Source organism: Vannielia sp. ABF1_015, assembly GCF_056160745.1.
The window spans coordinates 474,611-584,960 of sequence record NZ_JBSWXT010000001.1; the positions used below are offsets into that span (position 1 = coordinate 474,611).

General features: G+C 61.9%; 113 protein-coding genes and 1 pseudogene (2 of these 114 cut by a window edge). 40 read left to right on the top strand and 74 right to left on the bottom strand.

Features of this window, described 5'->3' with window-relative positions:
• Window positions 1-26 carry the end of a PTS sugar transporter subunit IIA gene (locus ACXAG6_RS02380; protein WP_475334659.1) on the top strand. The gene continues 439 nt to the left of window position 1, outside the view, so 26 of the gene's 465 nt are visible here — the last part of the coding sequence; the start codon falls outside the window, past its left edge; its stop codon occupies window positions 24-26.
• A 7-nt stretch (window positions 27-33) separates the two neighbouring features.
• On the opposite strand, the gene ACXAG6_RS02385 is transcribed toward ACXAG6_RS02380, so the two are convergent.
• The 9 genes from ACXAG6_RS02385 to cysQ all read right to left on the bottom strand — a co-directional run bounded on the left by ACXAG6_RS02385 (window position 34) and on the right by cysQ (window position 10,357).
• On the bottom strand, window positions 34-1,470 hold the full coding sequence (locus ACXAG6_RS02385; RefSeq protein WP_475334661.1) for a nodulation protein NodH: 1,437 nt from the start codon (window positions 1,468-1,470) through the stop codon (window positions 34-36).
• Window positions 1,471-1,477: 7 nt separating this feature from the next.
• Window positions 1,478-3,181: a DUF5927 domain-containing protein gene (locus tag ACXAG6_RS02390; protein ID WP_475337903.1), complete on the bottom strand. Its 1,704-nt coding sequence runs from the start codon at window positions 3,179-3,181 to the stop codon at window positions 1,478-1,480.
• On the bottom strand, window positions 3,178-4,212 hold the full coding sequence (locus ACXAG6_RS02395) for a glycosyltransferase family 2 protein (protein WP_475334663.1): 1,035 nt from the start codon (window positions 4,210-4,212) through the stop codon (window positions 3,178-3,180). The genes ACXAG6_RS02390 and ACXAG6_RS02395 overlap by 4 nt, the downstream gene beginning before the upstream one ends.
• 15 nt (window positions 4,213-4,227) lie before the next feature.
• Complete coding sequence (locus ACXAG6_RS02400; protein ID WP_475334666.1) at window positions 4,228-5,454, bottom strand: glycosyltransferase family 4 protein; 1,227 nt, start codon at window positions 5,452-5,454, stop codon at window positions 4,228-4,230.
• Window positions 5,444-6,427: a UDP-glucose 4-epimerase GalE gene (gene galE, locus ACXAG6_RS02405; RefSeq protein WP_475334668.1), complete on the bottom strand. Its 984-nt coding sequence runs from the start codon at window positions 6,425-6,427 to the stop codon at window positions 5,444-5,446. Before galE ends, ACXAG6_RS02400 begins: the two co-directional genes overlap by 11 nt.
• A 12-nt stretch (window positions 6,428-6,439) precedes the next feature.
• Window positions 6,440-7,330, bottom strand: a complete 891-nt coding sequence (galU, locus tag ACXAG6_RS02410; RefSeq protein WP_140012444.1) for a UTP--glucose-1-phosphate uridylyltransferase GalU — start codon at window positions 7,328-7,330, stop codon at window positions 6,440-6,442.
• A 184-nt stretch (window positions 7,331-7,514) separates the two neighbouring features.
• A complete protein-coding gene (locus ACXAG6_RS02415) occupies window positions 7,515-8,747 on the bottom strand; it encodes a glycosyltransferase family 2 protein (RefSeq protein ID WP_475334670.1) in 1,233 nt (410 codons plus the stop codon).
• A complete protein-coding gene (locus tag ACXAG6_RS02420) occupies window positions 8,744-9,544 on the bottom strand; it encodes a 3-deoxy-manno-octulosonate cytidylyltransferase (RefSeq protein ID WP_475334672.1) in 801 nt (266 codons plus the stop codon). The genes ACXAG6_RS02415 and ACXAG6_RS02420 overlap by 4 nt, the downstream gene beginning before the upstream one ends.
• A 15-nt stretch (window positions 9,545-9,559) precedes the next feature.
• A complete protein-coding gene (cysQ, locus tag ACXAG6_RS02425; protein ID WP_475334675.1) occupies window positions 9,560-10,357 on the bottom strand; it encodes a 3'(2'),5'-bisphosphate nucleotidase CysQ in 798 nt (265 codons plus the stop codon).
• 132 nt (window positions 10,358-10,489) lie between these two features.
• Between cysQ and ACXAG6_RS02430 the strand changes: the two genes are divergently transcribed.
• Complete coding sequence (locus tag ACXAG6_RS02430; RefSeq protein WP_140012448.1) at window positions 10,490-11,311, top strand: ABC transporter permease; 822 nt, start codon at window positions 10,490-10,492, stop codon at window positions 11,309-11,311.
• 247 nt (window positions 11,312-11,558) lie between these two features.
• Here the strand turns inward: ACXAG6_RS02430 and ACXAG6_RS02435 are convergent, their stop codons facing one another.
• Window positions 11,559-12,164: an alpha-ketoglutarate-dependent dioxygenase AlkB family protein gene (locus ACXAG6_RS02435; protein WP_475334677.1), complete on the bottom strand. Its 606-nt coding sequence runs from the start codon at window positions 12,162-12,164 to the stop codon at window positions 11,559-11,561.
• Window positions 12,161-12,721, bottom strand: coding sequence for a GNAT family N-acetyltransferase (locus tag ACXAG6_RS02440; RefSeq protein WP_475334679.1), 561 nt, complete (start codon window positions 12,719-12,721; stop codon window positions 12,161-12,163). The genes ACXAG6_RS02435 and ACXAG6_RS02440 overlap by 4 nt, the downstream gene beginning before the upstream one ends.
• Window positions 12,722-12,916: 195 nt before the next feature.
• Between ACXAG6_RS02440 and dnaK the strand changes: the two genes are divergently transcribed.
• Window positions 12,917-14,833 carry a molecular chaperone DnaK gene (gene dnaK / locus ACXAG6_RS02445; RefSeq protein WP_475334682.1) on the top strand — a complete coding sequence of 639 codons (1,917 nt, stop codon included), beginning with the start codon at window positions 12,917-12,919 and terminating at the stop codon, window positions 14,831-14,833.
• A 78-nt stretch (window positions 14,834-14,911) separates the two neighbouring features.
• Entirely contained in the window at window positions 14,912-16,066 is a 1,155-nt protein-coding gene (gene dnaJ, locus ACXAG6_RS02450; RefSeq protein ID WP_140012452.1) for a molecular chaperone DnaJ, read from the top strand.
• 40 nt (window positions 16,067-16,106) lie between these two features.
• Here dnaJ and ACXAG6_RS02455 read toward each other — a convergent pair whose 3' ends face one another.
• Both ACXAG6_RS02455 and ACXAG6_RS02460 read right to left on the bottom strand, forming a co-directional pair.
• On the bottom strand, window positions 16,107-16,580 hold the full coding sequence (locus ACXAG6_RS02455) for a hypothetical protein (protein WP_475334684.1): 474 nt from the start codon (window positions 16,578-16,580) through the stop codon (window positions 16,107-16,109).
• 13 nt (window positions 16,581-16,593) lie between these two features.
• Entirely contained in the window at window positions 16,594-17,085 is a 492-nt protein-coding gene (locus tag ACXAG6_RS02460; protein WP_475334685.1) for a hypothetical protein, read from the bottom strand.
• Between the two features lie 84 nt (window positions 17,086-17,169).
• Between ACXAG6_RS02460 and radC the strand changes: the two genes are divergently transcribed.
• Window positions 17,170-17,925: a RadC family protein gene (gene radC, locus ACXAG6_RS02465; protein WP_475334687.1), complete on the top strand. Its 756-nt coding sequence runs from the start codon at window positions 17,170-17,172 to the stop codon at window positions 17,923-17,925.
• A gap of 60 nt (window positions 17,926-17,985) precedes the next feature.
• On the opposite strand, the gene ACXAG6_RS02470 is transcribed toward radC, so the two are convergent.
• Both ACXAG6_RS02470 and secA read right to left on the bottom strand, forming a co-directional pair.
• Window positions 17,986-18,954: a hypothetical protein gene (locus ACXAG6_RS02470; protein WP_475334689.1), complete on the bottom strand. Its 969-nt coding sequence runs from the start codon at window positions 18,952-18,954 to the stop codon at window positions 17,986-17,988.
• 245 nt (window positions 18,955-19,199) lie between these two features.
• Window positions 19,200-21,884, bottom strand: a complete 2,685-nt coding sequence (gene secA / locus ACXAG6_RS02475; protein ID WP_475334691.1) for a preprotein translocase subunit SecA — start codon at window positions 21,882-21,884, stop codon at window positions 19,200-19,202.
• Window positions 21,885-22,066: 182 nt separating this feature from the next.
• Here secA and ACXAG6_RS02480 point away from each other — a divergent pair, with 182 nt between their 5' ends.
• The 4 genes from ACXAG6_RS02480 (at window position 22,067) to ACXAG6_RS02495 (ending at window position 24,885) form a co-directional block, all read left to right on the top strand.
• A complete protein-coding gene (locus ACXAG6_RS02480) occupies window positions 22,067-22,963 on the top strand; it encodes a peptidylprolyl isomerase (RefSeq protein WP_140012459.1) in 897 nt (298 codons plus the stop codon).
• On the top strand, window positions 22,963-24,186 hold the full coding sequence (gene argJ, locus ACXAG6_RS02485) for a bifunctional glutamate N-acetyltransferase/amino-acid acetyltransferase ArgJ (protein WP_475334694.1): 1,224 nt from the start codon (window positions 22,963-22,965) through the stop codon (window positions 24,184-24,186). The genes ACXAG6_RS02480 and argJ overlap by 1 nt, the downstream gene beginning before the upstream one ends.
• A gap of 12 nt (window positions 24,187-24,198) precedes the next feature.
• Window positions 24,199-24,597, top strand: coding sequence for an 8-oxo-dGTP diphosphatase MutT (gene mutT / locus ACXAG6_RS02490; RefSeq protein ID WP_475334696.1), 399 nt, complete (start codon window positions 24,199-24,201; stop codon window positions 24,595-24,597).
• A gap of 153 nt (window positions 24,598-24,750) precedes the next feature.
• Complete coding sequence (locus ACXAG6_RS02495) at window positions 24,751-24,885, top strand: hypothetical protein (RefSeq protein ID WP_256377569.1); 135 nt, start codon at window positions 24,751-24,753, stop codon at window positions 24,883-24,885.
• Between the two features lie 300 nt (window positions 24,886-25,185).
• Here ACXAG6_RS02495 and infB read toward each other — a convergent pair whose 3' ends face one another.
• Genes infB through rimP form a run of 4 tightly spaced genes read right to left on the bottom strand, consistent with a single transcriptional unit; the run spans window position 25,186 to window position 30,720 of the window.
• The gene (gene infB / locus ACXAG6_RS02500; RefSeq protein ID WP_475334699.1) at window positions 25,186-27,711 is read right to left on the bottom strand and encodes a translation initiation factor IF-2; all 2,526 of its coding nucleotides are present in this window, start codon (window positions 27,709-27,711) and stop codon (window positions 25,186-25,188) included.
• Window positions 27,701-28,339 carry an RNA-binding protein gene (locus ACXAG6_RS02505; RefSeq protein WP_475337904.1) on the bottom strand — a complete coding sequence of 213 codons (639 nt, stop codon included), beginning with the start codon at window positions 28,337-28,339 and terminating at the stop codon, window positions 27,701-27,703. The genes infB and ACXAG6_RS02505 overlap by 11 nt, the downstream gene beginning before the upstream one ends.
• A gap of 21 nt (window positions 28,340-28,360) precedes the next feature.
• Window positions 28,361-30,133, bottom strand: coding sequence for a transcription termination factor NusA (nusA, locus tag ACXAG6_RS02510; protein ID WP_475334701.1), 1,773 nt, complete (start codon window positions 30,131-30,133; stop codon window positions 28,361-28,363).
• A complete protein-coding gene (gene rimP, locus ACXAG6_RS02515; RefSeq protein ID WP_140012465.1) occupies window positions 30,133-30,720 on the bottom strand; it encodes a ribosome maturation factor RimP in 588 nt (195 codons plus the stop codon). Before rimP ends, nusA begins: the two co-directional genes overlap by 1 nt.
• A 482-nt stretch (window positions 30,721-31,202) precedes the next feature.
• Here rimP and ACXAG6_RS02520 point away from each other — a divergent pair, with 482 nt between their 5' ends.
• Window positions 31,203-31,361 (top strand): hypothetical protein, encoded by a 159-nt coding sequence (locus tag ACXAG6_RS02520; RefSeq protein WP_475334703.1) that lies wholly within the window; start codon window positions 31,203-31,205, stop codon window positions 31,359-31,361.
• Here the strand turns inward: ACXAG6_RS02520 and pip are convergent.
• Window positions 31,358-32,347, bottom strand: a complete 990-nt coding sequence (gene pip / locus ACXAG6_RS02525; protein ID WP_475334705.1) for a prolyl aminopeptidase — start codon at window positions 32,345-32,347, stop codon at window positions 31,358-31,360. The two genes, ACXAG6_RS02520 and pip, sit on opposite strands and share 4 nt — an antisense overlap.
• A 57-nt stretch (window positions 32,348-32,404) precedes the next feature.
• Here pip and ubiG point away from each other — a divergent pair, with 57 nt between their 5' ends.
• The gene (gene ubiG / locus ACXAG6_RS02530; RefSeq protein ID WP_475334707.1) at window positions 32,405-33,145 is read left to right on the top strand and encodes a bifunctional 2-polyprenyl-6-hydroxyphenol methylase/3-demethylubiquinol 3-O-methyltransferase UbiG; all 741 of its coding nucleotides are present in this window, start codon (window positions 32,405-32,407) and stop codon (window positions 33,143-33,145) included.
• 21 nt (window positions 33,146-33,166) lie between these two features.
• On the opposite strand, the gene ACXAG6_RS02535 is transcribed toward ubiG, so the two are convergent.
• From ACXAG6_RS02535 to ACXAG6_RS02550, 4 genes are read right to left on the bottom strand one after another with little or no spacing between them, the layout of a single operon-like run.
• Window positions 33,167-33,619, bottom strand: coding sequence for a MarR family winged helix-turn-helix transcriptional regulator (locus tag ACXAG6_RS02535; protein ID WP_140015954.1), 453 nt, complete (start codon window positions 33,617-33,619; stop codon window positions 33,167-33,169).
• A complete protein-coding gene (locus ACXAG6_RS02540; RefSeq protein ID WP_475334709.1) occupies window positions 33,609-34,457 on the bottom strand; it encodes a carbon-nitrogen hydrolase family protein in 849 nt (282 codons plus the stop codon). The genes ACXAG6_RS02535 and ACXAG6_RS02540 overlap by 11 nt, the downstream gene beginning before the upstream one ends.
• Entirely contained in the window at window positions 34,457-34,714 is a 258-nt protein-coding gene (gene grxC, locus ACXAG6_RS02545; protein ID WP_140012471.1) for a glutaredoxin 3, read from the bottom strand. Before grxC ends, ACXAG6_RS02540 begins: the two co-directional genes overlap by 1 nt.
• A 28-nt stretch (window positions 34,715-34,742) precedes the next feature.
• A complete protein-coding gene (locus ACXAG6_RS02550) occupies window positions 34,743-35,474 on the bottom strand; it encodes a ComF family protein (RefSeq protein WP_475334710.1) in 732 nt (243 codons plus the stop codon).
• Window positions 35,475-35,498: 24 nt separating this feature from the next.
• Between ACXAG6_RS02550 and ACXAG6_RS02555 the strand changes: the two genes are divergently transcribed.
• Complete coding sequence (locus tag ACXAG6_RS02555) at window positions 35,499-36,323, top strand: class I SAM-dependent methyltransferase (protein ID WP_475334713.1); 825 nt, start codon at window positions 35,499-35,501, stop codon at window positions 36,321-36,323.
• 60 nt (window positions 36,324-36,383) lie between these two features.
• A complete protein-coding gene (gene hemH / locus ACXAG6_RS02560) occupies window positions 36,384-37,400 on the top strand; it encodes a ferrochelatase (protein WP_475334714.1) in 1,017 nt (338 codons plus the stop codon).
• A gap of 75 nt (window positions 37,401-37,475) precedes the next feature.
• On the opposite strand, the gene ACXAG6_RS02565 is transcribed toward hemH, so the two are convergent.
• On the bottom strand, window positions 37,476-38,069 hold the full coding sequence (locus ACXAG6_RS02565) for a L,D-transpeptidase (RefSeq protein WP_140012477.1): 594 nt from the start codon (window positions 38,067-38,069) through the stop codon (window positions 37,476-37,478).
• Window positions 38,070-38,256: 187 nt separating this feature from the next.
• Here ACXAG6_RS02565 and dalA point away from each other — a divergent pair, with 187 nt between their 5' ends.
• A complete protein-coding gene (dalA, locus tag ACXAG6_RS02570; protein WP_140012478.1) occupies window positions 38,257-38,760 on the top strand; it encodes a divisome-associated lipoprotein DalA in 504 nt (167 codons plus the stop codon).
• Window positions 38,761-38,829: 69 nt separating this feature from the next.
• Here dalA and ACXAG6_RS02575 read toward each other — a convergent pair whose 3' ends face one another.
• The 6 genes from ACXAG6_RS02575 to hslO all read right to left on the bottom strand — a co-directional run bounded on the left by ACXAG6_RS02575 (window position 38,830) and on the right by hslO (window position 45,247).
• A complete protein-coding gene (locus ACXAG6_RS02575; RefSeq protein ID WP_475334717.1) occupies window positions 38,830-39,333 on the bottom strand; it encodes a L,D-transpeptidase family protein in 504 nt (167 codons plus the stop codon).
• Between the two features lie 87 nt (window positions 39,334-39,420).
• Complete coding sequence (locus tag ACXAG6_RS02580) at window positions 39,421-40,629, bottom strand: class I SAM-dependent RNA methyltransferase (RefSeq protein WP_475334718.1); 1,209 nt, start codon at window positions 40,627-40,629, stop codon at window positions 39,421-39,423.
• Window positions 40,630-40,639: 10 nt separating this feature from the next.
• Window positions 40,640-42,487 (bottom strand): ABC transporter ATP-binding protein, encoded by a 1,848-nt coding sequence (locus tag ACXAG6_RS02585; RefSeq protein ID WP_475334720.1) that lies wholly within the window; start codon window positions 42,485-42,487, stop codon window positions 40,640-40,642.
• A gap of 51 nt (window positions 42,488-42,538) precedes the next feature.
• A complete protein-coding gene (locus ACXAG6_RS02590) occupies window positions 42,539-43,675 on the bottom strand; it encodes a CCA tRNA nucleotidyltransferase (protein WP_475334722.1) in 1,137 nt (378 codons plus the stop codon).
• Entirely contained in the window at window positions 43,672-44,265 is a 594-nt protein-coding gene (locus ACXAG6_RS02595) for a CoA pyrophosphatase (RefSeq protein ID WP_475334723.1), read from the bottom strand. Before ACXAG6_RS02595 ends, ACXAG6_RS02590 begins: the two co-directional genes overlap by 4 nt.
• A complete protein-coding gene (hslO, locus tag ACXAG6_RS02600) occupies window positions 44,258-45,247 on the bottom strand; it encodes an Hsp33 family molecular chaperone HslO (protein ID WP_475334725.1) in 990 nt (329 codons plus the stop codon). Before hslO ends, ACXAG6_RS02595 begins: the two co-directional genes overlap by 8 nt.
• Before the next feature lie 77 nt (window positions 45,248-45,324).
• Here hslO and ACXAG6_RS02605 point away from each other — a divergent pair, with 77 nt between their 5' ends.
• A complete protein-coding gene (locus tag ACXAG6_RS02605; RefSeq protein WP_475334728.1) occupies window positions 45,325-45,771 on the top strand; it encodes an NUDIX hydrolase in 447 nt (148 codons plus the stop codon).
• Here ACXAG6_RS02605 and ACXAG6_RS02610 read toward each other — a convergent pair.
• Window positions 45,768-47,015, bottom strand: a complete 1,248-nt coding sequence (locus ACXAG6_RS02610) for a PP2C family protein-serine/threonine phosphatase (RefSeq protein WP_475334730.1) — start codon at window positions 47,013-47,015, stop codon at window positions 45,768-45,770. The genes ACXAG6_RS02605 and ACXAG6_RS02610 overlap by 4 nt on opposite strands.
• Before the next feature lie 180 nt (window positions 47,016-47,195).
• Here ACXAG6_RS02610 and ACXAG6_RS02615 point away from each other — a divergent pair, with 180 nt between their 5' ends.
• Both ACXAG6_RS02615 and ACXAG6_RS02620 read left to right on the top strand, forming a co-directional pair.
• The gene (locus ACXAG6_RS02615; RefSeq protein WP_475334732.1) at window positions 47,196-47,513 is read left to right on the top strand and encodes an Hpt domain-containing protein; all 318 of its coding nucleotides are present in this window, start codon (window positions 47,196-47,198) and stop codon (window positions 47,511-47,513) included.
• 72 nt (window positions 47,514-47,585) lie between these two features.
• Window positions 47,586-48,809 carry an argininosuccinate synthase gene (locus ACXAG6_RS02620; RefSeq protein ID WP_475334735.1) on the top strand — a complete coding sequence of 408 codons (1,224 nt, stop codon included), beginning with the start codon at window positions 47,586-47,588 and terminating at the stop codon, window positions 48,807-48,809.
• A 57-nt stretch (window positions 48,810-48,866) separates the two neighbouring features.
• Here ACXAG6_RS02620 and ACXAG6_RS02625 read toward each other — a convergent pair whose 3' ends face one another.
• The 4 genes from ACXAG6_RS02625 to ACXAG6_RS02640 form a co-directional block, all read right to left on the bottom strand.
• Window positions 48,867-49,280: a DUF7282 domain-containing protein gene (locus ACXAG6_RS02625; protein ID WP_140012489.1), complete on the bottom strand. Its 414-nt coding sequence runs from the start codon at window positions 49,278-49,280 to the stop codon at window positions 48,867-48,869.
• Between the two features lie 94 nt (window positions 49,281-49,374).
• Window positions 49,375-50,076, bottom strand: a complete 702-nt coding sequence (locus ACXAG6_RS02630) for a sulfotransferase-like domain-containing protein (RefSeq protein WP_475334737.1) — start codon at window positions 50,074-50,076, stop codon at window positions 49,375-49,377.
• Between the two features lie 4 nt (window positions 50,077-50,080).
• Entirely contained in the window at window positions 50,081-50,347 is a 267-nt protein-coding gene (locus ACXAG6_RS02635) for a hypothetical protein (protein WP_475334740.1), read from the bottom strand.
• Window positions 50,344-51,252, bottom strand: a complete 909-nt coding sequence (locus tag ACXAG6_RS02640) for a D-amino acid aminotransferase (protein ID WP_475334741.1) — start codon at window positions 51,250-51,252, stop codon at window positions 50,344-50,346. The genes ACXAG6_RS02635 and ACXAG6_RS02640 overlap by 4 nt, the downstream gene beginning before the upstream one ends.
• 121 nt (window positions 51,253-51,373) lie before the next feature.
• Between ACXAG6_RS02640 and msrA the strand changes: the two genes are divergently transcribed.
• Window positions 51,374-52,039, top strand: a complete 666-nt coding sequence (msrA, locus tag ACXAG6_RS02645; RefSeq protein WP_475334743.1) for a peptide-methionine (S)-S-oxide reductase MsrA — start codon at window positions 51,374-51,376, stop codon at window positions 52,037-52,039.
• A gap of 24 nt (window positions 52,040-52,063) precedes the next feature.
• On the opposite strand, the gene ACXAG6_RS02650 is transcribed toward msrA, so the two are convergent.
• Together ACXAG6_RS02650 and ACXAG6_RS02655 are read right to left on the bottom strand one after the other, a co-directional pair.
• Entirely contained in the window at window positions 52,064-52,933 is an 870-nt protein-coding gene (locus ACXAG6_RS02650; RefSeq protein WP_475334745.1) for a ribokinase, read from the bottom strand.
• 13 nt (window positions 52,934-52,946) lie between these two features.
• On the bottom strand, window positions 52,947-55,202 hold the full coding sequence (locus ACXAG6_RS02655) for an NADP-dependent malic enzyme (RefSeq protein ID WP_475334746.1): 2,256 nt from the start codon (window positions 55,200-55,202) through the stop codon (window positions 52,947-52,949).
• Window positions 55,203-55,341: 139 nt separating this feature from the next.
• Between ACXAG6_RS02655 and mutS the strand changes: the two genes are divergently transcribed.
• Complete coding sequence (gene mutS / locus ACXAG6_RS02660) at window positions 55,342-57,957, top strand: DNA mismatch repair protein MutS (RefSeq protein ID WP_475337906.1); 2,616 nt, start codon at window positions 55,342-55,344, stop codon at window positions 57,955-57,957.
• A gap of 28 nt (window positions 57,958-57,985) precedes the next feature.
• Here mutS and ACXAG6_RS02665 read toward each other — a convergent pair whose 3' ends face one another.
• Window positions 57,986-58,537, bottom strand: a complete 552-nt coding sequence (locus ACXAG6_RS02665; protein ID WP_475334749.1) for a nucleotide exchange factor GrpE — start codon at window positions 58,535-58,537, stop codon at window positions 57,986-57,988.
• A gap of 3 nt (window positions 58,538-58,540) precedes the next feature.
• Window positions 58,541-59,608 (bottom strand): heat-inducible transcriptional repressor HrcA, encoded by a 1,068-nt coding sequence (gene hrcA / locus ACXAG6_RS02670; protein ID WP_140012497.1) that lies wholly within the window; start codon window positions 59,606-59,608, stop codon window positions 58,541-58,543.
• Window positions 59,609-59,706: 98 nt separating this feature from the next.
• Between hrcA and rph the strand changes: the two genes are divergently transcribed.
• Genes rph through ACXAG6_RS02690 form a run of 4 tightly spaced genes read left to right on the top strand, consistent with a single transcriptional unit; the run spans window position 59,707 to window position 62,530 of the window.
• Window positions 59,707-60,420 carry a ribonuclease PH gene (rph, locus tag ACXAG6_RS02675; protein ID WP_475334750.1) on the top strand — a complete coding sequence of 238 codons (714 nt, stop codon included), beginning with the start codon at window positions 59,707-59,709 and terminating at the stop codon, window positions 60,418-60,420.
• Window positions 60,421-60,423: 3 nt separating this feature from the next.
• Entirely contained in the window at window positions 60,424-61,035 is a 612-nt protein-coding gene (gene rdgB / locus ACXAG6_RS02680; RefSeq protein WP_475334752.1) for an RdgB/HAM1 family non-canonical purine NTP pyrophosphatase, read from the top strand.
• The gene (gene hemW, locus ACXAG6_RS02685; protein WP_475334754.1) at window positions 61,025-62,176 is read left to right on the top strand and encodes a radical SAM family heme chaperone HemW; all 1,152 of its coding nucleotides are present in this window, start codon (window positions 61,025-61,027) and stop codon (window positions 62,174-62,176) included. Before rdgB ends, hemW begins: the two co-directional genes overlap by 11 nt.
• Complete coding sequence (locus ACXAG6_RS02690) at window positions 62,177-62,530, top strand: YbaN family protein (protein ID WP_475334756.1); 354 nt, start codon at window positions 62,177-62,179, stop codon at window positions 62,528-62,530.
• On the opposite strand, the gene ACXAG6_RS02695 is transcribed toward ACXAG6_RS02690, so the two are convergent.
• The 7 genes from ACXAG6_RS02695 to hemJ form a co-directional block, all read right to left on the bottom strand.
• Window positions 62,505-63,389 (bottom strand): ParB/RepB/Spo0J family partition protein, encoded by an 885-nt coding sequence (locus ACXAG6_RS02695; protein WP_475334758.1) that lies wholly within the window; start codon window positions 63,387-63,389, stop codon window positions 62,505-62,507. The genes ACXAG6_RS02690 and ACXAG6_RS02695 overlap by 26 nt on opposite strands.
• 15 nt (window positions 63,390-63,404) lie before the next feature.
• The gene (locus ACXAG6_RS02700) at window positions 63,405-64,205 is read right to left on the bottom strand and encodes a ParA family protein (protein WP_140012502.1); all 801 of its coding nucleotides are present in this window, start codon (window positions 64,203-64,205) and stop codon (window positions 63,405-63,407) included.
• Entirely contained in the window at window positions 64,198-64,818 is a 621-nt protein-coding gene (gene rsmG / locus ACXAG6_RS02705) for a 16S rRNA (guanine(527)-N(7))-methyltransferase RsmG (protein ID WP_475334760.1), read from the bottom strand. Before rsmG ends, ACXAG6_RS02700 begins: the two co-directional genes overlap by 8 nt.
• Complete coding sequence (gene mnmG, locus ACXAG6_RS02710) at window positions 64,815-66,680, bottom strand: tRNA uridine-5-carboxymethylaminomethyl(34) synthesis enzyme MnmG (protein ID WP_475334762.1); 1,866 nt, start codon at window positions 66,678-66,680, stop codon at window positions 64,815-64,817. The genes rsmG and mnmG overlap by 4 nt, the downstream gene beginning before the upstream one ends.
• Window positions 66,681-66,691: 11 nt before the next feature.
• Window positions 66,692-67,972, bottom strand: a complete 1,281-nt coding sequence (mnmE, locus tag ACXAG6_RS02715) for a tRNA uridine-5-carboxymethylaminomethyl(34) synthesis GTPase MnmE (protein ID WP_475334765.1) — start codon at window positions 67,970-67,972, stop codon at window positions 66,692-66,694.
• Between the two features lie 27 nt (window positions 67,973-67,999).
• Window positions 68,000-69,271: a transcription termination factor Rho gene (gene rho, locus ACXAG6_RS02720; RefSeq protein WP_475334767.1), complete on the bottom strand. Its 1,272-nt coding sequence runs from the start codon at window positions 69,269-69,271 to the stop codon at window positions 68,000-68,002.
• Between the two features lie 129 nt (window positions 69,272-69,400).
• A complete protein-coding gene (hemJ, locus tag ACXAG6_RS02725) occupies window positions 69,401-69,856 on the bottom strand; it encodes a protoporphyrinogen oxidase HemJ (protein WP_475334770.1) in 456 nt (151 codons plus the stop codon).
• Window positions 69,857-70,243: 387 nt separating this feature from the next.
• On the opposite strand from hemJ, the gene ACXAG6_RS02730 reads away from it, so the two are divergent.
• Genes ACXAG6_RS02730 through dnaQ form a run of 4 tightly spaced genes read left to right on the top strand, consistent with a single transcriptional unit; the run spans window position 70,244 to window position 72,951 of the window.
• A complete protein-coding gene (locus ACXAG6_RS02730) occupies window positions 70,244-70,843 on the top strand; it encodes a Maf family protein (RefSeq protein WP_475334772.1) in 600 nt (199 codons plus the stop codon).
• Complete coding sequence (locus ACXAG6_RS02735; protein WP_475334773.1) at window positions 70,840-71,673, top strand: shikimate dehydrogenase; 834 nt, start codon at window positions 70,840-70,842, stop codon at window positions 71,671-71,673. The genes ACXAG6_RS02730 and ACXAG6_RS02735 overlap by 4 nt, the downstream gene beginning before the upstream one ends.
• A complete protein-coding gene (gene coaE, locus ACXAG6_RS02740) occupies window positions 71,670-72,266 on the top strand; it encodes a dephospho-CoA kinase (RefSeq protein WP_475334776.1) in 597 nt (198 codons plus the stop codon). The genes ACXAG6_RS02735 and coaE overlap by 4 nt, the downstream gene beginning before the upstream one ends.
• Window positions 72,259-72,951, top strand: coding sequence for a DNA polymerase III subunit epsilon (gene dnaQ, locus ACXAG6_RS02745; RefSeq protein ID WP_475334778.1), 693 nt, complete (start codon window positions 72,259-72,261; stop codon window positions 72,949-72,951). The genes coaE and dnaQ overlap by 8 nt, the downstream gene beginning before the upstream one ends.
• Here the strand turns inward: dnaQ and secB are convergent.
• Together secB and ACXAG6_RS02755 are read right to left on the bottom strand one after the other, a co-directional pair.
• Window positions 72,948-73,448 (bottom strand): protein-export chaperone SecB, encoded by a 501-nt coding sequence (gene secB, locus ACXAG6_RS02750; protein ID WP_140012511.1) that lies wholly within the window; start codon window positions 73,446-73,448, stop codon window positions 72,948-72,950. The genes dnaQ and secB overlap by 4 nt on opposite strands.
• Before the next feature lie 54 nt (window positions 73,449-73,502).
• Window positions 73,503-73,979 (bottom strand): FxsA family protein, encoded by a 477-nt coding sequence (locus tag ACXAG6_RS02755; RefSeq protein ID WP_475334781.1) that lies wholly within the window; start codon window positions 73,977-73,979, stop codon window positions 73,503-73,505.
• Window positions 73,980-74,082: 103 nt separating this feature from the next.
• On the opposite strand from ACXAG6_RS02755, the gene ACXAG6_RS02760 reads away from it, so the two are divergent.
• The 3 genes from ACXAG6_RS02760 to ACXAG6_RS02770 all read left to right on the top strand — a co-directional run bounded on the left by ACXAG6_RS02760 (window position 74,083) and on the right by ACXAG6_RS02770 (window position 76,230).
• Window positions 74,083-74,748, top strand: a complete 666-nt coding sequence (locus tag ACXAG6_RS02760; protein ID WP_140012513.1) for a Tim44/TimA family putative adaptor protein — start codon at window positions 74,083-74,085, stop codon at window positions 74,746-74,748.
• 187 nt (window positions 74,749-74,935) lie between these two features.
• On the top strand, window positions 74,936-75,658 hold the full coding sequence (locus tag ACXAG6_RS02765; protein ID WP_475334783.1) for an MltA domain-containing protein: 723 nt from the start codon (window positions 74,936-74,938) through the stop codon (window positions 75,656-75,658).
• Window positions 75,655-76,230, top strand: coding sequence for a Smr/MutS family protein (locus ACXAG6_RS02770; RefSeq protein ID WP_475334785.1), 576 nt, complete (start codon window positions 75,655-75,657; stop codon window positions 76,228-76,230). Before ACXAG6_RS02765 ends, ACXAG6_RS02770 begins: the two co-directional genes overlap by 4 nt.
• Here the strand turns inward: ACXAG6_RS02770 and ACXAG6_RS02775 are convergent.
• The 5 genes from ACXAG6_RS02775 to hslV are packed head-to-tail and all read right to left on the bottom strand — an operon-like array spanning window position 76,213 to window position 81,590.
• Window positions 76,213-77,436, bottom strand: a complete 1,224-nt coding sequence (locus tag ACXAG6_RS02775) for an MFS transporter (RefSeq protein WP_475334788.1) — start codon at window positions 77,434-77,436, stop codon at window positions 76,213-76,215. The two genes, ACXAG6_RS02770 and ACXAG6_RS02775, sit on opposite strands and share 18 nt — an antisense overlap.
• 40 nt (window positions 77,437-77,476) lie before the next feature.
• Window positions 77,477-78,589, bottom strand: coding sequence for an alpha/beta hydrolase (locus tag ACXAG6_RS02780; RefSeq protein ID WP_475334789.1), 1,113 nt, complete (start codon window positions 78,587-78,589; stop codon window positions 77,477-77,479).
• Between the two features lie 39 nt (window positions 78,590-78,628).
• Entirely contained in the window at window positions 78,629-79,939 is a 1,311-nt protein-coding gene (gene hslU / locus ACXAG6_RS02785; protein WP_475334791.1) for an ATP-dependent protease ATPase subunit HslU, read from the bottom strand.
• Window positions 79,936-81,036 (bottom strand): hypothetical protein, encoded by a 1,101-nt coding sequence (locus tag ACXAG6_RS02790; protein ID WP_475334793.1) that lies wholly within the window; start codon window positions 81,034-81,036, stop codon window positions 79,936-79,938. Before ACXAG6_RS02790 ends, hslU begins: the two co-directional genes overlap by 4 nt.
• Window positions 81,033-81,590: an ATP-dependent protease subunit HslV gene (gene hslV, locus ACXAG6_RS02795; RefSeq protein WP_475334796.1), complete on the bottom strand. Its 558-nt coding sequence runs from the start codon at window positions 81,588-81,590 to the stop codon at window positions 81,033-81,035. Before hslV ends, ACXAG6_RS02790 begins: the two co-directional genes overlap by 4 nt.
• Before the next feature lie 86 nt (window positions 81,591-81,676).
• On the opposite strand from hslV, the gene ACXAG6_RS02800 reads away from it, so the two are divergent.
• Window positions 81,677-82,582 (top strand): hypothetical protein, encoded by a 906-nt coding sequence (locus ACXAG6_RS02800; RefSeq protein ID WP_475334799.1) that lies wholly within the window; start codon window positions 81,677-81,679, stop codon window positions 82,580-82,582.
• 45 nt (window positions 82,583-82,627) lie between these two features.
• Here the strand turns inward: ACXAG6_RS02800 and trxA are convergent, their stop codons facing one another.
• From trxA to regB, 8 genes are all read right to left on the bottom strand, one after another.
• Window positions 82,628-82,948: a thioredoxin gene (gene trxA / locus ACXAG6_RS02805; protein ID WP_140012523.1), complete on the bottom strand. Its 321-nt coding sequence runs from the start codon at window positions 82,946-82,948 to the stop codon at window positions 82,628-82,630.
• 60 nt (window positions 82,949-83,008) lie between these two features.
• Window positions 83,009-86,368 (bottom strand): double-strand break repair helicase AddA, encoded by a 3,360-nt coding sequence (addA, locus tag ACXAG6_RS02810; protein ID WP_475334802.1) that lies wholly within the window; start codon window positions 86,366-86,368, stop codon window positions 83,009-83,011.
• Window positions 86,365-89,355, bottom strand: a complete 2,991-nt coding sequence (gene addB, locus ACXAG6_RS02815; RefSeq protein WP_475334804.1) for a double-strand break repair protein AddB — start codon at window positions 89,353-89,355, stop codon at window positions 86,365-86,367. The genes addA and addB overlap by 4 nt, the downstream gene beginning before the upstream one ends.
• Window positions 89,348-90,031, bottom strand: coding sequence for a nucleotidyltransferase family protein (locus ACXAG6_RS02820; RefSeq protein ID WP_475334806.1), 684 nt, complete (start codon window positions 90,029-90,031; stop codon window positions 89,348-89,350). The genes addB and ACXAG6_RS02820 overlap by 8 nt, the downstream gene beginning before the upstream one ends.
• Window positions 90,028-91,014 (bottom strand): aminoglycoside phosphotransferase family protein, encoded by a 987-nt coding sequence (locus ACXAG6_RS02825; protein WP_475334809.1) that lies wholly within the window; start codon window positions 91,012-91,014, stop codon window positions 90,028-90,030. Before ACXAG6_RS02825 ends, ACXAG6_RS02820 begins: the two co-directional genes overlap by 4 nt.
• Complete coding sequence (gene tsaE / locus ACXAG6_RS02830; RefSeq protein ID WP_475334811.1) at window positions 91,011-91,505, bottom strand: tRNA (adenosine(37)-N6)-threonylcarbamoyltransferase complex ATPase subunit type 1 TsaE; 495 nt, start codon at window positions 91,503-91,505, stop codon at window positions 91,011-91,013. Before tsaE ends, ACXAG6_RS02825 begins: the two co-directional genes overlap by 4 nt.
• A 52-nt stretch (window positions 91,506-91,557) precedes the next feature.
• On the bottom strand, window positions 91,558-93,117 hold the full coding sequence (locus tag ACXAG6_RS02835; protein ID WP_475334813.1) for a PAS-domain containing protein: 1,560 nt from the start codon (window positions 93,115-93,117) through the stop codon (window positions 91,558-91,560).
• A 127-nt stretch (window positions 93,118-93,244) separates the two neighbouring features.
• Window positions 93,245-94,663: a sensor histidine kinase RegB gene (regB, locus tag ACXAG6_RS02840; protein ID WP_475337907.1), complete on the bottom strand. Its 1,419-nt coding sequence runs from the start codon at window positions 94,661-94,663 to the stop codon at window positions 93,245-93,247.
• A 98-nt stretch (window positions 94,664-94,761) separates the two neighbouring features.
• Here regB and ACXAG6_RS02845 point away from each other — a divergent pair, with 98 nt between their 5' ends.
• The 3 genes from ACXAG6_RS02845 (at window position 94,762) to ACXAG6_RS02855 (ending at window position 96,393) form a co-directional block, all read left to right on the top strand.
• Window positions 94,762-95,379 carry an SCO family protein gene (locus ACXAG6_RS02845; RefSeq protein ID WP_475334815.1) on the top strand — a complete coding sequence of 206 codons (618 nt, stop codon included), beginning with the start codon at window positions 94,762-94,764 and terminating at the stop codon, window positions 95,377-95,379.
• Between the two features lie 82 nt (window positions 95,380-95,461).
• Window positions 95,462-96,016: an ActR/PrrA/RegA family redox response regulator transcription factor gene (locus ACXAG6_RS02850; protein ID WP_475334817.1), complete on the top strand. Its 555-nt coding sequence runs from the start codon at window positions 95,462-95,464 to the stop codon at window positions 96,014-96,016.
• Between the two features lie 68 nt (window positions 96,017-96,084).
• Window positions 96,085-96,393: a hypothetical protein gene (locus ACXAG6_RS02855; protein WP_475334819.1), complete on the top strand. Its 309-nt coding sequence runs from the start codon at window positions 96,085-96,087 to the stop codon at window positions 96,391-96,393.
• Here the strand turns inward: ACXAG6_RS02855 and bla are convergent.
• The 5 genes and pseudogenes from bla to ACXAG6_RS02880 all read right to left on the bottom strand — a co-directional run.
• Window positions 96,394-97,131: pseudogene (gene bla, locus ACXAG6_RS02860) on the bottom strand (class A beta-lactamase); the annotation flags it as partial.
• Window positions 97,132-97,146: 15 nt separating this feature from the next.
• Entirely contained in the window at window positions 97,147-97,287 is a 141-nt protein-coding gene (locus tag ACXAG6_RS02865) for a hypothetical protein (RefSeq protein WP_475334821.1), read from the bottom strand.
• Complete coding sequence (locus tag ACXAG6_RS02870; protein WP_475334824.1) at window positions 97,284-97,766, bottom strand: N-acetyltransferase family protein; 483 nt, start codon at window positions 97,764-97,766, stop codon at window positions 97,284-97,286. Before ACXAG6_RS02870 ends, ACXAG6_RS02865 begins: the two co-directional genes overlap by 4 nt.
• Window positions 97,763-98,680, bottom strand: a complete 918-nt coding sequence (locus tag ACXAG6_RS02875; protein ID WP_475334826.1) for an SRPBCC family protein — start codon at window positions 98,678-98,680, stop codon at window positions 97,763-97,765. The genes ACXAG6_RS02870 and ACXAG6_RS02875 overlap by 4 nt, the downstream gene beginning before the upstream one ends.
• A complete protein-coding gene (locus ACXAG6_RS02880) occupies window positions 98,680-99,276 on the bottom strand; it encodes an HD domain-containing protein (RefSeq protein WP_475334827.1) in 597 nt (198 codons plus the stop codon). Before ACXAG6_RS02880 ends, ACXAG6_RS02875 begins: the two co-directional genes overlap by 1 nt.
• 156 nt (window positions 99,277-99,432) lie before the next feature.
• Here ACXAG6_RS02880 and ACXAG6_RS02885 point away from each other — a divergent pair, with 156 nt between their 5' ends.
• On the top strand, window positions 99,433-99,738 hold the full coding sequence (locus tag ACXAG6_RS02885; protein ID WP_475334829.1) for a hypothetical protein: 306 nt from the start codon (window positions 99,433-99,435) through the stop codon (window positions 99,736-99,738).
• Between the two features lie 92 nt (window positions 99,739-99,830).
• The gene (ahcY, locus tag ACXAG6_RS02890) at window positions 99,831-101,219 is read left to right on the top strand and encodes an adenosylhomocysteinase (RefSeq protein WP_475334831.1); all 1,389 of its coding nucleotides are present in this window, start codon (window positions 99,831-99,833) and stop codon (window positions 101,217-101,219) included.
• 21 nt (window positions 101,220-101,240) lie between these two features.
• Here ahcY and ACXAG6_RS02895 read toward each other — a convergent pair whose 3' ends face one another.
• Window positions 101,241-101,711 carry a hypothetical protein gene (locus ACXAG6_RS02895; protein WP_475334833.1) on the bottom strand — a complete coding sequence of 157 codons (471 nt, stop codon included), beginning with the start codon at window positions 101,709-101,711 and terminating at the stop codon, window positions 101,241-101,243.
• Window positions 101,712-101,834: 123 nt separating this feature from the next.
• Between ACXAG6_RS02895 and ACXAG6_RS02900 the strand changes: the two genes are divergently transcribed.
• Window positions 101,835-102,800, top strand: a complete 966-nt coding sequence (locus ACXAG6_RS02900; RefSeq protein ID WP_475334835.1) for a ketopantoate reductase family protein — start codon at window positions 101,835-101,837, stop codon at window positions 102,798-102,800.
• A gap of 73 nt (window positions 102,801-102,873) precedes the next feature.
• On the opposite strand, the gene ACXAG6_RS02905 is transcribed toward ACXAG6_RS02900, so the two are convergent.
• Complete coding sequence (locus ACXAG6_RS02905; RefSeq protein WP_475334836.1) at window positions 102,874-104,415, bottom strand: alanine/glycine:cation symporter family protein; 1,542 nt, start codon at window positions 104,413-104,415, stop codon at window positions 102,874-102,876.
• A 16-nt stretch (window positions 104,416-104,431) separates the two neighbouring features.
• Window positions 104,432-104,869: a universal stress protein gene (locus ACXAG6_RS02910; protein WP_475334838.1), complete on the bottom strand. Its 438-nt coding sequence runs from the start codon at window positions 104,867-104,869 to the stop codon at window positions 104,432-104,434.
• Between the two features lie 317 nt (window positions 104,870-105,186).
• Here ACXAG6_RS02910 and ACXAG6_RS02915 point away from each other — a divergent pair, with 317 nt between their 5' ends.
• Both ACXAG6_RS02915 and ACXAG6_RS02920 read left to right on the top strand, forming a co-directional pair.
• Window positions 105,187-105,528 carry a DUF2853 family protein gene (locus ACXAG6_RS02915; RefSeq protein ID WP_140012541.1) on the top strand — a complete coding sequence of 114 codons (342 nt, stop codon included), beginning with the start codon at window positions 105,187-105,189 and terminating at the stop codon, window positions 105,526-105,528.
• 333 nt (window positions 105,529-105,861) lie between these two features.
• A complete protein-coding gene (locus ACXAG6_RS02920; protein WP_475334840.1) occupies window positions 105,862-106,758 on the top strand; it encodes a serine hydrolase domain-containing protein in 897 nt (298 codons plus the stop codon).
• Window positions 106,759-106,761: 3 nt separating this feature from the next.
• Here ACXAG6_RS02920 and ACXAG6_RS02925 read toward each other — a convergent pair whose 3' ends face one another.
• From ACXAG6_RS02925 to tsaD, 4 genes are read right to left on the bottom strand one after another with little or no spacing between them, the layout of a single operon-like run.
• Window positions 106,762-107,157, bottom strand: coding sequence for a DUF1761 domain-containing protein (locus tag ACXAG6_RS02925; protein ID WP_475334842.1), 396 nt, complete (start codon window positions 107,155-107,157; stop codon window positions 106,762-106,764).
• 42 nt (window positions 107,158-107,199) lie between these two features.
• On the bottom strand, window positions 107,200-107,625 hold the full coding sequence (locus ACXAG6_RS02930; protein ID WP_475334845.1) for an EVE domain-containing protein: 426 nt from the start codon (window positions 107,623-107,625) through the stop codon (window positions 107,200-107,202).
• A 4-nt stretch (window positions 107,626-107,629) separates the two neighbouring features.
• Window positions 107,630-108,598, bottom strand: coding sequence for an NAD(P)H-dependent glycerol-3-phosphate dehydrogenase (locus ACXAG6_RS02935; protein WP_475334848.1), 969 nt, complete (start codon window positions 108,596-108,598; stop codon window positions 107,630-107,632).
• Window positions 108,595-109,686 (bottom strand): tRNA (adenosine(37)-N6)-threonylcarbamoyltransferase complex transferase subunit TsaD, encoded by a 1,092-nt coding sequence (tsaD, locus tag ACXAG6_RS02940; RefSeq protein WP_475334851.1) that lies wholly within the window; start codon window positions 109,684-109,686, stop codon window positions 108,595-108,597. The genes ACXAG6_RS02935 and tsaD overlap by 4 nt, the downstream gene beginning before the upstream one ends.
• Window positions 109,687-109,761: 75 nt before the next feature.
• Between tsaD and ACXAG6_RS02945 the strand changes: the two genes are divergently transcribed.
• On the top strand, window positions 109,762-110,350 hold the 5' portion of the coding sequence (locus tag ACXAG6_RS02945) for a uroporphyrinogen-III synthase (RefSeq protein WP_475334853.1). The gene runs 98 nt beyond the window's last position; the window shows 589 of its 687 coding nt (coding positions 1-589); it begins with the start codon at window positions 109,762-109,764; the stop codon falls past the right edge of the window.

Below are 110,350 nucleotides of genomic sequence, written 5' to 3' on the forward strand. Positions count from 1 at the left end.
AAGCGCCGGGCCAGCAGGCCGCCTAAGCCCGCGTCAGCTGTTTTTCAGCCGTTTGAACCCGAAGTTGAGGTAATCGCGCTGGTAGGCATCCAGCGCAGCCTGCTCGATCTCGTCATCGAGGATCGTATCGAGCAGCAAAGCGCCTTCATCCTCAAGCGATTCCAGCGGTGGTGAGGTCTCTACCTCGCATTGCGCCAGAAGGTGCGAAAGGCCCAGCGCCAACTGGTCTTCCCGAATGATCATGTCGGGCGAGCCCAGATCGGCGAAGCCCTGAATTACCGCTGCCTGGCTGGCCCATGCCGCATCTATTCGTGTACCAGTCTGGCCGGCGAGGTTGGCCTTCAAGAACTTCAGCCAGCCAAGGAAGGCGGCGTGGTGGGCGGAGGTATCATAGTCATCCCCCGGCTCACCCTCCGGCAAAGGCACATTGTATCCTTCACGCAGCGTGCGACGGATCTTGGTAAAAACGCCCTCACCCTCGGCCCGGAGGATGTGATGGCAGAAAACCCGGTGCGCTCGCTGCAGCGGGTGGGCGATAACGGAAAAGCTGCGGGCGCCCTTGTTCTTGCGCCGCCATTGGCGAAGGGTCTTTTGGTTGAAGCCGCGTTGCAGTGCATCGGGCTCCACACCATCAAGCGCCGCCAGCCAGCGCTCAACCGGCCCGAGCGTCGCACCTTTCACCGGCATATGGAGGATCGGGCTGAGTGCGCAGGCGAGGTAGGTTGGCACCACGCCACCGCGCCGCGGCTCGAAGTTGGGGGTGCGGGTAAGGCCGAAGGTGTCGATTTTCGCCAAAGCGGCCTGCATATCGTCGAAGTTGGCCACCTTCTCTTCAAGACCGCCCGGGTTTTGCTTTTTGAGCTTGGTCGAGAGCTCTTCAAGCGGCGTGTCACACCCCAGAAACTTTGCTAGGCCATTCAGCACGTCGAGGTCGTTTATATCCTCGTAGGCGATGTAAAAGCCGGTTTGCCCCGTGATCTGCATTTCGTGCTGGAGCAGCAGTTGAAACGATTGCAGCTCGGCCACCAGCTCTTCAAATTCCGCGCCATCGAAACGAATCTTCGCATCGCGGCGGTGCTTGGCATCGGTCAGGCGCCATTGGCCGGTTTCTGCAGCGATCTTGCGGCTGACGTAGCTTTCAAGCGGGTTGCGGATGAGGATCACCTTGGCGCAGCGCGGATCGGGCAGGCAGGCCTCCAGCACGCGCGGGTCATGGTCGTGGAAGAAGCGGAAGCCGGGCAGCCCCTTGGTGTTCTTCTTCATCCGTTCGAGCAGCAGAAGTGGATCGGCCTCGCGCGCGGCGAGGGTCATATCAAACAGCTCCTTGGTGTTGTGATGCCCCACGAAATGCGGATTGAAGGCCTCGCCGTAGCAGTACAGCCCTTCAAAGCGGTTGATATTCTCCTCAAGATAATTGGAACCCGTGCGCATCTCTCCGAAGATGACGAAACTGTCGAACCGGTCGCTCATAAGCAGGTTACTTCTTTACGAGATAGGGGCGCTGAGCCTCATCAGCCGAGGTTGGCACGAGTTGCGGATCAACCGGGAAATCGCCGGCGAGGTAGGGGTTCATCCCCTGATTCTTGAGAGTCTGGAGGAACTGGCCGAACCCGTTGAGATCTTCCATCAGCGGTGCGGCGGTGAGACGGCGACGGGCCCCGGGGATAATATCGTCCATAATGAGTTGGAGGTTGTTCATCGGGTCTTCAATGAACTCCGCCAGCGACCAGATTCGCACCCTTGCCTTGGCATGAGGGGAACGCAGCACATCAAGATGCGCGGCCTCAATGGCCTGCAGGCGCGCCGCTTCCTTGCGAACAACAGAAGAATTGATGCCAAGCCGGAAGAGTCCGATAGCCCAGGCCCCGGTGATGACCGAAATCTGCGCCTTCGGGTCGGTGGCGATAAGCCACTCGATATCCTGCGCATCGCCGGGACCGAACTGGAACATCTGGCGCTCGCCACGGGTGTTCCAGATAAGGTTGGTCAGGAAGGCTGTCGGGTTATGATCTCGCAACAGGGCGCTATCGGAGAGCCCGCCGTTGTAAACCGTTTCACCCCCTGCAAACTGCGCCCGGTCAGGGGCAAAGAGGTGCCCGTGCACACGGCCGCCTGCCGCCTTGCCAAGCCATGTGTCAAAGTTTGAGAAGAGCTCGGAAAACCCTTCAAACACCGAGTAGGGTTCTGCCGTTTTGCCATTCTCCCAGTCTTGGTTGGGGAAACGGCTCTGCATGTAGAGCCCCATTCGCCCACGCGTCCTTCGGTCTACCGCTTTGGCAAAGAGCCGGTCGATCTTGGAAGGGTTCGGCTCGGCGTTTTTGGTCACCTTCGGATCGTTAGACAGGAAGGACGCGTAAAGCCGATTGGCGTGGGGCCAGATCTTGCGGGCAACGAAGCAATCGGACCGCCGGAGCAGTTGCAGGTGATCGTCGTAGAAAATGTGGGGCTTGCCCTGAAAATCGAACTTGGAAAGCGTCAGCGAGCGGCTTTCGACCTCAGCGGAATAGACCCTGACGATGGACTGAAAATAGCTTTCATCCGGAATCCACACACGCTTGAAGTAGCGGTCATAAACGGGCCGGTCTGGGTCGGTCAGAATGGCCTCAAGCGTGGGACGAGAGAGGCACCACCATTGCGAACCGAGGTGGGGCACCAACCCCTTGGGCACCTTGCGCTTGAACCGCACCAGCCGTTGCAGTGCGACGTAGCGATCAAACAGAAAACGCTGCCTTTTCCATGAGAAGGGAAAGCGGAGCGTGAACCGCTCACTGTCAAACCCGCCCTTCGTCCATGTAACGTCCTCGATCGTCACGCTTTCGATGAAGTCGGTACGGGGGCGGGCCCTAAGGTAGGCTTTCAGCTCTTGCAGCGGGCGCAGCGGCAGGCAGGAGCCGGAGGCGAGGTAGACGTGGCCGACCTCCGGATGCTTTTGCAGCATGATCTCGGCCGCCTTTTGAGTTGCGGCGACGATGTTCCACGTCCCCCACTCGCATCGGTAACGGGGGCTGAAGCTGACATTTTTGAGGTCTGCGAGGGACTCGGTGAGCTTTGCGTAGCTTTTCCGGTCAACCTTCCGGTCACAGTGGATGACAACAGGGCAGCCGCTCGTGGCCCAGTGCCGCGCGGTTTGGCTGGCACGGTCAAGCGCGGTATGCACAAGCATCACAAAGCCGACCATCAGGCCCAGTTTCCCTTTGACATCAGGCCGAGAATTTCAAGCTGGCGCCAGTTGATGTAGCGCTCGCTCCACTTTGTCCAGAAGTCGGGATTGTCGCGCAGCACGCGGGCATAGGCCTTGTATTCATGGCTCGCCGCATAGTGCTGGCCGCGCTCCAGCTCCTCCTCGGATTTGGCGGTGAAGGTATCGAGAAACTTGGCATGGAGCAAAATGCCCGAGGCCTTCTCGCCGCCCCATTCATCATAGGTAAGGTTCAGCCCGCGTGGCAGGAGCATGTGGGTGGAGCTGACGTAGGTGTATTGCTTATCCCATTTGACCAGCGGAATCTTGTTTAGCGCCGGGGCACGTTCTGGCGCATCGCCAAAGAAGGCGCGGGCGCGGGGGCCGCCTTGTATCCAGAGGTTACCGTAAAGCCGATTGCGGGTGATCTGGTAGTTTCCGCTATCGAAATAACAGGCGATCTCAAGCGGGTTTTGCCCTTCGGTATAGGGCAGCGCGTCGAGCGGGCCCTTGGGATACATATCGAGCAGCATCGCCGAGAAGGACTTGATCGAAGAGGCATCGAGCCAGTCGGTCAGCGCACGTATGGGCCGGGTATCGCAGAAGGGATAGACGAAGAACTCATCCACATCGACAACCAGCGCCCAATGCCCGTGCGCATACTTGCGTTGGAGCCAGTTGAGCCAATCCACACCGAAACGGGCGCGTTTGTAGCTTTGCTGGGTGGTCCAGAGCGAAACATCGGGCTGATCCGCAAGATACTCGCGTGAGCCATCTTCGGAGCCGTTGTCGACCATGAAGAAATGCGCCACCCCGAGCTTGCGGTAATACTCCAGAAAGTAAGGCAGGCGGATACGCTCATTGCGGAGGGTGACAAAGGCCAGCACATCGCCGGGCCTCACAGAATCGGTGCGGTTGGCAACTGCAGACAATTCCCGCCGCTTGCGAAGCGCGCGAATGCGCCAGCGTTTGCGCTGGAGCCGCAAGCGATATGATCTTAAAGCGCCCAACTCAATCCTTCGCCCCGGAGGCATGGCGGCAAAGCGGTATCAGGTCACGCTTAAAACTCTGTTGAAATGCGCATCCCATGTGGGGAGTTGCACCTGCTCCAGCTCGACCCTCGGCACCGCCTGACCCATTGTTGCCATTTCCTGAATGGTCTTGGCCCATAGATAACTATCGTTGCCACCTAGGTAAACGGGCAAATCCCCCAAGAATTCGCGGTAGACTGGCAAGTCGTTGACGATGGCTGGCGTGCCAAGCGCCAACGCTTCGGCGGGCGGCAGGCCAAAGCCCTCTGCGTGCGAGGGGAACAGCGCGGCGCAGGCTTTGCGAGTCAAGTCGGCAACGGCGCCGTCAGACAGGCCCTGCAGCTCAAAGATGAAACGACCTTTTATCGGAGAGCTATCGAGACGTCTGAAGAGCGCCTCATTCCTCCAGCCCCGGCTGCCCACAATGAAGAGCAGTGGCGGTTCGCCGGGCGTTTTGGCCAGGTGCTCCCACGCATCGAGCAGCAAGGCGTGGTTTTTGCGCGGCTCTATGGTGCCGGTGGCGATGAAAAAGGGGCGCTGCGTGGGGAGTGTGGTGGGCACTTCTGCAGCCTCTGGCACCGGCTCCTCGACGCCGAGCAGGGCAACCTGACCCGCTGGCACACGACCAAAGCGAGCAAACCATTCCTCACTGCGCTCCTGCGTGTGGCGGGAGTTGTAAATTACCTGTGTTGCATGACAGCTCACACGCCGCATCGCCGCCTCAAACTTCTCGGGCTGCCCCTCGCGCTGATACTGCGGAAAATCCAGCGGGATCATATCGTGGATCAGCACTGTGACCCCGGCAGCCTTTACCGCCATTGTGCCCAGAACGCGCTCTGTCAGATTGGCGTGGCCGACGTTGAGATAGCGCGTGCCCTCGGGAAGGTGCCGGGCCAACATGGCGGGCAGGCGGGCACGGAGGCAGGTGGCCACTGCGAGGCCGCGGATATCGGCATGGACCCGGCGCTGAAGCGGCGTGAGCTTGCGGTTTAGGAGGCCCTGCAAATCGGTGCTGCCCCATTTGCCCCCTGCAGCAAGACGAGCGGCAAGTGGAGACAGCCCATCGCGATTCAGCAAGGCGTAGGAGCCGGGCAGGCGGATCAGGGCAAAGAGTGGTGCGCCTTCTGCCAGAAGCCTGTCGAGATAGGCTCGCTCGACCCGGTCTACACCGGTCAGCGGGCCGCGTCCGACCCGGGATATGAGCCGCGAGAGATCGAGACAGCGCGGAGGCGCCTCAGCGGTCATAGGGCTCCGACTGATGCCAACGCCATGCGTCGGCAATCATCGTCGCGATGTCCGACCGTTTTGGCGTCCAGCCCAGTTCCTCCGTCGCGCGGTGGCTGCCCGAGACCAATGCCGCAGGGTCACCCGGCCGCCTGCCGCCCTCGACAATGGGCACCTCACGGTTGGTGACAGCGCGGCTGGCATCCACCACCTCGCGCACAGAAAACCCGTGGCCGGACCCGAGGCAGAACACCCGGCTCTCCTTGCCCGACTTCAGCCACTCCAACCCCTTCACATGGGCATCGACGAGGTCTGACACATGCACATAGTCGCGGATGCAGGTGCCATCGGGCGTGTTGTAATCGGTACCAAAAATCGTCAGCGCGTCACGCTTGCCTGCGATGGCGTCAAGCATCAGCGGGATCAGGTGTGTTTCGGGCAGGTGTTGCTCGCCGACTTCGGCCTCCGGATCCGAACCGGCCACGTTGAAATAGCGAAAGATGACCGAGCGCAGCCCGCAAGCCACCTCAAAATCAGCCAGCAATTGCTCGATGGCCCTCTTGGAGCTGCCGTAGGCATTAATGGGGAGCTGTTCGGTGTCTTCATCAAGCACCACGCCATCCTGGTCGCCATAGGTTGCGCAGGTGGAAGAAAAGACAAAGTCGAGACAGCCAGCGGCAACGGCAGCATCGGCAAGGTTGGCTGCACCCAGAACGTTCTCGCGCCAATATTTGCCCGGATCCTTCATGCTTTCGCCCACCAGAGAGAGCGCGGCAAAGTGCATGACGGCAACGGGCTTATATTTGGCGAAAGCGGCATCTATGCTGGCACGGTCCAGCAAATCGCCCTCGTGCAACGGGCCGAATTTCACCGCGTCACGCCAACCGGTTGAGAGGTTGTCAAAGGCGACGGGAATGTATCCCGCTGCTTTCAGAGCTTTACAGGCATGTGCCCCGATGTAGCCGGCGCCACCGGTGACAAGAACGTGGTCCATTTCCACAGCCGCTTACTGAGCGGCTTTTTCGCTGGCAACAAGCTCGCGCAGGTAGCCCCAAAGCTCGTCGCGAAGCTCGTCCCGGCCAAGGCCGAAGGAGACGGTGGCCTGGAGGAAGCCCGCCTTGGAGCCGCAATCGAAGCGCTCGCCGTTGAAGCGGTAGCCATACACGCCCTCGTCGCCGCCGATCTCCTGCGCAATGGCGTCTGTCAGCTGAATCTCACCGCCCGTGCCCTTTTGCTTTTTGTTCAGGTTGTTCAGGATCTTGGGGGTAAGGATGTAACGGCCGATCACCGCAAGGTTGGAGGGTGCATCTTCGGGCTTCGGCTTCTCTACCATGCCACCGACCTTGACCAGCTGGCCATGGTCTTCCGTCACATCAAGCAGGCCGTAGGCGGAGGCTTTGGACTGCGGAACTTCCATCGCGGCAACCATGCAGCCGCCGGTTTCCTGATGGGCCTCGACCATTTGCTGAAGACAGGGCTTTTCAGCGGCGATCACGTCATCAGGGAGGATCACGGCAAAGGGCTCGTTGCCGATCAGGCGGCGGGCACACCAGACGGCGTGGCCGAGGCCCAGTGCTTTGTGCTGACGGATATAGGCGATGGCGCCGCTTTCCATGTTGGTGTTCTTGAGCACCTCCATGAGCTGGTCTTTGCCCTTCTTGCGCAGTTCCTGCTCCAGCACCGGGGCATGGTCGAAGTAATCTTCCAGCGCGCCTTTGCCGCGAGAAGTGACGAAGATGAATTCCTTGATACCGGCGGCGCGTGCCTCGTCGATCGCGTATTGGATCAAGGGACGGTCAACCAAGGTCATGATCTCTTTCGGGATGGACTTGGTTGCTGGAAGGAAACGCGTACCCAGCCCTGCCACCGGAAAAATCGCCTTGGTCACTTTTTTCATATCTGTCTCGTCAATCAGTGTTTCACATGCGGGTTTCACCGCCATAGCGCCGAGAAGGTGGCGCTGTATGGCCGCGACGATAGGGGCAAACCCTTGCGGAAGAAACAGCCAAGGTGGGCATTTTGTTGCACTGCGGCATTAAAACGGTTTCCGGTTAATGCTCGGCGTGCCAAATGGGCAATCGTCAGCTTTTAGGGCTGCGAAAAGCATCAATTCGGGCTGTTTCACGCTTGATCCGGTCGGCGCGGCGCCAAAAGCGGACAAGCGGATCGCTGCGCAAAGATCGGCCGAAGAGCCCGCCGCGCTGCACCCAGAAGCCCGCCGGATCGAACCGGCTGGCGTGGAATCGGGTGGTTCTGGAGAGGCGCAGCAGGGTGATGGCCTTGTCGCCCACCGCCGCATCAGCGCGGGCCTGCGCAAGGGACTTGCGATAGCCCCAAAGGCCACAACTGCGCACCTCGTGGCCGCGCGGCCCCGGGCCTTTCGGGAACGGGCGGAAGGGGACGGTTGCCTCGTGCATGGCCTGTGGGTCGCTCAAATCAGCCATCTGGCCCTCAGTGATACCACGCTCAAGGCTCTCCATCAGCGGGGCTTCATCTTCGGTACTGAGGCGTCTCTCTGCGCGGTGATGAGCCAGACGTTCGGCCTGCCCGCTGCGTAAGGCATCGAGTGCTGCATCGCGGCGATCCGGTGGGCAGTGACGCCTCAAAAACAGAGCGGCGGATCGGCCGATCTGCGCCAGATCTGTTGGTGCGCGGTTGGCCTTGCGGCTCGCGTTTGCGGCGAAGCCGTGGTGTACTTGGGCCAGCGGGACGATAGCGGTTTTGCCGCCCTGTGGCACAAGGCGGTGAGTGACGTCGGTTTCATCGAGGAAGAAGCGAAAGGCCGGGTCAAACCCGCCGATGTGGGCAAGGGCAGCACGGCGGAAGGCGCAGTTGGTTCCGTGAGTCTTAACGCAGCGCGCGATGGGCAGAACCGTGGTTTCTTGTTCGTTAACGTCGAGGGCGATATCCGCACCCGTCTCATCCGTTGCAACCCCTTGCCATTGCATGGAAATTCCGTTTCTGCCGCGCACAAAGCCGGTGCTGGCAACCACATCGGAACCGTCGAAGGGGGCCAGAAGCCGCGCAAGCCACGGCGGTTCGGGTGTGGCATCATCGTCGATGAAGGCGACAAGGGGCGCGGCGGCCTGTGCGAGACCAAGGTTGCGGGCTGCCGAGATATTGGCTTCGTCAAACTCTACCAGCTTCATCCTGTCAGACAGGTTAAGCTCCCGCGCCACGGCAAGGCCCGACGGGTCTGCGACGAGGATCAGCTCGAAGTTGCGGTGGCTTTGCAAGCGGAAGGCGGGGAGGTTGCGGCGCAGTTCATCCGGCCTGTGGCGGCTGACGATGATGACGCTGGCCGCCTCGCTCATTCGACGCCCATCTGCGCCAGCATGGCCTCGATACGGGGGATATCTTGAGGGTTGTTCAGCTCCCAGAAGGCCCGCCCGCGCCCCTCGACTTCGACGCAGAGCACGCGGCGGCCCTGCTCCAGAAACCGAAGCTGCTCCAGCCCTTCGAGCCGCTCAAGGGGCCCCGCTTTCCACGATGGGTAGGCAGCCAGGGCATCCGGGCGGTAGGCATAGACGCCGACGTGGTGAAACACCGGCGTAGCGGCCTCATTGGGATAGCTGGCGGAGGTGAAGGGGATTACCTCCTTGGAGAAGTACAGCGCGGAGTTATCGGCTGCGAACACCGCGGTGGTGCCCCCGACGCGGCCAGCCTTCCGGTCATCCAGAAAGGCATTGAGCGCAAAGCCGTCGCAGCGGAGCACCGGTGTGGCAATGTCTGCCGTGGTCTCGGCCCGCATTGCTGCGACCAGATCCTCGATGAACCAGGCGGGCGTGAGCGGGGCGTCTCCCTGAAGGTTGACCACCACATCAAAGCTTTCGCCCAGCGCCTCGATGGCCGCCGCACAGCGCTCGGTGCCGTTGGCGCAGGTATCGGGCGTCATGATCACCTCTGCGCCAAAGCCTTCGGAGGCCTCGCGAATGCGGTGGTCATCCGTGGCGACCACAACACGCGGGTTGCCACCAACAGCCGTTGCCGCCTCCCAACTGCGCTGTATCAGCGACTTTTCCACGCCGCTTGCGCCGCGCAGCATTGCCAGCGGCTTGCCCGGGTAGCGCTGCGAGGCGTAGCGGGCGGGGATGACGATGAGAAACGACATGAAAGACCTCGGGGCTCAGCCCTGCTTGAGCGCCACGTCGGGCGAATAGGCGATGAAGAAGGGGTTTTCGTAGCCCGGCTTGCCGTAGGTGAAGGGGGTGTGATCATCAAAGCGGACCATCTTGCCACCCGCCCCGCGCAGCACCGCATCGCCTGCCGCCGTGTCCCATTCCATGGTGCGGCCAAGGCGCGGATAGATATCGGCCTCTCCGGTGGCGACGAGGCAGAACTTAAGGCTGCTGCCGGCGCTCTTCATGTCTGCCGTGTTGTAAAGGCCGATGTAATCGTCGGTGGCCTGATCGCGGTGAGATTTGGAGGCGACAACCAAGAGCGCGCTGTTGTCGGGCTTTGAAACTGCCATCGGCACCTGTTCGCCCGGCTCACCCGGCGCGTGGGTGCCGGTTTCTTCGACCGATTGGCCAGAGGCGAGGGTGTAGAAGAGCCGTTGTTTTGCAGGGGCGTAGACCACGCCGCGCAGGGGCACGCCGCCTTCGACATAGGCGATGTTAACCGTGAAGTCGCCGCGCCGGTTGATGAACTCCTTGGTGCCGTCGAGCGGATCGACGATGAGGAAGGCATCGGCGCTTTGGCTGTGCGTGCCTGCCTGTTCTTCGGTGACCACGAGCACATCTGGGAAGGCTTCGCGCAGGCCCGCGCCGATAAGCGCATCGGCGGCCTCGTCGGCCACGGTGACGGGGCTTTCATCGGATTTCGACTTCACCTCGAAATCGTCAGCCTCGTAGATCTCCATGATCTTCTCGCCGGCTTCCAGCGCCAGACGACGCATCACTGTGACCAAACGGTCGAAATCCATTGCACTCTCCTATTGCTCGCGGCAGCGTCAATTGATCTGCCAGCCCCGGCCCCTTATGGTTTGGCGTCAAAGTTTCGGCAAGTTTTCCGTGCAAGATAGCTGCAAGAGCAGCACAAAGAGGCCCGCAGGCACATGTTTGAGAAACAAACACCGAGAACGCCCTATGGTTCGGCGTTGGCGATGCTTGAGCTCATCTATCACGCCACGGTACGTGAGGTGCGCAAGGGCCATGGCAACGCGGTGATGGGCCTACTGCTGAACATGATGCAGACCGTCGTGATGGTGGCTGCCTTCTATTTCATGTTCAGCGTTCTCGGCTTGAAGGGAAACGCGGTGCGCGGCGATTTCCTGCTGTTCGTGATGACCGGGATCTTCTTGTTCATGACCCACGTGAAGGCGGTTGGGGCTGTGTTTGGCTCTGAGGGGCCGACCTCGGCGATGATGAAACACGCTCCGATGAACACCGTCATCGCGATTTGCTCTTCGGCTTTGGCATCGCTTTACACCCAGATCCTTTCGATGGTTCTGATCCTGTTTTTGTATCACGTGGCGATCACACCGCTTTACATCTATGATCCCGTTGGCGTGTTCGGGATGGTGCTCATGGCGTGGTTCTCGGGCGTTGCGGTTGGCATGCTCTTGCTGTCAGCCAAGCCTTGGGCTCCGGAGGCCGTGGGGGTGATCAGCAGCGTTTATACGCGGGCGAATATGATTGCCTCGGGCAAGATGTTTTTGGCCAACAACCTGCCAGCGTCGATCCTGCCTATCTTTGATTGGAATCCGCTGTTTCATGTCATCGACCAGACCCGCGGATATGCCTTTATCAATTACAACCCCCACCACAGCTCACTCACCTATCCGATCTATGTATCGTTGGTGCTTATCATGCTGGGGCTGCTGGGAGAGTTCTTTACCCGCAAGCGCGTTTCGCTAAGCTGGAGCGCCAAACGTTAACGGCGGGAACGCTGGCGGCAGGGCTGTGCGATTGCTGGCGTTAACCGCCAAATTACCACAGCCACACCCTATGCACATTCCATGCACAACCGATGCATACGGGATTTCACCCGGCTTGGTGAATTAACCCACCGTTCTTACTGCTCCGACTCGTTTACGGCGATCAGATCACGGCCGGGATCGGCCAGCGATTCGGCGCTGGCTTTCCCCCCCATCGCGAAGACGCCTCGAAGGGCGGATGAGCGGGTCAGGTGACGACGCGGAGGGTGACGTTGAGACGGCCGCCTTGGGGGAGGAGGGTGGAGGTGCAGGGTTTGAGGCGGTCGATTCCGTGGAAGGCTCGCCGCGCGGCACCGGCGAGCACGCAGACATCGCCAGAGTGGAGCCATGTGGAAGCCGTGGGAGCGGAGCGCTCGAGCCCGCCAACGCGGAAGAGCGCATCATCTCCGAGCGAGATCGAGACAACGGGCATGTCGAAGTCGGATTCGTCGATGTCTTGGTGCAGGCCCATGCGGGCGGCCTCGGAGTAGTAATTGACGAGGCAGCATTCGGGCGCGCGGGAAACGCCGCTTACCTGTTTCCAGACGGCCAGCACTTCGGGCGGAATTGGGGGCCAATCCACGCCAGAGGGGTGGCGAGGTTCGTAGCGGTAGCCGCGCCGGTCGGAGACCCAGCCGCGTTGCCCGGCAGAGGTCATCTTTACCGACATCTTTTTGCCGAAGCGGGTTTCGGGGTGGAACATCGGCGCCGCCTCGGCAACCCGGCGCAAGGCGGAGACCATCGCCTCCTGCGCCTCCCGGTCGAGCAGGCCCGGATAGAGGCTGACTCCGCGAAAATCGAGCCTTTCGCTCATGCCCGTGCCGCCAAGACCGCATCCCATGCCGAACGCGAGACTTTCCAGCATTGCCGCATCCCGGCGCCGGAGCCGAAATCGAGCATGGCATCGTGGGTGTGGATGGCCCCCAGCCTGCTCGTTGCGGTCTGGGAGCGGATATTGACCGGGTCGATGTGCAGCCAGATCACATCAGACCAGCGGAAGGCATGGGCGAACATCAGGGACTTCATCTCGAAGTTCCAGCCCCCACCCCAGTAGGCGCGAGACAGGAAGGTGTAGCCAATGCAGGGCGTGCCGGGATCATCTGAGGTGGTGTAGAACCGTGAGGTGCCGATGATTGTGCCGCTGGCCTTCTCGATCACCACGAGCGACTCGCCATGGCTGAGCAGCATGTCGAAGTAGGGGCCAAACACCTCGGGCCGCCAGCGCTCGGTGGCGGGATGCCCGGCCCAGATCAGCGGATCACTGGCTGCCGCAGCCAAGGCCTGCTTATCGCCCGCTTCGAGCGGACGCAGCAGAAGCGAGGGGCCTTCCAGCAAGGGCTGCGGATCAAATTTGGGAGCGCTTTGGCCCATGCTTTGTTCCTTCTGTGCAATTCCACCCAAATAACGGCAGATTCCTTGTGCGGCATGTGTTGCAGCGCGGCAACCGGCTCCTTATATACCCTGCGAAGCTCGGTCGGGGGCCAAACTCCGGCCACTGGGATCGGGTGTCAGAGGCCTGACAGGATCTGACGTCCAAAACATCGCCGAAAGAAGAGGTAGAGTATAATGGCTAAAGTCATCGGTATCGACCTTGGGACCACCAATAGCTGTGTCGCCATCATGGACGGCTCGCAGCCCAAGGTAATTGAAAACGCAGAGGGTGCGCGCACCACGCCCTCCATTGTGGCCTTCACCGACGGTGAACGCCTTGTCGGCCAGTCCGCCAAGCGGCAGGCCGTGACCAACCCCGAAAACACGATCTTTGGCGTGAAGCGCCTGATCGGCCGCCGGTTCGACGACTCGGATCTGGCGAAAGACAAGAAGAACATGCCATTCAACATCGTTGATGGCGGCAATGGTGACGCATGGGTCGACTCGCGCGGTGAGAAATACTCCCCGAGCCAGATCTCCGCGTTCATTCTCGGCAAGATGAAAGAGACCGCCGAGAGCTACCTTGGCGAAGACGTGACGCAGGCCGTGATCACCGTGCCCGCCTACTTCAACGACGCCCAGCGCCAGGCCACCAAAGACGCCGGCAAGATTGCTGGCCTCGAAGTGCTGCGCATCATCAACGAGCCGACCGCGGCTGCGCTGGCCTATGGCCTCGACAAGAAAGAGAGCAAGACCATCGCCGTGTATGACCTTGGCGGCGGTACCTTCGACGTGACAATCCTCGAGATCGACGATGGCCTGTTTGAAGTGAAGTCCACCAATGGTGACACCTTCCTTGGTGGTGAAGACTTTGACATGCGCATCGTCAACTACCTGGCCGACGAGTTCAAAAAAGAGAACGGCGTTGACCTGACCAAGGACAAGATGGCGCTGCAGCGCCTGAAGGAAGCTGCCGAGAAGGCGAAGATCGAGCTGTCGAGCGCGAGCCAGACCGAGATCAACCAGCCGTTCATCTCGATGGGTGCCGACGGCCAGCCGCTGCACATGGTCATGAAGCTGACCCGCGCCAAGCTGGAGAGCCTGGTGAACGACCTGATCAAGGCGTCGATCAAGCCCTGCCAGGCTGCCCTGAAGGATGCTTCGCTGAGCACCGGCGACATTGACGAGATCGTTCTTGTCGGTGGTATGACCCGGATGCCGAAGGTGATCGAAGAGGTTACCAAGTTCTTCGGCAAGGAGCCGCATAAGGGTGTGAACCCCGATGAGGTTGTGGCCATGGGCGCCGCCATTCAGGCCGGTGTTCTGCAAGGCGACGTGAAGGACGTTGTGCTGCTCGATGTGACCCCGCTTTCGCTGGGCATCGAGACGCTCGGCGGCGTGTTTACCCGCCTGATCGACCGCAACACGACGATCCCGACCAAGAAGAGCCAGATCTTCTCGACCGCCGAGGACAACCAGAATGCCGTGACGATCCGGGTGTTCCAGGGTGAGCGCGAGATGGCTGCCGACAACAAGATGCTCGGCCAGTTCAACCTTGAAGAAATCCCGCCCGCACCGCGCGGCATGCCGCAGATCGAAGTGACCTTCGACATTGACGCCAACGGTATCGTCAGCGTCAGCGCCAAGGACAAGGGCACCGGCAAGGAGCAGGTGATCACCATTCAGGCTTCGGGTGGCCTCAGCGACGACGACATCGAGAAGATGGTCAAGGACGCCGAAGAGAACGCCGACGCTGACAAGGCTCGCAAGGAGCTGGTGGAAACCAAGAACCAGGGCGAGAGCCTGCTGCACTCCACCAAAAAGTCTCTTGAGGAGCACGGCGACAAGGTTGACGCCTCGACGGTGGAAGCCATCGAGCTGGCCATGGGCCCGCTGGAAGAGGCGCTGGAGGCCGACGATGCCGGCAAGATCAAGGCTGGCATTCAAAACCTCTCCGAAGCCGCGATGAAACTCGGCGAGGCCATCTACAAGGCCGAGCAGGAGAAAGCCGGCGAGGAGCCCTCTGACGCAGAAGAAGAAGGCCCGCGCGGCGTGGATGACGACATCGTGGATGCCGACTTCGAAGACCTCGACGACGACAAGCGTGCCTGATCGCACGTGATGTAACCCGGGATAGGCCGGTCCGGGAAACCGGGCCGGTCTTCGCCGTTCAAGGGAAAGGGCGATCAGATGGCAAAACGCGATTTCTATGAGGTTCTGGGCGTCGAACGCGGCGCGTCTGGCGATGACATCAAGAAGGCCTATCGCAAGAAGGCCAAGGAGTTGCACCCCGACCGCAATGCCGACAACCCGAACGCGGAAGACCAGTTCAAGGAAGTAAACGAGGCCTATGACGCGCTGAAGGATCCGGAGCGCAAGGCCGCCTATGACCGCTTTGGTCATGCCGCCTTCGAGGGCGGTGGCCCGAGGCCCGGGCAGGGTGGCGGCTTCAACCAGCAGGGCGATTTCGCCTCGGCTTTCAGCGATGTGTTTGACGATCTCTTCGGTGATTTCATGGGTGGCCGTGGGCGCCCCGGCGGGGGTGGCGGACGCCGCGCCGCGCGGGGCAGCGACCTGCGCTACAACATGCGGATCAAGCTGGAAGAGGCGTTCAAGGGCACGCAGAAAACCATCAACGTGCCGACCTCAGTGCAATGCGACACCTGTGAAGGCAGCGGCGCCGAGGGCGGGGCCGAGCCAACAACCTGCCCGACCTGTTCAGGCATGGGCAAGGTGCGTGCGCAGCAGGGTTTCTTCACGGTGGAGCGCACCTGCCCAACCTGTGGCGGGCTTGGCCAGCACATCAAGAACCCCTGCAACAGCTGTGGCGGGCAGGGCCGTGTGGAGAAGGACCGCTCGCTGAGCGTGAACATCCCCGCCGGTGTCGAGACGGGCACGCGCATTCGCCTGAGCGGCGAGGGCGAGGCTGGGCTACGTGGCGGACCGACGGGCGACCTTTACATATTCATCGAGGTCGAGCCGCATCCGCTGTTTGAGCGCGAGGGCGCGGACCTGTTTTGCCGCGTGCCGGTGAGTATGACCAATGCCGCGCTGGGCGGCGACATCGAGGTGCCCACGATTGACGGCGGGCGCAGCCGGGTGAAAATTCCGGCCGGGGCGCAAAGCGGCAAGCAGATGCGCCTACGCGGCAAGGGCATGCCGCCGCTGCGGGGCCCTGCGCATGGCGACATGTTCATTGAGCTCGCGGTAGAGACACCGGTGAACCTGAGCAGCCGCCAGAAGGAGCTGCTGAAGGAGTTTGACGAGCTGGGCAAAGACAACAGCCCGGGCAGCTCGGACTTTTTCAGCCGTGTGAAGAGCTTCTGGGACGGGATGAAGGGCTAAGCGGGGCGGCGGAATTTTCCGCCCCCCACCACCACCTAGTTCAGGTCGTAGGTTGGCAATAGATAACATGCCCGCCGGCGATGTCCTTCATCTGCATGCTTCCGCTGGAAAATTCCGAGATCTCGAAGCTCCAGGGTTCATCCTTGAGGCGCGCTTCCATTTGCGGAACGACCCCGGGGCCGAGGGAAGTGATGGGCACGTTCTCGCCGCCACGGGTGACGCGCATCAGGGTTTGCTCGGAGAGGGTTTCATCCAGCCGGGTGCCTGAGAGCGCCCATGTTCCCTCGACCTGAAAATTCATCACTACGCTGGGCGCGCCATCGGTGCTTTGGATCCTCACCAACCCATCCATTGTGCCGCCCTCGGCGTATTGGAGCACGCGGGAATAGAGATAGCCGGGCAGCTCGGCCTCGCAGGCCCATTCCTTCACGAAATCTGCAGTGTCTATCGTCTCTTGGCAGGCGGATAAGCTGGAAAGCAGGGCGAAGGCGGCGACGAGCCGTGCACAGCTCACCACCGGCGCGGCCTCACAGCTTGCGACAGGAGATGTTGACGTTGTTGCGCCCGCCTCTGGGCGAGAGGTAGAGGAGCTTCATCCTGCTGTCGGACAGGCTGCGGATCTTGTAGCGCCACGTGGGATTTTTCTTCAACGCGCGGCGTTGAGACTCCGCCTCCGCGCTGCGCTTGAGCTTGGTGGCGCGGTTGCCCTCTTGCACGGTGACATCCACGTGGTGCACCGATGTCACCCGCTCCACCAACAAGCCGTTCTTGATGCTCCAGCTGCCCTCCATGGAGGCCGTCAGCCGCGCGAGGCCCTTTTTGCCTTTGTGGGTGAGCTTGATCTGATAGGCCATCCGGCTGTCGAACCGGCCATTATCGCCAAAGGTGACGCGCCGGCCAATTCCGCGATCTCCGTTGGCAGCCTGACAGTTCCACGCGCCGGTAAGGGAGGCGGCAGCGGCTGGCGCGGTGAGGAGGCACAAAGCGAAGAGCGGGGCAATCAGCAAGATTTTAAACATGCCGAGACCCTGCCGTTTGCGCCTGTCTCGGGCAAGACAAAATGAATTAACCAATGATTTACCAAAGCCGCGTTACATCGTTGCATGTCACGCGCCTTTCACGAAGCCCCGATGCCGCTGTTTGAGCCCGACGAGGCAGAGCCTGCGCTACTGGCCGCCGGCAAGTTGCCCTCTTATATCAAGGATCATCGCAAGCGCCTGCGCGCGCGCTTCATGGAGGGCGGTGCGGCAGCCCTTCCGGATTACGAGATGCTGGAGCTTGTGTTGTTTCGTGCCATTCCGAGGCGCGATGTGAAGCCGCTGGCCCGGGCGCTGCTGGAGCGGTTCAAGGACTTCAACGGCGTGCTCTCCGCCCCGGTGGCGCGGCTGCAGGATGTGCCGGAGGTGGGCGAGGCGGTGATTGCGGAGCTGAAGATTGTGGAGGCGGCGGCGCACAGGTTGGCCCGCTCGAGGGTGATGGAAAAGCAGGTGATATCCAGTTGGGACCAGCTGCTGGATTATTGCCGCGCGGCGATGGGGCACCGGGAGACGGAGCAGTTCAGGGTGCTTTATCTCGACCGGCGCAATGTGCTGATTGCCGATGAGGAGCAGGCGCGCGGCACGGTGGATCATGTGCCGGTGTATCCGCGAGAGGTGGTGAAGCGGGCGCTGGAGGTGAACGCCTCGGCGCTGATCCTCGTTCACAACCACCCCAGCGGCGACCCGACGCCAAGCACGGCTGACGTAGAGATGACCGACAAGATCCGCGAAGCCGCCGATGCGCTGGGGATTGCTCTGCACGATCACCTGATCGTCGGGCGGGCGACGGAGCTTAGCTTTCGGGCGGAGGGCTATTTGTGAGGGTGGGCACCGCACTTCTCAATGCGCTGCCCGCTTGGGCCATGCGTGGCCGGTTGGGCGCTATTCGGCAGACGCGAGGCGCACCTCGGGCTGGACGTCGAAGAACATGAGATGCTCGCCCACCGCATCGCAGCCGGGCATGGTGGCCGTCAGCGCGTGGGAGGCATAGCCCTTGATACCGAGGCTCAGGATGTTGGCACTCATTTCAGCGCCACAGGTCGCCTCTGTCACCGCAGCTTCGACATTCAGCTGCACCTCGCCCTCCAGTGCGGCGGGGTAGCTGTAGACTTCAGCGATCCGTGCTCCGGGCAGGTCGGCAGAGCCAAGCACCGTCAGGAAGCCGCCTTCGCCGCTGAGGGCGCGGGAGGCCGTGGCGGGATGTGCGGCGGAGATATGGCCGCCAGTATCATACTCGGCCCCGTTCTCCAGCGCATGAAGCGCGAGGCCGATGTTGCCCTGCCAAGTGAGGGCCACGCGGCGGTGATCGTCGAGACCCTCCACCAGCGTCATCGCGAATGCACGCTCGCCGCTATCAAACCGCGCTTCGAAGGCGGCAGTGGCGGAGAGGGCGGGCACGGTGACGGTAAAAGTTCCGTCGTCGGCCGTGATGTCGGTAAAGCTGAGCGGCCCATGCTTGACCGTCACTGGCTGGCCGCCATTGCAGGGCGCGGTGAGCGTGAGCTGCACGAGCGCCGCCTCTTGTGCCGTGGCCTTCAACTTGAGCGCGCAGGCACTGGCAACGCCATCGGCAGCCGGAAGGCTATCTGGCGCGAGCGACATGGGCGAGATACTGGGCACCACCGAGGCCATCCGGACCGGCGCGGCGAGAGCTTGTGCCTGGCTATCCATTTGCTTGGGCGCGGGTGAGCTCTGTTGGAGCGCGGAAGAGAGGGGCTGGAGCGATGCCTTGGTTGCTGCGGCTTCGCTTTTTTCAGCTTGGCGATCCGCGAATTGATCGGCCATCGGCCCCAGATTTTGCATCAGAAAGCCGGTTCCGAGCGCGATGGCAAACACCGATGCCGCCGTCATCACTCGCTTTTTTTGCTTTGCGTCGATGATCATCATTCCCTCCGACACCCCTTAGTCGACATCGTTAACGTCTAAAGTCGGAGTTGGGCACAGACAGGGCGGAGTTTGGCCGATTCTGGCCAAGCGGCCCGTCAGGCTACGCAATATATGGGGGCACGTGAAATGGCGGGCCGCGACATCAGCGCGGTTTACCAAGCGGCAGCCCTAAAGCTGCCACATTTTCTGTTGCGCGATCGGAAACGATCTTAGGTGAGGGCGCCGTGGCAATGCTTGAACTTTTTGCCCGATCCACAGGGGCAAAGATCGTTCCGGCCCGGGTTGCCCCATGTGCTCTCGTCGTTCTCATTGAAGCCGGGCGCAGCTTGCTCTGCGGGTGTGGCACCTTCAGCGGCGGCGGGGGCCTGCTGCTGGGAGGCGATTTGCTGCACCAGCTGGGCTTGTTCCTCTTCTGAAAGGGGACGAATCTGGCCGAGCTTTTGGGCGACCTCTTCACGCAGACTGTCGAGCATGCCCTCGAAGAGTTGGAAGGCCTCGGTTTTATATTCGTTCAGCGGGTCGCGCTGGGCGTAGCCACGGAAGCCGATGACCGAGCGGAGGTGTTCGAGCGTGAGCAGGTGCTCGCGCCATTTGCCGTCGATGGTTTGCAGCAGCACCTGCTTTTCGATGTTGCGCATGGTGTCAGGGCCGAACTCGGCGGCCTTTTTGGCCATCATCTCGTCGGAGGCCTTGCAGAGACGTTCGGCGATGTCGTCCTGATCCACGCCCTCTTCCTGCGCCCAGTCGATGACCGGCACGTCGATGGCGAGCTTTTCGATGCAGGCGGCGTAGAGCTTTTCGGCCTCCCACTGATCGGCGTAGGTTTTGGGCGGCATGTGCTCGTCCACCAGATCGTCGACCACCTCGTGGCGCATGTCGGCAACGATCTCGGAGAGATCCTTGCTTTCCATGATCTCGCGGCGCTGCTTGAAGATGACTTTCCGCTGATCGTTCATCACGTCATCGAACTTCAGCAGCTGCTTGCGGATATCGAAGTTGCGGCCCTCGACCTTGGCCTGTGCCCGTTCGAGAGACTTGTTCACCCAGGGGTGGATGATCGCCTCGCCCTCTTTCATCCCGAGGCGCGAAAGCACGGCATCGAGACGTTCGGAGCCGAAGATGCGCATCAGGTCATCTTCGAGCGAAAGGTAGAAGGAGGTGCGGCCAGGGTCGCCCTGACGGCCAGAGCGGCCGCGCAGCTGGTTGTCGATCCGGCGGCTTTCGTGGCGCTCGGAGGCCAGCACGAAGAGGCCGCCCGCGTCTTTTACGGCCTGTTCATCGGCCTCATGCCCGGCCTCGATCCGGGTGCGAATTTCCTCGGGGTCGCCCTCGGGATCGGCGGCAATGGCCTCCATCACCTTGAACTCGACGTTGCCGCCAAGTTTGATGTCGGTCCCGCGGCCAGCCATGTTGGTGGCGATGGTCACGGCCCCCAGCTTGCCGGCGTCGGCCACGATCTGGGCCTCCTGCTCGTGCTGGCGGGCGTTCAGGACGTTGTGTTTGATGCCGGCCTTTTCGAGCAGCTGCGAGAGGATCTCGGACTTTTCGATGGAGGTTGTGCCGAGGAGGACCGGCTGGCCCTTTTCGTTGGCCTTGCGGATGCGCTCGACGATGGCGTCATATTTCTCGCGCACGGTGCGATAGACGGCATCGTGATCGTCTTTCCGGGCGATCGGCTTGTTGGTGGGCACTTCGACCACGCCGAGTTTGTAGATCTCGGCAAATTCGTCGGCCTCGGTAAGCGCGGTGCCGGTCATGCCGCCGAGCTTGTTGTAAAGTCGGAAGTAGTTTTGGAAGGTCACGGAGGCGAGGGTGACGTTTTCGGGCTGAATATCGCAGCCCTCCTTCGCCTCGATGGCCTGGTGCAGACCGTCGGAGAGGCGCCGCCCGGCCATCATCCGGCCTGTAAACTCGTCGATCAGCATCACTTCGCCGTTGCGGACGATGTAATCCTTGTCCTTCTGGAAAACCTTGTGGGCCTTCAGTGCCTGCGTGGCATGGTGGACGATGGTGGTGCTTTCCGGATCGTAGAGCGACTGCTCTTCGGGAAGAATGCCCTGAGCGTGGAGCTCGGTTTCGAGAAACTCGTTGCCCTCGTCGGTGAGGGTGACGTTGCGGGTTTTCTCGTCGACTGTGTAATGCTCTTCGGAAAGCGAAGGGATCACCTTGTCGAGCGTCATGTAGAGCTCAGAACGGTCTTGCGACGGGCCGGAGATGATGAGCGGGGTGCGGGCCTCGTCGATCAGGATCGAGTCCACCTCATCGACGATCGCGAAGTTGTGGCCGCGCTGATACATCTGGTTCAGCTCGGACTTCATGTTGTCGCGCAGATAATCGAAGCCCAGCTCGTTGTTGGTGGCATAGGTGATGTCGGCGGCGTAGGCTGCCTGTTTCTCGCCATCGGGCTGCTGCGGGTAGACCACTCCACAGGTGAGGCCGAGTGCCTCGTAGACGTTGCTCATCCACTCGGCGTCACGCTTGGCGAGGTAATCGTTGACGGTAACCACATGCACGCCCTTGCCGGTAAGCGCGTTGAGGTAGGCCGGGAAGGTGGCGACAAGGGTTTTGCCCTCGCCGGTCTTCATCTCGGCGATGTTGCCCTCGTGCAGGAAGATGCCGCCCATGAGCTGCACATCGAAGGCCCGCAGGCCGAGCGCCCGCTTGGCCGCCTCGCGGCAGTTGGCAAAGGCCTCGGGCAGCAGCGCCTCAAGCGCCTCACCACCCATGGCACGCTTGGCCAGCTCTTCGGTTTTTTCTTTCAGCCCTTCGTCGGTGAGCTTTTCAAACTCCGGCTCCAGCGCGTTGATCTTTTCGACCAGCGGACGGGTGGACTTGATCTTGCGGTCATTGGCGGTGCCAAAGACCTTTTTCGCGACGGTACCCAGACCCAGCATAATTTCTCCGCTCGCCCTGCCTTGACGGTTTTGTGTGGCTGAACGCGCTTGCCGCTCTTCGCTGGCCCCCATAGAAACGCGGGCAGAGAAAACGGGCTTGCGCCTTAGAACACAAGGCGATGTAAGACCCGCGACCCATAGTGTCAACGCCGCCGCAAGGGCGGCCGAGCAGGAGTAGATGTATGACCTTCCCCAAGACGATCGCGCTGGCTGCCATTCTAGCCGCAGGGCTTGGTGCCGGGGCGGTGGCTCAGGAGGCCGCGGCGACTGAAGAGACCGCGCCCGAAGCCGGTGCCGAAGCGATGGCGGATGTGACCGCTGAGACCGTGGTGGCGACCGTCGGCGGCGTGGATATTACCGTTGGCCACATGATCGTGGCGCGCAAGACGCTGCCCGAGCAATATGCCCAACTGCCGCCGGAAGTGCTTTGGGAGGGGATCCTTGAGCAGCTTGTGCAGCAGAACGCGCTGGCACAGCAGGCTGGTGAGCCTTCGAAGGAAACCGAGCTGACGCTGGAGAACCAGCGCAGCGGCTATCTTGCAGGCGACGTGCTTGAAGCTGCGGCGATGGACTCTGTCTCTGACGAAGCGCTGGAAGCGAAGTATGAAGAGCTTTACGCCGATGCCGAGCCGCAGCGGGAGTGGAATGCTTCGCACATCCTCGTGGAAACCGAGGAGGAGGCCCAGGCCGTGAAGGAAGAGGTTGAAGCGGGTGCTGAATTTGCCGAGGTTGCCAAGGTTAAATCCACCGGCCCGTCTGGCCCCAATGGTGGTGCGCTTGGTTGGTTCAGCAAAGGCATGATGGTGCCCGAGTTTGAAACCGCAGTGATGGCGATGAAGGCCGGCGACTTGAGCGAGCCGGTGCAGACGCAGTTTGGCTGGCATGTGATCATGCTCAATGAGACCCGCCTGAAGGACAAGCCCGATATGGCCGCCGTGAAGGACCAGCTGACCGAAGAGGTGCAGCGGGCTGCGGTGGATGAGGCGATTGCAAAAGCCGTTGAGGCTGCCGGAGTAGAGACGCCCGAGGGCGAGATTCCGGCCGCTGTGCTCAACGATTTCAGCCTTCTGGAGGACTGATGAGCAAGTACCCTGTTTCGCCGCTGGCGCCTGAGAGCTTCCCCGATCTACCGGTGATCGGGGGCGTGAGGTTTGCCGCCGTGGAGGCCGGGGTGCGATACCAGGGCCGGCTTGACGTGATGCTGGCCCTGCTCGATCCGGGGAGCGTGGTGACCGGGGTGTTTACCCGCTCTGCCACCCGCTCGGCCCCGGTGCGCGATTGCGAGGCCAAGCTGCGCAAGAGCAGCGAGGCAGGGGCCGCCATTTTGGTGAACTCTGGCAACTCCAACGCCTTTACCGGCGGAGCCGGGCAGGAGAGCGTGGAGGCGATTTGTGCCGCCGTGTCAGAGGCTGCGGATGTGCCGAAGAGCCGGGTGTTCACCGCCTCGACCGGGGTGATCGGGGAACGCCTGCCGCATGACAGGATCACCGGCAAGCTCGGCGAGCTTGTGGGTGCGCTGGACGAGGGCAACATCGCCAAGGCTGCGCAGGCGATCATGACGACCGACACCTTCCCCAAGGGGTCAACGCGCGAGGTAGAGCTAAAGGGCGGCAAGGTGAAGATTGCCGGAATTGCCAAGGGCTCTGGCATGATTGCGCCGGATATGGCGACCATGCTGGTGTATATCTTTACTGATGCCACGATTTCTCGCAATGCGCTTCAGGGCATGGTGAGCGGGCTCAACGAAACCACCTTTAATGCGATCACGGTGGATGGTGATACCTCCACCTCCGACACGCTGATCTGCGCCGCGACCGGGGCTTCGGGCGTGGATTGTGACGGCTCCGAAGAGTTTGAAGCCGCGCTGAAGGCGGTGATGAAGGATCTGGCGCATCAGGTGGTGAAGGACGGCGAAGGGGCCACCAAGTTTGTGACCGTGCGGGTGACAGGCGCGGCCCATGATGCCGATGCCAAGCGCGTGGCGATGAGCATTGCCAATTCGCCCTTGGTCAAGACGGCGATTGCCGGGGAAGACCCGAACTGGGGCCGGATCGTGATGGCCGTGGGCAAGAGCGGTGCCGAGGCGGACCGGGACAAGCTGACGATCAAGTTTGGTGAGGTTTTGGTGGCCGAGAAAGGCTGGGTAGCGCCGGGTTACTCCGAGGAGCAGGCTGCGGGCTACATGAAGCTGCCCGAGCTGGTCATCAAGGTGGATTTGGGCCTGGCCAAGGGCCGGTTTACCGCGTGGACCTGCGATTTGACCCATGGCTACATCTCGATCAACGCTGACTATCGGTCTTGAGGTAGAGCGCAAGTGAAGGTGGTTCTTGTTTCAGCTGTTGCCCTGATCGACGTGGATGGCCGGGTGCTTTTGGCCCAGCGCCCCGAGGGGAAGAGCATGGCCGGGCTGTGGGAGTTTCCGGGCGGCAAGGTTGAGGCGGGGGAGACGCCGGAAGCGGCGCTGATCCGTGAGCTGCATGAAGAGCTGGGGATTGAGACATGGGAGAGCTGCCTTGCGCCGCTCACCTTTGCCTCGCACAGCTACGATGATTTTCATCTGCTGATGCCGCTCTTTGCCTGCCGCAAGTGGGGCGGCACCCCGCAGGGCAAAGAAGGGCAAAGGCTGAAATGGGCGCGGGCGAATGAGCTGCGCGACTACCCGATGCCTCCGGCGGATGTGCCCTTGGTGGCGATTCTGCGGGATTGGCTCTGACCGGGACTGTTGCCCGGAATCGGAGCAAGTATCTTTGCTACTTGCCTCAAATTTGCGCAACTTTCTTGCTTGGACGATTACTTTGTAAATGAAATGTAAACCAAGCTGCGCTATTCTACCCCTGAGGAAAGCAACCTTTGGGGAGGAAATAAATTGCGGACCATCGTTGTTGGAAGCTGTGTTTCGGTGCAGGGCACCTTTGTGAAGGCGCTCTCGGACGGGCGCGTTGTTGTGCGCGTGGGTGAACGGGATTTCACCGGCCGCCCGGTTGAGACTGTCGCTGCCTGACAGGTTTTGCCACTGCAAATGCTGTGCACTGCCCGCGTTGGTGACGACGCGGGCATTTGGCTGTCTGGACCGAGTTTAGATCTGCTGGGGTTTGAGCGTTCTTTGTTTGGCAGGTGTGTGATGCGCACTTAGATCCGGCTTTGGTTTGCCAAGCGTAGCAGGGTACGCCCTGTGCAAGCATCTTGGAATGGAGAGTTAACCAGCCAGTTTAGCGGACACAGATAGAGGTGCTATGATGACGAGGGCCGACCGGGCCGCGGGGCCACGGTCGGAGCCTTGAAAGCTTGATTGGTCGAGCGCTTAGAGCGTGCGCTCGACTTCCTTGCGGGTGAAGATCTCGATGACGTCGCCTTCGCGAATGTCGTCGTAGTTCTCGAAGGCCATGCCGCACTCTTGGCCGGATTGAACCTCGGCAACCTCGTCCTTGAAGCGCTTCAGGGTCTTCAGCGTGCCTTCGTGAATCACCACGTCGTCGCGCAGCAGGCGGACACCAGCGGAGCGGCGGGCAACGCCTTCGGTGACGAGACAACCGGCAACCTTGCCGACGCCGGTGACCTTGAAGACCTCTTTGATCGACGCGTAGCCGATGAAGTCTTCCTGAATCTCGGCGGAGAGCAGGCCGGATGCGGCGGCTTTCACGTCATCCACAAGGTCGTAGATCACCGAGTAGTAGCGGATCTCGACGCCCTTCTGGTTGGCGGCCTGACGCGCGGGGGCGTTGGCACGTACGTTGAAGCCGAAGACGGGCGCACCGGAGGCTTCGGCAAGGCCGATATCGCTTTCGGTGATGGCGCCGACGCCGGAGTGCAGCACGCGAACACGAACCTCGTCGTTGCCGATCTTCTCCATCGCCTGAACGATGGCCTCGGCAGACCCCTGCACGTCGGCCTTCATAACGATGGGCATCTCGGCGACGTCCTTGTCGTCCTTGGCCTTCTGCATGAGCTGCTCAAGGGTGGTCGCGGCACCGGCGGCGGCCCGCTTCTCTTTGGCGGCGTTCTCACGATACTCGGCGATCTCGCGGGCCTGACCCTCGGAGCTGACGACGTTGAGCACATCGCCGGCCTCGGGAGTGCCGTTGAGACCGAGCACCTCGACGGGAACGGAGGGGCCAGCCTCGGGCACACGATCGCCCTTGTCGTTGATGAGCGCGCGGACCTTGCCCCACTGCTCGCCGACGACGAAGATATCGCCCTGACGGAGCGTACCGGTTTGCACCAGAACGGTGGCAACCGGGCCACGGCCAACATCAAGCTGGGCCTCGATCACAGCGCCTTGGGCGGGACGATCGGGGTTGGCTTTGAGTTCAAGCAGTTCGGCCTGAAGCGCGATGGCTTCGAGCAGCTCGTCGAGGCCCTTGCCGGTGTGGGCCGACACTTCAACATCCTGCACCTCACCCGACATCGCCTCGACGATGACTTCGTGCTGAAGCAGATCGGTGCGGACCTTCTGCGGATCGGCTGCGGGCAGGTCTACCTTGTTGATCGCCACGATCATCGGCACGTTGGCGGCCTTGGCGTGGTTGATGGCCTCGATGGTCTGCGGCATCACCGCGTCATCGGCGGCCACCACGAGCACGACGATATCCGTCACCTGCGCACCACGGGCACGCATGGAGGTGAAGGCAGCGTGGCCGGGCGTGTCGAGGAAGCTCAACACTGCGCCGCTGTCTGTTGTCACCTGATAGGCACCGATGTGCTGGGTGATGCCACCGGCCTCACCGGAAACAACCTTGGCGTCGCGGATCGCGTCGAGCAGCGAGGTTTTGCCGTGGTCGACGTGGCCCATGATGGTGATGACAGGCGCGCGCGGCTGAAGATCTTCTTCCTTGTCCTCAGCGGTCTTGATGACCTGCTCGACATCGCTGTCGGAGACGCGGACGACCTTGTGGCCGAACTCCTCGATGATGAGCTCAGCGGTATCGGCGTCGATCACCTGGTTCTGGGTGACCATCATGCCGTTTTGCATGAGGGCCTTCACCACAAGCGCGACACGTTCGGCCATGCGGTTGGCCAGCTCGGACACGACGATGGTTTCGGGCAACTGCACGTCGCGCACGACCTTTTCGCGGCTTTCGCCTCCGCCCATGGCCTTCTGCCGGGCACGCTCCTGCTTGCGCTTCATCGCGGCGAGCGAGCGCTGGCGCCCGCCTTCGCCGCCCGAAAGCGCCTGGTTCAGGGTGAGCTTGCCAGCGCGGCGGCCACCGTCATCGCGGCTGCCTTTGCCACGGTTGTCGCGGTTGTTGTCGCGGTCGTCGCGGCCATCACGGCGCGGCGCGGGGCGATTGCCACCACCACGCCCGCTGTCTTCTGCCGGCGCGGGGCCGGGTTGGGCTGCTGCAGCGGCTGCGGCGGGCGGCGCGTTGCGCTCGGCCTTTTCGCGGGCTTTTGCTTCTTCCGCTTCGCGCTTCTTGCGAGCGTCTTCTTCTTCTTTCGCCCTCAGGGCTTCCTGGCGTTCGCGCTCTTCGCGCTCTTTCGCCTCGGCCTCTTCACGCCGGCGCTGGCGCTCGGCCTCGCGCTCTTTCTCTTCAGCCTCGCGGCGCTTGGCCTCTTCAGCCTCGGTTGCCTTGGCCGCGGCAAGCGCCTTCAGGCGGCGTTCCATCTCGGCGTCGGAAATCCCGGCGGGGCGCTTGGACGGGTCAGACCCGGCGGCTGCCGCCGCTTTTGCGCCTGCGGTGGGCGCACCGGGCTTGGGCACCACAACGCGCTTGCGTTTGGTTTCCACCACGACGTTTTTTGTGCGTCCGTGGGAGAAGCTCTGCTTCACCTGACCGGAACGTGGGCCGGTACGGAGGCCTAGGGTTTTTTTGCCGTCGCTATCGCTCATGCGATGTTCGTCCTTTCCGGGGAGAATCCCCGCTTTCTTCGCGCAAAGCGCCAAGCTTTGCGGCGTCTTCTACAACACGCTTCGTGAGTCCGCCAGACGCAAGAGCGGCGTGTATCACATGTTCTCTGCCGAATGCCAAACCGATTTCGTTTGCACTCAGGCAGCCTATGAAGGTTCCTTTTCCCGGCGGCGAGCTCAGCTTTGACTTGCCACGCTCAGAACCGTCGAAAGCCTGGATCAGCACGCGGGCCTCCTCGGTAAGGAGCCAGCCTTTGACCTTTTCATACCCCGCCACCGCGCGGCCCGACTTGCGGGCAAGGGCGATGCTATCTGTTACCCGCTTGGCCATAAGCCGTTCAACCAGCTCAAAAAGACCATCGGGCACTGTGAGCTGGGTTTTCGCCGCGCGGGAAAACAGCTTCTTCTTGATCGCCTTTTCAAGCGAGGCCCGGTTTGGCGTAATCCAGATACCACGGCCCGGCAGCTTTCCGGCGATGTCGGGGACAACCTCGCCGCCGGGGCCGGCGACGAAGCGGATCAATTTGGATATAGGGTAGCTCTCGCCGGATGCAATGCACCGGCGTTCGGGAATCTCCCCATGTTCCTTATCGCGGCCGCCGCGACTCAGGCCCGATCCCGGAGCCTGAGATCAGGCTCCGGCCTCCTCTGCTTCAGCAGTGGCTTCGAACTCTTCACCCTCTTCCTCGGATGCGTCCAGTTCGGCAGGATCGACCCAGCCCAGCGAAATGCGGGCCGACATGACCATGTTTTGCGCTTCTTCCAGCGAGAGGTCGAATTTTTCCAGAATGCCGTCGTCCTTCACACGCTCGCCATCCACGGTTGTCCATCCGCCTGCCAGCTCCCAATCGGCGCAGGTGGCGAAATCTTCGAGCGTTTTCACGCCATCTTCGGCCAGCGCCTCGATCATCTGGGGCGTGAGGCCCTCGAAGCTGACGAGGCTGTCTTCCACGCCAAGTTCACGGGCATGCTCGAGCGCCTTGCGGTTTTGCTCTTCGAGATAGTCGCGGGCGCGGGCCTGAAGCTCTCCGGCGGTGCCTTCATCGACACCGTCGATCACCAGCAGCTCGTCGAGCTCGACATAGGCGACCTCTTCGAGCGAGGTGAAGCCTTCAGACACCAGCAGCTGGGCGAAGAATTCGTCCAGATCGAGCGTATCCATGAAGAGCTTGGTGCGCTCTTCGAACTCGGCCTGACGGCGGGCACTCTCTTCTTCCTCAGTGAGGATGTCGATGTCGAGCGAGGTGAGTTGCGAGGCGAGGCGCACGTTCTGGCCGCGACGGCCAATGGCGAGCGAAAGCTGCTCGTCGGGCACCACGACCTCGATCTTGCCCGCCTCTTCGTCGAGCACCACCTTGGAGACCTCGGCGGGCTGCAGGGCGTTGACGAGGAAAGTCGGCTGATCGTCGTTCCAGGGGATGATGTCGATCTTCTCGCCCTGAAGCTCGTTGACCACGGCCTGAACGCGGCTACCGCGCATACCGACACAGGCACCGACCGGGTCGATCGAGCCATCGTAGGAGATGACGGCGATCTTGGCGCGGGAGCCGGGATCACGGGCGACGGCCTTGATCTCGATGATGCCGTCGTAGATTTCGGGCACTTCCATCTTGAAGAGCTCGGCCATGAACTCGGGCGCGGTGCGCGACAGGAAGATCTGCGGGCCGCGCTGCTCGCGGCGCACGTCCTTGATATACACCCGGATGCGGTCGCCGGGGCGATAGCTTTCACGGCCGATTTTCTCGTTGCGACGCAGCACCGCCTCGCCCGCGCCGATATCGACAATGACGTTGCCATACTCTTCACGCTTCACCAGACCGTTGATGATGGTGCCGGCGCGGTCTTTGAACTCTTCGTACTGACGATCACGCTCGGCTTCGCGGACCTTTTGCAGGATGACCTGCTTGGCCGATTGCGCGGCGATCCGGCCCATTTCGACGGGCGGAACCTCATCGACCAGCTCGTCGCCATCGGCGGGCGGTGCGGTTTGGTCGACGCCTTCGGCCAGTGCCTTGTCGATCTCGGACGGGGTGCGCAGGAGGAAGCGGCGGATCGGGCGAGGCTCTTCATCCTCGGCCTCAGGCTGCGACATGCCGGAGACGACGATGTAATCTTTGCCGTGGGTGCCGAGGCTTTGCTTGGCGGCCTCATGGGTCATCTCGGCCTGATAGTTTTCCAGATCAGGCTCGCCGACGACGGTGCGGATGCGGGTGAAGGTAGCGCGCCCGGTCTTGCGGTCGATCGCCACGCGGATGTCCATCTCTGCGCCGTAGCGCGACTTGGCGGCACGGGCGAGGCTTTCTTCCATCGCTTCGATAACCAAGCCAGGGTCGATCATCTTTTCCCGGGCCACGGCCTCGGCGGTTTGCAGCAACTCCAGCTGGTTTGCGGAAGTAATGGCCATCAGTTGTCCTCCTGACCGTCCATGAGGGTTTGCACCTCGTCAAATTGGGTTTCGTCGACTTCGCCGGCGTCCTTGCGGTGGCGCAGCACGTCGCGGATGAGTTCGTCGGTGAGCACGAGCTTGGCGTCGGAGAGCCAGTCGAACTGCAGGCCGATGGTGAGTGGCTCGCCGTGCTCTTCGATCTCGATCAGCACTTCGGAGCCCTCGGTGCCCGCCAGCTCGCCCTTGAAGCGGCGGCGGCCGTCGATCATTTCGGTGGTTTCCAGCTTGGCCTCGTAGCCTTCCCAGCGGTCAAAATCCTTGAGCCGGGTCAGGGGCCGGTCGATGCCGGGGGAGGAAACTTCGAGCGTATACTCATCCTCGATCGGGTCTTCGACGTCGAGCACGGCAGAAACGGCGGTGGAGATGCGGGCGCAGTCATCCACCTCGATGCCGCCCTCGGGCTTCTCGGCCATGATTTGAAGGTTCGCGGTTTTGCCACCCATCAACCGCAGGCGCACCAGCTCGAAGCCCATGCCTTCAAGCACGGGCGAGACGATCTCGGCCATGCGCTGATCCATTCCGGTCTTGGCGATAAGGTCGGTCATGATCTGGGTAGGGGCCTTTCGGGCACAAAAAAAACGGGCGCTGCGGCCCGTCGGATTTTCCGGTGGAGTGTCGGGGGTGGAGGCCGACGCTGCCGCTGTTGAGGGGGATATAGGCCTGTGCGGGGCGAATCGCAAGGGGGTTTGGTTGTGGGCGTTGCGGGGGGCGAGAAAGTTATTACGATAGGTTGTGGGGATTGCGTGGTTTGAGTGGTTTGAGCGGGTCTATGCAGCTGATGTTGAGAGCGACCAGCATAGTGGCGATGCTCTTGGTCCTCCCGCAATGCGTGGCCAACGGGTTTCGCCCACCACCGCATCTCGATGTGGAGCACAACCTCGTAATGGAATGCCTTACTCACTTTGACACCCTAAGGAACTTCAACGCCGATGGTGGGCAGTGTGAGCCTTTGGGGGCATGCGCGAGAGACCAAGCTGAACGGACCTACCTTGGTACATACCCGGCCTGGCGTCCCTACGAGCGGGTCATGGAGACCGAAAATCAGAAATTCACCTCGGTGGCGGAGATGCGGGCCAATGCGGAGGCCGGGACAGCGGAGATGCGCGAGGTCTTCGCGATCATCATGCAGGTGCGGAAGACCTGTCTGGCGCGGGTGGGGCTGACGGAAGAGTTGGGGGACGGTTAGAAGCCGTAAAGCTCGGGTGCTTTTGCGATGCCGCGCGTTGCTCGCACCAGCTCGGCCGATATGCCCGGCTCCGACAGCGCATGGCCGGCGTTGGGGATCATGCGGAGGGTGCCGCGGGGCCAGCGCTCGCAGAGGGCTTGGGCGGCCTCGGGGGGGCAGATCATATCGTAGCGGCCTTGCACCACGGTGCCGGGGATGTGGGCGATTTCTGGCATGTCGGCGAGGATCTGGCCGTCTTGCCGCAGAAAGCCTGCGTTGGAGAAGTAGTGATTTTCGATCCGCGCAAAGGCCCGGGCGTAGCTGCCGGAGCCTTCGCCTATGTGGCTGTGGCTCTCCATCGAGGCGAGCGCATTTTCCCACCCTGCCCAGCGCTGCGCGAGGCGGGTTTCTTCCATCAGGTCACCGCAGAAGAGGCGCTTGTTGTAGGCGGCGATGAAATCTTCGTGCTCGGCCTCGGGGATGAATTCGATAAACCGCTTCCAGACATCGGGAAAGAACCGCGCCGCGCCGCCGCCGTAGAACCATTGCAGCTCGCGCTGGGTCATCAGGAAGACGCCGCGCAGCACGAGATAGGCGGCGTGCTCGGGGTGGGCCTGCGCGTAGAGCAGGGAAAGCGTGGCGCCCCAGCTGCCGCCGAACACGACCCAGCGATCAATGCCGAGGATTTCGCGGATGCGCTCGATGTCAGCGATCAGGTCTTGGGTGGTGTTGTTTTCAACCGAGGCAAAGGGGCGCGAGCGGCCGCAACCGCGCTGATCGAACAACACCACGCGATACCGCTCCGGGTCGAAGTAGCGGCGCATGGCGGGCGAGCAGCCGCCGCCGGGGCCGCCGTGGAGCACCACCGCCGGAATCCCCTGCGGATTGCCGCATTGCTCGACATAGATCGAGTGGCCACCCGACATGTCGATCATCCGCTGGTCGAACGGGCTGATCGCCGGGTAGAGGTGACGGTATGCGCTGTTATGACCCGCGTTTTTGTCCATGCCTGAGCTATATAGGCTGACGGGGCGCGGGACCATGGGTTGAGAGGGAGATTTTCGATGGCAGTCGACACGACAGACCCGGCAGAGCTGGCCAAATTCGAGGCGATGGCGGCGGAATGGTGGGATGCGGAAGGCAAGTTCAAGCCGCTGCACATGATGAACCCGGTGCGGCTGGATTACATCTGCGACCAGATCGCGGCCGAGTTTGACCGGGATCGGGCCGGAACAGAGCCTTTTTCCGGGCTTCGTGTGCTGGACATCGGCTGCGGCGGCGGTCTGCTGAGCGAGCCGATGGCGCGGATGGGGGCCGAGGTGGTGGGCGCGGATGCCGCCGCGGGCAACATCCCCGTGGCGAAGGTTCATGCGGAACAGTCGGGTCTGGAGATTGACTATCGTCACACCACCGCAGAGGCGTTGGCCGAAGCGGGCGAGCAGTTTGACGTGGTGCTGAACATGGAGGTGGTGGAGCACGTAGCCTCGCCGCCCGACTACCTGGAGGCCTGCCAAAGACTGCTCAAGCCCGGTGGGCTGATGATTTGCTCCACCATCAACCGCAACCCTAAGAGCTTTGCCGTTGCCATTGTGGGCGCAGAATGGGTGATGCGCTGGCTGCCCAAGGGCACCCATGACTGGAAGAAGTTCATCACCCCGGATGAGCTTTACGAGTTTCTGCGTGGCGCAGGGCTTGATCCGGTGGATCGGAAGGGGTTTGTCTTCAATCCGCTCGCCTGGAGTTGGAGCGTGAGTGACCGCGACCTGAGCGTCAACTACGTGACGGCGAGTGTGAAGGCGGCGTAGGGCGGCGGTAAAACTTCCGCCCTATGGCTCTTCGCGGGCGCCGAGCTTTTGGCGCAGCTCTCGCATGACCGGGAGCATGGAGCGCACCTTGTCGCTTCCGATCTCCGACACGATGGCGGCGATGACGGGGCTGACCGAGGCGATGGCGGCATCGCGCGCGGCTCGACCGGAAGGGCTGATGGAGACCATCTTGCGTCGGGCATCATCCCAATCGGGGCGGATGTGCACGTAGCCTGCCCATTCGAGCTTGTTCAGCGTGTTGGTCATTGCCCCACGGGTCAGGTGGAAGGCCTGCGCAAGCTGGGCCGGGCTGCGCTCTTCTCCGATGTGGGCGAGATGGTTGAGCACCGAGAAATGGCTGATCTCCATACCCTTGGGCAGCGCCTTCGACATCCGGTTGCGCGCGAGCTGCTCGGCGGTGAGCAGTTCGGAAAACAGCGCGACGGCCAGAGTATCTGAGATTTCAACAGCCATGCAGGGGTCTGGGGCCTTCGAAAGGGCGATCATGGGTTAGTGCGGGGATCTTGTGGCGCGCATCGTTCACATCGGAGAGGTCCAGGTCAACTGTGATCACACCGGGTGCGTCACCACCGTCCGCCAGCACCTCACCCCATGGGGACACAACGAGCGAGTGGCCATGGCTGCGGCGGGTGCGTCCTGCGGTGCCGGGATGGATGCCACATTGGGCGGGGGCAAGCACGTAAGCCCCGGTTTCGATGGCACGGGCTTGTAGCAAGGGTTGCCAATGCGCCGGGCCGGTGCCGGGCGAGAAGGCGGATGGGACGGTGATGATTTGTGCGCCAGCCTTTGCCAACACGCGATAGAGATGCGGGAAGCGGAGATCGTAGCAGATAGTGAGGCCAATCGCTGCCAGCGATGTTTGGGCTAGGACAGAGACGTTTCCGGGCCGGTAGCCCGCACTCTCGCGGTAGGTTTCTGTTTCGCTCACCTGAACATCGAACATGTGAATCTTGTCATACCGCGCGACGACTTCGCCGCTCGGCCCGATCAGGAAGGAGCGGTTGGCAAATCGGCCATCGGGATCGTCTGTTTTGACGGCGATGGAGCCGAGGAGGAGGTGCTTGCCGAGGCGCGCGGCGGCCTCGCGGAAGGCGGCAAGCGTTGGGTCGTCCGGCTCGTGGCGCAACACTTGCTGCTGGCGGGTGCGGCTGGAGGACACACAATTGGTGACCTCCGGCGTCAAGATGAGGTCGGCACCCTCCTGCACGGCTTGTTCGACCATCCCGAGCACCACCGGCAGGTTGGCCTCGGGATCATCGGAGCTGGTGGGTTGGAGGAGGGAGGCCCGCATCAGGCGAGCATTGGCTCGAGCTTGCCGGCGCTCTCCAATTCGTAGAGATCATCACACCCGCCAACGTGGGTTTCGCCGATGAAGATTTGCGGCACGGTGTGACGACCGCCTGATCTGTCCATCATCTCGGAACGGCGGCCGGGCTCTTCAAACAGGTTCACTTCGGTAAATTCGACGCCCTTGGAGGCAAGGAGGCGTTTGGCGGCCGTGCAGAAGCCGCAGATGGGGGTGGTGTAGATCTCGATTGGCACGGGCATGGCTGGTCCTTTCGGGTTCCGGCCATACTTAGGCGTCCTTGACCGTTCGCGCCAGTGTCAGCACCCGAACCTCTGCTGCGCCGGAGGCGAGGCAGGCATCGGCGCAGGCGGCGAGGGTGGCGCCGGAGGTCATCACGTCATCGACCAGCAGCACCTTGCGGGCCGCCATGCGGTGGCGGCGTTTGGGGTGGGGGCGGATGGCCTCGGCCATGTTGGCAAATCGGGCCTGAGCTCCGAGCCCTTCTTGCCGGGGCGTGGCGCGGGTGCGTTGCAGGAGGTCGGGGCAAGAGGGCGCGCCCAGCTCGTTGGCGAGGGCGCGGGCGAGCAGGGCCGATTGGTTGTAGCGGCGTTTGAACAGCCGGATCCAATGCAGGGGCACGGGCGCGATCAGCATGCCCGGCTCGTAGATGGGGGCGGCGGCGCGGGCGAGCCAGGGGGCCACGGATTGCGCAAGATCGGCCCTGTCAGAGCCTTTCAGGGCCAGAACGATCCGCCGTCCATTGCCCCGGTAGAGCAAAGCAGAGCGGCCACGGCTCCATGGGCGAGCGATGCGCAGGCAATCGTCGCAGGTGAGGGTGGGGGCCCTATCCGGGTCATCATCGCCGGGGAGGGGCGCGCCGCAGGTATCGCAGACCAGGCCGATGATGAAGGCCGTATCCCGCCAGCAATCGGCGCATAGCCCGCCTTCTGACCCACTGATGGCACCGCAGGACAGGCAGTGATCGGGATAAATCACCTGCAGAAGCCGTTGCATCGCCACGCGCCCTCCCTGATAAGCCGGGGCATGGCCCAGCCACCCCAGTTGACCGACCGCAAGGCCCTCGCCCGCAACCGTGCCCGTGCTCGGCCCGACGCGCTGTTTTTGCACGCGCAGGCCATCGATGAGATCAAGGAAAGACTCAGCGAGGTTAACAGAACCTTTACGACGCCCTGCGTTGTGACGGGTTTTCCTGAAATCTGGGGCAAAGCCTTCCCCGATGCGCGGATCATCAGCGACTATGATGTGCTTGAGATCGAAGAGGGGGCGCATGACCTTGTGATCCACGGTTTGGCGCTGCATTGGGCCAGCGACCCGGTGGGCCAACTGGTGCAAGCGCGGCGGGGGTTGCAGCCTGACGGGCTGTTCATTGGTGCGATGCTGGGGGGCGAGACGCTGGCCGGGCTGAGGGCCGCGCTGGCAGAGGCGGAAGTAGCCCAGACCGGGGGGCTCAGCCCGCGGGTGTTGCCGATGGGTGAGATACGCGACCTTGGGGCGTTGCTTCAGCGTGCAGGATTTGTGCTGCCGGTGGCAGATGCCTTTCCGCTTGAGGTTTCATACGCCAACACACTGGCCCTGATGCGCGACCTTCGCGCGATGGGTGAAGCTAACGCAATGACCGCTCGCCTCAAAGCGATGACACGGCGGGCCGTGCTTTTGGGGGCAGCCGCGCTGAATGACGCAAGCGCCGGGCCGGATGGGCGCATTCGGGCTGTATTCGAAACCGTTTTCCTCACCGGATGGTCGCCGGGGCCGAACCAGCCACAGCCGCTGCGGCCCGGATCGGCCACCACGCGGCTGGCTGATGCGCTTGGCACGCAGGAGCATGGGCCCGAGGGTGGGAAGAGGTGACGCATTGACCCGGGCGGCGCGTGCACTATCCCTAGCCAAAGCCCATAGCGAGGACAGCCCGTGAGCCATCTGCCGCCCGACCATCCGCCCGTAAAGCCAAGCAAGATTGGCGTGTTGATTGCCAACCTCGGCACGCCCGACAGCCCGGGATACTGGGACATGCGGCGCTATTTGAACGAATTCCTCAGCGACAAGCGGGTGATCGACTATCCGGCGTGGAAGTGGCAGCCGATCCTGCAGGGGATCATCCTGACCAAGCGGCCCTTCAGCAGTGGCAAGAACTACGAGTTGATCTGGGACAAGGCGAAAGACATGTCGCCGCTGATGGTGATTACCATGGCGCAGACCGAGGCGCTGCGGGCGCGGCTGGCGCAGGAGTATGGCGGCCAGGTGATGGTTGATTTCTGCATGCGCTACGGCAACCCCTCGACGGAGAGCAAGGTGGCAGAGATGGTGGCCGCGGGCTGCGACAAGATCATCTTCTTCCCACTCTATCCGCAATACGCCGGTGCCACGACGGCCACGGCGAATGACCAGTTCTTCCGAGCGTTGATGAAAGAAAAGTGGCAACCGGCGGTGCGGACTGTGCCAGCCTACTTTGACCGCCCCAGCTACATCGACGCGCTGGCCGCCTCGGTGGAAGAGAAGCTGGGTGATGCGGAGTTGCTGGTGTGCAGCTACCACGGGATGCCCAAGCGCTATCTGATGGAGGGCGACCCCTACCACTGCCAATGCCAGAAAACGACACGACTTCTGCGAGAAAAGCTCGGCTTGCCGGAGGACAAGATCATCACCACCTTCCAAAGCCAGTTTGGCCCGGAAGACTGGCTGCGGCCCTATACGGTGGAAGAGGCGGCGGAGCGGGCGAAGGCCGGGGTGAAGAAAATTGCCGTGGTCGCCCCCGCGTTTAGCGCGGATTGCATCGAGACGCTGGAAGAGATCGAGGGGGAGATCCGCGAGAGCTTTGAGGAAGCGGGGGGCGAGAGCTTTACCTACATTCCCTGCCTCAATGAGCGGCCCGATCACATTGAGGCGCTGGCGGATGCGGTTAAGGAGAACCTCGCCGGGTGGCTTTAGGCCCATGGTGCTGAAACATGAAAAGGGCGGCCCCGTGGTGCCGCCCTTTGTGATTCAAGCGTATGGCCAGAGACGTCAGATCAGCAACACCTGCGCACCCGGGCGGACGAGGCTGAAGAGCTCGGCGATGTGCTCGTTGTAGAGGCCGATGCAGCCGTTGGAGGACTTGCGGCCGATCTTGCGCGTGTCGTGGGTGCCGTGGATGCGATAATACGTCCAGCCAAGATAGAGCGCGTGGGTGCCGAGCGGGTTATCGGGGCCAGCGGGCACGAAATCGGGCCACTCGGGGTTGCGGCGCTTCATGGCGGGGGTGGGCGACCAAGTGGGGCCTTCGACCTTGCGGGCGACAGTGGTGCGGCCCCGGCGGGTGAGGTCTTCAGTGATCGGCACAGAGGTTGGGTAGAGCTTGTAAACCGACTGGTCGGCGGACCAGTAGTGCAGGGCACGTGACGTGATGTCGACGAGGATTGCCCCGCCGCGCGTGGAACTGAAATAGGGCCGCCAATCGAGCGAACGGAAGCTGGAGATGTTTCGGCGCACTTGGGCTTGCGGGCCCAGCGCGGATGGATCGACCTGCTCGGCCCGCAAAGCGGCGGGCAGAACGGCGGCAGCGGCGGTGGCACCGAGGAAGGCGCGACGGTTAAATTTGCTATCAGAATAATCGGTCATTCCGGCCTCAAACGGTTGGGAACAGGCGGGGGCAGATCCCCGACATCCCTATTTATATGGCGGGAAAGCCGCAGTCGCAAATCAATCACGCAGGAAAACCGGCAACGTTGCGGTGGTGCAATTGCACAAGTCAGGGCAAATCGCTATGGCTGACGCCCGACACTGCTAACTGGGGTTGCCTCTCATCATGCTGCGGATGATTTCTCTGATCGTTGCAGGCGCGCTGGCTCTTTCGGCCTGTACACCTGCGGTAACCACCGGGCCGGATGGCAGCGGGGTGCGGGTTTACAACATCACGGCGCGGGACGCGAAAGAGATTCCGTTCCGGGTGCTGGACAACGTGAACCAACTGCGGGCCGCGCGTGGCGTGAACCCGGTTGAACTGAGCCCCCAGCTAAACGCCGCTGCGGCAACCCATTCTCGTGACATGGCTGTGCAGAACCGCCCCTGGCACTTTGGGTCTGACGGATCCAGCCCGCTCGATCGGGTGCGCCGCACTGGCTATCAGGGCCGTTTCCTGGGCGAAAACATCAGCGAGACCTTCGAGTCTGAAGTCGAGACGCTTTCGGCATGGATGGCGCAGTCGGACACGCGGAATGTGATCCTTGCTCCTGAGGCGCGCAACCTCGGGATTGCTTGGCATCAGGAAGAAAACGGCAAGATCTGGTGGACGTTGATCACCGGCGGTTGAGCCGCTCAACGACCACCATCACAGCAAAAGCACGTTACGCCCGGCTCGAAAATGGCCGGGCGTTTGCGTTTAGGGGTGAATGTCGATCGGGGTGCCGTTGCGCACCATGGCATAGATGTTCTCGATCTCGCGGTTCTTCACCCAGATGCAGCCTGCCGTCCAATCAGTGCCGCGCCTGTCACGTTTGCTCTCGCGACGACCGTGGATGAAGATATCGCCCCCCGGCTTCTTGCCCTGAGAGCGCGCATATTCGACATCGGCCCTGTTCGGGTAGGAAATGCCGAGCGACAGGTGGAAATCTGAGTTCGGGTTGCGGCGATCAATGATGTAGCTGCCTTCCGGCGTCTTACCGTCGCCTTCAAACTGCTTGTGGCCGCGTGGCGCAAAGCCGAGGCCGATCTTGTATTCGCGCAGCACCTCGTTGTGGTGCATCAGATACATGCGGCGCCTGTCTTTGTAGACGATCACACGCGTGACCTCTGGGCCGTTGTAGGATTTGAACTTGCTCGAACAGCCCGCAAGGGCCAGTGCCGCGGCGCCGAGAAGCGTGGCGCGCCGTGTAAGCTTTTTCACCGTTAAGTCCCCAGCGTTTGCCTGTGTATTATTATGCCATGCACTATACGGATTCTGCCCTGTCTTGGAAGGCGCTGAAAGTGCGATTCACACCCGCGTGAACTGCGCTGCAAGCTCAACATGGGAGGACCAGCGGAACTGATCGACTGGCCGAACCCAGTCCAGCGTGTAGCCGCCATCGGTGAGAATCCGCGCGTCCCGCGCGAAGGTGACGGGGTTACAAGACACGGCGGCGATGCGGGGAACGCTGGAAGCGGCGAGTTCTTGGTGCTGGGCTTCTGCGCCCGCGCGGGGCGGGTCGATGACGACCGCATCGAAGCGGGCAAGCTCATCGGGCAGAAGCGGTTGGCGGAAGAGATCACGGGTGATGGCCTTGGTATGGCGGAGGGTGCCGCCACTGTTGCACCAGCCGCGATCAAGCGCGGCGATCAGGGCCGCGTCGCCTTCATAGGCCTCCACCTCGGCGCGGGCGGCCAAGGGCAGCGAGAACGTACCGCAGCCTGCAAAAAGGTCTGCGATCCGGCGTGGGTTGGAGCCAATGGCCTCTTCGATGGCCGAGATCAGCGCTGCCTCGCCCTGTGGTGTGGCCTGCAGAAAGGCGCCGGGCGGCGGCGTGACCTTTGCCGAACCGAAATGCAGCGTGGGCGCGGCGCGGGTGGCCACCGGTTCATCTCCATAGGTGAGGCGGGCGAGGTTGTATTGGCCTGCAAGCGCAGCGAGCTCAACCAGCAGGGGGCCATCGGTGGGGCGACCGTTTGGGATGTGCACATCAAGACCGGACTCGCTGACGGTGACGAAGAGGTCGACACCGGCGGTTCGGGTGGCTGTGGCGCGGGTCAGGGCCTGAAGCGCGGGGAGGGCGGCGAGGATCGTGGGGTGCAGGACGAGGCAATCGGGCACTTCGACGATGACGTCGGAGGCGCGGGCATTGAAGCCGACCATTGCCCCCTTCTTGGTGCGCCGCCCATGCAAGGTTGCGCGGCGACGGGATGCGGGCGGAGAGGTGACAGTGGGGCGGATCGTGGTGGAAAGGCCTTGGGCCGCCAAACCCTGAGAGATGACCGAAGCCTTCCACTCGGCCACAAAGGCATTTGAAGCGTGCTGCATTGCGCATGCACCGCAAGCCTTGAAGTGGCGACAGGGCGGCGCAACGCGGTGCTCGGATGGCGTAACGATTTGGGTTTTTTCAGGCGTAACAGAGACTGTTTCGCCCGGAATGACCCGGGGCACCGGAGGGACACCCGGGGCTATGCCCTCGCCACGCACATTCAACTTTTCGATCAACACTTCGGTCATGCAACCGGCGTTACTCGGCGGCCTTGGTCACGTCAAGGAAGCCGCCGGACTGACGACTCCAAAAGCCAGCGTAGCGCCCGCCAAGGCTGACCAGCTCATCATGGGTGCCTTCCTCGACAATCCGGCCGTCATCCAGAACCACGATCCTGTCCATCCGGGCGATGGTGGAGAGGCGGTGGGCGATGGCGAGCACGGTTTTGCCCTCCATCACCTCGTCGAGCGCGGTCTGGATTTGGGCTTCGACCTCGGAGTCGAGCGCCGAGGTTGCCTCGTCCAGCACGAGGATCGGCGCGTTCTTGAGAATGGCGCGGGCTAGGGCCACCCTTTGCCGCTGCCCGCCTGAAAGCCGCACGCCACGCTCGCCCAAGTGGGCATCGTAGCCGGTGCGGTTGTTGTAATCTTCCAGCCCGGTCACAAACTCATGGGCCTCGGCCCGGCGCGCGGCCTCTTCCATATCGTCATCCGGTGCTTCGGGGAGGCCATATTTGAGGTTGTCGCGGGCGGAACGATTGAACATTGCCGTATCCTGCGTGACCATCGAGATGGCCCGGCGGAGGCTTTCTTGAGTAACCTCGGAGATATCTTGCCCGTCGATCAGAATGCGGCCTTCTTCGGTGTCATAGAGACGCATCAAGAGGGCCACGAGCGTGGATTTGCCTGCGCCCGATGCGCCGACGATGCCCAAACGCTCCCCCGGCTTGATGCGCAGCGATAGGCCCTGCACCCCTTCGCGCTCGCGCCCGTAAGTGAAGCGCACATCCTCAAAGGCGATCTCCCCAGCGGGCACCTTGAGCGGCGTTGCGTTGGGCGCGTCAACCACGCTGTGGCGGGGTGTGAGGGTGCGCATGCCATCTTCGATCTCGCCGATGTTGGCGTAGATCCCCAAGAGCGTATGGCTGACCCAGCCTGTCATTTGGGCGATGCGAATGGCGATGGTGCCGGTGGCGGCGATATCACCCGCAGTGGCCGCGCCGTTTTGCCAGAGCAGGAGCGTGCCGCCGATGAGCAGGGCGGGCAGAGCGCCCGCGAGCAGCATCAGCGCACCGCGAAACCCGGCGGCGAGGAAGCCGACATGGATCACCGCATCGCGGAACTTGCTCATGGACCCCAGCGCCGCGCGATCTTCATGCTCGGCGTGGGCAAAGAGCTTGACCGTCTTGATGTTGGTGATCGTATCCACCACTTGGCCGGTGACCATGGCCCGGGCAGAGGCGCGGACCTTTGAACGGACGCGGATGCGCGGCATGTACCAGGCGATGAGGGCAAGATAGACCACAAGCCACGCCGTGAGAACGAGAGCGATGCGCCAATCAATCGAGGTCAACAGGAGGGCCGCACCGATGAGGGAGGCGAGCGCGAAGCAGATGGTGTTGGCGAACTCCGAGACGACATCGGTAATGGCGCGCGCGGTTTGCATCTGCTTTTGAGCGATGCGACCTGCAAAGTCATTGTCGAAGAACTGCACGGCTTGGCCCATCGTCCAGCGGTGCAGGCGCGAGAGCACCAGCGGCATGACATTGGGTTGAATGACGAGGCTGTTGGCGGCGGCGGAAGCCAGGAAACAGGCGGGGCGGATCAAGAGGAAGAAGGCAAGCGTGCCGAGAATGAGCCAGAGATGGGTGGAAAAGAAGGACTCGGGGCCTGCATCGAGTGCGGAGTCGATGATGTGGCCGAGCAGAAGCGCGGTGACCACCTCAAGCGTGCCCGTCACCGTGAACAGCAGCCCGGCCCCGATCAACGGCAGTTCGGCACCGCGGATCGACCAACGGATGAAGGCCATCAGTTGCGTCGGCGGCGGCCCCTTGGCGTGGCGGAACGCATCAATCAGATCGGGGATTTTGCGGGCGAGGCGGTGCATGGGTGTTCCTTTGGTCCGCTGGCAACTTAGCTCACACGACCGGGAAGGAAACTAGGGGGCCAGCAACTCTTTGCGGGTGAGCTGGAAACCAGAGGCGATCCAGCGGGCTTCAAGCTCTTTCAACCGAGCGCCAAGGGCGGGGCCGGTGAGTTGTGGCATGAGGTCATTCGCGGTGACGGGGAAGGTTTGGCTGGCGCCATATTCTGCGTCTGATTGCGCATTTTCGGGTGGAATAGTCTCTATCTGCGCGGCGCGGAGATAGAGAGCGGCAAGGCCATCTTCCGCGCTAAAACGATAGCCTAGCGCAGCGGGCGGGGCGAGGCTGGCGGCGGCTGTCAGCAGGGTTTCGACGCGGCGCTCTTCGGCACGCGACAGGCGCAGGCCCTCACGGCTTCCGCCCAGCGCGGCGAGGCGGGCGATGACGTCAGGCGCGGGGGCGAAGTGGATGAGGCGTGCGAGCGTGGGGGCGTCTGCCCCGGGCAACACTCGATGCAACACGCCCGATGCATCCATCGAAGCGACGGCGGGGGCCGGGTTTGCTGCGGCGAGCAGCTTCAGGATTTCGCTTGTGATGCGCTCGGCAGAAACGTGGGAGAGCCCCTCTGCCCCAGCGGCACAGGCGGCGAGGCCTTCGGCGTCGATGCCGTGGGCCGAGTCGGCATACCAGGCGGTGAAGCGGAAGAAGCGGAGGATGCGCAGATAGTCTTCGGCAATCCTGTCTGCCGGGTTTCCGATGAAGCGCAGACGGCGGGCCTCAAGATCGGGGAGGCCCTTGAGCGGATCTTCCAGTGCGCCGCGCATGTCGCAGTAAAGCGCGTTCATGGTAAAATCGCGCCGGGCGGCATCTTCGGCCACATCATCGGAAAAGGCGACCGAGGCGCGGCGCCCGTCAGTAGAAACATCGCGCCGAAAGGTTGTGACCTCGATAGGAACGTCGCCTGCCACCACGGTGACTGTGCCATGTTCGATCCCGGTGGGGATTGCTCGAAACCCTGCCTTTTCCGCTAGATTGGTGACTGTTTCTGGGTGCGCATCCGTGGACAGATCAAGATCAGTTACAGGCACATCAAGCAGAGCGTTGCGAACGCAGCCGCCGACAAAGAGCGCCTTGTGGCCTGCCGCTTCGAGAGCGGCACAGAGAGCGCTGGGGCCGGGGGCTGCGAGCCATTCTGCGGTGAGGCGGGTCATGCCGCGGCGCGGTCGGCAAGGGCGCGCAGCATCCTCGCGGTCGCGCCCCAGATATAATAGGGACCGTAGGGCACGGTATAATAGCGTCGGTCGTAGCCCTGCCAGTAGCGGCTTTGAACGGCATAGCGGTTTGGATCAAGGATGTGGGCGAGAGGGACGGTAAAGACCTCATCGACTTCCCCAGCTTCCGGCACAGGGATAAACGGGCCTTCGATCACCCCAATGACCGGAGTGACCGAAAAGCCGGTGACGGTTTCATGGGCGGGCAATGTGCCCAGCACGCGGACATCGCCGCGGGGCAAGCCGATTTCTTCCTCGGCCTCACGCAGGGCAGCTGCGACGGCATCGGCATCGCCCGGATCGACCTTGCCGCCCGGGAAGGCGATCTGGCCGGGGTGGTGTTTGAGCCGGGAGCTGCGCTTGGTCAGGATCAGACGCGGCGCGGGGCCGTTCATCCAGACCGGGACCAGCACGCCAGCCTCGCGTGTTTTGACCCGCACCGAAGGGTGGCTTGGGTTTAGGTCATAGTCCGACGAAGGGCGGCCCGGCGCGGCGAGGGCCGCCAAAAGCCGAGCCTCTGTGTCAGTCATTGCCATCCTTTGCCTCGAAGCCAAGCGTGGCCGGATCGAGATTGTAGTGAGCGCCACAAAACTGGCAATCGGCTGTGACCCTGCCTTCCGGCGTTGTCATGGTGGCAATGTCCTTTGCCGAATAGATCGATAGCGAGGCGCGCACGCGGTCTTCCGAGCAGGTGCAGCCGAACTTGACCGGCTGCGGATCGAAGACGCGGGGGCCTTCCTCGTGAAAAAGCCGCACGAGCAGGTCTGTTGGCTGAATGGCCGGGCCGACCAGCTCAAGCTCTTCGACTGTGTCGAGGAGAATGTTGGCGCGGTTCCAGTGCTCTTCATTCTCATCGTCGAGCATGTCGGAGGGCTGGAGCAGGCGCGGCTCTTCGCTCTCGGTTGGCTTCAGCAGAGGTGAGGCCTCGGGCATGAGCTGCAACATCATGCCGCCCGCGCGCCAGCTTCCAGCGGTGCCATCTGCATCGAGCGAGCGACCGTAGCGCAGGTGGAACCTTGTGGGGAGTTGCTCGGATTGGGCAAAATATGTCTCTGCACACGCAGAAAGCGAGCCTCCGTCAATCGGTGTGATCCCTTGATAGGGTGTGGTGCCTTCGCCCTGGTCAATCAGGATAGCGAAGTATCCGGACCCGATCAGATCAAAGGGCTTGCCCTCAAGCGGGCGCTCACGATCAAAGCTGGCGTAGGCGCGGATGCGGGCCGGGCCGCCTTCGGTTTCGGGGGCGTAGTAATCGGTGGCGATGAGGCGAGCCGGACCGTCGCCACGCACCTGAAGCGAAAGTTTCCACCGCAGCTTCATGGTGTGGCCGATCATGGCGGTCAGCAGAGCCATTTCGGCTACGAGCTGCTCGATCGGGTCGGGGTAGTCGTGCTGGGCGAGAATCTCGTCGAGCACCCCGTCGAGACGGGCCACGCGACCCCGGATATCGGAGCGGTCGAGCTGGAAGGGCAGGACGGTATCGTCCCAGGCGATCTGTGCACCGAGGGTCATTTGCTTTCCTTGACGGTGGAGGCTTGGCTTGTCGGTGCCATATAAGGGCGAAGGGGGGCAAGGCAAAGGGGCAGTGCGTGACAAGACGATTTGGAGAGCCTGTGGAGGCGGGGCGGCGCTATGTGCGCAGGCCGGGGATTTATGCGTTGCTGCCCTTGGGTGGGCGGGTGCTGGTGACGTTTCAGGAGGAGCCCAAGGCGGAGTTTCAGCTCCCGGGTGGCGGGATTGATCCGGGCGAGCAGCCGATGGCCGCGCTGCACCGCGAGGTACTGGAAGAGACCGGCTGGCGCATTGCGCCGCTACGACGGCTGGGCGCGTTTCGTCGGTTTACCTATATGCCGGACTATGAGCTTTGGGCCGAGAAGATTTGCACCGTGGTGCTGGCGCGCCCGGTGCGCCAGTTGGGGCCGCCCGCCGAGCCGGGACACTCCGCTGTTTGGCTTGACGCGGATGAGGCCATTGCGTTGCTTGGAAACCGGGGAGACGCGCATTTTGCTGCGCGGGCACTTGCCGGGTTGCGTTAGTTGATTGCCTTCGGGCCATCGAATTCGAAGAGAACGGCGGAGACATCATCTTCAAAGTCCTGCGCACCGGCGTATTCTGACAAATCCCATGTCAGCGCTTCCAGAAACCCCGGCCCTCGGGTGCTGGCATTGCGGCGCAGCAAGGCTGCCAGCCCGTCTTCGTCAAGCATCTGGCCGTTCGGGTCCATCGCCTCTGTCAGGCCGTCGGACATGAGAAAGAGCTTGTCACCGGGGTTCAGCTGGCGGGAAATCTGCTCGAAGCTGGCCTCTTCCACCAGGCCAACGGGCATTCCGCCCTCGCCGATGATCTCGATTGCACCAGACGCCCGCAAGATCATCGGGTGGGGGTGGCCGGCCTGCACGAGGGTGAAGGCCCCGGTGGTGAGATCAAGATCGACGTAGGCGAGCGTGAAGTAGTGCGCGGTTTCCAACTCGGTGAAGGCAAGGCGATTGAGCGTGGCGGCAAGCTCGGCCGGGGGAATCGCATCGTATAGGCCAAGCTCGTTTTCCATCATGGCGACGTTTTGATCTGGCGAGGTGGGCGAGAGGAAGCCGGCGAGCCGGGCGGTCATCAAAGCGGAGGAGACGCCATGGCCGGACACATCTATGCCGAATAGGCCAACACGATCGGAGTTGATCGAGAAAAATCCGACAAGATCGCCGCCCACATGCCCGGAGGGACGCAGCAGCAGGGAAACCTGAGAACTTCCGAAGCTGCGAAACCGCTCTTTCACGAGGGATTGCTGGAGTTTGCGGGCCTCTTGCAGATCTCTGTCGAGCGAATCGTAGAGCGATGAGATCTGGCCGAGGGTTTCGGTGACGAGGCGGTTCTTTTCCACCAGTTCGGCGTGAATACCAAGAATACGCTCGCCGGCAGCCATGCGGGCCCGAAGCTCATCAGGTGAAATGGGTTTGGCGAGGTAGTCATCAGCCCCGGCATCCAGCCCAGCGGCGACCTCCTCGGTGCTGCTCTTGGAGGTCAGCAGGATGAAGTAACCGTAACTTTCACGCGGAATGGCGCGGAAGATGGTGCAAAACTCGATCCCATTCATGCCGGGCATCATCCAATCGGAGAGCACAAAATCCGGCGGATCGACGACACAAATATCAAGCGCTTCCTTTGCGCCGCCTGCCTCGCGCACGGCATAGCCCCATTTGGTGAGCATCGCAGACAGGATCCGCCGCTGCATCCGACTATCATCGACAACGAGAACCGTGCGCTGCCTGGCAGGCGAGGAACGCATGGGGGGCGCGGGCTTTGCGATGCCTGTTTGCAAGGTGTGTCGTCTCTTCTGCAACTGCTCGGATGGTTTGGCAGGGAGGCGTTAAGGTTGGGTGAAGCGGATAAGTTTTTGGGATCAAGTAATCTTCCATCAACCGATGGCGCTTAGTTTTGCTCGGCAAGGGCGTATCAGGAGTTTGGTATGATTGATTGGGCGCGTGTGTCCGAACTTCGGGATGAAGTGGGCGATGAAGCCTTTGAGGAGGTGACAGAGCTTTTTCTTGAAGAAGTTGAGGAGGTGTTGATCAAATTCGAGGCCGGGCAATCTGCCAGTTGGGAGGAGGACTTTCACTTCCTCAAGAGTTCGGCGCTTAACATGGGCTTCACGGAAGTTGCCCAGCTTTGCCAGGATGGAGAACTGCGTGCACGGGACGGCGGCGCGGGCGCCAGCGAGGCGGCGGCTGTGGTGGCGAGTTTCCGGGCGTCGCGGGTGGCTTTTGAACAAGGGCCGCACGCCTGACAGCCCCTTGGATTCCCCCTCGAAAGGGCATAGACCGCCGCCTTGAACGCAAGACGACGGAGCGCCCGGCACATGACCGCCCCCAAGAAAGTTGTTCTCGCCTATAGCGGCGGGCTTGATACCTCGATCATCCTCAAATGGCTTCAGGTGGAATATGGCTGCGAAGTGGTGACCTTCACCGCCGACCTTGGCCAAGGCGAAGAGCTGGACCCGGCGCGCAAGAAGGCAGAGCTGCTGGGGATCAAGCCGGAAAACATCTTTATCGAGGATGTCCGCGAAGAGTTTGTGCGCGATTTCGTCTTCCCGATGTTCCGCGCCAATGCGGTTTACGAAGGGGTCTACCTGCTGGGCACTTCGATTGCGCGCCCGCTCATTTCCAAGCGGCTGGTTGAAATCGCCGCCGAAACCGGGGCCGATGCCGTGGCTCACGGCGCGACCGGCAAGGGCAATGATCAAGTTCGGTTTGAGTTGAGCGCCTATGCTCTGAACCCGGAAATCAAGGTGATTGCCCCATGGCGGGAGTGGGACTTGAGCAGCCGGACCAAGCTGATCGAATTTGCCGAGCAACACCAGATTCCGATTGCCAAGGACAAGCGTGGCGAAGCGCCGTTCTCGGTGGATGCGAACCTTTTGCACACCTCCTCGGAGGGCAAGGTGCTGGAAGACCCCGCCGAAATGGCGCCTGATTACGTGTATCAGCGGACGGTTCACCCCGAGGATGCGCCGGATAAGCCGGAGTTCGTAGAGATCGGCTTTGAAAAGGGCGATGCCGTCAGCATCAACGGCGAGGCGATGAGCCCGGCGACCGTGCTGACCAAGCTGAACGAGCTGGGCGGCAAACACGGCTGCGGTCGGCTCGACCTTGTGGAAGGCCGTTTTGTTGGCATGAAATCGCGCGGGATCTACGAAACGCCGGGGGGCACGCTGCTGCTTGAGGCGCACCGCGGGATTGAAAGCATCACACTCGACCGAGGGGCAATGCACCTGAAGGATGAGCTGATGCCGCGTTATGCGGAGCTGATCTACAACGGCTTCTGGTTTAGCCCGGAACGCGAGATGCTGCAGGCCGCCATCGACCACAGCCAAGAGCATGTGACCGGCACGGTGACGCTGAAGCTCTACAAGGGCTCGGCGAAATGCGTGGCGCGGAAATCGGACCATACGCTCTATTCCGAAGCGCATGTGACCTTCGAAGAGGACGCGGGCGCCTATGATCAGAAGGACGCGCAGGGGTTCATCCACCTCAACGCGCTGCGCCTCAAGCTGATTGCTACGCGGAACAAGCGGGTCGGCTAAACGCAAACGGGCGGCACCCGGAGAGAGTGCCGCCCGACTGCTCGAAACGGGTTACGCTTACTGCGCGGTGATGGTCGTCATCACCAAGTTACCTTCGGGCTTGATTGGGCCGTCTTCCTTGGCGCCGAGGGTGTATTCGAAGATACCGGTTTTCATGCCACCCGCTTCGGAGTGAACCATCAGCATCAGCATGTCGCCGGGGGCCACTTCTTCGGTGAGGATGGCGGCGACGTCCATGTTTTCGCCCATGCGCAGGGGCGCGTGGCCAACCACGGGGCCGGGCTTCATGTCGGCGTCGGTGCGGTGCACCACGAGCCATCCGTTCTCGCCGGCGACGACCTTTTCAGCCGAAACAACGCCGTTTTCGACGCTTTGGTCAGCGGCTTCAACCATGGGTGCCATGGAATGGCTGGCGGCGAAGGCCGCGGTGGAGGTCAGCGCGATTGCGGTGGTGAGGATAAATTTCTTCATGTCTCTCCCTTTCGAATATGGTTTCGATTGTGAAGGGACAGGCACGTTATGCGCCCGCCTTACAGAGAGACACGGGGCGGCGGTGCGAAGAGTTTCAAGAAAGTGTTCGAGCAGCCATATCCGCGTAGAACGGCATTGCGGATCGCGCGAGCGCGGCCTCGTTACCACCCAGCTCAGGCAGCGGACCCTCGGCACCAGCGAAACCGGCGGAGCGGTGAATGGCGCCATACCAATGGGGTGCCCATGTTCCGTCGAAGGGCTTGGGGCCGGCTGGCCATGAAAGCATGGATGGCGTGAAGGCGAGGCCGATCTCGGCGCAGAGCTTTTGTAGCATCGCCTCAGGGTTGGCACGAATATCGGTTGCATCAATGACCGGACCGGGAAAGCGCGCGAAAACTGCGGCGTGTTGGGTATAGCCGATGTCGGACAGTGTTGGGTGCTCTCGCTTTGCGGCATAGCTTGCCACCACACGGGCCGGGTGGCGGATGAGATGAACGTTCACACAGCCTTCAGCCCAATCCAGCGGCATGCCATCGACCATGTGGAGGGCCATGTGCTTTTGGTAGAAGTGGGCCTTACCCCCGGGATTGGGCCCAGCGCATCTTGCGGCTATTTCCGCTGGGTTAGTGAGGTTTTCAGCGAGAATCGCAGCCTTCATGGGGTGGTCGATGCTGGTGGCGGCAAGATAGGCCGCGTAAAAGGGCTCATCCCAGGCCGCGCAATCGCCTCGGGCGGCAAAGGCATACATCATCGCCGTCGACAGGTTTCGCGGGCCTGACCACATGGCGATTTTCATGGCGTCACTCTGTAATCAGCGCGATTTCGGGGCAGCCGGGGGCCAGCTCGTCGGTGCGGAAAATATCATCGAGACCCGGCTCCACGGTTGTGACAGTGCTGCCGTCGAACAGGGTGAGCTCCACGTTCCGCTGATGGTCCTGATAGGCGTACTCCACCTTGCAGGCCTTGAAGAGCGCGCGCGCCTCCTCCCACGTGATTTCACCCGTTGGGGATAGTTGCGGCTCTGTCATGCAGGCCGAGAGGAGAAGTGCGGGGAGGAGGCGTTTCATGCGGGGGGCTCCGTGACGAGTGCTTTGTAGAGGGCGCGGATGCGGGCAGTGAGCGGGCCCATCTCTCCAGTTCCGATCTGGCGCCCGTCTATTTCGCCCACGGGTGTCTGCGCGCCAAAGGTGCCGGTGAGGAAGGCTTCATCGGCCGAATAAGCCTCCACAAGAGAATAGTTCTTCTCGCGGCAGGGGATGCCATGAGCGTGGCAGAGGTCGATCACCTTTTGGCGGGTGATGCCGTTCATGCAGTAGTCGCCGGTTGAGGTCCAAACCTCGCCCTTGCGGACGATGAAGAAGTTGCAGGCGTTGGTTGTGTTCACGAAGCCGTGGACGTCGAGCATTAGCGCTTCATCGGCTCCGGCCTTTTCTGCGGCGATGCAGGCGAGGATGCAGTTGAGCTTGCTGTGCGAGTTCAGCTTTGGATCCTGAGTCATCGGCAGGCCGCGCAGGTGTGGCACGGTGGCGAGGCGGATTGGGCGGGGGATGGAGGGTTTGGAATGCTCCATGATGATCGCCACGGTAGGGCCGGTAACGGATAGGGACGGGTGCTGAAACGGGCGGGTTTTGAGGCCGCGTGTGACCATGAGGCGCGCATGGGCATCTGTGGTCATACCATTGGCGAATTGTGTCTCTGTTATTGCCGACACGAGTTGATCTGCGGTCATCCCGATATCGAGATCAATCGCCTTGGCGGCCTCGAAGAGCCGGTTGAGGTGCTCATCCAAGAAGGTCCAGCGGCCATCATAGAGCCGCAACCCTTCCCACACGCCATCGCCGAGCATGAAGCCGCTGTCATAAACACTGACGAGCGCCTCAGCCCGGGGTTTCAGCGCCCCGTTGAGCCAAATCAGGATGTCGGCGTTTCGCGGGTCATCCTCGGCGGTATGTGTGGTGACATGTTCGTTCATGAATGAAGGCTACGGAGGCGGCAGGATGTTTCCAAGGATAAATACGGTGTGAGGTCACGCCCCGGTGATTGGACGGTGGCATGGGTTCGCGGCGAGGCTCTGCGAAACAGGAGGATGACCCATGTTGATGAAATTGAGGCGCGGACGGCCGATGCTGCTGGCGATAGCAGTTGCCATTGGGGTGACGTTGAATTGCGCACCCGCCAAGGCGGCCGGGACAGAAACAGCTATTTTGGCGGGCGGCTGCTTTTGGTGCGTGGAAGCGGACTTTGAAAAGCTGAAGGGCGTTAAGGAAGTGGTTTCGGGGTTCGCCGGCGGCACCGTGGCCAACCCGACCTACAAGCAGGTGGTAAGCGGTGGCACCGGGCACTACGAGGCGGTGAAGGTGAGCTATGATCCGGATGTGATCACATACGATATGATCCTGCATGCCTTCTTGCGGAGCGTTGACCCGACCGATGCGGGCGGCCAATTTTGTGACAGGGGGGAAACCTACCGGACCGCGATTTTCGTCTCTGATTCAGGCGAAAGAGCTTCGGCGGAAGCAGCAATTGCTGATGCGGCGGCGGCGCTGGGCAAAGAGGTGGTGACGCCCGTCTTGCCCGCCAGTCGGTTTTACGAGGCGGAAGATTATCACCAGGATTATTACAAGAAGGGTGATATCATTCTCACGCGGTTTGGGCCGCGATCCAAAGCGAAGGCCTACAAACTCTATCGAGAAAGTTGCGGGCGCGACGCGCGGGTTCGGCAGTTGTGGGGCTCGGCTGCCCCTTTTGCGGGCGGCTAAAAGCGGCTTCGCCCAGCAGCCACGCTATAGAGTTGCATCGACCTCTGCGCGGGTTGGCATGGCCGGCGCCGCGCCGGGACGGGTGACTTGCAGACCGGCGGCGGCGGTGGCCAGCTCTAACGCTTCCTTGCGCTTCATCCCCTCAGAAAGCGCAGCGGCGACCGTGCCGATAAAGCAATCTCCGGCGCCTGTTGTGTCAACCGGCTCCACCTTGCGGGCCGGGACATGGGTAACGCTGCCATCGCTCTGATCACGCCAGATCGCCCCATCGGCCCCGAGTGTTACGAGCACGTGGGGCACCGGGATTTCTGCGAGCGGCATCTGGTTGCGGCGCTCGAGTTCTTCACATTCGACCCGGTTCATCACGAGCAAGTCGATGTAGGGAAGCATTGCACTAACGGCGTCTGGCTCGAAGGGCGCGGCGGAGAAGATGACGAAGAGGTCTCTGTTCCGGCCGGATTTTGCGACATCCTCGATCAGCGGGGTCTCGTTTTGCAGCAGCAGGATGTCCCCCGATTGGGCTTCCTCCAGCGCGGCTTCCACCGCGTCCAGCGATTGCTCGGCGTTGGCCCCGCGCTGGATGACGATTGAGTTTTCGCCCGTGAGATCGACATAGATTACCGCGTGGCCGGTTTCCGTTTCGACCTTGCGGACACGAGATACATCAACCCCGTAGCCTTCAAGCTGGGCCAAAGACCAGCCGTCGTCTTGCCCGACCGCGCCGATATGCACCGTTTTGGCGCCCGCGCGGGCGCAGGCGACGGATTGATTGGCCCCCTTGCCCCCAAGCCCGACAGAGTAGCGGGTGGCGGCCAGGGTTTCTCCCGGCGCGGGCATGTGGGGCACCTCGTGGATGAGGTCGCGGTTAATCGAGCCGAAGTTGTAAACGGTCACAGCGCTTTCCTGGCTATCCGATCTTGGCTGCGGCAAGCACAGCCATGTTGAGAATGTCGCTCGCGGTGGAGGTTGTCGAGCAGATCTGAATCGACTTGTCGATGCCGGTGAGAATCGGGCCGATCACCGTGGCTCCGGCCATTTCTTGCATCAGCTTGGTCGAGATCGAGGCGGAGTGGCGTGCAGGCACCACAAGAACGTTGGCCGGGCCACTCAAGCGGCAAAAGGGATAGTTGGCCATCTGGTCGAGGTTCATCGCCACATCGACCGTCATCTCGCCATCATACTCGAAATCGGCTCCGCGCGCATCGAGCACCTGTGGAGCCAGGTGCATCTTTTCTGCCCGCTCAGAGACGGGGTAGCCGAACGTTGAAAACGAGAGGAAGGCGACGCGTGGCTCAAGGCCAAGCGAGCGAGCCACGGCTGCACCGCGCTCGGCAATGGTGGCGAGATCTTCTTCATCAGGCCATTCATGCACCAGCGTATCGCCGATCAGCACGATCCGGCCGCGATGCAAAAGGGCGGTGACCGCAACAGCCCCGGCCTCTTGCGTGACGTCGAAGACATTGCCGACAAGCTGCAACGCATGGGCAGATTTGCGCGTGGCTCCTGTGACCAAACCGTCGCCGTGGCCATGGGCCAGCATGAGGGCGCCGAAGACGTGGCGATCGCGGGCGGCGAGGCGGTGGACATCCTGCTTGTCGATGCCTTTGCGTTGCAGGCGAGTGTAAAGAAACTCTTTGTAAGCATCGAGCTGCGTGGTGTTGGCGGCATTCACCACCTCCAGTTCACGCACGGCATCGCCAAGCCCTGCCCCTTCGAGACGCTCCTTTACATCTTCGGCGCGCCCAACAACCAAAGCCTTGCCGCAACCCTGCCGCTGATAGGCGACCGCCGCCCGCAGCACGCGAACATCATCGCCCTCGGCAAAGATCATCCGGGCCTGTGCATTGCGGGCGCGGGCGTGGATGGAGCGAAGAATGGAGGCTGTTGGGTCCATCCGGGCCTTCAGGTGCGCCTCGTAGCCCTCCATATCGACGATGGGGCGGCGGGCAACGCCAGTGTCCATGCCAGCGCGCGCGACGGCTGGGGGGACGATGTGGATCAGGCGGGGGTCAAACGGTGTAGGGATGATGTAATCCCGGCCAAAGGCGAGCTTTCGACCATAGGCCATGGCCACCTCGTCGGGCACATCGGCGCGGGCCAGCTCGGCGAGAGCCTCGGCGCAGGCAATCTTCATTTCGTCGTTGATCGCACGTGCGTTGATATCGAGCGCGCCGCGGAAGAGGTAGGGGAAGCCGAGGACGTTGTTTACTTGGTTTGGGTAATCCGAGCGCCCGGTGGCGACGATAGCATCGGGGCGCACCTCATGTGCCTCTTCCGGGGTGATCTCCGGGTCGGGGTTGGCCATGGCGAAAATGACCGGCTTGTCGGCCATGCTCATAACCATCTGTTGCGTAACCGCGCCCTTGGCCGACACGCCAAGAAACACATCCGCCCCTTCCATCGCGTCTTTCAGATCGCGCAGGTCGGTTTTGACGGCATGAGCCGATTTCCACTGGTTCATTCCCTCGGTGCGGCCTTGGTAGATGACGCCCTTGGTGTCGCACATGATGCAGTTGTCGTGTTTCGCCCCCATGGATTTGAGCAGCTCGAGGCAAGCGATGCCTGCTGCGCCAGCGCCATTGAGGACGATGCGGACATCTTCGATATTCTTGCCGGAGATGTGCAGCGCATTGATGAGGCCGGCAGCGCAGATCACGGCGGTGCCATGCTGGTCGTCGTGGAAGACCGGAATATCCATCATTTCCTTGAGCTGTTGCTCAATGATGAAGCACTCGGGGGCCTTGATATCTTCAAGGTTGATGCCGCCGAAGGAGGGGCCCATCAGCTTGACGGCGTTGATGAACTCCTGCGCATCCTCGGTGTCTAGCTCAAGGTCGATCGAGTCGATGTCGGCGAAGCGCTTGAAGAGCACGGCCTTGCCCTCCATCACCGGCTTGGATGCCAGCGCGCCAAGGTTGCCGAGGCCGAGGATGGCTGTGCCGTTGGAGATAACGGCGACGAGGTTGCCCTTGGAGGTGTAATCATAAGCCGCCGCCGGATTTTCGGCGATGGCCTCAACCGGAACGGCCACGCCGGGCGAATAGGCTAGCGAAAGGTCGCGCTGGGTTGTCATCGCCACGGTGGCGTTGATCTCGAGCTTGCCGGGGCGCGGTTCAAGGTGAAAGTTCAACGCTTCTTCGGGCGTGATCCGTGATTTGGCCATGTTTCTTCTCCTCTGGCGTCCGTTGCGTAACCCGCTTGCGCACGGGCGTCTACCGGGGGTTTTGCCTTCCGGGCGCGGGGGCTATGGTCCGCCAGATAAGCGGACGGGGGCAAGAGTGAGTTCTGCGACAGTCACACCGATGATGGCGCAATACCTGGAGATCAAGGCAGATCAACCGGGTGCGCTGCTGTTTTACCGGATGGGCGACTTCTATGAGATGTTCTTCGACGACGCGGTGGCGGCCGCGGCGGCGCTGGATATTGCCCTGACCAAACGGGGAAAGCATGGCGGCGAAGACATTCCGATGTGCGGGGTGCCGGTGCATGCGGCAGAGAGCTACCTGCTGACTCTCATTCGCAAAGGCTTTCGGGTCGCGGTTTGCGAGCAGATGGAAAGCCCGGAAGAGGCAAAGAAGCGCGGCTACAAATCCGTGGTGCGGCGCGAGGTGGTGCGGCTCGTAACGCCGGGCACACTGACCGAGGAAAGCCTGCTTGAGCCACGCCGCCACAACTTTCTGGCGGCCTATGCCGAGGTGAGGGGCGAGGGCGCGCTGGCGTGGGTGGATATCTCCACCGGGGCCTTCCGCGTTGTACCTTGTGGGCGCGAGATGCTTGGGCCTCAGCTAGCGCGGCTGACACCGCGCGAGGTGCTCGTAAGCGAGCGCGCAGAGGCGTTTCAGGCGGAAATAGTCTCTAATTTGGGCGCTGCGGCCACCTATGCATCCGCTGAGAGCTTTGACAGTGAAAGCGGCAGGGCCCGGCTGTGCGACGCGCTTGGGGTAAAGACGCTGGATGCGTTTGGCAGCTTCGGGCGTGCCGAGCTTTCAGCTATGGGTGCGATCGTGGCCTACTTGGAGTTGACCCAAAAAGGCCAACTGCCGCTTCTGCGCCCGCCGGTGGCCGAGGACATGGGCGGGGTGATGCAGATTGACGCTGCGACCCGGAGAAACCTTGAGCTGACCCGCAGCCTGAGCGGAGGCCGGGACGGCAGCCTGATTGCAGCGATTGACCGGACGCTGACAGCAGGCGGCGGGCGGCTACTTGAGCGGCGCGTGTCCTCGCCATCGCGGAAACTCTCCGAGGTACACCGCAGGCACGACACCGTAGAATGGGCGCTAGATGCCGGGCGGCGGGAGCTGCTGCGGGATGCGCTGCGGCGGGTGCCGGACATGGACCGCGCACTCTCGCGGCTGGCGCTCGACCGGGGCGGACCCCGGGATTTGGCGGCCATTCGTAACGGGCTGACCCAGGCCGAGATCCTCGCGGGATCGCTGGATGAAGAAGTGCCAGACCTTATTGCCGAAGCCGCGCAGGCGCTGCGGGGGCATGATGAACTGACCGACCTGCTGGACGCTGCGCTCGTGGCGGAGCCACCGCTCTTGGCGCGGGATGGCGGGTTTATTGCCTCTGGATACGATGCCGAGTTGGACGAGGTGCGCACGCTGCGTGATGAAGGGCGCGGGGTGATTGCACGGATGCAAGCTGAGTTTGTGGAGCAGACGGGCATTGCGGCTCTGAAGGTGAAGCACAACAATGTGCTGGGCTATTTCATCGAAACCACGGCGACCCATGCCGACAAGATGATGAAGCCGCCCCTCTCGGAGGTTTTCATTCATCGGCAGACCACGGCCAATGCAATTCGCTTCACCACCGTTGAGCTGAGCGAGCTGGAGACGCGGATTTTGAATGCGGCTGGGCGTGTTCTGGAAATTGAAAAACGTCTCTATTCCGCCTTGAAAGAGGCCGTGCTGGACGCCTCCGCCGCTGTTGGCGCGGCCGCACGGGCGCTATCTGAGCTGGATCTTTGCTGTGCGCTGGCTGACCTTGCCAGCGGCGAAGGCTGGGTGCGGCCCTTGGTGGATGATGGTCGGGCCTTCGAAGTGGAGGGCGGGCGACATCCGGTTGTGGAGGCGGCTTTGAGGCGCGAGGGCGGGCAGGCGTTTGTGGCCAATGATTGCGGGCTGTCGGATGGGGCCGAGGGCGCGCATATCTGGTTGCTCACCGGGCCAAACATGGCAGGTAAGTCGACCTTTTTGCGACAGAACGCGCTGATTGCGCTTCTGGCACAGGCGGGCAGCTTTGTGCCGGCACGGCGCGCGCATATCGGGATCGTTTCGAGCCTGTTCTCCCGCGTTGGTGCGGCAGATGACCTTGCCCGGGGGCGGTCGACCTTCATGGTGGAGATGGTGGAAACTGCCGCGATCTTGAATCAGGCGGACGACCGGAGCCTTGTTATCCTCGATGAGATCGGGCGCGGCACGGCCACCTATGACGGGCTGTCGATTGCCTGGGCGGTGATGGAACACCTTCATGACGTCAACGAAGCGCGTGCGCTGTTTGCCACCCACTACCACGAGATGACCGCCCTGAGTGCGAAACTCAAAGGGGCCGAGAACGCCACGGTCGCCGTTAAGGAGTGGGAGGGAGATGTGATCTTTCTCCATGAGGTGCGGATGGGCGCGGCGGAAGCGAGCTATGGCGTGCAGGTCGCCAAGTTGGCCGGTTTGCCCGACGCAGTGGTGACGCGCGCGCGGATGGTTTTGGAGCAGTTGGAGAAGGGCGAGCGTGAAGGGGGCGACAAGGCACGGCTAATCGACGATTTGCCACTCTTTGCCGCAATGCCGAAACAAGCGCCGCCGCCGCCGAAAGCTGAGAGCGATGAGCTCAAGCAAAAGCTCGCCGGCGTATTGCCTGACGAGCTAACGCCCAAGGAGGCGCTTGACGTAATCTACGAGTTGAAGCGGCTGGCAGAGTAAGGGCGGGATAAAACCCGCCCTATAGTGGTTAGCCGGGGTTGGAGCTGACGCCCACCTGCGCGGGCCGCAGCAGCCGGTCGTAAAGCATGAAACCCTCACCCGCGACTTGGATGATGTCACCCTGTTTGGTTTCGGGCAGCGGCGCCTCGAACATGGCTTGGTGATGCTGCGGGTCGAACTTGTCGCCCACGGCGGGGGAGATCCGGGTGATGCCGTGCTTCTCGAAGATGTTGAGCAGCTCGCGCATTGTAAGCTCGACGCCTTCAATCAGGGCAGACATGCCCTCTCCCTTGCCGTCAGACCCACCGGCGGCCTCAAGGGCCCGCTTGAGGTTGTCGTAGACCGGCAGCATATCGCGGGCCAACTTGGAGCCGCCATATTGCTCGGCTTCTTTCCGGTCACGCTCGCCACGCTTGCGGGCGTTTTCGGCATCGGCCAGCGCGCGCATGAAGCGGTCGCGCATTTCATCACGTTCGGCGCGGAGAATTTCGACTTCGTCCATCTCAGCCGCCTCTTCGCCACCCTCGGCAAGCGCGTCGATGTCGATCAACTCTTCCGGATCCTGCTTGGAATCTGCCATGTTCTACCCTTTGCCTCGATCCGCGATCAGCTTTCCGACAAGCTGCGCGGTGTAATCCACGATTGGAACGATCCGGCCGTAGTTGAGCCGCGTGGGCCCGATGACCCCTACGGCGCCGATGATCTTCCGGTCGGCATTCATATATGGAGAAACGACCAAAGATGAACCGGAAAGTGAAAAAAGCTTGTTCTCGGAACCGATAAAAATGCGCACGCCCTCGCCTTCATCGGTCAGTTCGAGAAATTCGGCGATGTCGCGCTTCCTTTCGAGGTCATCGAAGAGGGTGCGGATTCGATCCAACTCTTCTGGCTCCGACTCGGCGAGAAGGTTGGCGCGACCCCGGACAACGAGCCGTTCGTGCGGCTCGCCCTGAGCTTCCCAGATGGCTGTGCCCTCGGCCACAAGATCAGCGGCGAGCGCATCAATCTCCTGCCGTCGTGCACCAATTTCATGCTCGATGAGGCCGCGCATCTCGGAAAGGGAATGACCCTCGGCAAAGGAGTTTAGGAAATTGGCCGCCTCGCGCATGGACGAGGGGGTTTGCCCGGGGGGCGGGGTGAACACGCGGTTTTCAACGTGGCCATCGGAGAACACAAGCACCACAAGCGCCCGGTCGGGACCCAGTTGGACAAACTCGATGTGCTTGATCTCGGCTTCATGCTTTGGCGCAAGAACAAGGCTGGCAACCTGGGTGGTGCCTGAAAGGGCGGAACCGACACGGGAGAGGAGTGAGGTGACATCGGTGGAGTTGCTGCCGAGTGTCGCGTCGATCTTCTCGCGGTCGTCGACCCCGAGGTCGCGCACTTCGAGGAGGCCATCAACAAACATGCGAAGGCCCTGTTGGGTGGGTATTCGGCCAGCAGAGACGTGGGGGCTGTTCAGCAGCCCGAGATACTCCAGATCCTGCATCACGTTTCGGATGGTGGCCGCGGAGACCTTTTCTTCAAGTACGCGCGTGAGCGTACGGGAGCCGACCGGCTCACCGGTTGCCAAATAGCTCTCGACCACCCGGCGGAACACCTCGCGGGAGCGATCGTTCATTTCTTCCAGAAGTTTCGCCGCATCGTTCATGGGGTTTAGATAGGGATGCTAGGCGGAGAAGGTCAATCTTGCTTGCGTCCACGAGCCGGGAAGGCCAAGACGGGGACGACCCTAGAGGAGGACTTGAAATGCGCCCTTCCGGCCGCGCTCTGAGCGACATGCGCCCGATCTCGATTGAAACTGACATCACCCGCTATGCGGAAGGCTCTTGCCTGATCAAATGCGGGGAGACCCAGGTCATTTGCACCGCAACCGTTGAGGAGCGTGTGCCCCCTTTCTTGAAAAACAGCGGCAAAGGCTGGGTGACGGCGGAATACGGGATGCTGCCGCGCGCGACCCACAGCCGGATGCGGCGAGAGGCTAAGAACGGCCAAAGCGGAAGAACACAAGAAATTCAGAGGCTTATCGGTCGCTCTCTGCGTGCGGGCGTTGACTTTCAGGCGCTGGGCGAGCGGCAAATCCAGATTGACTGTGATGTGATTCAGGCTGACGGCGGCACGCGCTGCGCCTCTATCACCGGCGGTTGGGTGGCACTCAAGCTGGCTGTGCAGAAACTGATGAAGGCCGGGCTCGTTACAAGTGATCCGATGCTGGACCACGTGGCAGCGGTGAGCTGCGGCATTTATGCCGGGCAGCCGGTGGTGGACCTCGACTATGCGGAAGACAGCGAAGCCGGGACCGATGGAAATTTTGTGATGACGGGTGGCGGCAAGTTGATCGAAGTGCAGGCCAGCGCCGAGGGTGCAACCTTTGCCCGGTCCGAGATGGATGCGCTGATGGACCTTGCCGAAGCCGGAGTGGCTGAACTTGTTGCGGCCCAGAAGGCCGCAGTGGGGGGCTGAGCCTTGCGCAGGTTTGACGGCAGTAAACTGGTGATCGCCACGCATAACACGGGCAAGTTGCGGGAGATCTCCGCGCTTCTTGCGCCCTATGACGTGGAGGTGACCAGCGCGGGCGAGCTTGGGCTGGCTGAGCCCGAAGAAACCGAGGCAACCTTTGTTGGAAATGCCCGGATCAAGGCGCATTTTGCCGCCAAGGCAAGCGGCTTGCCGGCGCTTGCCGACGATAGCGGGATTGAGGTTGATGCACTGGGTGGGCGGCCCGGTGTGTATACCGCTGACTGGGCCGAAACGCCGAATGGCCGAGACTTTACGCTGGCGATGACCCGTGTTTGGGAAGAATGCGAGGGTATCTCCGCCCCTGAGCCTCGGGTTGCCCGCTTTCGTGCCACGCTGTGCCTTGCTTGGCCGGATGGGCACGACGAGGTGTTTGAGGGTGCCGCGGAAGGCCGGTTGGTTTGGCCGATGCGCGGGACGAACGGGTTTGGCTTTGATCCGATGTTCTTGCCGGACGGCCAGAGCCAGACTTTTGGCGAAATGACCCCAGAGCATAAAGCTCCGCTTACGCATCGGACAGCAGCGTTTAAAAAGCTCGTTGCAGGCTGCTTTGCGCGCTGATTGGCAGGACGGGGGCTTTGGGCTCTACATTCATTGGCCGTATTGCGCCGCCAAATGCCCCTACTGCGACTTCAACTCCCATGTTTCTGCCCAAATTGACCACTCCGCCTGGAGAGGGGCTTACGTGCGGGAGATTGCGCGGGTTGGAGCCGAAACAGAGGGGCGCGTGCTCAACTCTGTCTACTTTGGCGGCGGAACACCATCGCTTATGGAGCCAGAGACCGTTGCTGCGATACTTGCAGAAATCGGCCGTTATTGGCCACGCGCGAACGATCTTGAGATCACGCTTGAGGCCAACCCTTCATCTGTCGAGGCACGGCGCTTTGCGGGATATGCTGAAGCCGGGGTGAACCGGGTTTCGCTTGGGATCCAGTCGCTGCGAGATGCAGACTTGCGGGCCTTGGGGCGCTTGCATGATGTCGCGCAGGCAAAGGCGGCGCTGGACGTTGCGAAGGCGCATTTTGGGCGTGTGAGCTTTGATTTGATCTATGCGCGGCAACATCAGCAGCTTGAGGGTTGGAGAGAAGAGCTTTCGGAAGCGTTGGACATGGCCGCGGACCATCTCTCACTTTATCAGCTAACGATTGAGCCCGGGACTGCCTTTGGCGACCGCTACGCCATTGGGAAGCTAGGTGGGTTGCCCGATGATGACCTTGGCGCCGATATGTTTGAACTGACCCAAGAAATGACGAAGACGGCAGGGTTTGAGGCCTATGAAGTCTCTAACCATGCCCGCGATGGCTCCTTTTCTCGGCATAATCTGGTGTATTGGCGCTATGGGGACTACGCCGGGATTGGCCCCGGTGCGCATGGGCGGCTGACGCTTGCGGGCCAGAAATATGCGACAGTCGCAACATCCGCACCGCTGGCGTGGTTTCAACAGCAGGCGGAGGGCAGCGCGGAGGCCCGGGAAGCGCTGACCGGCCCGGAGCAGGCGTCAGAGTATTTGATGATGGGGCTGCGGATTGATGAAGGCGTATCTCTGTCGCGCTACGCTGTCATGGCCGGCGAGCCCCTTGATGATCAGCGTATTGCCCAGCTTTCAGAAGATGGGTTGATTTGGCTGGAAGAGGGCAACATCCGAGCCACGCAGCGCGGTAGGATGGTGCTGAATGCGGTTATTCGAGAGTTGATGGTTTAGATGCGGATGCTTTGGGCAGCGGCGGGCGCGGTGAGCCTGATGCTCGGCGTGATCGGAATTGTGCTGCCCTTGCTGCCAACGGTGCCCTTTGTTCTTCTAGCGGCTTTCTGCTTTGCCAGATCGTCCGAGAAGCTGCACGATTGGCTGCTGGCACACCGGACCTTTGGGCCGATGATCGTGGATTGGCGAAGAAACGGGGCCATACATCGGAGGGCAAAACTGGCTGCAACCGCGTCCGTTGGCCTCGTTTTTGGGGTTTCTTTGGTGCTTCAACTGCCTGCGCATGTCCTGCTGATACAAGCCATCACACTTAGCGGGGTGATGGTGTTTATCTGGACACGTCCAGAGGCGTAGCGGACAGAACGCGGCAAAGGGCATCCAGATCGTCGAGATCTCGGTAGGCGATTGAAAGCCGGCCCTTGCCCGAAGCATCATGCTCGATTGCGACCTTAAGGCCGAGATTGGCGGCCAGGTCAGCCTCAAGCGCGCGTGTGTCGGCATCTTTTTCGGGTTTCGGGGCTTTGGACGCGGGTTTTTTGCCGTACTTGGCCAGTTGCTCCGTTTGTCGAACGGACAGCCCCTTTTGCACAACCTGCCTTGCCAGCTCGGAAGGATTATCTGCCGTGATGAGCGCACGGGCGTGGCCGGATGACAGGCGGCCGTCGCGCAGCAACAGCTGCACATCTTCAGGAAGCAGCAACAGGCGCATCAGGTTGGCGACATGGCTGCGGCTTTTTCCAAGCGCGTGGGCGAGGTGCTCTTGCGTGTGGCCGAACCTGTCGACCAGCTGCCGATACCCCTGGGCTTCGTCAATCGGGTTGAGATCTTCGCGCTGAACGTTCTCGATGATCGCAACTTCGAGGACTTCTTCATCGGTGAACTCACGGATGATGACCGGCACTTCGTGCAATTTGGCCATCTGTGCCGCGCGCCAACGCCGCTCCCCCGCGACGATCTGGTAAATATCTGATTTTACGGGGTCTTTACGGACAATCAGAGGCTGAATGATGCCGCGCTCTTGGATTGAGTTGGCCAGCTCCTGCAGCGGCTCCATCTCGAAATCGCGGCGCGGCTGGTCCGGGTTGGGCTCGACCTGTTCAATCGGCAAGCGGCGTTCTGTGCCGGTGGGAGCCGAGGTTTGGTCTTCCTTGGGTGCTACATCAGCCATAAGGGCCGACAGACCACGACCGAGACCTCTCTTCTTTTCAGCCATCGCGCGTTTCCTTTGTTATTGTGCAGGCCGCCCGAGCAGCTCTTTTGCGAGATCACGGTAGGCGACGCTGCCCTTAGAGGTTGGGTCATAATCAAGCACCGGCATGGCAAAGCTGGGCGCTTCGCTTACTCGCACGTTTCTGGGTATGCGGGTTTGGTAGACAAGATCACCGAGGGCTTCGCGGGCGTCATCGTCAACCTGTTGAGAGAGGTTGTTTCGAGAATCAAACATCGTCAGCACAACCCCCTCGATCCGGAGGTTCGGGTTGGCGGTTTCGCGGACTTCCCTGAGGGTCAGCATAAGCTGAGAAAGGCCTTCAAGCGCATAAAATTCCGACTGGAGGGGCACGAGAACGGAATCTGCCGCGATCATCGCGTTTACCGTCAGAAGGTTTAGCGAGGGTGGGCAGTCGATGAGGATAAAATCGAGCGAGTAGCGGTCTATCTCGGGCTGCCGAAGGGCATCGTGCAGCAAGTGGCTGCGCCGCTCGTTGGCCACCAGTTCGATATCAGCAGAGCTGAGGTCGGTGGTGGAGGGGGCGAGAAGGAGGTTTTCAACGTCGGTTGCCAGAATGACTTCTCGCAGTGGAGCGTCATCCAAAATCAGATCGTAGGTGGTTTTCGTTCTGTCAGCTGGCTCAACGCCAAGGCCGGTGGAGGCATTTCCCTGCGGATCAAGGTCGACGATGAGCACGGCCTTGCCTTCAGCCGCGAGCGCGGCGCCAAGGTTGATTGCCGTGGTCGTCTTTCCAACGCCGCCCTTCTGATTGGCAACGGCGATAATTTTAGGTGCCTTGGGACGGCTGAGGTCAGACACGGGAGATGTTTCCTATGGTGAGAAGGGCGCCGGATGGATCGGTTTCGCTGGGATGTTTTTGAACGTCAAAGTTCCAGTTTTCAAGCGCCTTCGCGATCTCTGCCTCATGTTGCGCACCCTTGAGGAAAAGCGCCTTTCCGTCAGGTGCCAAGTGCTGATCTGCGAAGGAAAGAAGGGTGTTCAAGGGGGCCATTGCGCGGGCGGAAAGAACTTGAGCGCTGCGCGATGGGAGCGACTCGGCGCGGCTTGCGTGTATCTGAGCCGAAACGTCGGTTTCTCGCAGGACAGTGCTGAGAAATGTGCACTTGCGTTGATCAGATTCGATGAATTCGAAGGTAAGGTCTGGTGATGTTTCGTGGGCGATAATCGCGCAAACCAGCCCTGGAAAGCCGCCACCGGTACCAATGTCGAGCCAGAGCCCGTGTCGCGGAGCGTGTTTGAGGACTTGGGCGGAGTCCAAAAAATGGCGTGCCCAGAGATCTGGCAGGGTTGCCGGCGCGACAAGGTTGATGGCCTTGTTCCACTTCACCAGGAGGGTGGCGTAGGTGTCGAGCCGCCGCGATGTTTCACGTGAAACATCGAGGCCCGACAGAACGGCATCACGATCGTTCAAGAGACTTTCCGTTTTTCGGCGCGCCGCAAGTGGGCAAGGATCAACCCAAGCGCGGCGGGTGTCATCCCGCCAATCCGCGCGGCCTGACCGAGGGAGGCGGGGCGGGCGGCGTTGAGCTTCGCCTTCAGTTCATTGGACAGGCCCTGAAGGGCACCGTAGCTGAAATCGCCCGGTATTTCGCGGTTTTCATCCCGTTCCAACGCAGCCACGTCCTGCTCTTGGCGCGCGATGTAGTTCTGATAGAGCGCGTCTCGCTCGACCTGGTTGGCGATGCTCGGTGCAATGTTACCGAGTTCAGGAACGCTTTTTTCCAGCCTGGCCATGCTTGCATCTGGCAAACCCAAGGCCTCCAAGCCATTCCTGCGCGGGCCGTCAGCGTTTACACGGACGCCGAGGCTGGAGAGTTCGCGAGATGTGAATTCGAGGTTGGATAGGGTGGATTTGGCATCCATCAGCGCTTCGGCCTTTTCGTTGAAGGCACGGGTTCGTTCTTCTCCAACGCATCCAAGCGCAATTCCAATGGGTGTGAGGCGCTGGTCCGCGTTATCCGCCCGAAGCGACAGGCGAAACTCGGCCCTAGATGTAAACATCCGATAGGGCTCGGCCACACCTTGCGTTGTCAGGTCGTCAATCATGACGCCGATGTAGGATTCTGCCCGGCTGAAGGTAATCGGATCCTTCCCTTGGGCGCGGTGAGCAGCGTTGAGGCCGGCGACGAGGCCTTGCGCGGCTGCCTCTTCATAGCCGGTGGTGCCGTTGATCTGGCCTGCGAGGAACAGGTTGCTCAGAGCGCGTAGCTCCAAGGAGGAGGTGAGCGCGCGGGGGTCTATGTAATCATATTCAATCGCATAGCCCGGCTGCAGAATTTTCACCTGTTCGAGCCCGACGATAGAGCGCACATAAGCTTCTTGCACGTCTTCGGGCAGGGAGGTGGAGATGCCGTTTGGATAGATGGTCGGGTCGTCCAAGCCCTCTGGCTCCAAGAAGATCTGGTGCGAGTCCTTGCTGGAAAACCGTGTGACCTTATCCTCAATCGAAGGGCAGTAGCGCGGCCCAACACCCTCGATATGGCCACCATACATGGCGCTGCGGTGCAAGTTTTCGGTAATGATTTGGTGGGTTTGAGGATTTGTGTAGGTGATCCCGCAAGAAACCTGCCGGGCCTTTGGAGCATCGGACAGGAAGGAGAAAAGCGTTGGGCTTTCGTCGCCGGGCTGATCCTCAAGGCCTTCCCAATTGATGGTTCGGCCATCAAGGCGCGGGGGTGTTCCTGTTTTGAGGCGGCCCAGTGGGAGAGAGAGGCTGGCGAGTTGGTCGGCGAGAAGCTGAGAACGCTCTGCGCCCATCCGACCACCCGGGTAGGATTTGTCGCCAATGTGGATGGTGCCGCGGAGGAAAGTGCCGGTGGTGAGCACCACGGCGCTGGCATGCAGCTCGGAGCCATCCCCCAAAAGGACGCCTTTCACCGTTCTGTCCTCTAGCAAAAGGCCAGAAACTTCGGCTTCGATCACACGCAAGCCGGGTGTGTCTGCGATCGCAGCTCCCATGGCTTGCCGATAGAGTTTTCGGTCAGCCTGCGCTCTCGGCCCTTGGACTGCGGGGCCTTTCTTGCGGTTCAGGAGGCGAAACTGGATTCCGGCGGCATCGGCAACGCGGCCCATCAGGCCATCCAATGCGTCAATCTCGCGAACGAGGTGCCCTTTACCCAAACCGCCAATCGCCGGATTGCATGACATCACACCAAGATCGCTTGCCCGGAGAGTTACCAAGGCCGTGGCTGCCCCCATCCGCGCTGCGGCATGGGCAGCATCAGCACCTGCATGCCCACCACCAACAACGATGACATCAAAGTCATGTTTCACGTGAAACACTCCTACTTGCCGATACAGAAGCTGGAGAAAATCTCGCCCAGCAGGTCTTCAACCCCGATGCGCCCAGTTAGGCTTTCGATCCGGCGCAGGGCGGTGCGTAACTCTTCGGCCGCGATTTCTGCCCTCGCAGGCCCCGCTTCTACCTCGATTCGACTGGCCCGCAAAGCATCGCTCGCGGACTGCAAAGCCGCCCGGTGGCGCTCGTGCGTCGCGGTGGTTTGCGTTGGGAGGCGTTCAGATAGCACTGCCTTGACGCGTGACAAGAGCTCATCAATCCCGTCGCCGGTCAGGCCTGACAGGCCAAGAGCTTCGCCGGATGGTTGGCTCATGTCAGACTTCGGGTGTGCGAGGATATCTCGCGCGGAAGGGGTCAGGCCCATCGGAGGACCAAGAAAGATTCGCAAGTCTGCCGAGGTGGCGCGGGCTTTTGCCCTTTCAACACCGATGGCTTCTACCCGATCTTCGGTTTCGCGCAGGCCAGCTGTATCCAGCAGGGTCACGGCTAGGCCACCGATATCCATGCGGACCTCTATGACATCGCGCGTCGTTCCGGCGACCTCTGAGGTAATGGCGGCTTCGCGCCCGGCAAGGCGGTTTAGCAGGGTGGATTTGCCGACATTCGGTGCGCCGACAATAGCAACCTCAAAGCCCTCGCGGATCCGTTCTGCCGCATCGACGCCAAGCGCTTCGCTGTCAAATTGCGAAGTCAGCGTGTCGATCAGGTCCAGCACCTCGGTTGTGGTGTCCTCCGGCACTTCTTCATCGGCAAAGTCGATCATTGCCTCAAGCAAGGCTGCAGCGCGAATGAGCAGGGCGCGCCATTCTTCAACCCGCGCTCCGAGGGCACCGGAGAAGGTCGCTTGCGCGAGCTGGCGTTGGGCTTCTGTTTCGGCCTCGATCAGATCAGCAAGGCCTTCGACCTGCGCCAGATCGAGTTGATCGTTCTCGAGCGCACGACGGGTGAATTCTCCAGGCTCGGCGAAGCGAAGGCCTGGCAGCGTTGTCAGCTCTGAAAGAACAGCGCGGGTGACCGCGACTGAGCCATGAGTTTGCAGCTCCACCACATCTTCGCCAGTGAAGCTCGCCCCTGCGTCAAAGGCCAGCACGAGCGCGGTATCGAGAAGCCCTGCGGAGCAGCGCAGCTGCATTAGCGTGGCGCGCCGGGACTCTGGCACGCGGCCGGCAAGGTGCTGCAATGCGGGCTTGGCGTCCGGTCCGGAAATACGGATCACCGCGACCCCCGCACGGCCGGGCGCGGTGGCTTGGGCGACGATGGTGTCCATGGTTAACTCTTTGATTTACCTGAAAGATCAGGTGTTCATGGAGTCGAAGAACTCTGCGTTGTTCTTGGTTTGCTTGAGCTTGCCGTTCAGGAACTCGATGGCATCTGTTGTGCCCATCGGGTTGAGGATACGGCGCAGAACGAAGGTTTTTTGCAGGTCTTTTGGATCGACAAGCAAATCTTCCTTCCGGGTGCCGGATTTGAGGATGTCCATCGCCGGGAACACGCGCTTGTCGGAGATCTTGCGGTCCAGCACGATCTCAGAGTTGCCGGTGCCTTTGAACTCTTCGAAGATCACCTCATCCATCCGCGAGCCGGTGTCGATCAGAGCGGTCGCGATGATGGTCAGCGAGCCGCCTTCTTCGATGTTCCGGGCCGCACCAAAGAAGCGTTTTGGCCGTTGCAGCGCGTTGGCGTCCACGCCACCGGTGAGCACCTTGCCGGACGACGGCACAACAGTGTTGAAGGCCCGGCCAAGGCGGGTGATCGAGTCAAGCAGGATGACCACATCTCGTTTGTGCTCAACAAGGCGCTTGGCCTTTTCGATCACCATCTCGGAAACGGCAACGTGGCGCGTTGCGGGCTCGTCGAAGGTGGAGGAGATCACCTCACCCTTCACCGAGCGCTGCATGTCGGTCACCTCTTCAGGGCGCTCGTCGATCAGCAGGACGATCAGGTAGCACTCGGGATGATTGACCTCGATCGAGCGGGCGATGTTTTGCAGAAGCACGGTCTTACCGGTCCTCGGCGGTGCCACGATCAGCGAGCGCTGGCCTTTGCCAATGGGCGAAACAAGATCAATGATGCGGGCGGAGCGATCTTTGATGGTCGGATCGTCGATTTCCATCTTCAGCCGCTCGTCGGGGTAGAGCGGTGTCAGGTTGTCGAAGTTAATCTTGTGCCGCGCCTTCTCGGGCTCTTCGAAGTTGATCTGCGTAACTTTCGTCATGCAGAAGTAGTTCTCATTGTCGCCGGGCGCCTTGATGAAGCCCTCAACGGTATCGCCTGTGCGCAACCCATGCTGACGGATCATCTCGGGGGACACGTAGATGTCGTCGGGGCCGGGCAGATAGTTGGCCTCGGGCGAACGCAGGAAGCCGAAGCCATCTTGCAAAACGTCCAGCACACCATCACCGGAAATGTCCCAACCTTCCTCGGCCCGCTCCTTGAGGATGGCGAACATCATGTCGCCCTTCCGCATGGTCGAAGCGTTGTCGATCTCCAGTTCTTCGGCCATCGACAGCAGGTCTGCCGGGGTTTTGGACTTGAGATCGTAAAGGGAAAGCTGGGGTTGGGTCATGAACGGGCCTTGGCTGCGCAACTCACAGCAGTGCTGCGGGGCGCGGAATGAAATAGCGGGAAGATCCACGACCGAACGGCCGCTTGAGCAGGTGAGATAAGCGCGGGATGGCCGCGAGTCAAGATAAGGTCAGAACGGGCGCACCACGATTGAAACCACGATGACGACCAACAGCAGCGTCGGCACCTCGTTCATCATCCGGTAGGTCCGACCAGAAACGGAGTTGGTGCCGGCAACAAAGTCTTTGCGCCGCTTGCCCAGCCAGTGATGAAACCATGTGAGGCCAAGGATGCCCGCGAATTTGGTGTAGGGCCAGATGGCAACCCAGTCGACAATGCCGGGCGTCGAGGCCAGCATGATCCCGAAGATCCAGGTTGCGATCATGGCAGGGTTCATGATGAGGCGTAGCAGCTTCAGCTCCATCGTCTGGAGCATCGCATCAGAGTGAGGATTCTCGATCCCTTTCTCTGCATGATGGACGAACAGACGAGGCAGGTAGAACAGGCCAGCCATCCAAGAGATGACAGCGAGAATATGCAGCGTCTTGGTCCATGGGTAGAACCAGGCAAGGAAATCGAAGAGCACAGGTCACCTCCTGTCTCCCTTCAATAATAAAATAGAATCTTAAGAAAGGTTGTTTTTGTAGTAGGGGCTGGGGATATGGGGATTACTTGGTTTTCCACAGATCTGCGCACAGTGGATATGGAACTTGATGGTTACTCGAATGTTCGTAAAAATCATTTAATTTCAGTGTATTATAAAATTATCCTGTGGATAAGCCTTCGGATAACTCGCTGAGTCGCGGGTGGACAAAGAAACTCTTCATACATCGGACGACGCGTTATCCTCATGGGGAGGAAAACGGAGCGGTTGGGGACAAGCGGGTGGTTTTCCCCCGGGTTGAAGGTTGTTCAGAATGAGGCCACACCCGGTGCACAGACAACTCCCAGAGTCATCCACGAGGTTATTCACATGCCAGCCCCTCTGCTCTTGGCCTCCGGCTCCGAGATCCGCGCTACACTCCTAAGAAACGCGGGCGTGCCGTTTGATGTGGAGGTGCCGAGGGTTGATGAGGTGGCCTTGCGTACTGCCTTGGAAGCCGAGGGCGCGAAGGCGCGCGACATAGCGGATGCATTGGCCGAGATGAAAGCTGCACGCATCGCCGGCAAACGCCCTGAGCGGATGGTGCTGGGTTGCGATCAGGTGTTGGAGTTTTCTGGGCGCATCCTGAGCAAGCCCGGGAGCCCGAAAGAGGCAGTGGCGCAGATTACAGAGATGGCGGGGCAGAAGCACACGTTGCTTTCAGCCGCTGTAATTTACGAGGATGGTGCACCTGTGTGGCGACATGTGGGTGTTGTCCGGCTCTACATGCGGCAACTCTCAACGAGCTATGTTCAAGCCTATGTTGAACGCAACTGGGATGAGATTCGGTGGTGCGTCGGCGGCTACAAGCTGGAGGAAGAGGGTGCGCGGCTCTTTGCGCGGGTTGAGGGGGACTATTTTAATGTACTCGGATTACCGCTATTGGAGGTATTGAACTACCTGTCGATCAAAGGTGTGATCCCGACATGACGGACAAGATACCGCTGGCGGGGGTGATCGGCTCGCCAATCGCCCATTCTCGCTCCCCTGTATTGCACCGGCACTGGCTGGAGGCTCTTGGCTTGCGTGGTCACTACATCCCTATGGATGTCAGCCACGAGAACCTCGAAGAAGTGCTGCGGGTGCTGCCGAAGATGGGCTTTGTGGGCTGTAACATCACCATTCCGCATAAGGTAGCAGCGCTGAACCTCGCCGATGCGGTGAGTGATCGTGCAGCACTGATAGGATCGGCCAACACCCTGATCTTTCGGGATGATGGCAGTATTTACGCAGATAATACCGATGGTTACGGCTTTATCGCCAACCTCAGGGCCGGAGCGCCGGACTGGGAACCGAAGGATGGGCCGGTGGCTATTTTTGGGGCTGGCGGGGCGTGCCGCGCGGTTTTGGCGTCTCTCATTGAGGCGGGCTGCACCGATATTCGCCTCGCCAATCGCTCGCGGCCCCGCGCTGAGGCCCTGCGCACCGAGTTTGGCCCCAAGATCACCGTTTTCGACTGGGTGCTTGCAGGCTCGATGATTGAAGGCGCGGCCCTTATCGTGAACACGACCTCCCTTGGGATGGTCGGCAAATCGGAGTTCAAGGTGCCGCTCGATGCGCTGACCCCCGATATGGTTGTCACCGATATCGTCTACACCCCGCTGGACACCGAGCTTTTGAAGACAGCGGCCGCGCGGGGCTGCACCACGGTTGATGGGCTTGGCATGCTAATCCACCAAGGCGCGCCCGGGTTTGAGCGGTGGTTCGGCGAACGGCCTCCTGTGACAGATCAAACCCGTTCGGCTGTGCTTGGCTGGTGAGCGGCGCGTTCCGGATAGGGCTCACCGGCGGGATCGGCATGGGTAAGTCCACCACGGCGCGCATGTTCGCTGACAAAGGCGTTGCCGTATGGGATGCGGATGCAGCTGTGCACCGGCTTTATGACAAGGGCGGCGGTGCCGTTCGGGCGATTGCTGAGCTTCGGCCTGCGGCGGTTATAGATGGGGCGGTGTCTCGTGCGGAACTGCGCGCGTGGATTACCGAGGATGACGGTGCCTTGAAGGCCATTGAAGCTGTCGTGCACCCGCTGGTGCAGCAAGACCGCGTTGCGTTTGCCGACCAGGCTGACGCGGATATTCTGCTTTTCGATATCCCATTACTCTTTGAAACAGGGGCGGAGCGTGAGATGGACCTGACGGTGACAGTTAGCTGCTCGCCTGAGGAACAGCGGCGCCGGGTTTTGGAGCGGGGCACGATGGATGAGTCTGCCTTTGACCGGATCGTTGCCGCACAGATGCCCGATGCCGAAAAAAGAGCCCGGGCGGATCGGGTGATCGAGACAGAAACGCTGGAGCAAGCCGAGGCTCAGGTAGAGGCTATCGTAGCGGAGATCAGGGAGCGAATTGATGCGTGAGATCGTACTTGATACTGAAACTACCGGGTTTGATCCGTTCAGCGGAGACCGGATTGTTGAGATCGGTGCGGTGGAGCTGGTGGGGCATATGCCGACAGGCAACCACTATCACCAATACATCAATCCGCAGCGCGACATGCCGACTGAAGCCTTTCAAGTGCATGGTATCAGTGAAGAATTTCTGGCCGACAAGCCGCTTTTCGCAGCCATAGCTCAGGACTTTCTGGATTTCATCGGCGATGCAAAGCTGGTGATCCACAACGCCGCCTTCGACATGAAATTCCTGAATGCGGAGTTGGGTTGGGTCAAAAAGCCGCTCATCCCGGACGATCGGGCGATTGATACAGTGGCTATGGCGCGCAAGAAGTTTCCGGGCTCGCCAGCATCGCTGGATGCGCTGTGCCGGAGGTTTGGGATTACCACGGAGCGTGAGCTGCACGGGGCCTTGCTCGACAGCCAAATTTTGGCCGATGTCTATTTGGAGCTGATCGGCGGCCGCCAGCCGGGGTTGGTGCTTTCGGAAACGAGAAGCCGGAGCACGTCTGACACGGTGGATACCAATTGGCGCCCGTCTCCTCGCCCGCAGGCGTTGCCCGCGCGGCTAACGGAAAGTGAGAACGCCGCACACCAGGCTTTTGTGGAAAAGCTCGGTGATGCGGCGGTCTGGAAGCGGTTTGCCAATTAAGCGTCGGCTTTAGGTGCAGCCTCGGCCGCCCGCTGGGCGATTTGCTGGCGATAGAGCGCCACAAAGTCGATGTTTTGCAGGTTCACCGGCGGGAAGTTGCCGTCACGGGTGACGTCAGACACGATGCGGCGGACGTAGGGAAACACCTGACGGGGGCATTCGATGAGCAGGAAAGGGTGCAGCTGGTCTTCCGGCACGCCTTCGATCTGGAACACTGCCCCATAGTCGAGCTCAAGCAGGAAAAGCGTTGCGCCATCCGGGCGGTTTTTGCTTTCAACCTTGGTTTTCAGCGTGACTTCATACTGGTTGGGCGTGGTGCGTTTGCGCGCGTCCACGGCAACCGACACCTGCATGTCGGGCTGAACTTCACCAGTCACGCCTTTTTGCACCACGATGTTTTCAAACGACATATCGCGGATGAACTGAGCGAGGATTTGCAGTTGAACCTGGGGCGGCTCTTGCGGCGCCGCAGCGCCATTTTCGGGGGTGTCGGCCATTGGGCCCTCCGGTTTTTTAGGTCGGGCCTGCTTTATCAGGCGTTGGCGGTGGCCTCAATGGCGTGTCCACCCGGAATTACCGGGCACCTTTGGCGTGTCTGGTTCAACCTCGTGAAAACTGCCCTCAACCACATCATCCCGCGCAGCGCGCTGGGCTGGCCCGCTGCCCATGGTGAAACTTTGAACCCTCACGCGCTTGCGCAACCACTCAAAGGCCATGGTTCGGAAGCCGGGGATGAGGAGCAGAAAGCCGACAGCATCTGTGAAAAACCCGGGCGTGAGCAGGAGTGCGCCGGAAAACAGGATCATCGCACCATGTGCGAGCGGCTCAGTTGGGTCGCGCAAGTCGTTGAATCTGCCCTGAAGATCGGCCAGCACCTGCCGCCCTTGGCTCTTGACCAGCCAAGTGCCGAGAATTGCTGTTACGATTACGATCCCGAGGGTCGGCCAGAGCCCGATAAGGCCCCCGACCTGGATGAAGAGAGCAATCTCGATGATCGGGACCGCGATGAAAAGCGCTAATAGGGGCATCAAACCTCCGTAAGTGTCGCAGGGGCGCTGGTGGACTTGCCCCCTGCGAAAGCCTACATATGTTCGGAACGCTCCAATTGCCAACTTTGTGCCCGAGGCCCCAATGAATCTTGCCGTTATCCAGCTGCTTGTGCTTGCCGGTGTCGCGATCTTCCTGATCCTGCGGCTGCGCTCCGTGCTGGGCACCCGCGAGGGTTTCGAAAAGCCGCAAGCCCCGCTGCCCGGCCCAAGCCGTAGCCGCGAAAATTCTCGTCCGGATTTTGAGGTGATCGACGGCGGGATTGACCGCGATATCACCGACAATGTCCCCGAGGGGCCGGCGGCTGATGCGCTGGCCAAGATGAAGTCTGTTGAGCCCGGTTTTTCGGTTGGCGAGTTTCTTCACGGGGCCCGCGGTGCATATGAGATGATCCTGATGGCTTTTGAGCGGGGTGAGCTTGATAGCGTAGCACCGTTCCTTGGCGAGGACGTCGCCGAGAGCTTCGAGGACGTCGTGAAGATGCGCGCCGAAAACGGTGTTACGGTTGAGGCCAGCTTTATTGGCGTGCGTGAGACGGTGCTGAAGAACGCCAGCTTTGACGAGGCCAGCAGCGAGGCCGAAATTACCGTGCGCTTCATCGGTGAGATGACAAGTGTGGTGCGTGATGCCGGCGGCGATATCGTTGAAGGCGACCCGAATGCTGTGAAGCGCCAGCGCGATGTCTGGACCTTTGCAAGGCATATGGGCACAGGCGATCCCAACTGGAAACTGGTCGCCACCGGCGAGTGAGCCGGGCGTGTCGCGGCTTGCATTGGCAGATCTGCCCGGTTGGGCAGGGGATGATCATGACCTCGCTCTGAGCGCATATCTGAGAACAGCAAAAAACGATGACTCCGCGCATGGTGTCGTGCCGGGTGATGCTAGGGCATTCCTAGAGCGATCCTATGATGCCGAGGTCGTGGCTGAGGATGCCGTGATGACGGGCTATTTTGAGCCGGTTTACGAGGGGGCGCTGCAAGAGAGCGATGACTGCCGCGCGCCGATCCACGGGCTCCCTGAGGGTTGGCAAACCGGAGACAGTTTTGCCACGCGCGCCGAGATCGAAGATGGTGATCTGCTTGAGGGGCGCGAGCTGGCTTGGCTGAAAAGCCCGCTCGACGCTTTCTTGCTGCAGGTGCAGGGCTCTGGCCGTGTACGCCTTGCCGATGGGTCGATGCGCCGTGTCGGTTATGCCGGAAAAAATGGCCACCCCTATGTTTCGCTCGGCAAGCTCCTGATCGAGAGGGGGCACCTCACCGCTAAAGATGCCTCCATGCAGGCGATACAGGCCTGGTTCTCCGATCACCCCGAATTAGGGCCGCGCTACCTGCGGGAGAACCCGAGCTACGTTTTTTTCCGCTCCCTTGATGATTTGCCAGAAGACTTGGGGCCGATTGGCACCGCAGGTGTGCCGCTGACGGCGCAGCGCAGTATTGCGGTTGATGAAGCCCATACAAGGCTTGGCGCTCTGGCCTATGTGGTGCCCAAGCACCCCGACACGGCGCCGCGCCTTTGCGTTGCGCAGGACACGGGTGGGGCGATCAAAGGTGCGGGGCGGACGGATTTGTTTTGCGGCACCGGAGCGCAAGCGGGCGCACAGGCAGGGCGGTTGAACACGACAGTCAACTTTTTTCGGCTCGTTCCCAAGGCGGTGCGATGAGCCGGAAAACACCAAAGCGACTTAGCAACGAAGATGAAGCGCTGTGGCGGAAGGTAGTGGAGAAGGCGACGCCGCTCACGAAGAGCCGTCCGAAACCTACGCCAACAGCAACCAAACCGCATCACGCGCCTGAGCCTAAGCCAAAATTCGTTCCGCAGCCTTTCACGATTGGGGAAAGGGCTGGCTCCACTGAAACGAAGGCCCAGGCGGCCAAACACGCTCCGGCGATGGATCGTAAGGCTTTCACCCGGATGAAGCGGGGCAAGTTGAAGCCGGAAGCACGGATTGATTTGCACGGCATGACTTTGGCCGAGGCGCACCCGCGGCTCTTGAAGTTCATCCACTCCACCCATGCAGATGGCAAACGGCTGGTCTTGGTGATCACCGGCAAGGGGCGCACGCGGCCGGATGACGAAGGGCCCATTCCGTCCCGTCCTGGTGTTTTGCGCCGACAGGTGCCCGATTGGCTAACGCGGCCGCCGCTGACGGCGCTGGTGCTGGAAGTGACCCCAGCCAACCTTAGGCATGGTGGCGAGGGTGCATTTTATGTGTATCTAAGGCGTAGCCGGTAGCCGTTTGCGCGCTGCCGTCAGCCCGATGGTGATATTCACTGCCGCGAAAACGAAATAGGCGGCGATCCAAGGCAGCTGCTCTTCAAAGTTGTAGCCGGCGTCAATGAGCCAACCACTGATGCCCGGCCCGATTGCAGACCCGAACACCATGATCGCTCCGGCGGCGGCCTTGATTGCCCCGATGTGGCGGGTTCCGAAAAACTCGGCCCAGTAGGATCCGGGCAGGGTGGCCTGAGCCCCGACACCAAGGGCGACCATGCCAAGCCCTGCCGCTGCCATGTGCAGGCTTTCCGCCTGCCAGAGCAGCAGGAAGCCAAAGGCGAAGGGCAACATGAAGAGCATCATCAGCCGGGCCGTGCCAAAGCGGTCAATCAGCGCGCCGGTGGTGAAGGTTGAGATGATGGCCAAGGTGGTGAACACCGGCATGAGCGCAACGTAATCGACCAGCGCCCAGCCCTTTATTGCTGCGAAATGGACTTGCTGGAAGAACAGCGAGGTGCCCCATGCCGCTGGCCCGAGCAGCACCGGGATGCTGAACCAGAAGAGAGGATGGCGCAAAACCTCGGCGCGGGTCCAATGGTGATTGTCCATGCCGGCCATCGGCGCGGAGCTGGCGACGGATTGAGGCGTTCTTTCGTTGCGCAGCAGAAGGGCCAACACGGGCAGCGCCGCCAGAATGAGGCCCGCTGCCACAACCCAGAGCCACCGCCAGTTCAATGTCAGCAAAGCTGCTGCGGCTCCAACGGGAAGAACCGCTTGCCCGAGGGCAAAGCCAAGCGACGAGATCGACAGCGCCATTCCGCGCCGACCGATGAACCACCGCGCCATGGCAACCACAGAAAGATGGCTGAACAGGCCTTGTCCAAACAGGCGGAGTGCGAAGATGACAAATACCAGAAGAAACGGCCCGGGGACGGTGGCCATGGCGAGGCAGGAGAGTGCCAGACCGGGCCCGACGATATTGGCGAGGGCGCGCACGCGGTAGCGATCGGTCAAGGCGCCGGCCCAGACCATCGCCAAAGCCGAAAGGGTTGTGCCGACGGTATAGATGAGCCCCCACTGGCCGTCAGAGAGCCCGAAGGTGCCCATGATCTCGCCTGCGAAAACCGAAATGAAGAAGGTTTGCCCGAAGGATGAGCTAAAGGAGAGCAATGCACCGGCCAGTAGGAATGGGGCATTGCTGCGCAGGAAGCCGAAGAAGCTCATGCGGGCGTTTATCGCGCCGAAGGACGGGGATGAAAAGCTGTCAGTTTCCGGCGAGGGCTGTGACGGGCGAGAGGATGATGGAGGTGGCGCTGCGCACCGTCAGAATTGTGCCGGGGAGGAGCCCAGCGCGGCCTGCATTATCGGTTCCGAAAGCGGCATCGACGGCACCGACTTGGCCAAGGATCTTCAACAGTGCCGGATTTTCGGCGGCCACGAAGTGATCCAGCCCGCCGCTCTGGAAACTGGAAACATCTATGAGGGTGACATCAAGGTCTGCCACGGCCTCTACATCCGGCAGGTTGCCAAGCCGGGCGGGGAGGCCGGTGAGGCGGGCAGACAGGCGCAGGGCCTTGTCTCGGCTGGAAGTGAAGATGATGAAGGGTTGCGGCAAGTTGCCGATCCGCTTGGCTTGGGTGCGGAACAGATCAACATCCAGATCGGGCGACATCAGTATGACGCCGTTGAGCTTGGGCAGCACTTTGCGATCACCGCGAATGGCCATTTGGCGTAGGGTTTCCATCACCACAAGCGAGCCCATCGAATGGCCGACAATGGTGATAGTCCGGGCACCGGATTGCGAGACTTCCTCCAGAAACTGCTCCAGCCCGTCTCGTGCAAACAGGGCACTGTCGCGGTCATAGGCGTAAGCCAGCGGGTTTTCGGCGGAGGGCCATGTGTAGCTGACAGGCAGATCGTCGATCTTGAGATCATGGGTCAACTGAGCGAGGCGGAAGACTGCGTCAGCGATGGTGTTGTTGTAGCCGTGAACATAGACGATCACGTTCCCCCGCGCCTTTGGCCGGGCCTTCAACGCCTGATGGACCGCACCACGAAATGTTTGTGGTGTCGCGTAGCGGTTTGCCGCCGTTGCGACGAAATCGCGCTGAACATCTGCGCCACGGCGCCGTGCGGTGCGCACTTCGCCGGGCTGCCTGTTGGGCGGAACGGACACGTCATAGGACAGGTAGCCAAGCGGTCCGCGCTCCGTGTAGCGGAGGGCCTTCTTTGTAGGGTCACGCTCCCGGGTGCTGCCGACAAAGATTGTGTAAGGCGTGCCGATCCCCACGGCGCTGGGCACGATCACCAGCGAAGCACGCGGGGCGCAGGCGGACAGTCCAAGAATCAGCAGCGTAAGGCGCAATAGACCAGTCATGGTTGCCAGATTATCGCGCCCGCACGGCAGGTGCCATTGCTATAGAACGTACCGCGACAAATCGGTGGAGCGGGAAAGTTCGCCAAGGTTCTCCTCGACATAGTCGGCGTTGATCTCGACCGCGTCGCCAGACTTGTCGGGCGCCACGAAGGAAAGCTCCTCAAAGACCCGTTCGATCACAGTGTAGAGCCGACGGGCACCGATATTCTCGACGCTCTGATTGACCTCTGCCGCGATGCGGGCAAGGGCCGAGATACCATCATCGGTAAAGCTCACCTCCACCCCTTCGGTCTTCATCAGGGCGGTGTATTGCCGGGTCAGCGCATTGTCGGTTTCGGTCAGGATCCGGACAAAATCCTGCTCGGTCAACGCTCGCAACTCAACCCGGATGGGCAGGCGGCCCTGAAGCTCGGGGAGCAGATCGGACGGCTTGGCGATGTGGAAGGCGCCGGAAGCGATGAAGAGGATATGATCTGTCTTGACCGGGCCATGCTTGGTGGAAACGGTTGTGCCCTCGATCAGCGGCAGCAGATCGCGCTGAACACCCTCGCGGCTTACATCGCCGCCACGTGTTTCGGCGCGGGCACAAACCTTGTCGATCTCGTCGATAAAGACGATGCCATTCTCCTGCACGGATTCAAGCGCTGCTGCCTTGACGGCCTCATCATCCAGCAGCTTGTCGGCCTCTTCGCCGATCAGCACGTCATAGCTTTCGGCGACGGTGAATTTGCGGCGCTGGGTGCGCCCGCCGAAGGCCTTGCCGAACAGATCTTGCAGGTTGCCCATGCCCTGCATCCCGCCGCCGGGTTGGCCGGGGATCTCGAACATCGGCATGGAGGGAGCGGGCTCTGCGATGTCCAGCTCGATCTCGGTGTCGTCGAGCTCGCCGTTGCGGAGCTTGTCGCGGAACATGTAGAGAGTTTTGCCGCGTGCGTCTTCTCCGGCGATGGCGCGCAGCACCCGCTCTTCGGCGGCTTCGCGGGCTTTCGACCTGACGTCTTCGCGCATCAACTCCCGGGTCTGGGCAATGGACGCGTCAACCAGATCGCGGATGATCTGCTCCACATCACGGCCAACATAGCCAACCTCTGTAAATTTGGTGGCCTCAACCTTGATGAAAGGCGCACGGGCCAGCTTGGCGAGGCGTCGGGAAATCTCGGTTTTGCCCACGCCGGTCGGGCCGATCATCAGGATGTTCTTGGGGTACACCTCCTCGCGGATGTCATCGGCCAGCTGCTTGCGCCGCCAGCGGTTGCGAAGGGCAACGGCAACGGCGCGCTTGGCGTCCTTTTGGCCGATGATGAAGCGGTCGAGCTCTGAAACGATCTCGCGGGGGGTCAGGTCTGTCATGCTGTCTGCTCTTTCGGCCGCGTCCAGGGCGGCAGGTTGTCCTTGCCGGGAAAGGTGGGAAGCACTGCCATGATCGCGCCGCGGATGCTTTCCCAGAAGGCACCGAGGGCCACGAGGAAGACGCCGAGCAGCAGGATGAAGGCCCATGTATTGCCTTCGGCTGCGAGTGCGGTGAGAGCCACCACATAGCCGATGCCGGAAATGAGGAAGGAGCGGCGGTCGATCACGATGGCGAAGAGCGCCATGAGCAGGAGGAAGCCGCTGAGGATGAGGTAGGAGGTAGCCCCGCCTTGGAGGAAGAGGGTGAAGGCCACAGTGTTGACGATGGCCGGAGCGGCAATGACATGGAGCCAGAACGCTTGACTGGCTCGACGGGTCACGCGGTGCGGGTCTGACATGTCGAAGCGCAGTGCGATGGCCAGGCCAAGGAGGCCGAGGGCGAGGGTGATCCAAGAGAATGCCGAATTGGCAGAGAGCAAAAAGACATCGCGGAAACTGTCTAGCTCGGGGCCATTGAGCGCCGTCAGCCCGAAGCATGTGGCGTAAAAACCCAGCGCGATGAGGAGCATCGCGAATGGCACGCGGAACGCGAGCCAGTAGAAGATGACCGAAAGGGTGGCGAAGGCCAGCATGATGACGGTGCGCACATCTGAAGAATCGGTCACCTTGGGGATGCCGCTATCGGGCACCATCCAGTAGCTCACCGCCCATCCGGCCTGAATTGCGGAGAAGGCAAACATGATGGCCAGCGCGATGGAGGGCGCAACCATCCTGCGCTTACGTGTGAAGTAGGACGCGAGGGCGACCAGCGTGGCCATGCCCGTGATGCCGCACAGCAGGAGCGAGGTCATGGAGCTGCTGGCGAGAAAGGTGGTAACGCCAGTGAGGCCCGTCCACCCTGCGTAGAGGATTGTCAGGCCGACGACGATGAAGATCTCGTTGAAGCCTTTGAACAGCTCAAAGGGCTCGTCGAGTCCTTGCAGGTTTTCGCGCGCACCCCGGCGGGCATCGGAGAGCGCAACAATGGCCGTGGCCTGCGCCTCGCTGATTTTGCCTGCACCGACGGCTGCCCGGATGTCATCGCGGGTGATGCTCATTTGCCAATTTTCTCAACGGTCAGGTTGCCGTTGGTGTAGACGCAAATGTCGGAGGCGATCTCCATCGCGCGGCGGGCGATGGCCTCGGCGTCGAGATCCTGATCTATGAGGCCGCGTGCGGCGGCCAGCGCGAAGTTGCCGCCGGAGCCGATGGCCGCGATGCCATGCTCAGGCTCAAGCACATCTCCAGCGCCGGTGATAACCAGAAGCTCCTTACCGTCGGTGACGATCAGCATGGCCTCCAGCTTTTGAAGGTACTTGTCGGTGCGCCAGTCCTTTGCCAGCTCAACCGATGCACGGGCAAGTTGTCCCGGTGTGGCCTCCAGCTTGGATTCGAGCCGTTCGAGCAGGGTGAAGGCGTCGGCCGTGGAGCCGGCGAAACCGCACACCACATCGAAACCGCCGGGGGAAATGCGCCGCACCTTGCGGGCAGACCCTTTAATGACCGTCTGGCCAAGGCTTACCTGCCCGTCACCGGCCACCACCACCTCGCCGTCCTTGCGAACGCCGATGATCGTTGTGCCGTGCCACCCGGGAAATTTGTCGTCCGCCATAGCGACCTCCATTTTATGGGGAGATATTTGCGGAGGGGCACGGGTGCAACCCTTGTTGCCCGGACGCTGGCCGCCTAGCCTGTGGCATGAGCGTGAAAACACTGCACATTCTTTTAGATGCGCCCAGCCTGAAACGGGTGCGGAACGGGACGTTCAACTTTTTTAACCGGGTGCAGGGGATCTTCGAGGCGGAGGGCTGGGAGGTTGTCACTTTGGGCGATGGCCCGGAGGAGCGAGCACGTGCTGCGGCCTTTGGCGGGCCGACCCTGACCCACATGGAAGCGCCAACACACGATGCCGCCCTTACCTGCCGCCGCGCCTACATCGGTGCGTTCTGGCGCATTGAAAAAACCTATGAGCGGTGGGGCTGGCCGGTGGCAAAAGCGCGTTTTGACCCGGGCGAGGTCGACCCGGAGGAGGCCGCGCGGTTCTTTGGCAACTGGCGGGCCTGGCAGTTTCAGCGCGGGGCGGATGTGGCGGATGATGGTTTTGTGCTGGTGCCGCTGCAGGGGCGATTGTTGGAGCGCCGCTCGTTTCAGTCGATGAGCCCGATGGAAATGATCGGCGAGGTGCTTGCGCGTACGTCCTGCCCGGTTGTGGCCACGCTGCACCCGCGCGAGGCCTACACAACGGCGGAACGCAAGGCGTTGGAGGCGCTGGAGCGGGCGCATGCGCGCTTTGAGGTTGCCGAAGGCGCCACCGACATGCTCTTGCGAAGGTGTTCCTACGTAGCGACGCAGAACAGCTCGGTCGCCTTTCAGGGTTACTTTCTTGAAAAGCCGGCCATTCTTTTTGGAGAAATCGACTTTCACCATATCGCCGGTTCGGTGCCGCGTGATGGGCTGCAGGCGGCCTTCGACAAGCTTCGTGAAGCACCGGACTTTGGCGCCTATGTCACCTGGTTTCTCACGCGCGACACTCTGAACGCCGGCAACGATACTTTCGATCGGGACTTGCCGAAGAATCTGCGGGCCCACGGCTGGCAGATATGAAAATGGCGCCTGAAGGCGCCATTTAACGTTCGCGATGGAATGCAATCAGATGGATTCGGTGATCCAGCTTTGCAGCGCGGCCTTGGGGGCAGCGCCTGTCTTGTTCGACACAACCTGACCGTCCTTGAAGAGGAACAGGGCGGGGATGCCGCGCACACCCATCTGGGCCGGGGCGTTGGGGTTTTCGTCGACGTTGACTTTGACGATCTTCACTTTGCCGTCGAGCTCGTCGGAAAGCTCCTCAAGCGCCGGACCGATCTGTTTACAAGGGCCGCACCACTCGGCCCAGAAATCCACCACGACGGGCAGATCAGCTTCCTTCACCTCAGTGTCAAAGGTGTCATCGGTAACGGCAACGGTGGCCATCTCGGCTCTCCTGATGATTTGCGGTTCGGGTGGGGAAGGTAGGGTCGCGCCTAGGGCAGGTCAAGCAGATGCAGTGGCTTTGAGTGCATTCGTCACAAGGTCGTGTGGAAGAAGGTCAATCCGGGGCTCACGGGTCCAGAGCAGGGCGGTTTGGACGGTGTGCTGGGGGTAAATTTGCGAAAGGGCGGAAGCATATGCGCCCATCTGAGCCAGAAGGCCGGAAGGTGTGTCTTCGATGCGAGCCGGAACGATGACGTTGGATTTGTAGTCGATCGCGGTGACATGAGTTTCGGTGACGATCAGCCTGTCGATGATGCCTTGCATGGGGCGTTCGCCGAGTTCGGGCAAGCGGGCGCAAACCGGCACTTCCACCAAGGCCTCACCGGCAAAGAGGCTGGCAAGCTCTGGCGCGGCGAGCACGGTAAGCGCTTCTGGCAGAACGTCGGAGGCCACGGTGGGCGCATGCGCCTCAAGCAGGGCAGCGGCGCGGCTTTGGCGCTCGCTGGGCGGAACATCCGGAAGATGCTCCAGCAGCATATGAAGGGCCGACCCGCGATCCATCGCGTCAGGGTTGCCGCTGCCCTCGGCGGGCAAGGTCTTGGGGCCCGGAACACTGGAAGGAGAGAGAATTTTGGCCGGGCGTGTAGGCGCGGGGAGTGGCGTGAGGATGTGGGACGGAAGAGTGGTGCCCTGCGCTGGCTGGCTATCATCGGCTACAATGTCTTCACCTGCCGGTTGCGCGTTTTGCACCCGGAGCCCTTGGCCGAAGGGAAACAGGTGAGACACCGCGCCGACCCGCTCCAGGGCGCTTTCGGTTCGGCGATACCAGTTTTCCTTATCTTCCTTGGCCTCACCTGCGCCGCAAACGATCAACCATTGCTCCGCGCGGGTCATGGCCACGTATTGCAGGCGCAGGCGTTCTTCCTCCTGCTTCTCCTTCAGCTCTTCGAATGATGGGCGCAGATCGGTCGGTATATCGGCCTTGGAGGGCTTCCAGAGCGGGGGCAGGCCTTCGAGCAAAACGGCCCCATCCTCGCGCGGAGGCCGCCTGTCGCCGCTTTCGGCAAGGATAACGATGGGCGCTTCAAGGCCCTTGGCGCCATGCACCGTCATCACCCGGATGGCGCGCCCGCCACTCTCTTGTCCGCGCTTGATATCAATCTCGCTGGCCTCCATCCACGCGAGGAAGCCGGTCAGGCTGGGGGTTTCGGCCTGCTCATATGAGAGTGCGGTGGACAGCAGCAGATCAATCGACTCTTCGGCCTCTGCCCCAAGGCGGGCCAGCAAGCGGGGGCGGCCTTGGTGGTGGGTCAAGATCCGTTCGAGCAGCTCGTAGGGGCGCAAGAACCCGGCGTGATCGCGCAGATCTTCGAGAATGCCCAGCGCTGGCTCCCCGGCCTCGCCGTGGTTGCGAAGCGCTTGCCAGAGCGTGCCCTTTCGCGGCTGCGCCAAACGATAAAGCGCGTCCTCGCTCCAGCCAAAGAGCGGCGAGCGGAGCGCGACGGCGAGCGAAAGGTCATCATCGGCGGTGTCGAGGAACGCGAGAAGGGCCAGCAAATCCTTCACCGCCATCGCCTCGGAGAGTTTGACTCTGTCCGCGCCCGCCACTTCCAGTCCGGCGGCCTTGCAGGCCCGGATCACCTCATGAAAGATCAGCTTGCGCCGCTGCACGAGAATAAGGATATCGCCATCGGTGATCCGGCGCGGACGAAAAGCGCCATCCACTGACTCATAGAGCCGTTCTTCTGCTTGCATGCGCAGGATCTCAGCCGCAATGCGCTCGGCCAGCTGCACCTGCGGGTCATCGGCGCTGACCATATCGACCGGAGAGAACCACGGCGACTCTTCCTCCTCGGACTTTTCAGGTTTGGGAATGAAGGGCCAAAGATCCACCCGGCCGGGCATATCTTCATGAAAGGCGATGTGGGTCAGGGCGCCGCCCATAGCGGGTGGTGCATCTGGGAAGGCGGCATCGACAACGCGCAGCACGGGAGCGGCGGATCGGAAGGAATATTGCAGCTCCATCCGCTGTGGCGGCGTCCCTAGCTGGCCTAGCCTGTCGGTGAAGGTATCGGCCATCCGCTCGAAGCCATCGGGATCGGCCCCCTGAAACCCGTAGATCGACTGTTTTTTGTCACCCACCACAAAGATGGTGCGCTCACCGGCCTCGCGCCGCCCGCTTCCGGCGGTGATTTCGCGGGAGATCAGGTCAATCACCTGCCATTGCTCGGGGCCGGTATCCTGCGCCTCGTCCACAAGGATATGGTCTATCCCGCCGTCGAGCCGGAAGAGCACCCAATCTGCCACCCCTTCATCGGTCAGCAGGTTGCGGGTCTTGAAGATCAGATCATCAAAATCCAACTCTCCCCGCCGCGCCTTGGCGGCGCCGTAGGCCGGCAGAAACGCAGCCGCAAAATCGTGCAGCGCAGCGGTGCGGCGGGCCAAGCGGAGCTGCTTGGCGGGTTCATGGGCAAACTCCACCCGGGCCATCAGCGCTTCGAGTTCATCCAGCAGGTCGGGGGGCATCCCTTCTCGGGTGGCCTTGGTCGGGAAGCTGCCGATCCGGGCTTGCCCCTCCTTCTGGCCAGACTGCGCGATGAAGCGCTTATCAAACACCGCAAGGCGGGCCAGCGGCTCTTGCGGCAAATCTGCCAAGCCCTCGGCCGCTTTTGCATCACTAGATGTTCCCCCTCGCAGGTGGGGGAGCAGGGCCGTTATGAGATCGTCTTCATCGCCGTTGAAGACCTCGTTGAGCATCGCGGCTTCCGTGTAACCGGGCGGCAAGCCCAGAGCGTTTGCGATGCTTTCAAAGCTGGCTGGCTCGGCAAAGGCTTCGCGCTGGCCAGCGAGACGGGCGCAGAAGGCCTCTACCTCCAGCCCCGAGAAGAGGGCGGCGAAGGCATCAAACACAAGCGGGTGAGATAGCGCCACCTCATCCAGCGCCTCACGGAGCCGGGCTTTGGCGGTGACATCATCAAGCTCTGTGAAGCCGGGTGGCACGCCAGCTTCAAGCGGGAAGCGACGCAGGATCGCCGAGCAAAAAGAGTGGATCGTCTGAATTTTCAGCCCGCCCGGCGTTTCGATTGCGCGGGCAAAGAGCCGCCGCGCCTTGGCGAGGCGGTCTGGGCCAACCGGGGAGGCCTCGCCAACCGTTTCGAGCGCCTTGCCAAGCGTGGCGTCGTCCAACATCGACCAGGTGCCGAGCCGGTCGAACAGGCGATTTTGCATTTCGGCAGCAGCGGCTTTGGTGAAGGTCAGGCACAGGATGTTTTGCGGTGGCACGTCGCGCAATAGAAGCCGCGCCACGCGGTCTGTCAGCACGCGTGTCTTACCGGAGCCTGCATTGGCCGAAAGCCAAGTGGACATCTCCGGTTGCGCGGCGCGGATCTGGGCGGCGGAGGCTTCGTTGGGTGCTGTCATCTGCCTACCGGAATGGTTTCTGGCGCGGTGGTATCGTCCCATTCGCCGTAGCGGGAGAGGTGGTCATAGTCGCTGGAGTAGCGCAGGTGTTGGGGTGCACGGCGGGCGGTGTAGCCCTTGGCGGGGTCTTCGTAGCACTGGATCAGCGCCGCGAGATCCTGTAACATGGCATCGGGCCTCCAGACGCCCTCTTCAGTTTCGAGGGGCTCTTCGCGTGAGTTGCCGGGGTTGCCCAGCGCGATATAGCCCACCCGCTCTGCCCTTCTCTGACCAAGCCCGGGGAACCCGCCCGCCTCTGCGATGGCCGCTTCGATCAGGAGTTGCTTGTCGAACGCCTCCACCTCCTTTTCTGAGGGCGGCTTGGTGCCGGATTTGTAATCCATAACAGCGCACCCGCCGGAGGTGAGGCTATCAATTCGGTCAGGCTTTGCTGCGACGGTGAAATCGACCGCTTGCAGGGGCACGAAGCCCTCTTTTTCGATGACCACCGGCTTGCCCTGCGCCTGCCACTGGGCCTCCTTTCGGATCAGGTCGGGCACCACAGCCGCCAGCTTGCCAAGCCAGAGCCGCCGCGTTGCGGGCCAAGGGATGTGCTCGGCAATGACCTCTTCAGCAAGCGCGACGAAGGCGGCAACGGTATCTTCAACTGGGCCGTCGAAGGCGAATTCGCGCCTCAGGGCGCGCTCCATGACCATGTGAAGGACGGTGCCGCGAAGCGCAGCGTCCGGCTCGGGCGAACGGGAGCCTGCGCGACGCAGCCTGAGCACATGGCGGGCATAAATTGCATAGGGGTCGCGGATAAGGGTTGAGACGGCAGTGACAAAAAGCTTGCGCGGGCGTGCCTCAACAGGCGGTGCGGGCGAGGGCCTGGGGGCAGGCAGGGGCGAGAGTGCGTGCTCGGTATGGTGCGCCAAGGCGGTAGAAGTGGCGAGCAGGCTTTGGCCGCGCTTGCGCATGGCAGCAAGGGCCTGCTGCCCCGGTTCGCCAAGGCCGGTCAGCAGGTTGGTAAAACGGTTCAGCCAGCGGGAGGGCACGGTTTCGGCTTCGGCGCTGCGCGCGCTGCGGCTCAGAATAACCTCTGCCGCCCCCATGGCCTGCTGAAAATCATGCGCAGCCAGCCCAACGCGCCGCTCCGGCAGCAGCATTCCGGCCTCGCGGCGCATGGCGCGGTTCATCCAGGGGTCTTGCGGCAGGCTGGCGGGCCACGTGCCCTCGTTCAACCCGGCGAGGATGCACAGATCCACCACACGGGTGCGCGCCTCGATCGTGCCCCAGATCGAGATGAGCGGGTGGGCGATTGGGGCTTCACGCACGTCCTTTTCTGCCAGAATGCGGCGAATAAGGCCGGAATAGTGACTGTTTTCCAAATCGCCCGCATAGGGCGCAGCCTCTGCCAGCTCATCAAGCGCGGCGCGCGCGGCTTCTCCCGGCTCCTTGAGCCAGAGACCACCAGAGCCGGTTTGCCCAGGGCCGGCGGCAAGGGCTTCAGCAAGGGCAATGTGATCGGCAAGGCGCGTTTCGACGGGTTGCGCGGGGCGTGTTGTCGGGGGTAGCAGAAGGTCAGAGACCCAGGCCGCCCAAGCGCGCGCCTCCTCAGCCCCCTCGCCCTCTTTTATCCAACCTGCGAGGTTTTCAGAATCCAGCCGGGCCACGCCATTGCGTCGCGCCCAGAGCTCAAAGCGCCCGGTGTTGAGCTGATGCATGCCACGGACGGTCGGGCTTGAGGCGGTAAGGGGGTGCTTGAGCAGCGAGAGCGCCGGTGCGAGTTCCAGCGGCTGCCCGAAGAGCGCGGCGGTTTCGATCAAGAACCGCCCCGGCGCGATTTGGTGCAAAGGCAGGCCCGCAGAATCGTCGGGCACAATTGCCCAGCGCTCAAGCGCAGCGGTGACTTGCCGGGCAAGCGTTCTGTCCGGTGTGACGAGGGCGGCTGATTTGCCTTGCCCCGCGGCCTCACGGAGAGCCAGCGCAATGGCCCCGGCTTCTTGGCGCGGTGTCGGTGCTTCGATCAGGGTGACCGTCTCGGTGGCGTTTGGGAGTTCAGGCATAAGCTCGGGCCCGTCCCGCCGCCATTGGTCGGTGACGGGTGCGGGGCGGAGGGCGAGGGAGACCAGCCGGTTGCGTGCAGGGACAACGGGCGGTGTATTTGCCCACATTGCCATGTCTGCCGGGCTTAGGCCGAGTGAGGCCAGCAGGGCCGCGAAACGATATTGCGGATGGTCCTCTTCCGGTATGCGATCTTCGCGCAGGGCAGATGAAAGCAGTGCCTCCCATATGGCGCTCGGCATTTCTGCATCGACGCCCGGAAGGATCACCGCGCCTTGGGGCAGGCGGGCGACGGCCTCCATCAGGTGGCGGGTTGTGCCGCGAGAACCGGTGGAGCCTGCGACGATTACAGGATCGGTTGGTGGCTGCTCAGACCAATGGGAGAGCAGTGCGGCGAGGGCATCTCTGTTCAGCGCGGATTGGCTGCGAAATGCGCCGCTGTCTTCACCGGAGAGGATGGAAATCAGCTTGAGGCTGCGTGCCCAATGCGCCGAGTGATCGCCCACGTCGAGGTTGGCGAGGCTTTCAGGGTCCACGCCCTCATCGCGCATTTCATCGAGCAGTGCAGCGAGGCTGGTGGCGAGGTCGAAGGCGGCGGCGGGAGGGGCAAGGTCCGGCTGAAGCTCGATCAGCCGCGCGATGGCTTGCCGAAGCTGGAGCCGTAGCCGAAGCGACGACAGCGCCGGATCAAGGCCAGTGAGCCGAGTGTCGGAGGCAAGATCTGTCACCAGCCGAATCTTCGGCATCAGCCGGGCCGGCCCTTCGGCGAAACGGTCCAGCAGATGGCGGCGCATGCGCGTGGTGTTCACAAATACCGTCACCCGCCCCCATGCCTCCGGCGGGGCACCCTCAAGGCGGGTTTCCAGCCCGTTCAGCAGCGCTTCGCCGAAATCCACACCAATGGGTGTGGAGAAGAGGCGGGGCTTTTCGGTTGGCTCAAACATGGCCGGACTCGGCAAGCATGGTTTCGGCCTCTGCGATTCCGCCGGGATGGCCCACATCGCACCAGCCACCCCCGTGCACAACGCCATGTAGACGCCCGGCGGGTTGCATCACGTTCCACAGCTTGTTGAGGGAAAAGACGTGATCGGGGATCGCCGCCAACCCGTCGGTCTTGATGATTTGTACACCGGAATAGACATAGCCCGCACCGCGCGTGAGTTGCCCCGTATCATCCAAGGAAAAGTCACCTTGGCCTGAGTAGCCGCGCGCTGATGGGACCGGGATGAGCAGTAGCAGGGCGTCCATGACGTCGGGGGCCCATGCTGCGCGCAGGGTGTCGAGCGGGTTTGAGCCTGTCCACACCGCATCGGAGTTGAGGGTGATGACAGGGCCACTGCCGAGCCGTGGCAGGGCATTGCGCAGGCCGCCCCCGGTGTCGAGAATTTCGGGCTCGTGGATCACGTAAACATCACGACCGGCGAGATGGCTGGCGATTTGCTCGCCGAGGTAATGCGTGTTCACCACCACATGCGGCAGCCCGGAGGTGAGGGCGAGTGCGTGATCCAGCAACGGCTGGCCCGCGACCTCAATCAGAGGCTTTGGCCGTGTTTCGGTGAGTGGGCGCATCCGTGTGCCGAAACCGGCAGCAAAGATCATGGCGGCTTGCGGCGGGGTCATTTGGCAGACCTGCGGATCCGCTCGATGCGCTCTGGTGTGGGCTCAGGCAGGGTGGAGAGAACGGCCTCTCGCAGCGTTTCAAGGCTGGGATGTGACAGGTCGTCCATGAGGAGAGACCAGACGCGAGGCATCATAGAGAGGTAACCGGGCTTTCCAATATGGGTGCACAGCCGCGCGAACATGCCCAATATGCGAAGGTTGCGCTGGGCACCCTGAGCCGCGAGCGCCGCGGTGAAGCGCGCCTCCTCTTCCCCGGTTACATCGAGATAATGGCGGATGGCGGCCTCTCGGACAGGTGCGGAAATCTCGCGGCGAACATCGCCGATGAGGGATGCAAAATCGTAGGCCGCGTGGCCTGCGAGGGCGTCCTGAAAATCCAGCAAGCCAACGCGCCCGGCGCCGCTGCGCTCCGGGAGCCAGATCAGGTTTTCGGCGTGGTAATCCCGGTGGATCAGTACGGGCGGGCTCATGTCGGAGGCCAGCAGGGCCTCTTCCAGCGCCGATGTCAGCTCCAGCCAGCTGTGGTGGATGACCGGCGCTTCGGTGGCGGGCGCGTAAAACTCGGCGGCGGGGCTGATGGCCAGCGCCATTTCGGCTGGTCCATAGGGTTGGAGTCCGTCCGGCAGCGGAGCGTTACGCAGGGTGATGAGCACATCCGTCGCGGCGCGGTAGAGGTTTGCTTCGTTGCCGGGCTCCTTTTCGGCGAGCCGAGCCAGAAGGCCGTTGCCAAAATCCTCCATCAGGATGAGGCCGTTTTCCGGCTCTGTCGCATAGATTTCTGGCGCAGAGAGGCCGATGGCCGAGAGATGCCGCCCAATGCGGAGAAACGGCTGAAGGTCGCCGCCCGGATCGTTCATCAGAACGGCGCGATCCGGCCCGCTGGAGAGCCGCTCGTAGCGGCGAGAAGAGGCATCGCCCGCGAGGGCCTCACGATGGGCATCGGCCCATCCGGCAGAGGCCAGGAAGGTTTCAACGGTGTTCATGTGGCTGCCTCAAGCACTGCGCCTAGGCGTTTAGCCCAGCGCTTTGGCCCATTAACTACAAGGTTGCGGGCTTCCGGTTCATCGGCGGGTGTGAACTCCAGCGTCAATGCGTTGGATGGCGGCTCTGGCAGTCGGTCGGGCCATTCAACAAGGCAAATGGCCTCTTCAAAGGCCGCTGCCAGCCCAAGTTCCTCAACCTCATCGGGACCTGAAAGGCGATACAGGTCGGCGTGCCAGATCTCTGCGTCGGGGAGGGGGTAGCTTTGCACCAGCGTGAAGGTGGGCGAGGGCACATCCTCAACAGCATCCGCGCGGTGCATCCGCCAGCGGATCAGGGCGCGGGCAAAGTGGCTCTTTCCGGCACCGACCGGCCCGGCAAGCAACAGAACATCGCCAGCGCCAAGCTTGGGCGCGAGGGCCTCGGCGAGGCGGGTTGTCTGCGCGGGGGAACCAAGGTGCAGGGAGAGGGGAAATGAAACATCACGGGTCATCGCCGCCAGACTATCCGCCGCGCCGCGCAGGGCAAGGCCGAACGGCACATGGTCAGGCTTGAAGTGAGTGCGACTTTTCCTCTTGGGCCGAACTGCCCAGACCATCCTTAATCTTGAAGCCAACCAAAGCTGCGCCACCGGCGACGGGCGCAAATCGGCAAGTCACGCCTCCCCGCTCCGGGGTGTCGAGCTCAACGCGCCAAGGCCGCCGGTCATCACGGCTACACAGAAACCTTGCTGCGCGTGACCACAGCGCCTCATCGTCCGACAAGACAGACCAATCGCGCACCGCATCTTGCACCGTGATATCAGAGAGTGATCCGGCCAAATCACAATCCCACAGCTCTTGATAGGCGCGGTTGCACAGCACCATCGAGCCGGTGTGTGCGAAAACGGCGATAGCTTCGTCCAGACCATCCACAACTGCTTGGCCCATCTCCAATTCGGAGCGAAAGCGGCGGGTGAGCGACATTTCAGCGGAGATGTCTTCAAACAGGAAGGCTATCGCCCCATCCGGGTGGGGTTGCCCGGTGACCCGATAGGTCTGGCCCGTGGGCAGCGACCAAATTTCCTGGTGCATCCCTTCGGATGCCGCCGACTCCAGCTGTGCAATGCTCTCGCGCCAGCTCTTGTAGTCTTTCGGCTCCGGCATTCTCTGCGCCTCGCGGAGGTGGTCGAGAAAAGCCACGAGGGTTGGGCGGGATGAGAGAAACGGCGGCTCCAGCGCAGACAGATCGGTGAGCGCGGGATTGAACAGGGCGAGTTGCCGGTTTTTGTCAAAGACGGCGAGGCCAGTGGGCAGATCTGCGAAGGTCTTGGTCAGCGTCTGCAAAAACTCGATACGCGAGCGCTCTGCCTGCACGAGCCGGTCGGCCGGGGTGGCAAAAACAAGGGCCTCGTCGCCAATCGGGCGGGCCGTGCAATCATACCAGACCACCTGCTCGATGTAGGGCACGGTGACGGAAACACGATGCACCACATCATCGTCGCAGTCGAAGAACGTGTGTGGGAAAGCGCGGGGTAAGGGCCATGCCAAAGTAGTGCGGTCAGGGTGCATCCGGTAGAGCAGGTCAATATATGCGCCGTTTGCCCATGTAACCTGACCGTCGTCATCCTCGCGCCATGCCAGAACGGGCGCATCATCGACAACCGCGCGAAGGCTTTCCAGCTCTTCAGCCATGGCAGCTACGGAAAAGCAGTCATAGGTCTCGGGCTCCAGATCGTCTCCCTCATGCAATGAAAACCGGGCAAGACCGCTCTTCCATTCGGCCTCAAGCCGCGATGCGCCGTCACGGGCGCGAAGCTCCATCACCCCGACATCGGCAAGTTTGGCGGCTCGGGCACCAATATCAGGGAAGCTGCCTGCGAGCAGAGCGAGGAAACGGGGCCAGGGCGGCAGCGCTTCTGGCCCTTTCGACAGAAAATTCTGAGCCTCTTCGGTGGCGTCGACCAACTGTTCTTCCTCGAACAAAAAGGTCATTCCGCCGCTTTCGCGCCCGAGCCGATCCCATGCAATGCGGCGCTTGGGCTGCAGGTAATTTACCGCCAGAAGGGCAATGAGCGCTGTTCCGAAGGAAGTCACCACCAAGAGCAGCGCGAACGTCCACGACAATTCGCTTAACAATTCCGTTTCTCCCCAAAAGGGAAAACTGTTCCCTAGATCCGATGAAAAGCGAATCTGGTTAACCGCTGGTTAATTTGTCGTTCCGCGACGTCGTTAACCTAACGTCAATGTGGGGTTACGTCTGAAACGGACGGTTGAGCCCCAGCGCGGCACGGGTTTCATCCTTTTCCGCCACCAAGCGCGCGCGCGGCCATGTGGCCTCTACGATAGCGCCGCTCCTATCGGGGCGTTCCTCCGGTGCTAGGAACGGGTCTGAGCCGTTGGCGAATGTGAGCTCTGCGCCGACCCGCTCAAGAAGGGTTTTGGCAATGAAGAGCCCAAGGCCCATGCCCTCATACTCAGGACGTTTTCGGCGCTCTTCCGCGCTGCGCCGCCGCCGCATGAACGGGTCGCCGATGCGGCCGATCAGGTGAGGCGGGTAGCCGTCGCCATCGTCGATTACGCGCACGGTAATGCGGCGCGCCGTCCATCGCGCCTCGATCCAGACGTGACCGGCAGAAAAATCCACAGCGTTCTGAATCAGGTTGCGCATGCCGTGTATCAATTCGGAGCTGCGGTGCACTTCAGGCTGCTGGTCTTCCGCCTCGTTGCCCGGGCCCGGCTGCAAGTCAAAATGCAGCGCCTTGCCCCTGTCTTGATGCGGCTCGGCGGCCTCTTCCAGCACGGCGCCAAGCGGTGCTGTTCGCATGTGAAGGTCGTCTTTGCCGACGCGGCCCATGGCGCGCAGTATTTCTCGGCACCGGTCGGCCTGCTCGGCGATGAGCTGAGAATCCTCCAGCAGGCTCTCTCGGTCCGCGTCGGCCTTCAATTCATCGGCCATCTCCGAGCTGACCAGCTTGATCGTTGCCAGCGGGGTGCCAAGCTCATGGGCCGCTGCCGCCACAACGCCGCCAAGGTCGGTCAGCTTTTGCTCACGCGCGAGTGCTAGTTGCGTGGCCAGCAAGGCATCGCCCATCGTCGCAATCTCGGTGGTTACCCGCCGAGCATAGAGCGCGAGGAACGACACGCCGATGACGATCGCCGTCCACGAGCCGAAGAGAAAGATCGAGGGCACCCGCAACACGAAGCCCTGAACGGTGCGCAGGGGCAGGTAGCCAAACGCCACGAAGGTGACGAGCCCGATGGCGGCGGCACCGACGATGAGCACGGCGTTTAGGCCCAAGGCGGTAGCGGCGATGGTCACCGGCGTCAGCAAAAGCAGCGCAAAAGGGTTGTGCAGCCCGCCGGTCAAATAGATCAGAAAGGCCAGCTGCGCGAGATCGAAGAGCAGCATCAGCATAGTCTCGGTCTCGTTCAGCCGCTTGTTCGCCGGATAGATGAACATGGCTACGAGATTGGCGATGACCGACATGCCGATGGCCAGCACGCAGAGCCCGATTTCCAATTGCAGATCGTACCAGAAGTGAGCGATGGCGATGGCAGCGCTTTGCCCGGCAACTGCGACCCAGCGCAGCACGATAAGCGTGCGCAGCCGGATCCAGTTGGCCCGGTGCGGGTGCTCGAAGAGCGTTTGAGGGGGGCCGGTCTCGGGCATGTGAATTGCGGCTGGAGCCTTTGGTGTGACAGTCGGACCCATTGATAGCCCGGTGCTGCACCGGCAGCAAAGGGCAAGACGGCGAAGGAGAGCGGAGCATGCGAACGGCGATTTGGGCAGGAGCGGCGGCAGCGGCCATTTGTGGCGTGATTGGTGTGACGCTCTGGAAGGTTTACCCCGGTGCGCCGAGTGATGCCTTTGCCGAATGTGCCGGGGGGGCCAGCGGTGCGAGTATCGGTGGGCCGTTCGAGTTGGTAAATGCCAGCGGAGAGACGGTGACGGACAAGGATGTCATCACCGAGCCCGCCCTGATCTATTTCGGTTACACTTTTTGCCCCGATGTCTGCCCTCTCGATACCGTGCGAAACGCCGAGGCGGTGGATATCCTTGCCGAGCGCGGTTACGCGGTGACGCCCGTGTTCATCAGTATCGACCCGGCGCGCGACACGCCTGAGGCGGTGGGGGATTTTTCGGGCAATATCAGTGAGAAGATGGTGGGCCTGACCGGGAGCCCCGAGCAGGTTGATGCCGCCTCCAAGGCCTATCGCACGTACTACAAGGCCCATACCGAGGACGACCCCGACTACTATCTCGTAGATCACTCCACCTTCACCTATCTCACCCTGCCGGAGACCGGATTTGCAGGCTTTTTCAAGCGCGAGTTGACGGGGGAGCAGTTGGCGGATCGGGTGCAATGCTTCCTCGACGCGGGATAACCCGTTGTGCGGAAAGGCTTGTGGCGGATTTGCCGCCCGTATAGCGTGATGCAACCATTGGACGACGAGCGGAGGGGTGCGCGTGGCCGAGCGTGATCTCAAGGAGATCGGGGAAGACAAATCCCTTCTTATCGTGGATGACGATGAACCTTTTCTGCGGCGTCTGGCGCGGGCGATGGAGAAACGCGGCTTTGAGCCGGAGATGGCGGGGTCGGTTGCCGCCGGCAAAGCCATCGCCACGGCCCGCCCCCCGGCATACGCCGTGATCGACCTGCGGCTCGAAGATGGTAACGGCCTCGATGTGGTTGAAACCATCCGCGAAAAGCGACCCGATGCAAAGGTTGTTGTGCTCACCGGCTATGGTGCTATCGCCACCGCCGTTGCTGCCGTGAAGATCGGGGCGACGGACTATCTTAGCAAGCCGGCTGATGCCAATGAGGTGACCGCTGCCCTGCTGGCCAGCGCCGACGAACTGCCGCCGCCGCCGGAAAATCCGATGAGTGCCGACCGGGTGCGCTGGGAGCATATCCAGCGGGTCTATGAGTTGTGTGATCGCAACGTCAGCGAGACCGCGCGCAGGCTTAACATGCACCGCCGGACGCTTCAGCGGATCCTCGCAAAACGCTCTCCGAAGTGAAAAATCAAATGGGCCACAACCCATGCACATCCCGTGCACAACCCATGCATACGAGAATTTGGCCTCTGGTGATTCTGCTCGCAGGCTGCACCACATCTGGTGAGGCGCCGCGCCCGGTGGGCAAACCTCTTGGTTACGAGTTGCGCCAGACCGGTGTGGGCGTTCCGGGCTCGCCACAGGAGGTGAGCTTTGACCGGGTGCTGCCGGGGGCGGAGACCTCGCTTGCCAAGCTCGCCGGGCCAGTGACCGCGCGGGAGAGCTGCGGGCCGGGTATGACGCGGATCACCTTTCGCGACGGGCTGGTGGCCACCTTTCGGGGCCGTGAATTTGTAGGCTGGCGGAGCGAGGGGCGCAGCGTGGGTATGACCTGCGGCTGACTAACCGGCCAAGAGGTTGGCGCAGGCGATCCGGGTGAGTTCGGCGAAGAGCGGTTCGATCCGGGCGATGGGTTGCTCGGAGCCAGCGACGTAAATGGCCAACATCAGCGGCGCGCGTCCTTGCGGCGGATGAATGATGGCAAAATCCGAGCAGCACCCGCCCGGGCCGGTGCCTGTCTTGTGCCCGACCTGCCAGCCGGAGGGCACACCGGCACGGATGCGCTTGGCCCCGGTGGAAGCAGCGCGCAGCCAAGTGAGAAGCTGGGCGCGGGAGGCCTCGGAAAGTCTCTGTTCCAGCAGAAAACTGCCCATCAAAGAGACCATGGCCGTAGGTGTTACGGTGTTGGCGGGATCGCCCGGCGCAAAGGTGTTCAAGGCAGGTTCCCACGCGTCGATCCGCGCGTCGGGGTGGGCGAGCCGGGTTGTAAAGCTGGAGGGGCCGCCGACGGTGCCGAGCAACAGATTGGCGGCTGTGTTGTCGCTGCGCCCGACGGCGGCGGCGCAAAGTTGGCCAATGGTGAGCGAATTGCCCTGCGCGGCGGCGGTGACAGGGGCGTAGTTGAGAATGTCCGCGGCGCGGATGGGTATGCGGCGATCGAGTCGCTCCGCGCCAGTGTCCACACGTTCGAGCACGAGGCCCGCCAGCAAAGCCTTGAAAGTGGAGTTGAACGGAAAGCGTTCGTTGGCGCGCCACCCAGCGCGGCGGCCTGTGGCCGTGTCGAGGGCCAGTACACCGAGCGAACCTTGTGCCTCCTATTCGATCAGCTCGAAAGAGAAGCGCGGGATCAGCCCCTCATCGTAGCTGCGGGGATGGTACTTGCGCGTGCCGGTCTGGCCGAGCAGGGGCGTGGCGGCGAGGGCTGCGGCAGCTGTGAAAAAGTGGCGGCGGATCATAGATCGTAACGCTTGAGCACCTTGTCGACCACCGTGCCATCGGCCATCCGGTAGCCCTCGATGCGGCCATAGTCCTCAAACCCGCGAGACTGGTAATAGGCCAGCCCGCCCGTGTTGTCGGCGCGGATATTCGCGCGGATCCAGCGGTAATCGAGACGTTTGGCGGCCTTTAGCGTGGCCTCGAAGAGCTTTGAGCCGATGCCCAGCCCGGTTTTGCCACGCCGGGCGAAGGTGGCGATCTCGGCGCAGGTTTCGGGCTCATCAACCATCGGGTCGATCCACTGAAACCCGAGAAGCTCGCCCGCTTCGTCTTCGGCCACGTGCCATGCAGCGCGGGGGGAGATGGACATCTTGGCGAGGATGTCTTCGCGGGTTACCTGCCCTGTGATCGCGGTGGTGCCGCCAGCATCGACGACTTCCTGCAAGAGTTCGGCAATGGCGCGGGCATCGGAGGCCCCCGCCGCGCGGATGTGAATCATGATCGGGCCTCGGTGCGGGCTTTGATGACATGGAGAACGGCGTGGTGCATGTCGTTCAAGAAGAGCCTGCCCCACGGTTTGAGGTAGGCGTTGATCGGCGTGGAAAGCTGGTAGCTCGTGGTGAGGGTGACGCGGGTTTGCGACGGGCTGAGCGGCTCGAAGCTATAGCGGCCTTCAAGCATCACCACTTCGGGGCCGAGCGGCGAAATGCGGGGATCGAGCGCCTTCAGCGCGTCCGGATCGGGAAAGGCGAAGCGCCACGCGAGATCGGGGCCGGGCAGGAGATGCTCTTCAAAGTGCACGGCCTGCGTCCACCTGGCATAGCGAACGCCGCCTTCTGTCTGCGCAGAGAGCGGGCGCGGCGCGCGCAGGAGGTTATGAGTGAACGTCCAGGGGCGCTCGCTTTTGGCAATGTCAGAGACGTTTTCGGCCTGCGCGCGCACCTCGGAAGCTGGTGCGGCGATGGTTATGACAGTCGAGACCGAAACGACTTCTTCAAAGGCGGGTGCAGGCAAATCGAGCACCGGCACGAGCAGCGGCAGGGCGAGCAGTGCGGCGCAGAGATGGCTTTGGCGCTCGAAACGCTCCAGCAGGAGGCGGGTTAGGGCGATGCCGATCATGGCGATAAACATGGCGATTGGCAGGATCATCACCACGCAGATCAAGGTTTCGATGGCGAAGAGCAGGAACAGGATGGTGACAGCGAGCATAGCCAGGCAGGTGCGGCCGATGACTGCCCAGAAATCGAGCCTGCGATGCCAATCGAACACGAGTTGGCCAGCGAAACCGAGGCCAAGAGCAAACCAGAGCGCAAGCCAGGCGATATCGGGGCCGGAAGGCACGAGGAAGAAGATGGCGTAGGCCAGTGCCGCATAGATCAGAAAGATCAGCGGGCGCAGGACCAGGGGCGCCATCAGAGAGCTGCCATCAGGGCTGCGTGGCGGGCGGTGAAATCGGCCCGCACGTCGACGGGTGGGCGCAGGGTGATTTCCATGCCGTCGATCAGCTCCGGCGCGGGAACGCCGAAAAACTTGTTGGCCTCGGCCACGGTGAAACCGGCGATGCGCGTGGCCTCCAGCCAGGCCGAGACCTTGTCGGCCTTTTTGATTTGTTTCTTGACCGTGGCGGGGATTGCGGCGGGCAGGCCAAAGCGGATGTGAATGGCGGCTGTCAGCCGATCATCCAGTGCACCGTAGCCAGGGCCAACTGCGGCCTTAACGGGAGAGATCATATCGCCGATTACGTATTCGGGCGCGTCATGCAGCAGGGCAGCGAGTTGCCATTTGACGGGGGCAGAGGGGTTCATCCGGGTAAAAAGCGCCTCGACCAGCAGGGAATGCTCGGCCACGGAATAGGCATAGTGGCCGTGGGTCTGGCCGTTCCAGCGAGCGACGAAGGCGAGGCCATGGGCGATATCTTCGATCTCGATATCGACCGGCGTCGGATCAAGCAGATCGAGCCTGCGGCCCGATAACATGCGTTGCCACGCGCGGGGCGGTGCCTTGGCCATGAACGTCTCCCTCTCGCCCGAATTGGGTAGCGCGATCACGGCGAGGTGTAAACGTGGGTTGGAACCACAGGGCCGCCGTAGCTGTTAAGCTGCTGACAATACAGGGCAACCAGCCAGAATAAAGCCTGCCGAACGCGGGCCCGTTAGGAGTGCAACATGAAGACCGTCATCGCCACCGCGACCTTGCTCGCCGCCGCCACGCCGCTGGCCGCGCTGAGTGCAGACGGGCCCTGCGGCAAGCGCGAGTTCTTCGTGGATCAGCTTGTAGAAACCTACGAGGAGCGACCTGTTGCGGGCGGGCTGCAAAGCGAAGACTCGCTGGTGGAAATTTGGGCCTCTGAAACGAGCGGTAGCTTTACCATTCTCGTTACCGACGCGTTCGGGCAAACCTGCGTTGCCATCACCGGCGAGGACTTTCACGAGGCCGGTAGCTTTGTTGGCGTCAAGGGCCAGGCGTCCTGAGCAAACAGCTTCGGATTAGGCGGGTTTGGTTGCCGCTCATGGGGGCGAGTGCTATGTGCCGCTGCAAGTGAAACATGCAGTGGGAGCGCCCGATGGCCGCCGATTACGTTGTTAAAGACATCTCTCTTGCCGGGTTCGGCCGTAAGGAGCTGGACATTGCAGAGACCGAGATGCCCGGGCTCATGTCTTGCCGCGCCGAATATGGTGAAAGCAAGCCGCTGAAAGGGGCCCGTATCGTGGGCTCGCTTCACATGACGATCCAGACGGCTGTGCTGATCGAAACGCTGGTGGCGCTGGGTGCCGACGTGCGCTGGGCCTCCTGCAACATCTTCTCCACGCAAGACCACGCGGCGGCGGCGATTGCCGAGGCGGGCGTGCCGGTGTTTGCGATCAAGGGGCAAAGCCTTGAGGAGCATTGGGACTACCTCGACAAGTCGTTCCTGTTTGAGGATGGCCCCAACATGATCCTCGACGATGGCGGCGATGCCACGCTTTACGTGCTGCTCGGCGCACGGGCTGAGGCGGGGGAGGACATCATCCCCGTGCCGCAATCCGAGGAAGAAGAGGTTATCAAGAAGCAGATCAAGAAGCGGATGGAGGCCTCCCCCGGTTGGTTCACCAAGGTGCGCGACCAGATCAAGGGCGTTTCGGAAGAGACGACGACCGGCGTGCACCGGCTCTACGACCTGCACAAGAAGGGCCAGCTACCTTTCCCGGCGATCAACGTGAACGACTCGGTGACCAAGTCGAAGTTTGACAACAAGTATGGCTGCAAGGAATCGCTCGTCGATGGCATCCGCCGCGCGACCGACACGATGATGGCCGGCAAGGTGGCCGTGGTCTGCGGCTACGGTGACGTGGGTAAGGGCTCTGCTGCCTCCCTACGCGGCGCGGGTGCTCGGGTGAAAGTGACGGAAGTGGACCCGATCTGCGCGCTTCAGGCGGCGATGGACGGCTTCGAGGTGGTGACGCTGGAGGATGTTGCCCCCACCGCCGATGTCTTCATCACCACCACCGGCAACAAGGACGTGATCCGCATCGAGCATATGCGCGAGATGAAGGATATGGCCATCGTCGGCAACATTGGCCACTTCGACAACGAGATTCAGGTGGCCAACCTGAAGAACCACAAGTGGACCAACATCAAGGACCAAGTGGACATGATCGAGATGCCGGGTGGCAACCGGATCATCCTGCTCTCGGAAGGCCGTCTGCTGAACCTTGGCAACGCCACTGGCCACCCGTCCTTCGTGATGAGCGCCTCCTTCACCAACCAGGTGCTGGCGCAGATCGAGCTTTGGACCAAGGGCGAAGAGTATCAGCCGGGCGTCTACATCCTGCCCAAGCACCTCGACGAGAAGGTGGCGATGCTGCACCTCGACCGGATCGGCGTTAAGCTGTCGAAGCTCTCGAAGGATCAGGCGGCTTACATCGGCGTGACGCCGGAAGGGCCGTTCAAGCCCGAGCATTATCGCTACTGATACGCGGTTAGCGGCGAAATTCTACGGCCCTGGAGGAGACTCCGGGGCCGTTTCTCTTGTAGGGCTCGGTGGAAACTTCCAGGCCAAAAGCACCCCGGCGGCAAGTATGAAGAGATGAGGTAACATTACATTTGCAAGGAGGAAGCTAGGCAGTTTGGTGTCGCCATTGGTGAACTGCCAGGAGCCGATGATGCCCAGACCTTCGGCACAGTCGAACTTCTTCGACAGCTCTTCCAACTCCTTGAGGCGTGGGAGATAGCCGCGTTGGAAGCTCTTCCACAAAGCGTCGATCCAGTAAAACGGCAAGGTAGAACAGGCGGCCAGCAAAAGCGCGATCCGTCCGTTGTGGCGGATCGGCTGGCTATAGGCTGAGAGCATTGCAGCGAGCGCGACCGTGACCGACCAGCTCTTGAGGGTGAGCGCATGGCTGTTGAACGCCTCATAGGCATTGAAGGCCAATGCGTACTCGTTCCAGATCAGATCACAGTTCATTTTGCCCTCACTGTTGCGATCATGGCGTGCCCTGTGTGTTCCGCGCAAGAGTATCGGCGCGTTTTCGGTTTGCCACGGGCGGCGAAGGCTGAGACTTCTTGGGCGGACAAAAGGGAGATAGCAATGCGGATCATTGTCTACGGAGTGGGCGCGATTGGTGGCGTAGTTGCGGCGGCATTAACGCTGAGCGGGCAGGCGGTTGTTGGCATTGCGCGGGGGCGGATGCTGGAGGCGATCCGGGCCGATGGGCTGCTACTTGATAGCGAGCGGGGCCGCGAGGTGGCGCGGTTTGAGTGCGTGGGGCACCCGAACGAGATCACCTTCCAGCCGGATGATGCGGTGCTAATCTGCGTGAAAGGGCAGGATACCGCCGCCGCGCTGGCCGATCTGCGGGCGGCGGGGCTGACCAATCAGCCGATTTTCTGCTGCCAGAACGGTGTGGCCAATGAGCCGCTGGCGCTGCGGTTCTTCCCCAATGTCCATGCGGTGACGGTCATGATGCCTGCGAGTTATCTGGAACCGGGCGAAGTGGCGATTCACTGCCAGCCCAAGTTCGGGCTCTTCGACATTGGGCGGTTTCCGGGCGGGCATGACGCGGACGATGCAGCGATGGCCGAGGCGCTGAACGCGGCGAATATCGAAACGCAGGTGCGCGACGATGCGATGGCGCCGAAATACGGCAAACTGATCCTCAACCTCGGCAATATTACCGGTGCGCTCTTGCCCGCAGGTGCAGATTGCGCCGAGTTCGACGGGCCGCTGCGCGAGGAGGGCAAGGCGGTGCTCAGGGCCGCCGGGATTGCGTGGGAAGACGTTGGCAAAACTGAGCGGCGCGCGAAGTTCATGCAGAACCGGAGCGATAGCGTGCAGGGGCGGGCGGGCAACTCCACCACCCAAAGCCTTGCCCGCGCGACGGGCAGCGTGGAAACCGATTGGCTGAATGGCGAGATTGTGCAGCTTGCGCGGCTGCATGGGGTGCCTGCGCCGTTGAATGCGCGGGTTCAGGCGCTTTCGGTTGAGATGATGGCGGAGGGTGGCACGCCTGGGAGCCTGAGCGTGGTGGACCTGCGGGAGCGGTTGTTCGGATAGGTTCGGGGGTGGTGGGCAGATTGCCCACCCTACGGGTTTGGCGCTCCGCGACGGATCGCGGAGCGCCGGGGCTTTAGTGCTTGAACCGCTTGATCTCGCCGGACTTGAGCCGGGAAATGTAGCTGTTCACTTCACGCTTCACGATCGGCATCAGCAGGTAGAGTGCGATGATGTTCACGATCGCCATCGAGAAGAGCATGGCATCGGAGAAGTCGATCACTGGGCCAAGCTGGGCCGCCGCCCCGATCACGATGAAGAGGCAGAAGATGACTTTGAAGATCACCTCTGTCGTGCTGCCCTCGCCGAAGAGATAGGTCCACGCCTTCAGGCCGTAGTAGCTCCACGAGATCATGGTGGAGAAGGCGAAGAGCACCACGGCCACCGCCAGCAGCACCGGGAACCACGAGAAGGCCTTGGCATAGGCCGCCGAGGTGAGCGCAACGCCCGAAACCTCGCCTTCGGTTGCGATCCGGCCCGCCTCGGCGTTCCAGATGTAGAGCCCGGTTTCAGGATCGACGTTGAGCACCCCGGTGATGACGATGACCAGCGCGGTCATGGTGCAGATCACCACGGTGTCGATGAAGGGCTCCAGCAGGGCGACGTAGCCCTCTGTCACCGGCTCCTTGGTGCGCACCGCCGAGTGGGCGATGGCGGCTGAGCCGATGCCGGCTTCGTTGGAGAAGGCGGCGCGGCGGAAGCCTTGGATCAGGGCACCGGTGAAGCCGCCCACAACCCCGAGGCCGGTGAAGGCTCCCATGAAGATTTGCCCAAAGGCCCATCCGATCATCTGATAGTTCATCAGAAGGATCACCAGTGACACGGCTACGTAGAAGATGCCCATGAAGGGCACGACCTTTTCCGTGACTCGGGCGATGGATTTGATGCCGCCAACGATCACTGCAAAGGTTACGAGCGCAAGGATGACGCCGGTGATCCAGCCCGGGTAATCGCCCAGCACGCCTGCGAGCTGTGCGTGGGCCTGATTGGCTTGGAACATGTTGCCGCCGCCCAACGCGCCGAGGATGGTGAAGATACAGAACAGCACCGCGAGGATCTTGCCGCCCGGAAGCCCGCGCTCTTTGAAGCCCTTGGTGATGTAATACATTGGGCCGCCAGAAACGCGCCCGTCGGGGTACTCGTTGCGATACTTCACGCCGAGCGTGCATTCGGTGAACTTGGTCGCCATGCCGAAGAGGCCCGCGACGATCATCCAGAAGGTCGCCCCCGGCCCGCCGATGCCGACAGCCACCGCGACACCGGCGATGTTGCCGAGGCCCACGGTGCCCGAGAGCGCCGTGGCGAGCGCCTGAAAGTGGGAGACCTCACCCGCATCGTTCGGATCGGAATAATCGCCCTTCACCAGCCGGATCGAATGGACGAAGCCCTTGATCTGGATGAAGCCGAAATAGAGCGTGAACACGAGCGCGCCGACGACGAGCCACAGTGCGATCCACGAAAAGGTGGTGCCGGGAAGGGGCGCGAAGATGAAGGACACATACCAGCCGGTATAGTCCGCGAAGATGGTGTTGATGGTTTCGTCGATGCCCTGTGCCAGCGCCGGGAAAGGCGCAAAGAGAGTGGCAATGAGGGCGGCGAAGGCTGTTTTGAGATGCATGGGTTTTCTCCGGCGCTCAGGGCACGATCACGGTGGGAACGGGGGCAATCTGGGCCAGCCCGATGGGCACGGAGCCAAACACCCGCGCCGCGATGGATTGTGACCCGGCCCGACCGACATAGATCATCGTGGCCTTTGTTTCGGCGGCGATCTCAACGATCTTGTCCACCACGTTGCCGTAGCGAAGCTCGCATTTGGCATCGAGGCCGGCGGCTTGGGCCCTGGCAACGGCCGGATCAAGGACGATCTCCTTGGCGCGTTCCATTTCCTTCTTGCGGCGACCATGGCGCTCTTCGATTTCTTCCGGAGTGAGGAAGCTATAGGGCGACCACTCCAGAATATGCACGATCAGCAGGCTGGCGCCGTCTTTCTTGGCGCGCTCGATCGCGTAATCGAGCGTGGGCGTATCGCCCTCTTCGCCCTCATACGCGACGATAAATGTTTCAGAACTCATTGGTCGTCCCCCGTGTCTTTTTATGTTCCGGCCTCATCAAGATCCCCAAAAAACACACAAAAACTGACAGGCCGCTCTTTGAGCCTGTGCGATATGTCACAGGTCTGTCACGAAATTTCTTGGGGAAACGGGCGAAACTCGGCGGTCAATCGCCGGGATGGGCAGTTAATTGGCCCGTTGCGTGATATGTCACACGACATCGTGTTGACCTTGCGTCGGGGGTATTTTTTCTTTGCCGGTATGGGGCTGATGCGTATGTTTCACCCCAACGGCGGGAGAACTCGCCGCAGTGCCACCATGCGAGGGAGTGAAGCATAATGGGCAAGAGAGACGAGTTGATCGCGAAGTATGCCGACGATCTGAAGAACAAGTGCGGGATGACCCCGGACATGGACCTGCTGACGAAAGTCACCATCGGTTGCGGTCCGTCGATCTACAACGACGATGCTTCTACCGTAGCCGCGAGCCAGAAGAGCGAGCTGGAGACGATCGAGAAGAACTTCCTGATCAAAAAGCTCGGCTTGCCCGCCGGGCCCGACCTGATGGCGGGCATCGACAAGGCGATCGAGACCTATGGCAAATCGGAGCGGAACAAGTATCGCGCGGTTTTCTATTATCTGCTCGTGAAGCAGTTCAAGAAAGAATCTGTTTACAAGTAAGGCAGCCTGAAGCCGCCGAAATCGTAACCTCTCCGAGAGGATTGTGGCGGCGTCGCTTTGGCCGTGCCATCAATAGGGGGAGCCGCTCAACAGCGGTTCCCTCTTTTGTTTCGGGCGCTTGGCAGGTTTGGCCCGGGGCCGGAAAGCGGTGAATGTGGTGGCTTTGAGGCGACCCTTATGGTTAACGCGCCATATACCCTAACCTACTGTAAAACAGACATTTTTCTAAACGGAACGGTTGCTTTGCGGTGCCACTTGGCGTAGGTTCATTCACAAGCGAAGGGTCAGGATGACCCGGGACATATCAGATACGAGCGGTGCGATTGGGAGCTCGTGGGAAGATGGAGGGTCTCGGGGGTCGAGGCCCTCCATTTTGTTTGCGGGGGCGGTTTGGACGCGGCTTGGATCCATGACGACGGAGAAGGGGGGCAAAGCGGCGAGGCATGCTGCGTTTGGCCGTGGTGGAGCTTTTCCAAGACAATCATTGCGGGCTGTGCGCTTCGTCTGTCGCAGGAGGGCACGCTTGATCTAGAGGCGCCATGTGGCGGCCCTCACACGTTACGGCAGCTTCTTCAGCACCGGGCCGGCGTGCCGTGTTACGGGGGGTTGCGTGCCTATCACGATGCGGTGGCTCGGGGCGATAGGCCGTGGTCACGCGAGAGGTTGATGCGGGAGGTTGGCAGCGAACCGCTGTTCGCGCCAGGTGAGGGCTGGGCCTATTCGAACATCGGATACATGCTGGCCCGTGAAGCCGTAGAAGCCGCGGCGGGCTGTGACATTGGCAGCTTGGCGGCGCGGTACTACGCCGAGCCGCTGGCGCTTGCCACCATGCGGCTGGCCGAGGTGCCGGGCGATTTTGCGGAGAGTCCGGGCGCGGCAGGATATGACCCGGGGTGGGTCTACCATCGGTGCTTCATGGGATCAGCGAGAGATGCCGCACGGCTGGTGGGCGTGTTGGCGTTGGAACTCGGCGGGCAGCCTGTGCACCGGCTTGGCGGCGGCATCGAGGGCCGACCATGGAGCGAAACGGGCTATGGGCTGGGTGTGATGGCCGGTGCCGTTGAGGGCGCTGGCCGCGTGGTTGGTCATTCGGGATCGGGGCCGTTCAGCCATTGCGCCATCTACCATTTTGCTGATGTCGCCCGCCCGGTGAGCGTGGCGACCTTTGGCACCGGGGCAAGCGAAGCCGAGCCGGAGTGGGAGGCGGTGCGGATTGCCCTTGGGGGCTAACGCTCAGAACAGGCCGAGCACAAGGCCGATGACCGTGGGGCCAAGCACGGAATAGCCACCATCCAGCAGCGTCAGCTCCTGTTTGCGGCGGGCGTAGGCGTAGTTCATCGCCACCCAGGGCGTGATCATGAAGAGCCCGATGCCGAGGCCGACGAGGGCGGATTTGAGCGCGCCTTCGATGCCCGACATCACGAGGATATGGCGCATCATCCCGGCAACCAGGAGCATTGCCACACCGGAGATGATGAAGGGCACCGGAGAGAACCCGCCCGCAGGCGCGCCGGTTTCATCCACGGGAATCTCCGAGGCGGCTAGCCAAGGCTTGGACAGCGTCATGTACCAGACCGCGCCAACGGCGAATCCGGCTATAGCGGCGATAAGTACGGCGATCATGCCCATGGGGGCCCCTCCCTCTGCGGTCAGCAGCGAGTATGCGGCACATCAACCTTTGTGGGAATACCCGCCAAGCTTGCAGATGTACGCCCATTCTGCCTCGGTGACGGGCTGCACGGAGAGGCGGGTGTTGTTGACCAACACCATGTCTTTCAACGCGGGCTCTTCCTTGCACATCGCCAGAGTCACGGGATTGGGCATGGGCGCAACCGCCTTGATGTCGACGCACTCCCAGCGCGCGTCATCTGTGGTGCTGTCGGGGTGAATCTCGGCGCAGACTTCAACCACGCCGACGATCTCCTTGTCCTTCTGGGAGTGGTAGAAAAACCCAAGGTCGCCCAACTTCATCTGCCGCATCATGTTGCGCGCCTGATAGTTGCGCACGCCATCCCACTCTTCGCCCGCGTCGCCCTTGGCGATCTGATCATCCCAACTCCATGTGGAGGGTTCGGATTTGAAGAGCCAATAGGCCATGAGATTATTCCTTCGTCAGCGGTCTGGAGAGCAGCACGGCCATTGCCTCGGGCGCCGAGAGCGTGCCGGAGGTGAGCGCGGCAACGGCCTCGGTGATCGGCATGTCGAGCTTGTATCGCTGCGCGAGCCGCAGCGTGGCCTCGGCGGTGGCGATGCCCTCGGTTGTCACGCCCGGCGGCGGAACCTCGCCCCGGCCCAGCGCGAAGCCGTGGCGGAAGTTGCGGCTTTTGTCGGATGTGCAGGTCAGCGCGAGATCGCCAAAGCCGGAGAGGCCGGAGAGCGTGTCGCGCTTGCCGCCCAGCGCAGCCGCAAGGCGGGCCATTTCGGTAAAGCCACGCGTCATCAGGGCGGCGCGGGCGCTCTCACCGAAGCCCGCACCAATGCAGGCCCCGCAGGCGATGGCGATGACATTCTTCAGCGCCCCACCCAGTTCCGCCCCGATCGGGTCCGTCGACAGGTAGAGCCGGAGGGTGGTGGTGGAAAGCGCCGATTGCAGCATCTCGCCGGTGCGTTTGTCGGCGCAGGCGAGGGTGAGGGCGGTGGGCAGGCCCTGGGCAATATCGACGGCAAAGGACGGGCCAGTAAGAATGGCCGGAATCGCCCTTTTTGCGGCGCTTTCGATGATGCCGGTCGGCCCCTTGCCACGCTCAAGATCAACACCCTTGCAGGCCGCAACAACGCAGGCCTCGCCGATATGCTCGCGGTGCTCGGCCAAGAGGCCGGCGAGGGTTTGCATGGGTGTGGCCATGATGAGGATTGGCGCGGCGAAAGCGCCATTGTCATGCACCACAGCAAGTTCAGAGGGCAGGGGCACGCCGGGCAGGTGACGCTTATTTTCCCTTGCCTCGCTAATCTCGGCGGCATGATCGGGGTTGCGCGCCCACAGGGTCACGGTGGGGCCATCCTCGCCAGCGAGTTGGCTGGCCAGTGCGGTGCCAAAGGCCCCTGCTCCTATGACGGAAATATCGCTCATGCCTTTGCGCCTTTCTTGCCGGAGCCGAGCATTGGCAGGGCTGCTGTGTCAAGCGGCCAGCGTGGGCGGGCCGAGAGGGTGAGGTCGTCTGCAGAGCCACCTGCGCGCAGTCGTTCGATTGCGGCCCAGCCGATCATTGCCGCGTTGTCGGTGCAGAGGCTGAGTGGCGGTGCGGTAAACCGGGCGCCGACCTTTGCGGCCACATCCTGAAGTGCCGCGCGGAGGGCCTGATTGGCGGCCACGCCTCCGGCCACCGCCAGCGCTGGTGCGGCTGGAGAATGCGCCATGTAGGTCTCCAGTGCCCGCGCTGTCTTTGCGGCCAGCACATCGCGCACGGCTGCCTGAAAACCGGCGGAAAGGTCGGCCACATCCTGCCGCTTCAGCTGGTTGCCGCCGATCATCACCTCGTCACGGGCGCGTAGCAGCGCTGTTTTGAGCCCGGAGAAGGACATATCGCAATGCGGCTCGCGCAGCAGAGGGCGGGGCAGGCTGAAGCGTTGTTCGTCCCCCTCCAGCGCGGCATTTTCGATGGCCGGGCCACCCGGTTGAGGCAGGCCAAGCAGGCGGGCGGATTTGTCGAAGGCTTCGCCCGGCGCATCGTCGATGGTGCCGCCCAGCCGTTCAAAGCTTTCTGGCCCGTGCACGATCAGAAACTGGCAATGCCCTCCGGAAACCAGCAGCATGAGGTATGGGAAGGCCAGCCCATCTGTCAGCCGCGGCGTCAGCGCATGGCCTGCGAGGTGATTGACCCCGATGAGGGGAAGCCCGGTTGCCGCTGCCAGTCCCTTGGCGCACATCACGCCAGAGACGACCCCGCCGATCAGCCCCGGGCCGGCGGTGACGGCAATCGCATCCAGCTCTGTCAACGCCACGCCCGCGTTTTGCAATGCCAGCTCCACCATCAGGTCCAGTCGCTCCGCGTGGGCACGGGCGGCAATTTCGGGCACCACGCCACCGAACGCTGCGTGCAGGTCTGTTTGCCCGGAGACCTCGGAGGAGAGCACATGGGCGGCACCGTCCCAGTGCAAGACCGCTGCGGCGGTGTCGTCGCAGCTGCTTTCGATGCCAAGGACGGTTAGCACGCTCATGTCTTGCCTTTTCAGGGGTCGCGCGGCATGACCCGCGCAGATGGCTGATCGTTGTTATCCCGCCCGGGTTGCGTTGTGAACCGCCTGCCCGTCCTGCTCACCCGCCCGGCACGGGGTGCGGCAGAGTTTGCCGAGGCGCTGCGTGGCGCGCTGGGCGAGGTGGAGATCATTGTTAATCCGCTGATCGAAATCGTTCCGGTTGCGCCCAAAGAACTCCCCGGCTCGGATGATGCGCTGATTTTTACATCGGTGAGCGCGGTTGAGGCTTTTGCAACGTTTCAGGCGGGCGGCGGGCGCAGGGCGTGGTGCGTGGGAGATCGCACTGCAACGGCGGCCGCCTCGGCAGGGTTTGAGACGCGTGTCGGGAATGGGGTGGCAGCCGGTCTGCCCGAGAGGATTGCGCGGGAACAGCCAGTGCCGTTGCTTTGGCATATGCATGGCGCGCATGTGCGGGTGGATCTTGCGGAACGGCTCACCTCAATGGGCCACCCCTGCCATGGCATCGTTATCTATGACCAACCCGCGCGCGCCCTGGCCCCGCCCGTCAAAGCCCGACTTTCGGGGGGTGAGGCGATGGTTGCGCCCCTCTTTTCGCCCCGCTCGGCAGGTCTTTTGGCCGCAGAGGTGAAAAACCTTGGTGCGAATCTTCGGGTTGTGGCGTTGA

Excerpts from the sequence above, each read along its gene's own strand:
- ACXAG6_RS02385 (WP_475334661.1), bottom strand. The coding sequence starts at position 1,470 with ATGAGCGACCGGTTCGACAGTTTCGTCATCTTCGGAGAGATGCGCACG.
- ACXAG6_RS02395 (WP_475334663.1), bottom strand. The coding sequence starts at position 4,212 with ATGCCTCCGGGGCGAAGGATTGAGTTGGGCGCTTTAAGATCATATCGC.
- ACXAG6_RS02400 (WP_475334666.1), bottom strand. The coding sequence starts at position 5,454 with ATGACCGCTGAGGCGCCTCCGCGCTGTCTCGATCTCTCGCGGCTCATA.
- galE (WP_475334668.1), bottom strand. The coding sequence starts at position 6,427 with ATGGACCACGTTCTTGTCACCGGTGGCGCCGGCTACATCGGGGCACAT.
- galU (WP_140012444.1), bottom strand. The coding sequence starts at position 7,330 with ATGAAAAAAGTGACCAAGGCGATTTTTCCGGTGGCAGGGCTGGGTACG.
- ACXAG6_RS02415 (WP_475334670.1), bottom strand. The coding sequence starts at position 8,747 with ATGAGCGAGGCGGCCAGCGTCATCATCGTCAGCCGCCACAGGCCGGAT.
- ACXAG6_RS02420 (WP_475334672.1), bottom strand. The coding sequence starts at position 9,544 with ATGTCGTTTCTCATCGTCATCCCCGCCCGCTACGCCTCGCAGCGCTAC.
- cysQ (WP_475334675.1), bottom strand. The coding sequence starts at position 10,357 with ATGGATTTCGACCGTTTGGTCACAGTGATGCGTCGTCTGGCGCTGGAA.
- ACXAG6_RS02430 (WP_140012448.1), top strand. The coding sequence starts at position 10,490 with ATGTTTGAGAAACAAACACCGAGAACGCCCTATGGTTCGGCGTTGGCG.
- ACXAG6_RS02435 (WP_475334677.1), bottom strand. The coding sequence starts at position 12,164 with ATGAGCGAAAGGCTCGATTTTCGCGGAGTCAGCCTCTATCCGGGCCTG.
- ACXAG6_RS02440 (WP_475334679.1), bottom strand. The coding sequence starts at position 12,721 with ATGGGCCAAAGCGCTCCCAAATTTGATCCGCAGCCCTTGCTGGAAGGC.
- dnaK (WP_475334682.1), top strand. The coding sequence starts at position 12,917 with ATGGCTAAAGTCATCGGTATCGACCTTGGGACCACCAATAGCTGTGTC.
- dnaJ (WP_140012452.1), top strand. The coding sequence starts at position 14,912 with ATGGCAAAACGCGATTTCTATGAGGTTCTGGGCGTCGAACGCGGCGCG.
- ACXAG6_RS02460 (WP_475334685.1), bottom strand. The coding sequence starts at position 17,085 with ATGTTTAAAATCTTGCTGATTGCCCCGCTCTTCGCTTTGTGCCTCCTC.
- radC (WP_475334687.1), top strand. The coding sequence starts at position 17,170 with ATGTCACGCGCCTTTCACGAAGCCCCGATGCCGCTGTTTGAGCCCGAC.
- ACXAG6_RS02470 (WP_475334689.1), bottom strand. The coding sequence starts at position 18,954 with ATGACGGCGGCATCGGTGTTTGCCATCGCGCTCGGAACCGGCTTTCTG.
- secA (WP_475334691.1), bottom strand. The coding sequence starts at position 21,884 with ATGCTGGGTCTGGGTACCGTCGCGAAAAAGGTCTTTGGCACCGCCAAT.
- ACXAG6_RS02480 (WP_140012459.1), top strand. The coding sequence starts at position 22,067 with ATGACCTTCCCCAAGACGATCGCGCTGGCTGCCATTCTAGCCGCAGGG.
- argJ (WP_475334694.1), top strand. The coding sequence starts at position 22,963 with ATGAGCAAGTACCCTGTTTCGCCGCTGGCGCCTGAGAGCTTCCCCGAT.
- infB (WP_475334699.1), bottom strand. The coding sequence starts at position 27,711 with ATGAGCGATAGCGACGGCAAAAAAACCCTAGGCCTCCGTACCGGCCCA.
- nusA (WP_475334701.1), bottom strand. The coding sequence starts at position 30,133 with ATGGCCATTACTTCCGCAAACCAGCTGGAGTTGCTGCAAACCGCCGAG.
- rimP (WP_140012465.1), bottom strand. The coding sequence starts at position 30,720 with ATGACCGACCTTATCGCCAAGACCGGAATGGATCAGCGCATGGCCGAG.
- ACXAG6_RS02520 (WP_475334703.1), top strand. The coding sequence starts at position 31,203 with ATGGAGACCGAAAATCAGAAATTCACCTCGGTGGCGGAGATGCGGGCC.
- pip (WP_475334705.1), bottom strand. The coding sequence starts at position 32,347 with ATGGACAAAAACGCGGGTCATAACAGCGCATACCGTCACCTCTACCCG.
- ubiG (WP_475334707.1), top strand. The coding sequence starts at position 32,405 with ATGGCAGTCGACACGACAGACCCGGCAGAGCTGGCCAAATTCGAGGCG.
- ACXAG6_RS02535 (WP_140015954.1), bottom strand. The coding sequence starts at position 33,619 with ATGGCTGTTGAAATCTCAGATACTCTGGCCGTCGCGCTGTTTTCCGAA.
- ACXAG6_RS02540 (WP_475334709.1), bottom strand. The coding sequence starts at position 34,457 with ATGCGGGCCTCCCTCCTCCAACCCACCAGCTCCGATGATCCCGAGGCC.
- grxC (WP_140012471.1), bottom strand. The coding sequence starts at position 34,714 with ATGCCCGTGCCAATCGAGATCTACACCACCCCCATCTGCGGCTTCTGC.
- ACXAG6_RS02555 (WP_475334713.1), top strand. The coding sequence starts at position 35,499 with ATGGCCCAGCCACCCCAGTTGACCGACCGCAAGGCCCTCGCCCGCAAC.
- ACXAG6_RS02565 (WP_140012477.1), bottom strand. The coding sequence starts at position 38,069 with ATGACCGATTATTCTGATAGCAAATTTAACCGTCGCGCCTTCCTCGGT.
- dalA (WP_140012478.1), top strand. The coding sequence starts at position 38,257 with ATGCTGCGGATGATTTCTCTGATCGTTGCAGGCGCGCTGGCTCTTTCG.
- ACXAG6_RS02580 (WP_475334718.1), bottom strand. The coding sequence starts at position 40,629 with ATGACCGAAGTGTTGATCGAAAAGTTGAATGTGCGTGGCGAGGGCATA.
- ACXAG6_RS02585 (WP_475334720.1), bottom strand. The coding sequence starts at position 42,487 with ATGCACCGCCTCGCCCGCAAAATCCCCGATCTGATTGATGCGTTCCGC.
- ACXAG6_RS02590 (WP_475334722.1), bottom strand. The coding sequence starts at position 43,675 with ATGACCCGCCTCACCGCAGAATGGCTCGCAGCCCCCGGCCCCAGCGCT.
- ACXAG6_RS02595 (WP_475334723.1), bottom strand. The coding sequence starts at position 44,265 with ATGACTGACACAGAGGCTCGGCTTTTGGCGGCCCTCGCCGCGCCGGGC.
- hslO (WP_475334725.1), bottom strand. The coding sequence starts at position 45,247 with ATGACCCTCGGTGCACAGATCGCCTGGGACGATACCGTCCTGCCCTTC.
- ACXAG6_RS02610 (WP_475334730.1), bottom strand. The coding sequence starts at position 47,015 with ATGCGTTCCTCGCCTGCCAGGCAGCGCACGGTTCTCGTTGTCGATGAT.
- ACXAG6_RS02615 (WP_475334732.1), top strand. The coding sequence starts at position 47,196 with ATGATTGATTGGGCGCGTGTGTCCGAACTTCGGGATGAAGTGGGCGAT.
- ACXAG6_RS02620 (WP_475334735.1), top strand. The coding sequence starts at position 47,586 with ATGACCGCCCCCAAGAAAGTTGTTCTCGCCTATAGCGGCGGGCTTGAT.
- ACXAG6_RS02625 (WP_140012489.1), bottom strand. The coding sequence starts at position 49,280 with ATGAAGAAATTTATCCTCACCACCGCAATCGCGCTGACCTCCACCGCG.
- ACXAG6_RS02630 (WP_475334737.1), bottom strand. The coding sequence starts at position 50,076 with ATGAAAATCGCCATGTGGTCAGGCCCGCGAAACCTGTCGACGGCGATG.
- ACXAG6_RS02635 (WP_475334740.1), bottom strand. The coding sequence starts at position 50,347 with ATGAAACGCCTCCTCCCCGCACTTCTCCTCTCGGCCTGCATGACAGAG.
- ACXAG6_RS02640 (WP_475334741.1), bottom strand. The coding sequence starts at position 51,252 with ATGAACGAACATGTCACCACACATACCGCCGAGGATGACCCGCGAAAC.
- msrA (WP_475334743.1), top strand. The coding sequence starts at position 51,374 with ATGTTGATGAAATTGAGGCGCGGACGGCCGATGCTGCTGGCGATAGCA.
- ACXAG6_RS02655 (WP_475334746.1), bottom strand. The coding sequence starts at position 55,202 with ATGGCCAAATCACGGATCACGCCCGAAGAAGCGTTGAACTTTCACCTT.
- mutS (WP_475337906.1), top strand. The coding sequence starts at position 55,342 with ATGATGGCGCAATACCTGGAGATCAAGGCAGATCAACCGGGTGCGCTG.
- ACXAG6_RS02665 (WP_475334749.1), bottom strand. The coding sequence starts at position 58,537 with ATGGCAGATTCCAAGCAGGATCCGGAAGAGTTGATCGACATCGACGCG.
- hrcA (WP_140012497.1), bottom strand. The coding sequence starts at position 59,608 with ATGAACGATGCGGCGAAACTTCTGGAAGAAATGAACGATCGCTCCCGC.
- rph (WP_475334750.1), top strand. The coding sequence starts at position 59,707 with ATGCGCCCTTCCGGCCGCGCTCTGAGCGACATGCGCCCGATCTCGATT.
- ACXAG6_RS02690 (WP_475334756.1), top strand. The coding sequence starts at position 62,177 with ATGCGGATGCTTTGGGCAGCGGCGGGCGCGGTGAGCCTGATGCTCGGC.
- ACXAG6_RS02695 (WP_475334758.1), bottom strand. The coding sequence starts at position 63,389 with ATGGCTGAAAAGAAGAGAGGTCTCGGTCGTGGTCTGTCGGCCCTTATG.
- mnmE (WP_475334765.1), bottom strand. The coding sequence starts at position 67,972 with ATGGACACCATCGTCGCCCAAGCCACCGCGCCCGGCCGTGCGGGGGTC.
- rho (WP_475334767.1), bottom strand. The coding sequence starts at position 69,271 with ATGACCCAACCCCAGCTTTCCCTTTACGATCTCAAGTCCAAAACCCCG.
- ACXAG6_RS02730 (WP_475334772.1), top strand. The coding sequence starts at position 70,244 with ATGCCAGCCCCTCTGCTCTTGGCCTCCGGCTCCGAGATCCGCGCTACA.
- ACXAG6_RS02735 (WP_475334773.1), top strand. The coding sequence starts at position 70,840 with ATGACGGACAAGATACCGCTGGCGGGGGTGATCGGCTCGCCAATCGCC.
- dnaQ (WP_475334778.1), top strand. The coding sequence starts at position 72,259 with ATGCGTGAGATCGTACTTGATACTGAAACTACCGGGTTTGATCCGTTC.
- secB (WP_140012511.1), bottom strand. The coding sequence starts at position 73,448 with ATGGCCGACACCCCCGAAAATGGCGCTGCGGCGCCGCAAGAGCCGCCC.
- ACXAG6_RS02755 (WP_475334781.1), bottom strand. The coding sequence starts at position 73,979 with ATGCCCCTATTAGCGCTTTTCATCGCGGTCCCGATCATCGAGATTGCT.
- ACXAG6_RS02760 (WP_140012513.1), top strand. The coding sequence starts at position 74,083 with ATGAATCTTGCCGTTATCCAGCTGCTTGTGCTTGCCGGTGTCGCGATC.
- ACXAG6_RS02765 (WP_475334783.1), top strand. The coding sequence starts at position 74,936 with ATGACGGGCTATTTTGAGCCGGTTTACGAGGGGGCGCTGCAAGAGAGC.
- ACXAG6_RS02770 (WP_475334785.1), top strand. The coding sequence starts at position 75,655 with ATGAGCCGGAAAACACCAAAGCGACTTAGCAACGAAGATGAAGCGCTG.
- ACXAG6_RS02775 (WP_475334788.1), bottom strand. The coding sequence starts at position 77,436 with ATGAGCTTCTTCGGCTTCCTGCGCAGCAATGCCCCATTCCTACTGGCC.
- ACXAG6_RS02780 (WP_475334789.1), bottom strand. The coding sequence starts at position 78,589 with ATGACTGGTCTATTGCGCCTTACGCTGCTGATTCTTGGACTGTCCGCC.
- hslU (WP_475334791.1), bottom strand. The coding sequence starts at position 79,939 with ATGACAGACCTGACCCCCCGCGAGATCGTTTCAGAGCTCGACCGCTTC.
- ACXAG6_RS02790 (WP_475334793.1), bottom strand. The coding sequence starts at position 81,036 with ATGAGCATCACCCGCGATGACATCCGGGCAGCCGTCGGTGCAGGCAAA.
- hslV (WP_475334796.1), bottom strand. The coding sequence starts at position 81,590 with ATGGCGGACGACAAATTTCCCGGGTGGCACGGCACAACGATCATCGGC.
- ACXAG6_RS02800 (WP_475334799.1), top strand. The coding sequence starts at position 81,677 with ATGAGCGTGAAAACACTGCACATTCTTTTAGATGCGCCCAGCCTGAAA.
- trxA (WP_140012523.1), bottom strand. The coding sequence starts at position 82,948 with ATGGCCACCGTTGCCGTTACCGATGACACCTTTGACACTGAGGTGAAG.
- addA (WP_475334802.1), bottom strand. The coding sequence starts at position 86,368 with ATGACAGCACCCAACGAAGCCTCCGCCGCCCAGATCCGCGCCGCGCAA.
- addB (WP_475334804.1), bottom strand. The coding sequence starts at position 89,355 with ATGTTTGAGCCAACCGAAAAGCCCCGCCTCTTCTCCACACCCATTGGT.
- ACXAG6_RS02820 (WP_475334806.1), bottom strand. The coding sequence starts at position 90,031 with ATGACCCCGCCGCAAGCCGCCATGATCTTTGCTGCCGGTTTCGGCACA.
- ACXAG6_RS02825 (WP_475334809.1), bottom strand. The coding sequence starts at position 91,014 with ATGAACACCGTTGAAACCTTCCTGGCCTCTGCCGGATGGGCCGATGCC.
- tsaE (WP_475334811.1), bottom strand. The coding sequence starts at position 91,505 with ATGACCCGTGATGTTTCATTTCCCCTCTCCCTGCACCTTGGTTCCCCC.
- regB (WP_475337907.1), bottom strand. The coding sequence starts at position 94,663 with ATGCCCGAGACCGGCCCCCCTCAAACGCTCTTCGAGCACCCGCACCGG.
- ACXAG6_RS02845 (WP_475334815.1), top strand. The coding sequence starts at position 94,762 with ATGCGAACGGCGATTTGGGCAGGAGCGGCGGCAGCGGCCATTTGTGGC.
- ACXAG6_RS02865 (WP_475334821.1), bottom strand. The coding sequence starts at position 97,287 with ATGATCCGCCGCCACTTTTTCACAGCTGCCGCAGCCCTCGCCGCCACG.
- ACXAG6_RS02870 (WP_475334824.1), bottom strand. The coding sequence starts at position 97,766 with ATGATTCACATCCGCGCGGCGGGGGCCTCCGATGCCCGCGCCATTGCC.
- ACXAG6_RS02875 (WP_475334826.1), bottom strand. The coding sequence starts at position 98,680 with ATGGCGCCCCTGGTCCTGCGCCCGCTGATCTTTCTGATCTATGCGGCA.
- ACXAG6_RS02880 (WP_475334827.1), bottom strand. The coding sequence starts at position 99,276 with ATGGCCAAGGCACCGCCCCGCGCGTGGCAACGCATGTTATCGGGCCGC.
- ACXAG6_RS02885 (WP_475334829.1), top strand. The coding sequence starts at position 99,433 with ATGAAGACCGTCATCGCCACCGCGACCTTGCTCGCCGCCGCCACGCCG.
- ahcY (WP_475334831.1), top strand. The coding sequence starts at position 99,831 with ATGGCCGCCGATTACGTTGTTAAAGACATCTCTCTTGCCGGGTTCGGC.
- ACXAG6_RS02895 (WP_475334833.1), bottom strand. The coding sequence starts at position 101,711 with ATGAACTGTGATCTGATCTGGAACGAGTACGCATTGGCCTTCAATGCC.
- ACXAG6_RS02900 (WP_475334835.1), top strand. The coding sequence starts at position 101,835 with ATGCGGATCATTGTCTACGGAGTGGGCGCGATTGGTGGCGTAGTTGCG.
- ACXAG6_RS02905 (WP_475334836.1), bottom strand. The coding sequence starts at position 104,415 with ATGCATCTCAAAACAGCCTTCGCCGCCCTCATTGCCACTCTCTTTGCG.
- ACXAG6_RS02910 (WP_475334838.1), bottom strand. The coding sequence starts at position 104,869 with ATGAGTTCTGAAACATTTATCGTCGCGTATGAGGGCGAAGAGGGCGAT.
- ACXAG6_RS02915 (WP_140012541.1), top strand. The coding sequence starts at position 105,187 with ATGGGCAAGAGAGACGAGTTGATCGCGAAGTATGCCGACGATCTGAAG.
- ACXAG6_RS02925 (WP_475334842.1), bottom strand. The coding sequence starts at position 107,157 with ATGGGCATGATCGCCGTACTTATCGCCGCTATAGCCGGATTCGCCGTT.
- ACXAG6_RS02930 (WP_475334845.1), bottom strand. The coding sequence starts at position 107,625 with ATGGCCTATTGGCTCTTCAAATCCGAACCCTCCACATGGAGTTGGGAT.
- ACXAG6_RS02935 (WP_475334848.1), bottom strand. The coding sequence starts at position 108,598 with ATGAGCGATATTTCCGTCATAGGAGCAGGGGCCTTTGGCACCGCACTG.
- tsaD (WP_475334851.1), bottom strand. The coding sequence starts at position 109,686 with ATGAGCGTGCTAACCGTCCTTGGCATCGAAAGCAGCTGCGACGACACC.